General features: G+C 70.1%; 114 protein-coding genes, 1 tRNA gene and 1 pseudogene (1 of these 116 only partly in view). 54 read left to right on the forward strand and 62 right to left on the reverse strand.

Going from position 1 to position 111,057, the window contains the following annotated elements; translation table 11 throughout:
* Positions 1 to 471 precede the first annotated feature (471 nt).
* From ACIBHX_RS20770 to ACIBHX_RS20780, 3 genes are all read left to right on the forward strand, one after another.
* Complete coding sequence (locus ACIBHX_RS20770; protein ID WP_397068779.1) at positions 472 to 870, forward strand: hypothetical protein; 399 nt, start codon at positions 472 to 474, stop codon at positions 868 to 870.
* A 267-nt stretch (positions 871 to 1,137) separates the two neighbouring features.
* Entirely contained in the window at positions 1,138 to 1,335 is a 198-nt protein-coding gene (locus ACIBHX_RS20775) for a hypothetical protein (protein WP_397068780.1), read from the forward strand.
* Entirely contained in the window at positions 1,332 to 1,562 is a 231-nt protein-coding gene (locus ACIBHX_RS20780; RefSeq protein ID WP_397068781.1) for a hypothetical protein, read from the forward strand. The genes ACIBHX_RS20775 and ACIBHX_RS20780 overlap by 4 nt, the downstream gene beginning before the upstream one ends.
* Here the strand turns inward: ACIBHX_RS20780 and ACIBHX_RS20785 are convergent.
* The 3 genes from ACIBHX_RS20785 to ACIBHX_RS20795 are packed head-to-tail and all read right to left on the reverse strand — an operon-like array spanning position 1,559 to position 5,193.
* Positions 1,559 to 2,224: a response regulator gene (locus ACIBHX_RS20785; RefSeq protein ID WP_397068782.1), complete on the reverse strand. Its 666-nt coding sequence runs from the start codon at positions 2,222 to 2,224 to the stop codon at positions 1,559 to 1,561. The two genes, ACIBHX_RS20780 and ACIBHX_RS20785, sit on opposite strands and share 4 nt — an antisense overlap.
* Complete coding sequence (locus ACIBHX_RS20790) at positions 2,221 to 4,716, reverse strand: DUF4118 domain-containing protein (protein WP_397068783.1); 2,496 nt, start codon at positions 4,714 to 4,716, stop codon at positions 2,221 to 2,223. Before ACIBHX_RS20790 ends, ACIBHX_RS20785 begins: the two co-directional genes overlap by 4 nt.
* 9 nt (positions 4,717 to 4,725) lie before the next feature.
* On the reverse strand, positions 4,726 to 5,193 hold the full coding sequence (locus ACIBHX_RS20795; protein WP_397068784.1) for a group II truncated hemoglobin: 468 nt from the start codon (positions 5,191 to 5,193) through the stop codon (positions 4,726 to 4,728).
* Between the two features lie 38 nt (positions 5,194 to 5,231).
* Between ACIBHX_RS20795 and ACIBHX_RS20800 the strand changes: the two genes are divergently transcribed.
* Genes ACIBHX_RS20800 through ACIBHX_RS20810 form a run of 3 tightly spaced genes read left to right on the forward strand, consistent with a single transcriptional unit; the run spans position 5,232 to position 6,958 of the window.
* Complete coding sequence (locus tag ACIBHX_RS20800; RefSeq protein ID WP_397068785.1) at positions 5,232 to 5,870, forward strand: phosphotransferase; 639 nt, start codon at positions 5,232 to 5,234, stop codon at positions 5,868 to 5,870.
* A 15-nt stretch (positions 5,871 to 5,885) separates the two neighbouring features.
* The gene (locus ACIBHX_RS20805) at positions 5,886 to 6,380 is read left to right on the forward strand and encodes a GNAT family N-acetyltransferase (RefSeq protein WP_397068786.1); all 495 of its coding nucleotides are present in this window, start codon (positions 5,886 to 5,888) and stop codon (positions 6,378 to 6,380) included.
* The gene (locus ACIBHX_RS20810) at positions 6,377 to 6,958 is read left to right on the forward strand and encodes a class I SAM-dependent methyltransferase (RefSeq protein WP_397068787.1); all 582 of its coding nucleotides are present in this window, start codon (positions 6,377 to 6,379) and stop codon (positions 6,956 to 6,958) included. The genes ACIBHX_RS20805 and ACIBHX_RS20810 overlap by 4 nt, the downstream gene beginning before the upstream one ends.
* On the opposite strand, the gene ACIBHX_RS20815 is transcribed toward ACIBHX_RS20810, so the two are convergent.
* The 4 genes from ACIBHX_RS20815 to ACIBHX_RS20830 all read right to left on the reverse strand — a co-directional run bounded on the left by ACIBHX_RS20815 (position 6,931) and on the right by ACIBHX_RS20830 (position 11,330).
* On the reverse strand, positions 6,931 to 8,802 hold the full coding sequence (locus tag ACIBHX_RS20815; protein WP_397068788.1) for a cellulase family glycosylhydrolase: 1,872 nt from the start codon (positions 8,800 to 8,802) through the stop codon (positions 6,931 to 6,933). The two genes, ACIBHX_RS20810 and ACIBHX_RS20815, sit on opposite strands and share 28 nt — an antisense overlap.
* An 11-nt stretch (positions 8,803 to 8,813) precedes the next feature.
* Positions 8,814 to 9,641 carry a carbohydrate ABC transporter permease gene (locus ACIBHX_RS20820; protein ID WP_397068789.1) on the reverse strand — a complete coding sequence of 276 codons (828 nt, stop codon included), beginning with the start codon at positions 9,639 to 9,641 and terminating at the stop codon, positions 8,814 to 8,816.
* A 15-nt stretch (positions 9,642 to 9,656) separates the two neighbouring features.
* Positions 9,657 to 10,268: an ABC transporter substrate-binding protein gene (locus ACIBHX_RS20825; protein ID WP_397068790.1), complete on the reverse strand. Its 612-nt coding sequence runs from the start codon at positions 10,266 to 10,268 to the stop codon at positions 9,657 to 9,659.
* Positions 10,269 to 10,337: 69 nt separating this feature from the next.
* A complete protein-coding gene (locus ACIBHX_RS20830; protein ID WP_397069233.1) occupies positions 10,338 to 11,330 on the reverse strand; it encodes a LacI family DNA-binding transcriptional regulator in 993 nt (330 codons plus the stop codon).
* Between the two features lie 90 nt (positions 11,331 to 11,420).
* Here ACIBHX_RS20830 and ACIBHX_RS20835 point away from each other — a divergent pair, with 90 nt between their 5' ends.
* The gene (locus tag ACIBHX_RS20835; protein WP_397068791.1) at positions 11,421 to 11,648 is read left to right on the forward strand and encodes a hypothetical protein; all 228 of its coding nucleotides are present in this window, start codon (positions 11,421 to 11,423) and stop codon (positions 11,646 to 11,648) included.
* Here ACIBHX_RS20835 and ACIBHX_RS20840 read toward each other — a convergent pair.
* Positions 11,645 to 13,912, reverse strand: a complete 2,268-nt coding sequence (locus ACIBHX_RS20840; RefSeq protein WP_397068792.1) for a phosphatidylserine/phosphatidylglycerophosphate/cardiolipin synthase family protein — start codon at positions 13,910 to 13,912, stop codon at positions 11,645 to 11,647. The genes ACIBHX_RS20835 and ACIBHX_RS20840 overlap by 4 nt on opposite strands.
* Positions 13,913 to 13,996: 84 nt before the next feature.
* Between ACIBHX_RS20840 and ACIBHX_RS20845 the strand changes: the two genes are divergently transcribed.
* Positions 13,997 to 14,503 carry a 2'-5' RNA ligase family protein gene (locus ACIBHX_RS20845; protein WP_397068793.1) on the forward strand — a complete coding sequence of 169 codons (507 nt, stop codon included), beginning with the start codon at positions 13,997 to 13,999 and terminating at the stop codon, positions 14,501 to 14,503.
* Here ACIBHX_RS20845 and ACIBHX_RS20850 read toward each other — a convergent pair.
* Entirely contained in the window at positions 14,498 to 15,928 is a 1,431-nt protein-coding gene (locus ACIBHX_RS20850) for a M1 family metallopeptidase (protein WP_397068794.1), read from the reverse strand. The two genes, ACIBHX_RS20845 and ACIBHX_RS20850, sit on opposite strands and share 6 nt — an antisense overlap.
* An 84-nt stretch (positions 15,929 to 16,012) precedes the next feature.
* On the opposite strand from ACIBHX_RS20850, the gene ACIBHX_RS20855 reads away from it, so the two are divergent.
* The gene (locus ACIBHX_RS20855; protein ID WP_397068795.1) at positions 16,013 to 16,747 is read left to right on the forward strand and encodes an aminoglycoside phosphotransferase family protein; all 735 of its coding nucleotides are present in this window, start codon (positions 16,013 to 16,015) and stop codon (positions 16,745 to 16,747) included.
* 12 nt (positions 16,748 to 16,759) lie between these two features.
* Here ACIBHX_RS20855 and ACIBHX_RS20860 read toward each other — a convergent pair whose 3' ends face one another.
* Entirely contained in the window at positions 16,760 to 17,074 is a 315-nt protein-coding gene (locus tag ACIBHX_RS20860) for a trypco2 family protein (RefSeq protein WP_397068796.1), read from the reverse strand.
* Between the two features lie 523 nt (positions 17,075 to 17,597).
* Positions 17,598 to 18,122 carry a flavoprotein gene (locus tag ACIBHX_RS20865; protein ID WP_397068797.1) on the reverse strand — a complete coding sequence of 175 codons (525 nt, stop codon included), beginning with the start codon at positions 18,120 to 18,122 and terminating at the stop codon, positions 17,598 to 17,600.
* Between the two features lie 59 nt (positions 18,123 to 18,181).
* On the opposite strand from ACIBHX_RS20865, the gene pyrH reads away from it, so the two are divergent.
* Positions 18,182 to 18,910, forward strand: a complete 729-nt coding sequence (pyrH, locus tag ACIBHX_RS20870; protein WP_397068798.1) for a UMP kinase — start codon at positions 18,182 to 18,184, stop codon at positions 18,908 to 18,910.
* 32 nt (positions 18,911 to 18,942) lie between these two features.
* On the opposite strand, the gene ACIBHX_RS20875 is transcribed toward pyrH, so the two are convergent.
* Positions 18,943 to 19,338: a hypothetical protein gene (locus ACIBHX_RS20875; RefSeq protein ID WP_397068799.1), complete on the reverse strand. Its 396-nt coding sequence runs from the start codon at positions 19,336 to 19,338 to the stop codon at positions 18,943 to 18,945.
* Positions 19,339 to 19,762: 424 nt separating this feature from the next.
* Entirely contained in the window at positions 19,763 to 20,218 is a 456-nt protein-coding gene (locus ACIBHX_RS20880) for an ArsI/CadI family heavy metal resistance metalloenzyme (protein ID WP_397068800.1), read from the reverse strand.
* Between the two features lie 87 nt (positions 20,219 to 20,305).
* Between ACIBHX_RS20880 and ACIBHX_RS20885 the strand changes: the two genes are divergently transcribed.
* The 5 genes from ACIBHX_RS20885 (at position 20,306) to ACIBHX_RS20905 (ending at position 23,184) form a co-directional block, all read left to right on the forward strand.
* Positions 20,306 to 20,689 (forward strand): ArsR/SmtB family transcription factor, encoded by a 384-nt coding sequence (locus ACIBHX_RS20885; RefSeq protein ID WP_397068801.1) that lies wholly within the window; start codon positions 20,306 to 20,308, stop codon positions 20,687 to 20,689.
* On the forward strand, positions 20,686 to 21,411 hold the full coding sequence (locus ACIBHX_RS20890) for an MIP/aquaporin family protein (protein WP_397068802.1): 726 nt from the start codon (positions 20,686 to 20,688) through the stop codon (positions 21,409 to 21,411). The genes ACIBHX_RS20885 and ACIBHX_RS20890 overlap by 4 nt, the downstream gene beginning before the upstream one ends.
* 11 nt (positions 21,412 to 21,422) lie before the next feature.
* Positions 21,423 to 21,821: an arsenate reductase ArsC gene (locus tag ACIBHX_RS20895; RefSeq protein ID WP_397068803.1), complete on the forward strand. Its 399-nt coding sequence runs from the start codon at positions 21,423 to 21,425 to the stop codon at positions 21,819 to 21,821.
* Between the two features lie 278 nt (positions 21,822 to 22,099).
* Positions 22,100 to 22,456: an ArsR/SmtB family transcription factor gene (locus ACIBHX_RS20900; protein ID WP_397068804.1), complete on the forward strand. Its 357-nt coding sequence runs from the start codon at positions 22,100 to 22,102 to the stop codon at positions 22,454 to 22,456.
* Positions 22,453 to 23,184, forward strand: coding sequence for a methyltransferase domain-containing protein (locus ACIBHX_RS20905; protein ID WP_397068805.1), 732 nt, complete (start codon positions 22,453 to 22,455; stop codon positions 23,182 to 23,184). The genes ACIBHX_RS20900 and ACIBHX_RS20905 overlap by 4 nt, the downstream gene beginning before the upstream one ends.
* A 333-nt stretch (positions 23,185 to 23,517) precedes the next feature.
* Here ACIBHX_RS20905 and ACIBHX_RS20910 read toward each other — a convergent pair.
* From ACIBHX_RS20910 to ACIBHX_RS20930, 5 genes are all read right to left on the reverse strand, one after another.
* A tRNA-Met gene (locus ACIBHX_RS20910) sits at positions 23,518 to 23,591 on the reverse strand.
* Positions 23,592 to 23,645: 54 nt separating this feature from the next.
* Positions 23,646 to 26,564, reverse strand: coding sequence for a UPF0182 family protein (locus tag ACIBHX_RS20915; RefSeq protein WP_397068806.1), 2,919 nt, complete (start codon positions 26,562 to 26,564; stop codon positions 23,646 to 23,648).
* 132 nt (positions 26,565 to 26,696) lie between these two features.
* Positions 26,697 to 27,746: a PDZ domain-containing protein gene (locus tag ACIBHX_RS20920; RefSeq protein ID WP_397068807.1), complete on the reverse strand. Its 1,050-nt coding sequence runs from the start codon at positions 27,744 to 27,746 to the stop codon at positions 26,697 to 26,699.
* Between the two features lie 10 nt (positions 27,747 to 27,756).
* Complete coding sequence (locus ACIBHX_RS20925) at positions 27,757 to 28,182, reverse strand: molybdenum cofactor biosynthesis protein MoaE (protein ID WP_397068808.1); 426 nt, start codon at positions 28,180 to 28,182, stop codon at positions 27,757 to 27,759.
* A 9-nt stretch (positions 28,183 to 28,191) separates the two neighbouring features.
* The gene (locus ACIBHX_RS20930; RefSeq protein ID WP_397069234.1) at positions 28,192 to 29,265 is read right to left on the reverse strand and encodes an NAD-dependent epimerase/dehydratase family protein; all 1,074 of its coding nucleotides are present in this window, start codon (positions 29,263 to 29,265) and stop codon (positions 28,192 to 28,194) included.
* A gap of 130 nt (positions 29,266 to 29,395) precedes the next feature.
* On the opposite strand from ACIBHX_RS20930, the gene ACIBHX_RS20935 reads away from it, so the two are divergent.
* Genes ACIBHX_RS20935 through ACIBHX_RS20945 form a run of 3 tightly spaced genes read left to right on the forward strand, consistent with a single transcriptional unit; the run spans position 29,396 to position 32,177 of the window.
* Positions 29,396 to 30,595: a zinc-dependent metalloprotease gene (locus ACIBHX_RS20935; RefSeq protein WP_397069235.1), complete on the forward strand. Its 1,200-nt coding sequence runs from the start codon at positions 29,396 to 29,398 to the stop codon at positions 30,593 to 30,595.
* A complete protein-coding gene (locus tag ACIBHX_RS20940) occupies positions 30,592 to 31,152 on the forward strand; it encodes an NUDIX hydrolase (protein ID WP_397068809.1) in 561 nt (186 codons plus the stop codon). The genes ACIBHX_RS20935 and ACIBHX_RS20940 overlap by 4 nt, the downstream gene beginning before the upstream one ends.
* A 29-nt stretch (positions 31,153 to 31,181) precedes the next feature.
* The gene (locus ACIBHX_RS20945; protein ID WP_397068810.1) at positions 31,182 to 32,177 is read left to right on the forward strand and encodes an endonuclease/exonuclease/phosphatase family protein; all 996 of its coding nucleotides are present in this window, start codon (positions 31,182 to 31,184) and stop codon (positions 32,175 to 32,177) included.
* Between the two features lie 7 nt (positions 32,178 to 32,184).
* Here the strand turns inward: ACIBHX_RS20945 and ACIBHX_RS20950 are convergent, their stop codons facing one another.
* The 3 genes from ACIBHX_RS20950 to ACIBHX_RS20960 form a co-directional block, all read right to left on the reverse strand.
* The gene (locus tag ACIBHX_RS20950) at positions 32,185 to 32,769 is read right to left on the reverse strand and encodes a DUF2064 domain-containing protein (protein WP_397068811.1); all 585 of its coding nucleotides are present in this window, start codon (positions 32,767 to 32,769) and stop codon (positions 32,185 to 32,187) included.
* Positions 32,766 to 33,197: a M48 family metallopeptidase gene (locus ACIBHX_RS20955; RefSeq protein WP_397068812.1), complete on the reverse strand. Its 432-nt coding sequence runs from the start codon at positions 33,195 to 33,197 to the stop codon at positions 32,766 to 32,768. Before ACIBHX_RS20955 ends, ACIBHX_RS20950 begins: the two co-directional genes overlap by 4 nt.
* Positions 33,198 to 33,348: 151 nt before the next feature.
* The gene (locus tag ACIBHX_RS20960) at positions 33,349 to 34,131 is read right to left on the reverse strand and encodes an enoyl-CoA hydratase/isomerase family protein (protein ID WP_397068813.1); all 783 of its coding nucleotides are present in this window, start codon (positions 34,129 to 34,131) and stop codon (positions 33,349 to 33,351) included.
* A 495-nt stretch (positions 34,132 to 34,626) separates the two neighbouring features.
* On the opposite strand from ACIBHX_RS20960, the pseudogene ACIBHX_RS20965 reads away from it, so the two are divergent.
* The 3 genes and pseudogenes from ACIBHX_RS20965 to ACIBHX_RS20975 all read left to right on the forward strand — a co-directional run.
* Positions 34,627 to 34,761 (forward strand): annotated as a pseudogene (locus tag ACIBHX_RS20965) (ThiF family adenylyltransferase); the annotation flags it as partial.
* 792 nt (positions 34,762 to 35,553) lie between these two features.
* Complete coding sequence (locus tag ACIBHX_RS20970) at positions 35,554 to 35,988, forward strand: hypothetical protein (protein WP_397069249.1); 435 nt, start codon at positions 35,554 to 35,556, stop codon at positions 35,986 to 35,988.
* Positions 35,989 to 36,032: 44 nt separating this feature from the next.
* Positions 36,033 to 37,373: an ABC1 kinase family protein gene (locus ACIBHX_RS20975; RefSeq protein ID WP_397068814.1), complete on the forward strand. Its 1,341-nt coding sequence runs from the start codon at positions 36,033 to 36,035 to the stop codon at positions 37,371 to 37,373.
* 596 nt (positions 37,374 to 37,969) lie between these two features.
* Here the strand turns inward: ACIBHX_RS20975 and ACIBHX_RS20980 are convergent.
* From ACIBHX_RS20980 to ACIBHX_RS21000, 5 genes are all read right to left on the reverse strand, one after another.
* A complete protein-coding gene (locus tag ACIBHX_RS20980; protein ID WP_397068815.1) occupies positions 37,970 to 38,239 on the reverse strand; it encodes a WhiB family transcriptional regulator in 270 nt (89 codons plus the stop codon).
* A 464-nt stretch (positions 38,240 to 38,703) separates the two neighbouring features.
* A complete protein-coding gene (locus ACIBHX_RS20985) occupies positions 38,704 to 39,588 on the reverse strand; it encodes an acyl-CoA thioesterase (protein ID WP_397068816.1) in 885 nt (294 codons plus the stop codon).
* Positions 39,589 to 40,465: 877 nt separating this feature from the next.
* Entirely contained in the window at positions 40,466 to 41,647 is a 1,182-nt protein-coding gene (locus ACIBHX_RS20990) for an MFS transporter (RefSeq protein WP_397068817.1), read from the reverse strand.
* Positions 41,648 to 41,718: 71 nt separating this feature from the next.
* Positions 41,719 to 42,147, reverse strand: a complete 429-nt coding sequence (locus ACIBHX_RS20995; RefSeq protein WP_397068818.1) for an Rrf2 family transcriptional regulator — start codon at positions 42,145 to 42,147, stop codon at positions 41,719 to 41,721.
* A 14-nt stretch (positions 42,148 to 42,161) separates the two neighbouring features.
* The gene (locus tag ACIBHX_RS21000) at positions 42,162 to 44,204 is read right to left on the reverse strand and encodes an ATP-dependent DNA helicase UvrD2 (RefSeq protein WP_397068819.1); all 2,043 of its coding nucleotides are present in this window, start codon (positions 44,202 to 44,204) and stop codon (positions 42,162 to 42,164) included.
* Between the two features lie 138 nt (positions 44,205 to 44,342).
* Here ACIBHX_RS21000 and ACIBHX_RS21005 point away from each other — a divergent pair, with 138 nt between their 5' ends.
* Together ACIBHX_RS21005 and ACIBHX_RS21010 are read left to right on the forward strand one after the other, a co-directional pair.
* On the forward strand, positions 44,343 to 45,203 hold the full coding sequence (locus ACIBHX_RS21005) for an alpha/beta hydrolase (RefSeq protein ID WP_397068820.1): 861 nt from the start codon (positions 44,343 to 44,345) through the stop codon (positions 45,201 to 45,203).
* A gap of 68 nt (positions 45,204 to 45,271) precedes the next feature.
* The gene (locus tag ACIBHX_RS21010; RefSeq protein ID WP_397068821.1) at positions 45,272 to 45,523 is read left to right on the forward strand and encodes a mycoredoxin; all 252 of its coding nucleotides are present in this window, start codon (positions 45,272 to 45,274) and stop codon (positions 45,521 to 45,523) included.
* A 92-nt stretch (positions 45,524 to 45,615) separates the two neighbouring features.
* Here the strand turns inward: ACIBHX_RS21010 and ACIBHX_RS21015 are convergent, their stop codons facing one another.
* Positions 45,616 to 45,921, reverse strand: a complete 306-nt coding sequence (locus ACIBHX_RS21015) for a hypothetical protein (RefSeq protein ID WP_397068822.1) — start codon at positions 45,919 to 45,921, stop codon at positions 45,616 to 45,618.
* Positions 45,922 to 45,977: 56 nt separating this feature from the next.
* Positions 45,978 to 46,952: an NAD(+) diphosphatase gene (nudC, locus tag ACIBHX_RS21020; RefSeq protein WP_397068823.1), complete on the reverse strand. Its 975-nt coding sequence runs from the start codon at positions 46,950 to 46,952 to the stop codon at positions 45,978 to 45,980.
* Positions 46,953 to 47,096: 144 nt separating this feature from the next.
* On the opposite strand from nudC, the gene ACIBHX_RS21025 reads away from it, so the two are divergent.
* From ACIBHX_RS21025 to ACIBHX_RS21040, 4 genes are read left to right on the forward strand one after another with little or no spacing between them, the layout of a single operon-like run.
* The gene (locus ACIBHX_RS21025; RefSeq protein ID WP_397068824.1) at positions 47,097 to 48,233 is read left to right on the forward strand and encodes an acetyl-CoA carboxylase biotin carboxylase subunit family protein; all 1,137 of its coding nucleotides are present in this window, start codon (positions 47,097 to 47,099) and stop codon (positions 48,231 to 48,233) included.
* The gene (locus ACIBHX_RS21030; RefSeq protein ID WP_397068825.1) at positions 48,230 to 49,618 is read left to right on the forward strand and encodes an IucA/IucC family protein; all 1,389 of its coding nucleotides are present in this window, start codon (positions 48,230 to 48,232) and stop codon (positions 49,616 to 49,618) included. The genes ACIBHX_RS21025 and ACIBHX_RS21030 overlap by 4 nt, the downstream gene beginning before the upstream one ends.
* Before the next feature lies 1 nt (position 49,619).
* Positions 49,620 to 51,137: an IucA/IucC family protein gene (locus tag ACIBHX_RS21035; RefSeq protein ID WP_397068826.1), complete on the forward strand. Its 1,518-nt coding sequence runs from the start codon at positions 49,620 to 49,622 to the stop codon at positions 51,135 to 51,137.
* The gene (locus ACIBHX_RS21040) at positions 51,134 to 52,186 is read left to right on the forward strand and encodes a type III PLP-dependent enzyme (protein WP_397068827.1); all 1,053 of its coding nucleotides are present in this window, start codon (positions 51,134 to 51,136) and stop codon (positions 52,184 to 52,186) included. Before ACIBHX_RS21035 ends, ACIBHX_RS21040 begins: the two co-directional genes overlap by 4 nt.
* On the opposite strand, the gene ACIBHX_RS21045 is transcribed toward ACIBHX_RS21040, so the two are convergent.
* A complete protein-coding gene (locus ACIBHX_RS21045) occupies positions 52,146 to 55,433 on the reverse strand; it encodes an ATP-dependent helicase (RefSeq protein ID WP_397068829.1) in 3,288 nt (1,095 codons plus the stop codon). The two genes, ACIBHX_RS21040 and ACIBHX_RS21045, sit on opposite strands and share 41 nt — an antisense overlap.
* On the reverse strand, positions 55,427 to 58,621 hold the full coding sequence (locus tag ACIBHX_RS21050) for an ATP-dependent helicase (RefSeq protein WP_397068831.1): 3,195 nt from the start codon (positions 58,619 to 58,621) through the stop codon (positions 55,427 to 55,429). The genes ACIBHX_RS21045 and ACIBHX_RS21050 overlap by 7 nt, the downstream gene beginning before the upstream one ends.
* 334 nt (positions 58,622 to 58,955) lie before the next feature.
* Here ACIBHX_RS21050 and ACIBHX_RS21055 point away from each other — a divergent pair, with 334 nt between their 5' ends.
* The gene (locus ACIBHX_RS21055) at positions 58,956 to 60,038 is read left to right on the forward strand and encodes a serine hydrolase domain-containing protein (protein WP_397068832.1); all 1,083 of its coding nucleotides are present in this window, start codon (positions 58,956 to 58,958) and stop codon (positions 60,036 to 60,038) included.
* A gap of 15 nt (positions 60,039 to 60,053) precedes the next feature.
* On the forward strand, positions 60,054 to 60,776 hold the full coding sequence (locus ACIBHX_RS21060; RefSeq protein WP_397068833.1) for an SGNH/GDSL hydrolase family protein: 723 nt from the start codon (positions 60,054 to 60,056) through the stop codon (positions 60,774 to 60,776).
* Here ACIBHX_RS21060 and ACIBHX_RS21065 read toward each other — a convergent pair.
* From ACIBHX_RS21065 to ACIBHX_RS21105, 9 genes are all read right to left on the reverse strand, one after another.
* Positions 60,773 to 63,607 carry a CDP-glycerol glycerophosphotransferase family protein gene (locus ACIBHX_RS21065; protein WP_397068834.1) on the reverse strand — a complete coding sequence of 945 codons (2,835 nt, stop codon included), beginning with the start codon at positions 63,605 to 63,607 and terminating at the stop codon, positions 60,773 to 60,775. The two genes, ACIBHX_RS21060 and ACIBHX_RS21065, sit on opposite strands and share 4 nt — an antisense overlap.
* A gap of 103 nt (positions 63,608 to 63,710) precedes the next feature.
* A complete protein-coding gene (locus ACIBHX_RS21070; protein ID WP_397068835.1) occupies positions 63,711 to 64,019 on the reverse strand; it encodes an MGMT family protein in 309 nt (102 codons plus the stop codon).
* Positions 64,013 to 64,354 (reverse strand): hypothetical protein, encoded by a 342-nt coding sequence (locus ACIBHX_RS21075; protein WP_397068836.1) that lies wholly within the window; start codon positions 64,352 to 64,354, stop codon positions 64,013 to 64,015. Before ACIBHX_RS21075 ends, ACIBHX_RS21070 begins: the two co-directional genes overlap by 7 nt.
* Positions 64,355 to 64,376: 22 nt before the next feature.
* Positions 64,377 to 65,552, reverse strand: coding sequence for a S8 family serine peptidase (locus ACIBHX_RS21080; protein ID WP_397068837.1), 1,176 nt, complete (start codon positions 65,550 to 65,552; stop codon positions 64,377 to 64,379).
* Positions 65,546 to 66,448, reverse strand: coding sequence for a hypothetical protein (locus ACIBHX_RS21085; protein ID WP_397068838.1), 903 nt, complete (start codon positions 66,446 to 66,448; stop codon positions 65,546 to 65,548). The genes ACIBHX_RS21080 and ACIBHX_RS21085 overlap by 7 nt, the downstream gene beginning before the upstream one ends.
* 56 nt (positions 66,449 to 66,504) lie before the next feature.
* Positions 66,505 to 67,719, reverse strand: a complete 1,215-nt coding sequence (locus tag ACIBHX_RS21090; protein WP_397068839.1) for a S8 family serine peptidase — start codon at positions 67,717 to 67,719, stop codon at positions 66,505 to 66,507.
* Positions 67,713 to 68,432 (reverse strand): hypothetical protein, encoded by a 720-nt coding sequence (locus tag ACIBHX_RS21095; RefSeq protein WP_397068840.1) that lies wholly within the window; start codon positions 68,430 to 68,432, stop codon positions 67,713 to 67,715. The genes ACIBHX_RS21090 and ACIBHX_RS21095 overlap by 7 nt, the downstream gene beginning before the upstream one ends.
* 19 nt (positions 68,433 to 68,451) lie before the next feature.
* On the reverse strand, positions 68,452 to 69,633 hold the full coding sequence (gene moeZ / locus ACIBHX_RS21100) for an adenylyltransferase/sulfurtransferase MoeZ (RefSeq protein ID WP_397068841.1): 1,182 nt from the start codon (positions 69,631 to 69,633) through the stop codon (positions 68,452 to 68,454).
* A gap of 41 nt (positions 69,634 to 69,674) precedes the next feature.
* Entirely contained in the window at positions 69,675 to 70,526 is an 852-nt protein-coding gene (locus ACIBHX_RS21105) for an alpha/beta fold hydrolase (RefSeq protein WP_397068842.1), read from the reverse strand.
* Positions 70,527 to 70,778: 252 nt separating this feature from the next.
* Here ACIBHX_RS21105 and ACIBHX_RS21110 point away from each other — a divergent pair, with 252 nt between their 5' ends.
* The 4 genes from ACIBHX_RS21110 to ACIBHX_RS21125 all read left to right on the forward strand — a co-directional run bounded on the left by ACIBHX_RS21110 (position 70,779) and on the right by ACIBHX_RS21125 (position 72,987).
* Positions 70,779 to 71,069, forward strand: coding sequence for a hypothetical protein (locus ACIBHX_RS21110; RefSeq protein ID WP_397068843.1), 291 nt, complete (start codon positions 70,779 to 70,781; stop codon positions 71,067 to 71,069).
* Between the two features lie 58 nt (positions 71,070 to 71,127).
* Complete coding sequence (locus ACIBHX_RS21115) at positions 71,128 to 71,403, forward strand: hypothetical protein (RefSeq protein WP_397068844.1); 276 nt, start codon at positions 71,128 to 71,130, stop codon at positions 71,401 to 71,403.
* 308 nt (positions 71,404 to 71,711) lie between these two features.
* The gene (locus tag ACIBHX_RS21120) at positions 71,712 to 72,005 is read left to right on the forward strand and encodes a hypothetical protein (RefSeq protein WP_397068845.1); all 294 of its coding nucleotides are present in this window, start codon (positions 71,712 to 71,714) and stop codon (positions 72,003 to 72,005) included.
* A 199-nt stretch (positions 72,006 to 72,204) separates the two neighbouring features.
* The gene (locus ACIBHX_RS21125) at positions 72,205 to 72,987 is read left to right on the forward strand and encodes an SDR family oxidoreductase (protein ID WP_397068846.1); all 783 of its coding nucleotides are present in this window, start codon (positions 72,205 to 72,207) and stop codon (positions 72,985 to 72,987) included.
* Positions 72,988 to 73,216: 229 nt separating this feature from the next.
* Here ACIBHX_RS21125 and ACIBHX_RS21130 read toward each other — a convergent pair whose 3' ends face one another.
* Positions 73,217 to 74,059, reverse strand: coding sequence for a Ku protein (locus tag ACIBHX_RS21130; protein WP_397068847.1), 843 nt, complete (start codon positions 74,057 to 74,059; stop codon positions 73,217 to 73,219).
* Between the two features lie 81 nt (positions 74,060 to 74,140).
* Between ACIBHX_RS21130 and ligD (ACIBHX_RS21135) the strand changes: the two genes are divergently transcribed.
* The 5 genes from ligD (ACIBHX_RS21135) to ACIBHX_RS21155 all read left to right on the forward strand — a co-directional run bounded on the left by ligD (ACIBHX_RS21135) (position 74,141) and on the right by ACIBHX_RS21155 (position 77,125).
* Positions 74,141 to 75,022, forward strand: coding sequence for a non-homologous end-joining DNA ligase (gene ligD, locus ACIBHX_RS21135; RefSeq protein ID WP_397069236.1), 882 nt, complete (start codon positions 74,141 to 74,143; stop codon positions 75,020 to 75,022).
* Entirely contained in the window at positions 75,019 to 75,891 is an 873-nt protein-coding gene (gene ligD / locus ACIBHX_RS21140) for a non-homologous end-joining DNA ligase (protein ID WP_397068848.1), read from the forward strand. Before ligD (ACIBHX_RS21135) ends, ligD (ACIBHX_RS21140) begins: the two co-directional genes overlap by 4 nt.
* Before the next feature lie 31 nt (positions 75,892 to 75,922).
* Entirely contained in the window at positions 75,923 to 76,135 is a 213-nt protein-coding gene (locus ACIBHX_RS21145) for a hypothetical protein (protein ID WP_397068849.1), read from the forward strand.
* Positions 76,136 to 76,191: 56 nt separating this feature from the next.
* A complete protein-coding gene (locus ACIBHX_RS21150; RefSeq protein WP_397068850.1) occupies positions 76,192 to 76,812 on the forward strand; it encodes a TetR/AcrR family transcriptional regulator in 621 nt (206 codons plus the stop codon).
* A gap of 82 nt (positions 76,813 to 76,894) precedes the next feature.
* The gene (locus ACIBHX_RS21155) at positions 76,895 to 77,125 is read left to right on the forward strand and encodes a DUF3107 domain-containing protein (protein WP_397068851.1); all 231 of its coding nucleotides are present in this window, start codon (positions 76,895 to 76,897) and stop codon (positions 77,123 to 77,125) included.
* Positions 77,126 to 77,266: 141 nt separating this feature from the next.
* On the opposite strand, the gene ACIBHX_RS21160 is transcribed toward ACIBHX_RS21155, so the two are convergent.
* On the reverse strand, positions 77,267 to 77,617 hold the full coding sequence (locus ACIBHX_RS21160) for an ArsR/SmtB family transcription factor (protein WP_397068852.1): 351 nt from the start codon (positions 77,615 to 77,617) through the stop codon (positions 77,267 to 77,269).
* A gap of 53 nt (positions 77,618 to 77,670) precedes the next feature.
* Positions 77,671 to 78,315 carry a ferritin-like fold-containing protein gene (locus tag ACIBHX_RS21165; protein WP_397068853.1) on the reverse strand — a complete coding sequence of 215 codons (645 nt, stop codon included), beginning with the start codon at positions 78,313 to 78,315 and terminating at the stop codon, positions 77,671 to 77,673.
* A 201-nt stretch (positions 78,316 to 78,516) separates the two neighbouring features.
* Here ACIBHX_RS21165 and ACIBHX_RS21170 point away from each other — a divergent pair, with 201 nt between their 5' ends.
* On the forward strand, positions 78,517 to 80,475 hold the full coding sequence (locus tag ACIBHX_RS21170; protein WP_397068854.1) for a DEAD/DEAH box helicase: 1,959 nt from the start codon (positions 78,517 to 78,519) through the stop codon (positions 80,473 to 80,475).
* Positions 80,476 to 80,530: 55 nt separating this feature from the next.
* Here the strand turns inward: ACIBHX_RS21170 and ACIBHX_RS21175 are convergent, their stop codons facing one another.
* Positions 80,531 to 81,100 (reverse strand): GNAT family N-acetyltransferase, encoded by a 570-nt coding sequence (locus ACIBHX_RS21175; RefSeq protein WP_397068855.1) that lies wholly within the window; start codon positions 81,098 to 81,100, stop codon positions 80,531 to 80,533.
* A gap of 83 nt (positions 81,101 to 81,183) precedes the next feature.
* Here ACIBHX_RS21175 and ACIBHX_RS21180 point away from each other — a divergent pair, with 83 nt between their 5' ends.
* Together ACIBHX_RS21180 and ACIBHX_RS21185 are read left to right on the forward strand one after the other, a co-directional pair.
* A complete protein-coding gene (locus ACIBHX_RS21180; RefSeq protein WP_397068857.1) occupies positions 81,184 to 82,074 on the forward strand; it encodes an alpha/beta fold hydrolase in 891 nt (296 codons plus the stop codon).
* 13 nt (positions 82,075 to 82,087) lie between these two features.
* Positions 82,088 to 83,017: an oxygenase MpaB family protein gene (locus ACIBHX_RS21185; RefSeq protein ID WP_397068858.1), complete on the forward strand. Its 930-nt coding sequence runs from the start codon at positions 82,088 to 82,090 to the stop codon at positions 83,015 to 83,017.
* Here the strand turns inward: ACIBHX_RS21185 and pqqE are convergent.
* The 10 genes from pqqE to ACIBHX_RS21235 form a co-directional block, all read right to left on the reverse strand.
* Positions 82,953 to 84,014 (reverse strand): pyrroloquinoline quinone biosynthesis protein PqqE, encoded by a 1,062-nt coding sequence (pqqE, locus tag ACIBHX_RS21190; protein ID WP_397068859.1) that lies wholly within the window; start codon positions 84,012 to 84,014, stop codon positions 82,953 to 82,955. The genes ACIBHX_RS21185 and pqqE overlap by 65 nt on opposite strands.
* Positions 84,011 to 84,250: a pyrroloquinoline quinone biosynthesis peptide chaperone PqqD gene (gene pqqD / locus ACIBHX_RS21195; RefSeq protein WP_397068860.1), complete on the reverse strand. Its 240-nt coding sequence runs from the start codon at positions 84,248 to 84,250 to the stop codon at positions 84,011 to 84,013. Before pqqD ends, pqqE begins: the two co-directional genes overlap by 4 nt.
* Entirely contained in the window at positions 84,247 to 84,918 is a 672-nt protein-coding gene (pqqC, locus tag ACIBHX_RS21200) for a pyrroloquinoline-quinone synthase PqqC (protein WP_397068861.1), read from the reverse strand. Before pqqC ends, pqqD begins: the two co-directional genes overlap by 4 nt.
* Positions 84,915 to 85,715, reverse strand: a complete 801-nt coding sequence (gene pqqB / locus ACIBHX_RS21205) for a pyrroloquinoline quinone biosynthesis protein PqqB (protein ID WP_397068862.1) — start codon at positions 85,713 to 85,715, stop codon at positions 84,915 to 84,917. Before pqqB ends, pqqC begins: the two co-directional genes overlap by 4 nt.
* Before the next feature lie 9 nt (positions 85,716 to 85,724).
* Positions 85,725 to 85,880, reverse strand: a complete 156-nt coding sequence (locus ACIBHX_RS21210; RefSeq protein WP_397068863.1) for a hypothetical protein — start codon at positions 85,878 to 85,880, stop codon at positions 85,725 to 85,727.
* Between the two features lie 117 nt (positions 85,881 to 85,997).
* Positions 85,998 to 87,167, reverse strand: a complete 1,170-nt coding sequence (locus ACIBHX_RS21215; RefSeq protein ID WP_397068864.1) for an MFS transporter — start codon at positions 87,165 to 87,167, stop codon at positions 85,998 to 86,000.
* A gap of 10 nt (positions 87,168 to 87,177) precedes the next feature.
* Positions 87,178 to 88,023, reverse strand: a complete 846-nt coding sequence (locus ACIBHX_RS21220; RefSeq protein ID WP_397068865.1) for a RecB family exonuclease — start codon at positions 88,021 to 88,023, stop codon at positions 87,178 to 87,180.
* The gene (locus ACIBHX_RS21225) at positions 88,024 to 88,731 is read right to left on the reverse strand and encodes an MBL fold metallo-hydrolase (protein WP_397068867.1); all 708 of its coding nucleotides are present in this window, start codon (positions 88,729 to 88,731) and stop codon (positions 88,024 to 88,026) included. It abuts the gene before it with no gap.
* A 10-nt stretch (positions 88,732 to 88,741) separates the two neighbouring features.
* The gene (locus ACIBHX_RS21230) at positions 88,742 to 89,359 is read right to left on the reverse strand and encodes a MarC family protein (RefSeq protein WP_397068869.1); all 618 of its coding nucleotides are present in this window, start codon (positions 89,357 to 89,359) and stop codon (positions 88,742 to 88,744) included.
* Between the two features lie 24 nt (positions 89,360 to 89,383).
* Positions 89,384 to 90,043: a DUF6758 family protein gene (locus tag ACIBHX_RS21235; RefSeq protein ID WP_397068870.1), complete on the reverse strand. Its 660-nt coding sequence runs from the start codon at positions 90,041 to 90,043 to the stop codon at positions 89,384 to 89,386.
* Positions 90,044 to 90,090: 47 nt separating this feature from the next.
* Here ACIBHX_RS21235 and ACIBHX_RS21240 point away from each other — a divergent pair, with 47 nt between their 5' ends.
* The 6 genes from ACIBHX_RS21240 to ACIBHX_RS21265 all read left to right on the forward strand — a co-directional run bounded on the left by ACIBHX_RS21240 (position 90,091) and on the right by ACIBHX_RS21265 (position 94,038).
* Positions 90,091 to 90,477, forward strand: a complete 387-nt coding sequence (locus ACIBHX_RS21240) for an NUDIX hydrolase (protein ID WP_397068871.1) — start codon at positions 90,091 to 90,093, stop codon at positions 90,475 to 90,477.
* Positions 90,478 to 90,558: 81 nt separating this feature from the next.
* On the forward strand, positions 90,559 to 90,981 hold the full coding sequence (locus ACIBHX_RS21245) for a hemerythrin domain-containing protein (protein ID WP_397068872.1): 423 nt from the start codon (positions 90,559 to 90,561) through the stop codon (positions 90,979 to 90,981).
* Between the two features lie 10 nt (positions 90,982 to 90,991).
* Positions 90,992 to 91,948: a helix-turn-helix domain-containing protein gene (locus ACIBHX_RS21250; RefSeq protein WP_397068873.1), complete on the forward strand. Its 957-nt coding sequence runs from the start codon at positions 90,992 to 90,994 to the stop codon at positions 91,946 to 91,948.
* Between the two features lie 91 nt (positions 91,949 to 92,039).
* Positions 92,040 to 92,423: a VOC family protein gene (locus tag ACIBHX_RS21255; RefSeq protein ID WP_397068874.1), complete on the forward strand. Its 384-nt coding sequence runs from the start codon at positions 92,040 to 92,042 to the stop codon at positions 92,421 to 92,423.
* Entirely contained in the window at positions 92,405 to 93,193 is a 789-nt protein-coding gene (locus ACIBHX_RS21260; protein WP_397068875.1) for an alpha/beta fold hydrolase, read from the forward strand. Before ACIBHX_RS21255 ends, ACIBHX_RS21260 begins: the two co-directional genes overlap by 19 nt.
* Before the next feature lie 179 nt (positions 93,194 to 93,372).
* Positions 93,373 to 94,038, forward strand: a complete 666-nt coding sequence (locus tag ACIBHX_RS21265) for a hypothetical protein (protein ID WP_397068876.1) — start codon at positions 93,373 to 93,375, stop codon at positions 94,036 to 94,038.
* Here ACIBHX_RS21265 and ACIBHX_RS21270 read toward each other — a convergent pair.
* The 3 genes from ACIBHX_RS21270 to ACIBHX_RS21280 form a co-directional block, all read right to left on the reverse strand.
* Complete coding sequence (locus tag ACIBHX_RS21270) at positions 94,011 to 94,844, reverse strand: Imm10 family immunity protein (protein ID WP_397068877.1); 834 nt, start codon at positions 94,842 to 94,844, stop codon at positions 94,011 to 94,013. The two genes, ACIBHX_RS21265 and ACIBHX_RS21270, sit on opposite strands and share 28 nt — an antisense overlap.
* 25 nt (positions 94,845 to 94,869) lie before the next feature.
* Entirely contained in the window at positions 94,870 to 97,995 is a 3,126-nt protein-coding gene (locus ACIBHX_RS21275) for a hypothetical protein (protein ID WP_397068878.1), read from the reverse strand.
* Positions 97,996 to 98,222: 227 nt separating this feature from the next.
* Positions 98,223 to 99,179: a lysostaphin resistance A-like protein gene (locus ACIBHX_RS21280; protein WP_397068879.1), complete on the reverse strand. Its 957-nt coding sequence runs from the start codon at positions 99,177 to 99,179 to the stop codon at positions 98,223 to 98,225.
* Between the two features lie 98 nt (positions 99,180 to 99,277).
* Here ACIBHX_RS21280 and ACIBHX_RS21285 point away from each other — a divergent pair, with 98 nt between their 5' ends.
* Positions 99,278 to 99,949 carry a hypothetical protein gene (locus tag ACIBHX_RS21285; RefSeq protein ID WP_397068880.1) on the forward strand — a complete coding sequence of 224 codons (672 nt, stop codon included), beginning with the start codon at positions 99,278 to 99,280 and terminating at the stop codon, positions 99,947 to 99,949.
* Positions 99,946 to 100,488 carry a DUF6529 family protein gene (locus ACIBHX_RS21290; RefSeq protein WP_397068882.1) on the forward strand — a complete coding sequence of 181 codons (543 nt, stop codon included), beginning with the start codon at positions 99,946 to 99,948 and terminating at the stop codon, positions 100,486 to 100,488. The genes ACIBHX_RS21285 and ACIBHX_RS21290 overlap by 4 nt, the downstream gene beginning before the upstream one ends.
* Here ACIBHX_RS21290 and ACIBHX_RS21295 read toward each other — a convergent pair.
* Positions 100,478 to 101,410, reverse strand: coding sequence for an HpcH/HpaI aldolase/citrate lyase family protein (locus ACIBHX_RS21295; protein WP_397068883.1), 933 nt, complete (start codon positions 101,408 to 101,410; stop codon positions 100,478 to 100,480). The genes ACIBHX_RS21290 and ACIBHX_RS21295 overlap by 11 nt on opposite strands.
* Positions 101,411 to 101,521: 111 nt before the next feature.
* Here ACIBHX_RS21295 and ACIBHX_RS21300 point away from each other — a divergent pair, with 111 nt between their 5' ends.
* Positions 101,522 to 101,869, forward strand: a complete 348-nt coding sequence (locus ACIBHX_RS21300) for a hypothetical protein (RefSeq protein ID WP_397068884.1) — start codon at positions 101,522 to 101,524, stop codon at positions 101,867 to 101,869.
* On the opposite strand, the gene ACIBHX_RS21305 is transcribed toward ACIBHX_RS21300, so the two are convergent.
* Positions 101,841 to 102,797, reverse strand: coding sequence for an EamA family transporter (locus ACIBHX_RS21305; protein ID WP_397068885.1), 957 nt, complete (start codon positions 102,795 to 102,797; stop codon positions 101,841 to 101,843). The genes ACIBHX_RS21300 and ACIBHX_RS21305 overlap by 29 nt on opposite strands.
* 95 nt (positions 102,798 to 102,892) lie before the next feature.
* Between ACIBHX_RS21305 and ACIBHX_RS21310 the strand changes: the two genes are divergently transcribed.
* Entirely contained in the window at positions 102,893 to 104,107 is a 1,215-nt protein-coding gene (locus tag ACIBHX_RS21310; protein ID WP_397068886.1) for a magnesium transporter MgtE N-terminal domain-containing protein, read from the forward strand.
* Positions 104,094 to 104,630: a DUF1003 domain-containing protein gene (locus tag ACIBHX_RS21315; protein WP_397068888.1), complete on the forward strand. Its 537-nt coding sequence runs from the start codon at positions 104,094 to 104,096 to the stop codon at positions 104,628 to 104,630. Before ACIBHX_RS21310 ends, ACIBHX_RS21315 begins: the two co-directional genes overlap by 14 nt.
* Here the strand turns inward: ACIBHX_RS21315 and ACIBHX_RS21320 are convergent.
* On the reverse strand, positions 104,548 to 105,000 hold the full coding sequence (locus ACIBHX_RS21320; protein ID WP_397068889.1) for a MarR family winged helix-turn-helix transcriptional regulator: 453 nt from the start codon (positions 104,998 to 105,000) through the stop codon (positions 104,548 to 104,550). The two genes, ACIBHX_RS21315 and ACIBHX_RS21320, sit on opposite strands and share 83 nt — an antisense overlap.
* 84 nt (positions 105,001 to 105,084) lie before the next feature.
* On the opposite strand from ACIBHX_RS21320, the gene ACIBHX_RS21325 reads away from it, so the two are divergent.
* Complete coding sequence (locus ACIBHX_RS21325; RefSeq protein ID WP_397068890.1) at positions 105,085 to 106,227, forward strand: Mrp/NBP35 family ATP-binding protein; 1,143 nt, start codon at positions 105,085 to 105,087, stop codon at positions 106,225 to 106,227.
* 680 nt (positions 106,228 to 106,907) lie between these two features.
* On the opposite strand, the gene ACIBHX_RS21330 is transcribed toward ACIBHX_RS21325, so the two are convergent.
* Both ACIBHX_RS21330 and ACIBHX_RS21335 read right to left on the reverse strand, forming a co-directional pair.
* On the reverse strand, positions 106,908 to 107,267 hold the full coding sequence (locus ACIBHX_RS21330) for a sec-independent translocase (protein WP_397068891.1): 360 nt from the start codon (positions 107,265 to 107,267) through the stop codon (positions 106,908 to 106,910).
* 74 nt (positions 107,268 to 107,341) lie between these two features.
* Positions 107,342 to 108,826, reverse strand: a complete 1,485-nt coding sequence (locus tag ACIBHX_RS21335; protein ID WP_397068892.1) for an MFS transporter — start codon at positions 108,824 to 108,826, stop codon at positions 107,342 to 107,344.
* A 105-nt stretch (positions 108,827 to 108,931) separates the two neighbouring features.
* Here ACIBHX_RS21335 and ACIBHX_RS21340 point away from each other — a divergent pair, with 105 nt between their 5' ends.
* The gene (locus tag ACIBHX_RS21340) at positions 108,932 to 109,660 is read left to right on the forward strand and encodes a TetR/AcrR family transcriptional regulator (RefSeq protein WP_397068893.1); all 729 of its coding nucleotides are present in this window, start codon (positions 108,932 to 108,934) and stop codon (positions 109,658 to 109,660) included.
* 534 nt (positions 109,661 to 110,194) lie between these two features.
* On the opposite strand, the gene ACIBHX_RS21345 is transcribed toward ACIBHX_RS21340, so the two are convergent.
* Positions 110,195 to 111,057, reverse strand: the 3' portion of a protein-coding gene (locus tag ACIBHX_RS21345; RefSeq protein ID WP_397068894.1) for a S1C family serine protease. 610 nt of this gene lie beyond the right edge of the window; 863 of the gene's 1,473 nt are visible here — the last part of the coding sequence; the start codon falls outside the window, past its right edge; its stop codon occupies positions 110,195 to 110,197.

Consider the following 111,057-nt stretch of genomic DNA (forward strand, 5'->3'; position numbering starts at 1 on the left):
AGCAACAAATGTCCGTCTAAAACAGACGAGGTGTTGCATGAAAATTCATGCACTGGCTTTTAACACACTGTTGAGTTCTCAAGAAACGGACGCGTACTCCCCTGAACTTCAGGAGGCGTTCATTTCGTTGTGCCTTTAGTGTTTCAGCCGCCTCAATTTGTGTCAAATTGCTGCGACTCCCACCCACACCCAGCAAACCGGACAGTACGAAACCAACCGGATAAACCAGAGGAGGTGGGATGCGGGCTCCCAAGGACACCAGGGGCGTTCCCGCGAGACCAACTGTATCAGCCCTCAAGGCCCAGTCGGTGCCACACAGGTAATCCCCTTGTCCTTCCCTCCCCACCGAATCCTCAAACCTCGCCGCTCCCACCGTCCACCCGAGCCCACGCAAGCCGACGTCAAGTCATCCGCAATCGCTCCCCGATACGAAGTACCTACGAGCAGACTGCACCCTTGGAGGTGTCCGCAATGACGCGCTCGGAGTTCGACGACATCCGCGCCTTCCTCAATGACGAGGCAACCAGCGCCGGTGACCTGCTGCGCATCGCCCGGACTCTGATCGACGACCTCGAACACGCGCGCATGCGCGAGGCCGTCCTGCGGACCCACTACCTGCGCCTCCTGACCGCCGCCCGCGCCACGGTCGCCGCCGACACGGTCGGCGCGCCGAATCCGCTCGAGTTCGTCAAGCACGAACTCGCCGAGCGCGGCCAGCTCCCCGAGGACGGCGAGGCGGTCCAGCGCATCCTCTCCGACGCGCGCACCGCCGCGGCTCTGGTCGCCTACCTCGAGCAGAACGCCCCGATCCGTCCCCGCGGCATGCGCCTGCGCCGCTGCGTCGGCACCGGCCGCCGCCTCCCCCGCTGACTCCTCCGGTACGGCAGGCCACCCAACCCCGTCGACGCCCGTACGGTCGGCCGTACCCGAACCGCGACGCCACAAGCCGGCGAACCGCGACCATGGGCCAGCAGGACCGAAGCCCGCGGAACGTGCAAAAAGGGAAGGGCCGAAAGAGGGGACCCGCACCAGGCCAGAGCGCGGGAGAGCCTGTGGGATAGGGGGCTTTGGGGGGAGATGTCGCCGGATGACCGTCGGTATACCCGGGCTTGGGATGATGGCTGTAAGACTGCGCGTATGTGGCAACGGGGGTTGAACTGGGCGGCCATCGGGCTCGTCGGGATCTTCGGCCTGCTATGGATTGGCGTCGTGGTGTTCGCCGACGACACCTCCGTGCTCTGGGCGCGCATCGCGCAGGTGGCCTTCGGGCTCCTGCTGGCTGGCTGGGCTGTGCAGAAGGCCACCATCATGGTCAAAGGCGTGACGTCAAGATGAGTGAGCCGATTTACGAGATAGGCCGGGACATGGGGGATGACCCGCAGACCTCACTGGTCGCCATGTACAGGGACATGCTCCCCCAGCGCCACCGCATCGACGAGATAGACGACGAGGCCCCGCGCGACATCTTCCACTGGATGCACGAGGAAGACTGGCGCGAGACCGACGCGCACAAGGATCCCCTGGTCGAGGAGTCGTACTTCGAAGAGGAGGAGGAAGACTAGGGCTGGAAGCGGTAGCCCATGCCGGGCTCCGTCAGCAGGTGCTCGGGGTGGGCGGGATCGCGTTCGAGCTTGCGCCGCAGCTGGGCCATGTACTGGCGCAGATAGTGCGTCTCCTTGAGGTAGGAGTCTCCCCACACCTCGGTGAGCACCTGGCGCTGGCTGATGAGCTTGCCGGGGTTGCGCACGAGCAGCTCGAGGAAGTGCCATTCCGTGGGCGTCAGGTGGACGCCGCTGGAGACCGTCTTGTTGGCCAGGTCGACCGTGTGGTCGCCGATCCGCGCCACGGCGGGCTCGTCGGGGGTGGCGACGCGGCGGGTGACCGCGCGGATGCGGGCGAGCAGCTCGTCGATGCCGAAGGGCTTGGTGACGTAGTCGTCGGCGCCGGCGTCGAGCGCGCCCACCTTGTCGTCGCTACCCGCCCGCCCTGACAGCACGATGATCGGGACAGTGGTCCAGCCGCGCAGCCCGTGGATGACCTCGACGCCGTCCAGGTCGGGCAGGCCGAGGTCGAGCACGATCAGATCCGGGTGCCAGTCGGCGGCCTGGCGCAGCGCCGAGTTGCCGTCGGGCGCCACGGCCACCTCGTAGTGCCGGGCGGCCAGGTTGATGCGCAGCGCGCGCAGGATCTGCGGCTCGTCGTCGACGACGAGCACTCGCGTCACCGCGCGCTCCGCAGCGAGACGATCATTGTCAGGCCCCCTCCTGGCGTCTCCTCCAGCGTGAGCGTGCCGCCCATGGCCTCGGTGAGCCCGCGCGAGAGCGCGAGTCCGAGCCCCACCCCCGTGTGGTTGTCGCGGTCGCCGAGCCGCTGGAACGGCATGAACACCCTCTCATGCGCCTCCGGAGGGATCCCGGGGCCCCGGTCGATGACGCGGATCTCGATGTGGTCGCCGAGCCGGCTGCCGGTGACCAGCACGGGGAACTCCGGCGGGCTGTAGCGGACGGCGTTGGCCATGAGGTTGACCAGGACCCGCTCGAGCAGCGCCGGATCGGCCTCCACCTCGGGAAGGTCCACCGAGATGTCGCCTTCTATGCGGTCGCGCAGCGTGCCGAGGTCGTCGATCGCCCGGGGGACCACCTCCTCAAGCGCGACCGGCACCAGGGCGACGCCCAGCACCCCAGCCTGCAGGCGGCTCATGTCCAGCAGGTTCGCCACCAGCCGATCCAGCTTGACCAGGGACTCGTCGGCCGTGGCGAGCAGCTCCGACCGGTCGGAGGGACTCCAGTCGATCTCGGTGTTGCGCAGCGACTCGACGGCCGCCTTGGCCGAGGCCAGCGGGGTGCGCAGGTCATGGCTGACGGCGGCCAGCAGCGCGGTGCGCATCTTGTCCGCCTCGGCCAGCGGCTTGGCCCGCTCGGCCTCCTCCCGCAGCCGCTGCTGCCGCAGCGCCACCGCCGCCTCGGCCGCGAACGCCTCGAGCACCTGCCGGTCGGCCGCGTCCAGCAACCTTCCCCGTACGGCGAGCACCAGGTCCTCGTCGACGGCCACATCGGTGTCGGCCACGCCGGGAGACGTGCACGGCGGCCCGCCCGCCGTGGCGACCATCCGCCAGGAGTCGCCGTCGCGCTCGAGCAGTGTGACCGAGGTCAGCCCGTACACCTCGCGCAACCTGGCAAGCAACGAGGTCAGCGCCGCCTCGCCGCGCAGCACGTGGCCGGCCAGCGTGGCGAGCACCTCGGCGTCGGCCCTGGCCCGCGCGGCCTCCCTGCTACGGCTGGCCGCTTTGTCCACGACGGTGCTGACCATTGCCGCGACCAGCACGAAGATGACCAGCGCCAGCAGGTTCTCGGGATCGGCGACGGTCAGTGTGTGCAGCGGCGGCGTGAAGAACCAGTTCAGCAGGCCGAACCCGAGCACGGCGGCGGTCAGCGCCGGCCACATGCCGCCCACCAGCGCCACGGCCACGACCATGAGCAGGAACAGCAGGATCTCGCTCGGCAGGCTGAGGTGGTCGTGGACGGGCAGCAGCGCGCCGGTCAGCAGGGGCACGGCGACCAGCGCGAGCCCCCACCCCCACGCGCGCCGCCTGAAGGTGAGCGCCGCGGGTGAGCCGACCGGGCGGCGCCCCTTGCTGACCTGCTCGTGGGTGACCATGTGCACGTCGATCGGCCCGGACAGCGCGGTGGTGGTCACACCTACGCCGCGCGAGAGCAGCTGGGCGAGGCGGCCGCGCCGGGAGGCACCGAGCACGAGCTGGGTGGCGTTGACGCCCTTGGCGAACTCCAGCAGCGACCGCGGGATGTCGTCGCCCACGACCTGGTGGTAGGTGCCGCCCAGCGACTCGACCAGAGCGCGCTGCCTGGCCAGGCTCGCCGGATCCCCGCCGTTGGCCAGGCCGTCGGATCTGGTGACGTGGACGGCCAGCAGGTCCGCGCCCTTGCTGCGGGCGGCGATGCGGGCGGCGCGCCGTACCAGAGTGTCGCCTTCGGTGCCGCCGGTCAGGGCGACCACGACCCGCTCGCGCGCCTCCCAGGTGCCTTCGATGCCGTGGTCGGCGCGGTAGCGGTCGAGCTGATCGTCGACCTTGCCGGCCAGCCAGAGCAGCGCGAGCTCGCGCAGGGCGATCAGGTTGCCGACGCGGAAGTAGTTCGACAGCGCGGCGTCGACCCGCTCGGGCGGGTAGACGTTGCCGTGGGCCATCCGGCGGCGCAGCGCCTCGGGTGACATGTCGATCAGCTCGATCTGGTCGGCCCGCCGTACGACCTCGTCGGGGACGCGTTCGCGCTGCGGGACGCCGGTGATCTGCTCGACCACGTCGTTGAGCGACTCGAGGTGCTGGATGTTGACGGTGGTGACGACTTCGATGCCGGCCTCGAGGATCTCCTCGATGTCCTGCCAGCGCTTGGGGTTGGCAGAGCCGGGCACGTTGGTGTGGGCGAGCTCGTCGATCAGGACGAGCTTGGGTTTGCGGGCCAGCACCCCGTCCACGTCGAGCTCGGTGAACGTGGCGCCGCGGTGGATCATCGTCCTGCGCGGCAGGACCTCCATGCCGTCGAGCAGTTCGGCGGTGCGGGCGCGGCCGTGGGCCTCGACGAAGCCCACGACCACATCCCTGCCGCGCTCCTGGGCCCTGCGGCCCTCGCCGAGCATGGCGTACGTCTTGCCCACGCCAGGGGCGGCACCGAGGTAGATGCGCAGCGTGCCCCTGGTCATAGGTCCAGGTTACGGCTGGTACGGCGGGGCCTCGCCCCAACCCCAGTGCGGCATGGGCGCCTTGGGCGGCGGCGTGGCGCCGGGCTGGGAGTTGTGCAGGGCCAGCCGGGTGCCCCACTCGATGTAGGCCAGGAACGCCGAGCGGAACTCGGGGTCGTCGGGCAGTTCCGCCTCGTCGGCCGCGTCCATCAACAGGCTCACCCACCTGCGGCGCTGCGGCTCGGTGATGGCCTTGCCCAGGTGCTGGCCGACCATGTGCGAATAGCCGCCGCGCTCGGTGCTGTAACGTTCGGGCCCGCGGAACACCTCGGCCAGCCACATCGCCACATACTTGGGATGATGGGGGTCCATTCCCGCGAACAGCGGGCCGATCAGATCGTCCTTGAGAACCTGCCGGTAGAAGACCTCGGTCAACCGCTCCAACGCCTCGGTGCCCCCGGCCCATTCGGCAAGGGTCGGCACTTCATTATCAGTCATGTAATCAGGTAATCAGGTGCCGGATGGGAGTTCAAGCGATGGAGCTGATCGGCCGGGGCCGCACCGCCGAGGTGTTCGCGCTGTCCAGGACCCGGGTGCTGCGGCGCTACCACGAGAACACCTCGGCCGCGGACGAGGCGCGGATCATGGGCTACGTCAGGGAACGCGGCTATCCGACGCCGGAAGTCTACGACGCCACCGAACGGGACCTGGTGATGGAGCGCCTGCACGGGCCGACCATGGTCGACGTGCTGACCAGGACGCCGTGGCGGGTGGGGACGCTGGGGCGGCTGCTCGGCTCGCTGCACGACCGGCTCGGCGCGATCCCGGCGCCTGACTGGCTGCGGCCGTCCCTGGTTCCGGGTGATCGGGTGCTCCACCTGGACCTGCATCCGCTCAACGTGGTGATGACGCCCGACGGGCCGAGCGTGATCGACTGGTGCAACGCGGCGGCCGGGGAGCCCGCCTTCGACCTGGCGACCACGGTCGCGCTGCTGCGCACGGTCGAGGCGCCCAATCTGGTGACCAGGATCGGGCGGCGGCTGCTGATCGGGGCCATCGTGCGCGGCAGCCGTACCGACCATCGGCCGCGGCTGACCGAGGCGGTCGAGCAGCGGCTGAGCGACCCGAACATCACCGCCGAGGAGAAGGAACGACTGCGGCGGCTGGCCGGGTGAACGATACTGGCGATCATGCTGGAGACCGAACGGCTGATCCTGCGCCCGCTGACCGGTGACGACTTCGACGACTACGCGGCCATGCTGTCGGATCCCGAGGTGGCCGGCGGGCTGGCGGAGACGGTGGGGACCTCGTCGGCCGACGCGTGGCGGAGCCTGGCCACGTTCATCGGCCACAGGGAGATCCGCGGCTACTCGCACTGGGCGCTGGTGGAGAGGGCCACCGGCGCGTTCGTCGGCCGGGCGGGACCCTGGCAGCCGTACGGCTTTCCCGGGCTGGGGGTCGGATGGTGCCTGGCCAGGGCGCACTGGGGCAAGGGGTACGCGACCGAGGCGGGCAGGGCGGCGGTGCGGTACTGCTTCGAGGAGCTGGCGGCGCGGGAGGTGATCTCGCTGATCAAGCCGGGCAACGCGCGCTCGGTCTCGGTGGCGGAGCGCATCGGGCACCGGCACCTGCGGGACCTGGACTACCGGGGGCAGCAGGTGCATCTGTACGGTCAGAGCGCATGAGTTTCGACCACAACGACCACTACCACGGGCTTGTGCTGCGGCACGTGCCCGCGGGGGCGGCGACGGCGCTGGACGTGGGGTGCGGCACCGGGCGCTTCGCGCGGGCGCTGGCCGCCAGGGGGCTGGCAGTGGACGCGGTGGATCCCGATCCCGCGGTCATCCGGGCGGCGCGCGGGGACGGCGTGCGGTTCATCCACGGCGATGCCACGTCGGTCGAGCTGGGACGCTACGACTTCATCTCGTGCCTGGCGAGCCTGCACCACATGCCCTTCGACACGGTCTCGCGGCTGCGGGAGGCGCTCAACCCCGGCGGGGTGCTGGCCGTGCTCGGGTGCTATCCGGAGAGCACCCGAGCCGACTACGCGGTCAGCGTCGCGGCCATCCCGGTCAACGCCGCCTTCCGGCTGGCGCTGAGCCGTCGGCGGGGTCCGGAGGTGAACGCGCCGGTGAAGCAGGCGACGCTGCCGCTGCCGGAGATCCGGCGGGAGGCGGCCCGGCTGCTGCCCGGTTCGCGGATCAGGCGGCTGCTGTTCTGGCGTTACCTGCTGACCTACACCGAGATCACCCGCACGCCGTAGGGCGGCAGGGTGATCGCCTCGTCGAGGCCGGCGGGCTTGACCGTGAGCCGCTCCTCGGACTGGCTGACCAGGAAGGCGTACCGCGTGCCGTTGTCGTGCTCGAGCAGGTCGACCGAGACGCGCGGATCGTCGACCGTCACCGGCCTGGACACCCCGGCCAGCCCGGCCAGCGCGTCGTAGAGGCGGTAGGTCGGCTCGGGGTTGACCCGCGGGGTGAGCGCGGCCATGTGCTCGATCGGAAACGTTCCCAGGATCAGCCATCCGGCGCCCGCGCGGCGGCGCAGCAGGGCGGGCGTGCCGTGCTGGTCGACGGCGACCACCTCGGCCTCGACGGGACGGACCGGCAGGTAGGCGCGGCTGTGCTCGTTGCCCGCGGCGTTGAAGGCAAGGGTGGTTCCTTCGTCGATGGAGCCGAGCCCCGACAGGAAGGTGAGCTCGACCACGTCGTCCTCGACGGGGTCGATGAGCCCGTAACGCAGGCGGTGCTCGACGCCGAACATGGCGTTCATGTGGGAGTACCACGGTCCGCGCTGGATGCCCGGCGTGCCAGGCGAGTAGGAGACGTACACGACGGCGCCCTGCTCGGCGAGGGCCTCGAGCCGGTGCCAGCCCGGCGCGGTGAGCTGCTTGGTGGACGGGACCAGGTAGAGCCGGGCTCCCCCCGCGATGCCGTCGCGCTCCCTGGTGAGGCCGATCGGCAGGTCCGCGGCGCGGGCGGCGACGTAGGCCTGGCGCAGCGTGGTGAAGATGTGCGTGCGCTCCTCCGGGTAGGTGAAGGGCACGTCGCCCTCCATCACCTCGGGCACGACCAGCACGGCGTCGCCGTTGACCCGCTCGCAGCGCTCGACGTCGATCTCCCGCAGCGTGCGCGCGAAGTCCGCCATCTCCGCGAGCTGCGGCTTCGGCGTCCCCTCCACCGTGGTGAGCCCGAAGTGCAGCTCGAACGGGTGATGCCGGTAGGGGTCCTGATCTGTCAGGTCGAAGTCGGTGTTGTTCCAGGCCAGCCACCCGGTCGCGCCGGCCAGCAGCGAGTTGTACAGCACCTGCCGGTAGTAGTGCGCGGCGTGGTCGCCGGCCACGTACTCCGAGGTGACCCCGAACTCCTCCAGCACGACCGGCCTGTCGAAACCGCCGGTCAGCTCGCAGACGAACGCCGCCGCGTAGTGCTGGCGGACGACGTCGTCCTCCATCCGGTAGACGTGCGGCCCGACGAAGTCGGTGAAGACCGCCAGATCCCGCGTCGAGAACCCGTTGTGCTCGCCCGTCACCTCGGCGCCCCAGGCCCCGTCGCCGATCGAGACCGGCTGGGTCCCGCCTCCCGCGCGGACCGCCTGGACCATGAGCTGTGCCCACGCCGAGATCACGCGACGCTCCGCCGTACCGCCGTAGATCGGCATCTCGTTGGTGATCAGCCAGCCGGCGACGGCGGGGTGGGCGTGGAACCTGCGCGTGAGCTGCTCGGCGAACCAGGCCTGGCGGCCGACCAGCCACACGTCGCCGTACAGGTCGCGGCCCTCGCGCCAGATCGGGTCCCAGTTCTCCCCCGACATGTGGCCCACGATGAACGTCGGGATCGTCCCCATGCCCAGCTCCTGGTGCGCGTCCAGGAAGTCCTGATATCTCGCGACACAGTCCTCGTCGATCCGGTCCGGCTCGGGCATGAAGTCCGGCCAGTAGAAGAACGACCGGGTGGTGTTCAGTCCGTGCTCGCGCAGCGTGCGCAGCTCCGCGCGCAGGATCGCGGGGTCGTACGGCTCGCGCCACATGAGCGGGCCGCCGTTGCGCGACCAGAAGTTGGCGCCCAGCCAGCAGGCACCCGGCAGTTTCCGGAAATTTCGCTTCAAAGTAGTGATCCTTATGATTTGACCGCGCCGGCGGTGAGCCCAGCGACGAGATAGCGCTGCAGGACCAGGAAGCCGAGCACGACGGGCACGCTCACGACCAGGGACGCCGCCATGACCTGGTTCCAGAACACGTTGCTCTGGTTGGCGTAGGCCTGCAGCCCGACGGCCAGCGTCCGGGTGTTCTTGTCGGTCAGCACCGAGGCGAACAGCACCTCGCCCCAGGCGGTCATGAACGCGTAGATCCCGACCGCCACGATCCCCGGCCGGGCCGCCGGCACGACCACCCGGAGCAGCGCCCCGAGCGGCCCGGCCCCGTCGACCTCGGCCGCCTCGTCGAGCTCCCTGGGGATGGAGTCGAAGTACCCGGCGAGCAGCCAGATGGCGAACGGCAGCGAGAAGGTCAGATAGGTGAGCGTCAGCCCCTCGCGCGAGTTGATCAGCTGGAGCCCGGTGACCCTGTCGACGTTGGCGAAGATCAGGAACAGCGGCAGCAGGAACAGGATCCCCGGGAACATCTGCGTCGACAGCACGGTCGTCAGGAACGGCTGCCGCCCGGCGAACCGGAACCGGCTGACGGTGTACCCGGCGAACACCGCGATCAGCGTCGAGCACCCGGTGGCCGCCAGCGCCACGATCACGCTGTTGACGAAGTAGGTGGCCAGCGGCACGGTCCGCCACATCTCGACGTACGGCGAGAGCGTGACCTGCGACGGCCACCAGGTGAACGGCCCCTGCACGTCCTTGAGCGGCTTGATCGACGAGATCACCATCACGTACAGCGGGACCAGCGTGAACAGCGCCAGCCCGGCCAGCACGACGACCCTAAGCACCCTGTACATCGCGCCCCCTGTTGGTCAGCCACAGGTAGACCAGCGACACCAGCCCTCGGTGTAGCTGGCGCCGAGCACGGTCAGGCCGTAGTTGCCGTCCCTGGTGAGCTTCTTGGCGGTGGCCACGAGCTCGGCCCAGGTCCTGGGCGGCTGCTTGACCAGCTTCTTGTTGTAGTAGACCCCGTAGGCCATGCCGTAGAGCGGGAGCGAGCCCGGCGGCTGGCCGGGCGCGCCGGTGGAGGACATGCTGCTGGCCAGGAACCTGTCGTTGCCGCCGACCTTGGCCAGCGTGCCCTCGTCGAAGCCGACGAACGCGCCGGTGGCCTGCAGCGAGGCCGACCAGGTGTTGCCGATGTCGACCACGTCGGGGCCCTGGCCGCTGGTTGCCGCGTTGAGTATCCGGTTCTGCAGGTCGGACCAGGGGATGACCTCGAGGTTGACCTTGATGCCCGTCTTCTGCTCGAACTTGTCCAGCTCCGGCTGGAGCACCTTCCTGTCCAGCTCGATGCTGGCCGCCTGGTTGCTGGCCCAATACGTCAGAGTCTTCGCCGTCCTGGTTGTGGAGCCGTCTCCTGAACCGCAGGCGGCGGCCGCGACGGCGAGCAGTGCGATCGACGCGATGGCAGATGACTTCACCGGGCACACTCCTCAACTGTGCGGGTGTGCCGAAACTAGTCGGTAAACCGGTAAAGGGTCAATGGCTGACTAAACCGGTTCAGTGCTTCCCCGTGGAATCAGTTCAGGGACCGGGACGTCCCCGGTGTCCGGTTTCCTGCCGGCGACGACGTCGAGGAGGCAGCGGGCCGCGCGCACGCCGCGGTCGAAGGTGTCGACGCTGACGGCCGTGAGCGCCGGGCGCGCCAGTCGGGTGAACGGCGAGTCGTCCCAGGCCACCAGCGACAGCTCACCCGGCACGTCGACGCCCAGCTCGCCGGCCACCGCCAGGCCCGCGACCGCCATGATGTCGTTGTCGTAGACGATGGCCGTCGGCCTTTCCTCGCCGGTGAGCAGCTTCCTGGTGGCCCTGGCGCCCTCCTCACCGGTGTAGTCGGTGTGCAGAACGATTTGCCCACCCTTTTCCCGAAATATCCGGCTTCTGATGTCGGTGTGCTGCAGGTACGGCGGGCCGGCCACCCTGGCCACGCGCCGATGCCCGAGCGCGTGCAGGTAGTCCATCACCTCGCGCATCGCCGCGGCCTCGTCGTGCCACACCCCCGGCAGCCCGCCCAGCCAGTCGGGCCCGCCGGAGACCACGGCCGGCATGCCCATCTCGGCGATCCTGGCCGGGCGCGGGTCGTCCACCCGCAGGTCCACCAGGATCACGCCGTCCACCCGGCGCTCCGCCCACCAGCGCCGGTGCGCCTCCATCTGGTCGTCCAGGTCGGCGGTCATGTGCAGCAGCAGCGGCACCCCCGCGGCCGACAGCTCGCTCTCCAGGCCGGAGATGAACTGCATGAAGTACGGCTCGGCGCCCAGCGTCTGGGCGGGACGGTCGAGCACCAGGCCCACCGCCCCGGCGCGCCCGTGGCTGAGCGCGCTCGCGGCGCTGCTGCGCTGCCAGCCGAGCTCGTCGGCGATCTCCAGGATGCGCCGCCTGGTCTGCTCGGACACGCCGTGCCTGCCGTTCAGCGCGAAGGACACAGCGCTCTTGGTGACCCCCGCCCGCCGCGCGATGTCGGCGATCGTCGGCCGCTTCAACGTCATCCCGCCCCTTGTAGCTAAACCGGTTTTTCGCCAAGGGTACTATCAGGTGCCCTGCCGACCTCGGAGCACCTCCGGTCGGCCGACTTGTGGCTGAGCGACACGGACGGGATCTCCCATGTCGAGATCCTCGGGGTAGGCAAGGACACCACGCTCGTGTCCGGACATTACGTGAACGCCGTCGCCGTGTTCACCAAGTTCGCCCAAGAGGGCGGCGATGGCAGCTTCGGCGACGGCGTCCAGCCGTGGGACTACAAGATGATCCGCGATCCGGCGAGCGGCCGGTGGCTGATCAACGACGAAGGGCTCGGCTAGTAGGTGGTGTTGGTGAAGCCAGAACGGGCCACGATGTCGCGGTAGCCGTTGGCGTCGAAGTCGTCGGCGTAGAAGAGAGTGAAGGATCCGTCCGGCGCGACGGCGACGGGTGCGGTGGCCTGGTCGCCGACCGTCATCGGGTTCATCCGCTCCACCGGGAAGCGGCCGGTGGTGCTCCCGTCGGCGTTGAGCCCCCTGGCGTACACCTCGTAGCCGCGGTCGGCGGCCCACCAGTCGGACTCGGTCCAGCTCACGACGGCCCTGCCGCTGCCGTCCAGGCCGACGAACGGCGTGCCCTGTACGGCGCAGCCGCTCGTGCGGGTGTCGCACATCGGCGGGTACTCCTTGGACTCGTCGGGCGTCTGGCCCGGCGCGTAGAGGCCCTGGGCGGCGGCGCGCTCGCTCCAGCGGGCGGCCATCGACGGGGCCAGGCCGCGCAGCCGTACCCGCCAGATGCCGTTGAGGTTGTCGCTCCAGGCGACGACCGAGTCGCCGGTGGACGTGACCGCGACGGCGGGGGCCAGGTGCTGGGCGGCGGTGTTGGTGTTGACGGGGACGCGCGGGTCGATGGAGCTGTCGCGCAGGGTGACCGTGCCGGTGGCGGAGATCTTGCCCATGTAGATGTCGGTGTACTGCTCCCAGACCAGCGTGGTGGCGCCGGTGCCGTCGATGGCGGCGTCGGGGCGGGTGGCGCTGACCGCGCCGGTCACGGCGACGGGGCCGAAGGAGCGGGTGCCGAAGGAGGAGTAGCCGGCGGCGCGGATGCTCCCGCTGGGGGTGTCCTCCCAGGCGACGGTGAACGCGCCGGTGCCACGGACCGCGATCGTGGGCCTGTTCTGGTCTCCCGCCCACTGCGGATCGTTGGCCCAGATCGTCGAGCTGAGCGCGCCTGCCGGGGTGAGGCGACGGACCGCGATGTTGTGCTCGCCGCGGCAGTCGCCGTCCTCGGCCCATGCCACGTAGGCGTTGCCGGCGTCGTCGAGGCCCACGTCAGGGCGGATGTGGTTCCATCCGGTGGCGCAGCCGACGCCGCCCATCGAGACCTTGACCGGGCCGGTGACGGGCTGGTCGTTGTGGTAGATCCGGGCGTAGACCTCGGCGGTGCTGGCGTCCTCCCAGGTGACGGCCGTGTAGCCGGTGGCGCTCGCGGCTGCCCTGGGTTCGCGCTGGTCGTCGGGGCCGTCGGCGGCCATGGTCAGGGCGGCGTTGGGGTACGTAGCCGGGTGCAGCTTGACCGTCTCGTCCTTCAGCTGCTTGTAGTCGGCGTCGAAGGCCTGGTAGACGGCGGGGTCGTCGACCTTGACGAAGGCGTCGTCGGCGTAGAGGAGCGAGCCCGCGACGAGGTTCTGCGAGCCGGTGTAGACGATGTTGCCGGCCAGGATGTACTTGGAGTGGATGGAGTCCACCGCACAGGTGCCGCGCACCGGGTAGTGGCAGCCACCGGGGCGGAAGGTGAACACGCCGATCCCCGCCTGGGCCAGCTGCTTGCCGACCGCGGCGGGCCCCGCGCCCTCCGCGGTGATCACCTCGACCTGGCAGCCCTGCTGCTTCTTGGTCTTCAGCACGCTGATGACGTTGGGCCGGTCAGTGGCGAACTGCGACTGGACGATCCTGATCGACGCCGGACATGTCACATTCGATAGCTGCGCGGCCACGAGGTCGCTGTTGCCGTAGGTGTTCTGGTCATAGGTGGCATCCCGGGGCGACATCCAGACCGTGATCTTGCCGCTGTCGGAGGTGAAGGGGGCCTGCCATGTGCCCTGGACCTGGCTCGCCAGCCGGTCGAAGACGTTGCGGTAGCCGTTGGCCAGCCCTACGTCGCCATCAGTGATGATCATGTTCTGGTGCAGGCCGTACTCCGTGGAGACGTTCTGCGAGGTCTGCACCACCACGTCCGTGCGGCCGTCGGTCAGGCGGCTGAAGACGAAGAACTTCTCATGCATGATGTCCTTGTCCGGCCCGAGGCACCCCAGCTGGCAGAGGGTGACCCGTCCTGGGCCGAGCGCGGTGGCGAGGGTGTCAAGCAGCGGGTCGTGGTCGGAGCCCTCGGCGACGACCTTGACGTCGACGCCCCTGCGGTAGGCGGCCTCCAGCTTCTGCTCGAACTCGGGCACCTCCAGCACGTAGGTCGCCACGCGCAGCGTCGATCCGGGCGCGGCCTGGTCCACGAGCTGCATGAGGGAGTCCTGGAGGGACCCGTCCGTCGTGCCGTCGATGCTTGGATGGTTGAAGAGTGTCGTGACCAGGGTGAGCGCGGCTAACAAGCGGGCAACCATGGCACCCTCGCTTTACTTTTGATGGGATCCATAATTAGTACGGCCACGTGATCGACGCGTCAAGAGGTGAATGTGTCTCTCCATGCCCTGGTGGTTCTGGTCCCCGAGGCCGACCCGATCGTGGGCTCCTGGCGCCTGCGCTACGACAGGCCCGGCATCCCCGCCCACGTCACGGTCATGTATCCGTTCCTCCCCGGCATCCCCGCCGCGGAGCTCGCCGACCTGTTCGCCGCCCATGAGCCGTTCACCGCAACGTTCTCCCGCTTCGGGCGGCTTCCCGGGCTGCTGTACCTCGACCCTGCCCCGTCGGTGTCCTTCAGCGCGCTGACCTCGGCTGTGACGGCTCGCTGGCCCAAGGCCGAGCCGTACGGCGGGCGTTACGGAGACCCGGTCCCCCACCTCACGGTCGCCCAGGACCAGCCGCCGGAGACGTTCGACGCGATCGAGGCCGACCTGTCGGAGCGGTTGCCCTTCGAGATGTCCGTCAGGGAGGTCACGCGGGTGCGCTTCGCGGACGGAGCGTGGCAGGTGGAGGAGGCCTTCGGGCTCGGGCCTGGCCCGAGCCCGCGGGCGTCATAGGGCGGGCTTGCCCTCGGAGTAGAGCCACGTCGCGAACAGCGCGTCGAGCTGCCCGGCGTTGGCGTGGCCGGCGATCCGCTTCACGAAGGTGGTGAAGTCCTCGGTGGAGGCGTTGCCGTGCCGGTGGACGGTGGGCCACAGCTTGAGCAGGGTGAAGAACCTGTCGTCGCCGATGGTCTTGCGGATCATGTGCAGCGTCATGGCGCCGCGGTCGTAGACCAGGCCGTCGAAGATGTGGTCACGCCCGGGGTCGGCGACCTTGCCCTGCCACAGGTCGTCGCTCGCGTCGGTCGCGTACGTCTCGTCGAAGCTGGCCTGGACGCTCTGGCCGCCCGTGTGCTCGGCGTAGAGCCATTCGGAGTAGGTCGCGAAACCCTCGTTCAGCCAGATGTCGGCCCACCGCTTCGGCGTGACGCTGTCACCGAACCACTGGTGACCCAGCTCGTGGGCGAGCAGGCCGTCGCTCGGGTTCTGGCCCGGCCGGCCGTACCTGTCGTAGACCGGGCGACCCTGCGTCTCGAGCGCGTAGGCGACGTGCGCGTCGTCCACGATGCCGCCGGTGGAGCCGAACGGGTAGCGGCCGTAGATCGAGGACTCCCAGTCGGTCACCGTGGCGGTCCGGTTCTGGAAGTCGGCGTCCTGGCCTGGCGCGGTATCCAGCGTGGTGTCGATCGCCGTGATGTTGCGGACGCCGCCGGGCGTCACGCCGTCCGTCACGGTGAACTTGCCGATCGCGATCACGGTGAGCTCGCTGGCCATGGGCTGGCCCATCACCCAGCGGGCGGTCGTCCAGCCGTCCTTGGTCCAGCTGCCGGCCGGGTCGCCGTTGGCCAGCGAGGTGAGGCCCTCGGGCGCGGTGATGGTGAAGGTGTAGGTGGCCTTGTCCTGCGGGCTGTCGTTGACCGGGTAGACCGTCGCGGCGCCGATCGGCTGGTTCAGCATGAGGCCGCCGTCGCTGGTGTTCACCCAGCCCGAGATCCCCAGCGCCGGGTCGTCGATCGTCTGCGGGGCGCCCGAGTAGGTGACCTGTGTGGTGAACGGCTGGCCGTTGCGGAGCCCCCTGGACGGGGTGATCTCCAGTTCCTGGGCGCCGGTCCGCTGGTAGGTCGCCTGGCGGCCGTTGACGCTCACGTCGGAGATCTGCAGCGGGCCCAGGAAGTCGAGGTTGAACCGCGACAGGTTCTGCGTCGCGGAGGCGAGGATCTTGGTGGTGGCGGTGATGGACTTGGTGGCGGGGTCGTACTTCAGCGCGATGTCGTAGTGCGCCACGTCGTAGCCGCCGTTGCCCATGTCGGGGAAGTACGGGTCACCGGCGCCGGGCGCGCCCGGGGTGAACCCCGTCGCGGCGTCTGCGGGAGCGGCCGCGACCAGCCCAGCCGCCAGAGTCAGCGCGAGTGCGGCCAGAGTGCGAGGTAACTTGCTCATGCGTTCGACCCTGGCTTTGGCGGCTCGTCCAGACAAGTACGGTTTGATATCGGTTTGTCGCATTTTGGCGATTAGGCTCATCGCGTGATCGAACAGGGATGGGACAGCCTGACCCGGCTGGTGGACGGCCGCTGGATCGAACGGCGTCCCCGCCGCCCCTCGGTGGGACCGCTGCTCCTCATGGAGACCCGCCTCATGCCGTGGCTGGCACCCCAGCTGCCGCTCGCGGTGCCCGTCCCCGTCGTGGTCTCGCACTCACCTGTCGTCGTACGGCACGCCGTCGTGCCCGGCCTGCCCATGTCCTCACCCGGCCCCTCACAGGCCCTGCGACTCGGTGAGTTCCTGCGCGCGCTGCACGCGGCTGACGCCTCGGCGGCTCCCGGGCTGCCCGCGGGGCCGGACCTGCCGCTCGACGCCTTCACGTCCCGGGTGCTGCCCTTGCTGCCCTCCTCGCGGCAGGCGGCCGGACGGTCGCTGCTGTCGCTCGTCGCCGGATTCCCCGCGTGCGCCGTCGTGCACGGCGACCTCGGCCCCGAACACATCCTCGCCACTGACGGTCAGGTCTCGGGCGTCATCGACTTCACCGACGCGCACCTCGGGGATCCGGCGCTCGACCTCGCCTGGGTTCTGTACGGCACGCCGTACGCCTTCTCGCAGGCGCTGGCCACCGCCTACGACGTGAGCCCCGAACTTCGCGCCAGGGCCCTGGCGTGGCACCGCCTCGGCCCGTGGCACGAGGTACTCCACGGCCTCACGACCTCCGACCCGTCCATGGTCGAATCGGGCATGGAAGGAGTCCTGGCCCGCCTGGGCCCCTGACGACGCCCTTGCTCAACCGCGAGGCGGCGGCCCGGCGACCTCGTCGCGGACCCGTGGCGCGCCGCCGGTCTTCGTGTCGATCGGCGTCAGCGACACCTTCACCGTGTGAGTCGACTCCTTGGACACCCCTCCCGACGCCCCGGCCTCGACCACCCACACCTTGATCCCCGCCTTACCCTCGGCCTCCCGGCGGACCTGCACGGAGAATTCGAGATCCACGGTCCCCACATCGAACTGCAGCCGCTCACCATCCCCCTCGGTCATCGCCGCGGACAACTCCGCCCGCACCACCTCGATAGCCTGCGCCAACCCAACCCCGCCATTCATCCGCACGTCTCCCTTCCGTTTGGTAGTGCCAGCTTTCGCTGCCCTGCTTGGTCCAGTAGTACAGACGGTCCAGCATCGCGACGGCGAAAAAGCGGTCGGTCTCATCCGAGTCCCCGGCTACGAGTCCGTAGTAGATGGTTCCTGATGACGAGACTCGGGCCGCCTCCGGACGCCCGCTGTCTTGGGCGGCGCTCGCGAGCAGCTCACGCGTCTCCTTGTCGATCACAAGTGACATGGCCGAACCCGCGGGAAGTCTCTTGGCTTCCTTCTCGTCATCGGCGGCAAGGGGCTGGGCCACCGGGGTAGTGCCGCCCGTGTGATTCGTAGGCCCGGTCCCGAGCACCGCCACGCACGCCAGCGCGACAGCACTGATCGCCAGCGCTGCGATCAGTAACGGACCAGCGAGTGATCGTCGCATGAAGCCTTCCAACCGGCCGCCGAGGCAAGGAGAATCCTCGCACGGCTGATCAAGCTGTTCCAGCTTCGGCCACGCTGCGATGCTCGCCCGGAAGGCGGGGCGCCACTAACGCCTTCTGCGGGGGTTGGTGTGGGCGTGCAGGGTGTCGAGAGCGAGGGACCAGGGGTACGGGTCCGTGTCCACGTCGGGGGTGTGGATGTGGATGCCTTCCTGGCGGAGGCGGGTGAGGCTGTCCTTGAAGGGGCGGCGGGAGGCCAGGGCGGTGTTGACGTAGGGCAGCATCACCACCGGGATCCCCAGGCCGGGGGCTTCGGCGAGGAGGCTGAGGGCGTAGGTGTCGGCGATGCCGTACGCGAACTTGTTGATCGTGTTGAAGGTCGCGGGGGCCACGATGATGGCGTCGGCTCGTGGCGGACTCGGTTCGGAGGGGTGGCGGTGCAGGCTGCGGACGGGGCGGCCCGTCTGGCGTTCCAGCGCCGGTGCGTCGATGAAGGCGAGGGCCGACGGGGTGGCGACCACCTGGACGGTCCAGCCGGCGGCCTGGGCCAGGGTGACGAGCCGGCCGACGTCTCGGGCCGGGCCCGCGGCGCACACGATGGTGTAGAGGTCACCGTTCAGAGCTTCTGCCACTCCACATCCGTATCATCCTTGATCGGGTCGCCGGGCGCGCGACCGTGAAGGGAACGGACGTGCGGCGTTACTCACGGGTCGTGGTCAAGCTCAGCGGCGAGGCCCTCGCAGGAGGCAGCGGCTGGGGCACCGACCCCACGAGCCTGGCCCAGCTGGCAGACGAGATCGTCTCGGTGCATGAGCTCGGAATTCAGATCGCCGTGGTGATCGGCGGCGGCAACTACTTTCGCGGGCGCATGGCCGACGGTTGGGGCATCGACCGGGCGGAGGCCGACAACATCGGCATGCTCGGCACAGTGATGAACGCGCTGATGCTGCGCGGGGTGCTGACCGCGCGCACGGAGACCGACGTCCGCGTGATGACCGCGATGCCCATGCACAGTGTGGCGGAACCGTTCATCCGGCTCCGCGCGGACCGGCATCTCCATCGCGGGCTGATCGCACTGCTCGCCGGCGGCATCGGCCAGCCGTACGTCACCACCGACTATCCCGCCGTCCAGCGAGCCCTGGAGCTCGACGCGGACGCCCTCCTCGTGGCCAAGCACGGCGTCGACGGCGTCTACGACAGCGACCCCAAGGTCAACCCGGATGCGGAACGCTTCGACACCCTCACCTACCGGGAGGCGCTGTCGGCGGGAATCCGCGTCATGGACGAAAGCGCCTTCGTCCTGGCCAATGAACAGAAACTGGTGATGCACGTCTTCGACGTGAGGGCCAAGGGCGCGATGCGAGCGATCTGCGAGGGCGCCGACATCGGCACCCTCATCACCAGCGATCCCCCGAACTAACACGCCCTGGTACGCCACCCGTCTATACGGGCTCAAGCGGAGGGCACGATGTGCGTCCATCCCGCATTGACTCGCCCGTCCTTGAGCCCCGCGAAGGACCCCTGACCGTCGATCCTGGCGGTCGCGATCCCACCATCACCAGCGCGATAGAACAGCAGATTCCCGTTCACCGGCACGATGTGCGTCCATCCCGCGTTGACTCGTCCGTCCTTGAGCCCCGTGAAAGACCCCTGACCGTCGATCCTGGCGGTCGCGATCCCACCATCACCAGCGCGATAGAACAGCAGATTCCCGTTCACCGGCACGATGTGAGTCCAGTCCGGATTCACCTGCCCATCCTTGAGCCCCCCGAAGGCCCCTTGGGCATCGATCCTGGCGGTCGTGATCCCGCCGTTGTCGGCACGATAGAACAGCAGCTCACCGGACAAGGCAATCCCCCTCAGTAACCGTGATCGGCTGTGCCCGCGCAGGCCCCAAAGCTCACAGCACTCGGCACGCCCACAGTTCTCCCCGAGAAGAACCCACCGAAGCTGCACGCGAGAAGTCTTTGCCAGCCCCCACCAGGGACATTCCACACCCAGCCCAGCAGTCTCACGATGCCGTGCCCACGTCGCGAACCCCTCGGATGAACGCGTACTTCACCTGATGCACCCATGGGCCGACAGCGAAGCACAGAGGTGATCCGGCAACAACCTGCTCGACACGCGCCACCTCTCCCTGTGACCACCTGGTGCCTGCGGCGTTGCCGTACGCCCTCTGCGACGCGGCGATGCGGTTGAGCGCCCCCGTAGAAACGCCATGGCTCCCGCATCGCCGTGTCCCTCATGCTCGGCCGACCGCGGCTTTGAGTGCTCAGCAGCAGCCCGTGGGTGCTCCGGCCTGCTCGCCAACCTCGGCGGTCGGGCTGCAGCAGATTGGGTCGGTTTGCTTGGTGTGGGTGTCGGCGTCGGCCTTGACCACGTACACCTCCCACGGTTCGGCTCCGGGGCCGTGGACCCAGACCTTGTCCTGGACGGCGTAGCAGCAGGAGGTGTTCTCCTCCACTGCGGTTTCTAGGCCCTGGCCTGCGAGGCGGGTGGTCGCCGCGGTTACCTCCTCGGTGGAGGCGACCTCGACACCGAGGTGATCCAGGCGGGTGTCGATGCCTTCCTCGCCTTCGATGAGGACGAGCTTGAGCGGCGGCTCGGTGATGGCGAAGTTGGCGTACCCGGGGCGGAGCTTGGCCGGCTGGGTGCCGAAGAGCTTGGTGTAGAAGTCGATGGAGGCTTGCAGGTCGGCCACACGCAGGGCGAGTTGGACGCGGGACATGGCGAGTCCTTCCTAGACACTGATTCGATGAACGTCTAAGCAGTGCCGAGTTTGCGCTCTTGCTTAGGATTCTGTCAAATTAGAGGTATGTCGAAACAGGAGCTGCCGGTTCTCGCCTCCGGCTGCTGCACCCCGTTGGTCGCCGAGCCGATCGCCCAGGAGGATGCCGGTGAGCTGGCGCGAGTGTTCAAGGCGCTGGGCGACCCGATCCGGCTGCGGCTGCTGTCGCTGATCGGCGCGCACGAAGGTGGGCGGCGGGTTGGCGACGGGGTGTGCGTCTGCGAGTTGACCGGCGCCTTCGACGTGACCGCGCCCACGATCTCGCATCATCTCAAGGTGCTGCGTGAGGCTGGCCTGGTCGATTCCGAGCGGCGTGGGACGTGGGTCTATTACTGGATCGTCCCGGCCACGCTCAAGCAGCTCACGGATGTGCTCGCGCTGCCCGAGCCGCAGGCCCCGGACGCCCGGTGACTCTCGCACGTCGAGCACTGGCGGAGTTCGTCGGCACCGGGGCGCTGGTGGCGGTCGTGGTCGGCTCCGGCATCATGGCGGCCGATCTGTCCCACGACGTCGGAGTGCAGTTGCTGGCCAACAGCCTGGCGACCGCTGCCGGGCTGGCCGTACTGATCCTGGTGTTGGGGCCCGTGTCCGGTGCCCACTTCAACCCGGTCGTTTCCCTGGCGGCCTGGATACTGGGCCGCGGGAAGGACATCTCCGGCCGAGACCTGCTGGTCTACTTGCCCGCCCAGTTCGCCGGCGGCATCGCAGGAGCGATGGTGGCCAATCTCATGTTCGCCCTGCCTGCCGTACAGACCTCTACGCATGACCGGTCGGGGGTCCATTTGCTGCTGGGTGAGGTGGTGGCCACGGCCGGCCTCATCGTGGTCATCTTCGCCTTGATCCGCCAAGGCCGTACCGCCCTGGCGCCGGTTGCCGTGGGCGGTTACATCGGTGCCGCGTACTGGTTCACCAGCAGCACGAGTTTCGCCAATCCGGCCGTCAGCGTGGCGCGGGCCTTCACCGACACGTTCGCCGGCATCTCGCCTGCCTCGGTGCCCGGCTTCATTGCCGCTCAACTGGCTGGGGCCTTTCTCGGTGCGCTGCTCCTGATCGCCCTCTATGGGCGCGTCCAGCACACGTCCCGCAGATCCAATCCGGTACGGCAGGCAGCAGCCGCCGACCAGCCTCGATAGGGGGACTCCAGGTGTCCGACCTGCCTTCCGTGTTGTTCGTCTGTGTCCACAACGCCGGACGGTCCCAGATGGCCGCCGCGTTCCTGACCCACCTGGCGGGCGGGCGCATCATTGTGCGCTCGGCGGGGTCCGCGCCGGCTGAGGCCGTGAACCCTGCGGTGGTCGAGGCGATGCGTGAGGTCGGCATCGACATCTCCGCCGAGATCCCCAAGGTGCTCACCACGGATGCCGTGCAGGCCAGTGACGTCGTCATCACGATGGGCTGCGGCGACGCCTGCCCGATCTTCCCCGGCAAGCGGTATGAGGATTGGGTACTGCACGACCCTGCGGGACAAGGGGTGGCGGCGGTACGCCCGATCCGGGATTCGATCGAGGCCCGCGTTCGTGCGCTGATCGCTGATCTCGTATGACCAGTGATGGGCCGCTGATCGTCCCCATGAGCCGTGCATGTCGATCAGGTGCTGGCCATCTACCAGCTCGGCATCGACGAGGGCCAAGCCACCTTCGAGGGCACGGCGCCCGCCCAGCCTGGCCCTACATGCTGGCGCCGGATTCCGCGTGGTCGGTGTCCTCGGACGCCACCACGGACTCTGGCGCGACGTGGTGATGATCGAACGTCGCAGTCCCGCCATCACGTGAACCGCGGGGCTTCCCGAACACCCCATTCATCGTCTATCGTCGATTAACGATGAATGGTGAGAAGGGGCCGCTCGACCGGCCCACTGCTGTCGAGTACGCCTCGTGGTTCAAGGCGCTCGCTGACGCGACCCGAGTCCAGATCGTCTCTCTGCTGGCTCGCCGTGGCGCTCCGATGAGCGTGGGCGAGATCGTCGAGGCGGTCGACGTCGGCCAATCGACCGTCTCGGCTCATCTCAAGATCTTGTCCGAGGTGCGGTTCGTGCTGGTCGAACGTCAGGGCACGTCCGCCTTCTACCGGATCAACGATGCGTGCGTGGAGTGCTTCCCCAGCGCTGCCGACCTCGTCATGGGCCGCCCCGCACCCGCCCCGCCCGTCTGTGCGCCGACGCAAGGAGAACGTCGATGACCGAACGCGACACCACGATCCAGCGCTACTCCGGGCTGGCCCGCCTCGCCCTGGCCGGCGGCACGCCGTTGGACTGCGAGGCCGACGCCTTCACAGACGGCTGCTTCGGCGCTGCCGCCTACACCGAACACGACGTCCCCGAGAGCGCATTGCGCGCCAGCCTGGGGTGCGGCAACCCCCTGGCCGTTGCCGACCTGCTCCCGGGCGAAACCGTGCTCGACCTCGGGTCCGGCGGCGGTCTGGACGTCCTGCTCTCGGCGCGCCGTGTGGGGCCAGCGGGCCACGCCTACGGCCTGGACGCCAGCCACGACATGCTCTCCCTGGCCCGAGCCAACGCCGAGCAGGCGGGCGTGACCAACGTGGAGTTCCTGCACGGCCACATCGAGGACATCCCACTCCCCTCGGCCGCCGTGGACGTCGTGATCTCCAACTGCGTGATCAACCTCTCCCTCGACAAGCCCGCTGTCCTGGCCGAGGCGTTCCGCGTGCTGAAGCCCGGCGGCCGGTTCGGCATCAGCGACGTCATCGCCGATGACGAGGTCGAACCTGCCGCTCGCTCTGCGGCCGAACAGCGGGTTGGCTGCGCCAACGGCACCCTCACCGCATGCGAGTACAGGCAGTTGCTGACCGGCATCGGCTTCGTGGACGTCCAGATCACTCCGACCACCGACGCCGGTGGCGGCCTGCACTCCGCCATCGTGGCGGCCACCAAGCCGGAAACCCGCTAAGCCTCCGCACCCTGGCATGATCACCCGGCGATTCAAGCTGACTGCGCACAAGGCCGGACTCCCGGACATCGATCTTCACGACGTACGGCACATCGGCGAGTCGAGACGCGAAGATCGGTTGGAAGGCGCCGAGCAAGCGCATCGGTCACGCTGATGTGACCTTCACGATGAAGCAGTACAACAGACCGCCACCTCGCTACCACCCTGGCCGATCTCATCATCGGCGGGAACCTTGCTTCAGTCGAAATCGACAAGACCGCGTGAACGAGCTCACGTTAGCAAAGGCACGAAAAAGGCCCTCAGAGAAGATCTCTCTGAGGGCCTTTTGCCAAGTAGCGGGGGCAGGATTTGAACCTGCGACCTCTGGGTTATGAGCCCAGCGAGCTACCGAACTGCTCCACCCCGCGTCGGTGTGTGTCTAGAGACTATCCGCATCGCGGGGTCCGTGCAAATCGAATGACCTACGAGCCTCCCGCCGGCGTAGGCGATCCCGACGGAGACGTCGACGGCGAGGTCGACGGGGTCGGGGTCGGGGTGGTTGAGGGCTTGGTCGCGCCGGCGGATTCCAGGGTCTTGAGCGCCGCCTCGAGCCGCTTCTGGGCCTCGCCGTACGCCTGCCAGTTGGGAGGCGAGGACGACAGGGCCTTCTGCGCGTCGTCGTAGGCCTTCTGCGCGTCGTTGATGGCCGTCTGCAGCGCCGTGGTCGGCTGGTTGGGCTGCGTCTGGTTGGGCTGGGTCTGGTTGGGGTTGCTCGGGTTGGTCTGCTGGCCCTCGCCGAAGACCTGACTGAGGGCCTCGCCGAGGTTACGGCCGAGGCCGATCTTGTTCCCGAAGGACACCAGGACCCGCTGCAGGATGGGATAGGGCTCCTGGCCGCTGCCCACCGCGGTCTGGGCGTAGACGGGCTCGATGTAGATCAGGCCGTTGGCGTACGGCAGGGTGAGCAGGTTGCCGTAACGGAGCTGGGAGGCTCCGATGCCCATCGTGTTGAGCTGGCCTGCCAGGGTGCTCTGGAAGGAGTTCTGGACCTGGCCGGGGCCGGGGACGGGCGTGTTCGACGGCATCCGGAGGATGCGTATCTTGCCGTAGTCATCCCCGGCGACCGAGTCGACCGCCATGAACGCCGCCAGGTTGGGACCCTGCTTCGGGACGAACGTGGTCGTCAGCGAGAAGGCGGGGTTGCTGTTCGGCATCGTGGTGGTCAGGTAGTACGGCGGCTGCTTGGTGTCCTTGTCGCCCTGAGAGGGGTCGCTGGGGACGTTCCAGAAGTCCTGTCCGCTGTAGAAGGCCGAGGCGTCGGTGATGTGGTAGCGCGACAGCGTGTAGCGCTGCACCTTGAACAGGTCTTCCGGGTAGCGCACGTGCGCCTTCAGGTCCGGGCTCATCTCCGACGAGGGCCGGATGATGCCGGGGAAGGCGTTGCTCCACGTCTTGAGTACCGGGTCGTCGGGCTTCCAGGCGTACAGCGTGACCGTGCCGTCGTAGGCGTCGACGGTGGCCTTGACCGAGTTGCGGATGTAGTTGATCTTGTCGGTCGGCTGCTGGGCGACGACCCGGCGGTCGGTGTTCCTGTCGCGGGTCATGTCGGCCAGGCTCTCGCTCTGCGCGTACGGGTACTCGTTCGACGTGGTGTAGCCGTCGACGATCCACGTGATGCGCCCGTTGACGATGGCCGGATAGGGGTTGCCGTCGAGGGTGAGGAACGGGGCGACCTTCTCGACCCGGTCGCGCGGGTTACGCACGTACAGGATCTTGGAGTTGTCGTTGATGTCGCCGGAAAGCAGGATGTTCTTCTCGCCGTACTTGGCGGCGAAGACGAGCCGGTTGACGAACGAGCCGACGGGCACGCCGCCCTTGCCGGTGTAGGTGGTGTTCTTCTGGCCGTTGCCGCCGGTCTCCGGGTAGTCGAGCTCCTGCGGGTTCTTCGGGTTGCCGCCGGCGATCACGTACTCGGCCGAAGCCGGGTTCTCGCCGAAATAGACGCGGGACTCCGACAGCTTGGTGGAGCTGGCCAGGGAGCCGGTGACCGGCATGTCCTTGGCGTCGTAGTCGGGCAGCCCGCTGTCGTTGACCTCGTTGCCGGGCGCGGCGACGAATCCGTAGCCGTGGGTGTAGATCAGCGCCCGGTTGATCCAGTTGTCCTGGTCGGTGGGCGGTCCGATGAGCTCACGCACGCCCACCACGTGGTCGACCGGCTTGCCCGTGGCGTCCGGGTAGCGGTCGACGTCCAGTTGGTCCGCGAAGCCGTAGAAGCCGCGGATGCGCTGGGTCTGCTCGTACGTCCCGGCCACCAGGGCGGGGTCCAGCAGGCGGACGCCGGAGACCGAGGCGTCGCCGTCGGTCTTGACCTTGGCCGGGTCGGCCTCGGCCTTGTAGTCGATGACCTGGGTGTCCTTGACGTCGTAGGCGTCGCGGGTGGCCTCGATGTTGCGTGCGATGTACTCCTTCTCCTTGAGCTGCTGGTTCGGCTTGACCTGGAACTGGTCGACGAGCGCCGGGTAGACGCCGCCGATGAGGATGGCCGAGAGCACCAGCAGTCCGAAGGAGACGCCGGGCAGCATGCCGCCCGGCCGTACCACGCCGGCGAAGAAGAGGACGGCGCAGATCAGCGCGATGATCGCGAGGATCGTCTTGGCGGGCAGGACCGCGTTGACGTCGGTATAGGAAGCGCCGTCGACGAAGCCGCGGTCGGAGAAGACCAGCCCGAACCTGTCGATCCAGTACGCGACCGCCTTGAGCAGGACGAACACCCCCAGCAGCACCGACAGGTGCGTCCGGGCGGCGCGCGAGGCGTGCAGGCCGGGCGACTGCAGGCGGAAACCGCCGTACAGGTAGTGGGTGATCGCCGCGAGGATGATCGAGATGATGATCGCGGTGAACAGGAAGTTCAGGATCATCCTGATGAACGGATAGTCGAACATGAAGAACGAGATGTCCATGCCGAACAGCTGGTCCTTCTTGCCGAACTCGACCCCGTTGACGAACTGCAGCCACGTCGTCCACTGACCGGCGAAGGAGGAGCCCGAGAACAGCGCGAGCATGCCCATGCCGACGATGAAGATCAGCTTGCGGTGAGGATCGAGAGCCATCCGGTAGCGGTCGGCGCCGCTCCCCCCGCCGAACATGGCGGGCCCGAACATGGGTCTCATCCGGAAGGCGAGCAGCATGTTGCCGCCCGCGATACCGACCATCAGCAGAGCGCCCACCAAGAACAGCACGAGCTGCGTGAGCAGCACCCCGGAGAACACCGGCGTGTACTTGACGGCGTCGAACCACAGATAGTCGGTGTAAATGCCGGAGAACAGGAAGAACAGCGCCACGATCGCCACGAGTGCGATCGCGACTGGGAGCAGCAGTCGCGGGCGGCGAGGCAACCGCATCGCCCGGCCTGCTCCTGGGGTCCGGAAGCTCAAGGCCAACCCCTCGTCGTGGTAACAAACAAACGGTCCGTAGCTGGAAACCTACACCGCAGGACCAGCCGTACGATTAACGCTCGGCAAGCCCACGAAGTTTCAGCCCGCCGCGCAGGTGGGCAGGTTGCCCCGGCCGGCCCGCAGCGAATCGAGCGCCTGGACGGCTTCGTGCATCGTCTGGATCCTCACCAGGCGCAGCCCGTCGGGCACGGCCTTGGCCGCTTCCGCGCAGTTGTCGGTCGGGGTGAGGAACACCGTGGCGCCGGACTTGCGGGCGCCGACCATCTTCTGCGCGATGCCGCCGATGGGCCCCACCTCGCCCGTGGAGTCGATGGTGCCGGTGCCGGCGATGTCCTTGCCGCCGGTGAGCTGGCCGGGCGTGAGTTTGTCGTAGATGCCGAGCGAGAACATCAGGCCCGCGGACGGACCGCCGACGTCGCCGACGTTGATGTCGACGGTGAACGGGAACTTGTATCTGGCCTGCATGACGACGCCGACGACGGCGTTGCCCTTGGCGCCCTGGACGGTCTGCACGGTGACGTCGGCCTTCTGGCCTGAGCCGCGGCTGACGCTGAAGGTCACGTTGTCGCCGGGCTTGTGCGCCTGGACCACCCCGCTGACGGTGTCGACGCCGGTGACGGGCTTGCCGTCGACCGCCTCGATCTCGTCGCCCTTGCGCAGCTTGCCGTCGGCCGGCTTGCCCTTCTCGGTGGACAGTACGGACACCACGGTGCGGTAGGGGATCTTCAGCTCGTTGAGCGCGGCGGCCGTGGCGGAGTCCTGGGAGTTGGCCATCTCGACCGTGTTCTCCTCCTCGACCTCCTTGGCGGAGGTGGAGGGCGGGAAGATCGTCTCCTCGGGCACGACCGCGACGGTCGGGTCGATCCAGCCGCGCAGCGCGGTGAGCAGATCGATGCGGGCGCTCGGGCCGCCCTGATAGGCGACGGTGACCAGGCTCAGCGCCCCTGACGTGGGGTAGGTCTGGTGCCCGCTGATGGAGATGACGTCCTTCTTGTCGACCTGGCCGATGGTGTTCTCCGTCGGGCCAGGGCTCAGCACGACGTACGGCACGGGCAGGAAGGCGCCGACGACTCCCAGAGTGAGCACCAGAAAGCCCGCCACCAGCAGGGTCAAGGCACGTCGTGACATGGGGATGAGCTTATTCGCAGGCACCGACCCATTCGGCCGACCCGTCTACGAAGACTTGATGCTTCCAGATCGGGACATCGGCCTTGAGGTCGTCGATCAGTCGCCTCGAGGCGCGGAAGGCCTCGTCGCGGTGCGGCGCGGCCACGGCGACGATCACCGCGATGTCGCCGAGTTCCAGGTCGCCGGTCCGGTGGACGGCCGCGAGCGCTGTGACGGGGCAGTCGGCGGCCACCTTCTCGGCCACCTTGCGCAGCTCGTCCAGCGCGCTGGGGTGGGCCGAGTACGACAGCCGGGTGACCGGCTTGCCATGGTCCTGCTCCCGCACCGTGCCCACGAAGAGCGTGGTGCCTCCCGCCGCGTGATCACCCACGGCGGCGAGCACCTCGTCCACGGAGAGCGAGGTGTCGCGTATGGCCAACAACCGGATGACGTCCACGTAAGCAGCTTAGCCGCGTCTCTTCTTGCGCACCTGGCGCACGATGGCAGCGGTGCCGATGACGGCGACCGTGGCGCCGGCCGCGGTGAGGGTGGCCTCCTTGACCGGCAGCCGCCTGCCGACCACGGTGGTGCGGTTCTCTCGCAGCTCGAGCAGCTGCTCCAGGGCGGCCTCGTTGGTCCACACCGGCTTCCAGCCCGCCTCGCGCAGCGCCGCGCAGTCGACCACCCACGGATACACCACGTAGTGCAGGTCGGTCGCCGGGGCTGGGGTGATGCCCAGCCGGTGGAGCCGCTGCGCCGTACCGAAGGTCAGGCCCGCGGGCAGCTCGAAACGGCGGATGCCCGACAGCTCCTCGACCTGCTCCTGCTCCAGCCAGCCGTCGGAGCCGACGGCGACGATGCCGCTGATGCCGCCGCGCGCGGCCACTTCCAGGGCGGACACCAGGTCGTCGATGTGGCAGAACTGCCAGCGCGGCGTGCAGCCCTTGACGGTCAGCAGGCGGGGCGACTCGAAGTGACGGGTGATCACGGTGTCGACGCCGGGCCCGACCACGGCCGCGGGGCGCAACACGGTGATCTCGAGGCCGGGATGGCTGCGCAGCGACCTGCGGACCAGCGCCTCGATCTCCAGGTGGTCGCCCACGATGCCGGTGTCGGGCTCGGCCGCCACGGCGGCGTCCTCGGGCAGCGGCACCTCGTTGTCGGGGGCCGCGCCGTACACCATCGCGCTGGTGACGAGCACCACACGCCGGACCCGGGCGGCGGCGCTGGCTGTCAGCACGGTCTGGGCCGCGCGCAGGTTGTAGGCGCGCCGCTCGGCGGGGTCGGAGTCGATCGCGTAGTCACCCGCCAGATGGACGAGGACGTCGATGTCGGAGATCCGGTTCGCCAAGAGCGGATCCCGCACGTCGATGACCCGCCAGGTGGCTTCCTGAACATCGCCGCGCTGCTCGTCGATGGCCACCACCCTGCGGAAATCCGCGGCGGATGCGAGCCTGGAGAGCAGCTCGCGGCCTATGCCGGAGGCCGCCCCCGTAACGGCTACTACGGGTTGGCGCGGGCGTTTCGAGGTAGGCACCAGGTCCTCACTTTGCACTGATCCGCTGTAGGACGACTAACGTGGCGGATGTGGACTCCTCCATCCTGCACGAGGTAGAGCGGTGACTGACCAGCCAGGTCGCGAAAACGACCCAAACGAGAACCCGTTCGCCATGTTCGGCAACCCTGAGCAGATGGCTCAGGCGATGCGCCAGTTCGCCGACATGCTGTCGGCCCCTCAGGGTTCCGGCCCTGTCAACTGGGACATGGCCAAGAACATCGCCCGGCACGCCGTGGTCGCCGACGGCGATCCCAGCGTGATGGAGGGCGAACGCCGGCAGATCGTGGACGCGCTCAACCTGGCGGACCTGTGGCTGAACGAGGCGACGGAGCTGCCGAGCGGCGTGTCGAATCCACAGGCCTGGAGCCGGTCTGAGTGGATCGAGAACACGGTCCCCGTCTGGCAGCAGCTGTGCGAGCCGATCGCCGAGCGCATGGTCGAGACCATGGGCGGCGCGCTAGGCGGTGCCGGCCTGCCGTCCGAGGCCCAGCAGATGGCCGGGCCGCTGATGGGCATGCTGAAGCAGATGGGCGGCATGATGGTCGGCCAGCAGATCGGGCAGGCGCTCGGCTCGCTGGCGCGCGAGGTGATCGGCACGACCGACATCGGCCTCCCCCTGTCGGACAGGACCGCGCTGCTGCCTGGCGGGATCGCCTCCTTCAGCGACGGCCTCGAGCTGCCCGCCGACGAGATCCGGCTGTACCTGGCGCTGCGCGAGGCGGCGCACCACCGGCTCTTCAAGCACGTGCCGTGGCTGCGCTCCAGCCTGCTCGGCGCTGTCGAGGAGTACGCCAAGGGCATAACCGTGGACACCTCCGCGCTCGAGGAGCAGATCCGCGAGCTCGACATCAACGACCCGCAGGCGCTGCAGGAGGCTCTGAGCGGCGGCGGTGCGCTGCTCAAGCCGGAGGAGACGGAGCGGCAGAAGGCCGCGCTGGCCCGCCTGGAGACGCTGCTCGCCCTGGTCGAGGGCTGGGTCGCGACGGTCGTCGACGACGCCGCCGAGGGCAAGCTGCCCTCCGCCAACGCTCTGGCTGAGACGGTACGGCGGCGCCGCGCCACCGGCGGTCCCGCGGAGCTGACCTTCGGGACGCTGGTCGGCCTGGAGCTCCGTCCCCGCCGGTTGCGCGAGGCGGCGGCGCTGTGGGACGCGCTGAAGGAGGGCCGCGGGGTCGACGGGCGCGACGGCGTGTGGGGTCACCCTGACCTGATGCCGACGGCCGAGGACCTCGACGATCCGGAGGCGTTCGTGCGCGGCGAGGCGGCCTGGGACATCTCACAGCTGGACCAGAAGCCCGAGTCCGACGAGTGAGCCTGCATGACGATGCGGTGAGCGTCCTTTCGGAGTGGACCGCGCCAACCCCTGCCGAGGCTGCGCTCCGCCTGGAGTTCTTGGGGTTTCTGGATGCGCACGACGATGCGATGCTGCGCTCCTGCGTGCCCGGGCATCTGACGGCGACCACGGCGGTGTTGTCGCACGATGGGTCGCAGGTGCTGCTCACGCTGCATCCCAAGGCGGGGATGTGGCTGCCGATGGGCGGGCACTGCGAGGAGTCGGATCTTTCGCTCGCCCAAGCGGCTCTTCGCGAAGCTTCCGAGGAATCCGGAATTTCGGGATTGCAGCTGCTTCGTGGGCCCTTGGCGCTCGATCGGCATTCTGTGTGGTGTCATCCCCCTCAGTGCTGGCACTTCGACGTGGAGTACGCGGCCGTCGCCCCTGCTGGCGCTTCGGAGGTGATCAGCTCCGAGTCGCTCGACCTTCGGTGGTTTCCGGTGGACGAGATCCCCGAGCTGTCCGACGAGGCGACGCGGCGACTCACCCGACGCGGCCGGGACGCTCTTATCTCAGGTTCATCATTGCTTGGCTAGAGTCCATTGCGTCGTTCCAAGGGGGGCATGTGGACATCTCGGCCGAGCGGCCCGTCGGCGGCGCCATCGTGACAGCCGCGCGCAAGCGCAGGAAATTCACCGGGACCACGCTGACGTGGCTGGCGGTGACGCCGTTCGCGGCCTGGGCCGTGGCTCGGCTGGCGGGGCTGGAGCGGGGGTCGGTGGCCACGCAGCTGATGACGGCCACGCCGTACGCCGCGGCAGGGTCCCTGCTCCCTCTCCTGATCGCGGCGGCCGGGCGGAAGAAGGCGGCCTCCGTGGTGGCGCTGCTGACCTCGACGGCACTCGGGTTCAGTGTGCTGCCCCGGGCGCTCGGCAGCGCGGACGCCACGACCGGGCGGCCCTTCCGGGTACTGACGATCAACATGCTCTTCGGGCGGGCGGACGCGCAGACGATCGTGGATCTGGTGCGGCGCTACAACCCCGACGTGCTCAGCACGCAGGAACTGACTCCCGGCGCGGTCGACAACCTGGACGCGGCGGGGCTGAAGGATCTGATGCCGCACCGGGTGCTCGAGGCTGAGTGGGATGCCGGGGGCAGCGGGCTGTTCTCCAGGCATCCGGTGGAGGCGCTGCCGGATCTCGTGCCGCCGGTCGGGCACAAGATGCCGTCGGCGATGGTGTCGCTGCCCGGTGGGAAGCCGATCGAGTTCGTCGACGTGCACCCGTATCCGCCGCTCGGGCCCCAGGTGGTGAACTGGACCGAGGCGCTGGAGGCGCTGCCCTCGGCCTCGTCCGACACGATCCGGGTGCTGGCCGGGGACTTCAACGCCACGCTTGATCACGCGTCGATGCGGCAGCTGGTGGGGCGCGGCTACAAGGACGCGGCCGACGAGGTCGGCGCGGGCCTGATCCCCACCTGGCCGGCGAACAAGCGGATCCCGCCGATCATCACGATCGACCACGTGCTGGTGGATCAGCGGATCGGCGTCAAGGAGGTCAACGTCCTCGACGTCCCCCAGACGGACCACCGCGCGGTCTTCGCCGTCCTCACCGTCCCCTGACCCGGGCTCAGTGGGCGGTGATCAGGGCCCGGGTGTTCTCCCAGCCCTCGAGGCCGTGATCGAGGCGGGCGACGTCCTCCTGGGTGCGCAGGCGATGCCAGCCGGGTCCGGTGGCGACCATGCGGCGGCCCGGGGCCTGGGCTCTGAGCGTGGCCACGATGTCGGGATCGTCGAGGTCGGGGTCGGCCCAGGCGGGCATCGGGAGGCCGCACGCCAGCGCGACGGCCCCGCCGTCCTCGCTGGGACAGACCGTGATCTGGGCCCGCCCGAGCTCGCGGAACAGCTTGCCGATCAGCAGCGGCGGCAGATCGGGCGCGTCGGCGTTGATCACGACGGCGTGGTCGCCCTTGAGGCGCCCCATGACGCTCTTCAGCGGCTCGTCCTCCGCGATCGTGATGATCTCCGTACCCGGCCAGACGAGGTCGTCGAGACCTGGGACGCTGGTCACCAGCACCGGAGTGACGAGCTCGAGGTCGGCGACCATCTCGTAGGTGTCCTCCGCGATGGCCTCGAGGAACGCGCGCGGGTCGGTGCCCGCCGGAGCGGCGTGCGCCATGGCCTGCCGTACCAGGACCGCGGCGATTCGGGTCAACACTCCTCCGGGGCCGTGTGCGCGGCGGCGGAGAATCCTTCGAGGAAGCCGCGCGCCCGCTCCGCCTTGGGATACTGTTCTACGAGCGCCCAGAACCTGGGGCCGTGACTGGGCACGAGCAGGTGCACCAGCTCATGGATGATCACGTAGTTGATCACCCACTCCGGCAGGCCCTTGAGGCGGGTCGAGATCCTGATCGTGCCGTTTTCCGGCGTACACGAGCCCCATCGATGTTGCTGGTTGTCCACCCAGCGGACGCTCGCGGGTTCGGGTTTGCCGTCCAGATATTTGGCTGAGAGCTCTCTGGCTCGTTCGAGAAGGCCTTCGTCGGTGGGTCTCCTGCGACGCTCCTTGGCCGCGAGGCGATCGAGCATCCGGCTCACCCATTCATCGGCGTCTTCTCCGCTCAGCCAGGCGGGCAGGAGCACGATCGTCTTGTCGCCGTCGCGGTAAGCGGAGACCGTACGCCGGCGACGAGAACTTCGACGGACCTCGACTGTCTCGGGGGGCACATATGCACGTTAGCCGACGCTGACGGAATTCCACAGGGGGTGGACACCGTTTTCGCTGGTCAGATGATTAAGAGCCGGTGAATTTGGGCAGCCGCCTTTCCCGATGGGCGCGCAGGCCTTCGAGCATGTCCGCCGAGGTCATCGTCACAGGTTGAGCCAGAGATTCCCAGCGCAGCGCGGCTTCCAGGTCATGGTGCTCCTGGTGCAGAGCGACCTTCGTGAGCCTCGTGGCAATCGGTGCATTCTTCGCGATGGAGGCGGCGATGGCGTCAACCTCCCGCAAAAGGTCATTCTTTGGGAAAGATTGGTTTACCAATCCTTTATCTGCCGCTTCGTCACCAAGGATTGTGCGCCCGGTGAGGAGCAGTTCGCGCGCCAGGCCGACGCCCGCCCTGCTGGGGATCAAATAGGTGGCGGCCATCCCAGGATGCAGGCCGAGCGCGGTGAACGGCGCCCGGAGCCTGGCGTCGTCGGCGGCGTAGACGAGGTCGCAGGCCAGCGCGACGCAGAGCCCCGCGCCGATGGCCGGGCCGTTGACGGCGGCGATCGTCGGCACCTCGAGCCTGGTGATCGACAGCCACGTTCTGTAGAAGGCGAGCATCCGGTCGCGAAGTGCTGGTACGTCCTCCAGCCCGCGCTCCTCGATCCACGACAGATCGCCGCCGGAGGAGAACGCGCTGCCCGCTCCGGTGACGATCACGCAGCGCACGCTCCTGTCCTGCGACAGGGCGGCCATCGTGTCGCGCCATTCCGCTGTCATGGCGTCGGTCATGGCATTGCGCAGATCCGGGCGGTTGAGGGTGATGAGGACGGTGCCGTCGGGCCGGGAGGTGACCAGGAGCTCGCTCATGCCGGAGACCTTAACCCTTGTACGGCGGGCCGCCACCTCGGCCGTCCACAGGCTCGGCTTTCGCGCGAAGTTATCCACAGGCCGGGAAAACCCGACTCACGATCTTGAACTCCCGTGGAAATCTTGCCCGCCATGAGGCCACGTGTGAAACCCGCCCTGCGCCGCATCCCTCGTGGCGAGAGGACTCTACAGTTCGGCGTGCACCCGCGCCGGGCGGTCGTGCTCACCGATCTCACGCCCGCCGCGCGGCGCTGGATCGACGGGCTCGACGGCACGCGCGAGCTCCCGCAGGTCCTGCGCGAGGCCGCCGCGGCGGGTCTCGACGAGAGTGCCGCCCGTGGCCTTCTGGAAGAGCTGATGAGGCGGGGCGTGGTGCACGACGCGGCCACTCCTCTCGGTTCGCTCGCCGGCCTGGCGCTGCCCGAGCGCGATCGCTTCCTGCCCGACCTGGCCGCGCTCGACCTGGCCTCTCGCGGGCCGGAGGGCGGGCTCGGGATGCTGGCGCTCAGGAGATGTGCCCGGGTCCGGGTCTACGGGGCGGGACGGGTCGGGGCCCAGGTGGTGACGCTGCTCGCCGCCTCCGGGGTCGGCGACGTGCGGGTGTTCGACCCCGATCCGGTGCGGCCGCGTGATCTCGTGCCCGGCGGGCTGACCTGGGCCGAGCTCGGCCTGAGCCGACAGGAGGGCGCGGTCTCCGCGGCACTTCGCGCCGTCCGCTGCCCCCACGCCACCGCTCCCGGCGCCGAAGGCCCACCTGGCCTGGAGACCTCTACCTGTGCGGGACTCGCGCAGCCGCCAGCAGTCCCCTCCGGGGTCGGACGCCTGGCCGGAAACTCGCTGGGTCGTCTGGGAAGCTCACCACTGACGGCGCCTGTCCGCGAGGCAGGACGGGTCCGCAGCGATGGGCGCGCGACCCAGATCGCACGTCCATCGAGCGACGTCCACACCCCGCAGCCCGCGAGTCTTCCTGGTGACGAGCGCACCCGACAGACCGCAGGTCTTCCTGGCGACGGGCGCACGCCACAGACCGCAGGTCTTCCTGGCGACGGGCGCACGCCACAGACCGCAGGTCTTCCTGATGACGGGCGCACCCCGCAGAGCCCGGGTCTTCCTCGTGACGGGCGCACCCCGCAGAGCGCGGGTCTTCCTCGTGACGGGCGCGCGCCGCAGACAGCAGGTCCTCCTGGCGATGGGGGGACACAGCGTGCGACGTCGGGCTCGCCCAGTGGGGGACGCACACCGCCACCAGTGGCTTCCTCCCGGGATAGACGGGCGGAGGTTGAGCGTGAGCGTGGGTCCGGTGGTAAGCGGAAACGGCGGGGGGAAGCGGCTTCGGAAGGGGCTGAGGGGATTGGGGTGCAGGCGGGTGGGCCGTATCTGGGTGATGGGGCGCAGCGGCCCGATCTGGTGATCCTGGCGCCCGTGGGGCCGCTCGACGGCGTGCTGGTGAACGAGCTGACCACGCTCAGGATCCCGCACCTCCTGGCGTCCGCCTTCGAGGGATACGGTTCGGTCGGCCCGATGGTGCTGCCGGGGCTGACGGCATGCCTGCACTGCCTCGACCTGACCCGGCGCGACCGCGATCCCGACTGGCCGCTGGTGACCGCTCGGCTCGGCGGATACCCGGCGGGCGAGATCGCCTGCGACTCGGCGCTGGCGACCGCCGTCGCGGCGTGCGTGACCGGCCACGCGCTTGCTTACCTCGACGGTAAGGACCCGGTTGTGACCAACGGCACACTGGACGTCTTGCCTGATTGGCAGTGGAAACGCCGGTCATGGGCAATGCACGAGCAATGTCGTTGTATGCGAAACGACTTTGATTCGCTAAGAATGGTCAAGGCAGGCTCATGTGCCTGACAGGTTTTCGAAGGGGGGAAGCGGACGAGGTTCCGCGCTTGGATGTGAGCGATCTTCCACGCCGCGCCGTGACGCGCTCCGCAAAGCTGGCCACCCTCCCGCTCGGATTCGCCGGTCGCGCCGCGCTCGGGCTCGGCAAGCGGATCGGGGGCAAGTCCGCCGAGATCGTCGCCCAGGAGTTCCAGCAGCGGACCGCCGAGCAGATCTTCAAGGTGCTGGGCGAGCTCAAGGGCGGGGCGATGAAGCTCGGCCAGGCGCTGTCCATCTTCGAGGCCGCGCTGCCACCGGAGATCGCCGGACCCTACCGTGCCACGCTCACCAAGTTGCAGGAGTCGGCCCCGCCGCTGCCGGCGGCCACCGTACACAAGGTCCTGACCGAGCAGCTGGGTGACGACTGGCGGGAGAACTTCCGCTCCTTCGATGACAAACCGACCGCGGCGGCCTCGATCGGGCAGGTGCACCGGGCGGTGTGGCACGACGGTCGCGACGTGGCGGTCAAGATCCAGTATCCGGGAGCGGGCAAGGCGCTGCTTGGCGACTTCGCGCAGATGGCCCGCCTGAGCAAGCTCTTCGGCGTGATGCTGCCGGGGCTCGACATCAAGTCGCTGCTGGCGGAGTTGCGCGAGCGGATCGCGGAGGAGCTCGACTACCTGCGCGAAGCCGAGGCGCAGCACGCCTTCGCCCAGGAGTTCCACGGCGATCCCGACTTCCGCGTCCCCGACGTGATCGCCGCCAACGAGATGGTGCTCGTCAGCGAGTGGATGGACGGCACGCCGCTGTCGCGCATCATCTCCGACGGCACCAAGGAGCAGCGCGACCACGCCGGGCTGCTGTTCGTCCGGTTCCTGTTCTGCGCGCCCGCCCGGGTCGGCATGCTCCACGCCGACCCTCACCCGGGCAACTTCCGCGTCCTGGACGACGGTCGGCTCGGCGTGCTCGACTTCGGCGCGGTCAACCGCCTCCCCGGCGGCTACCCGAAGGTGTTCGGGCAGCTCACCAGGATCTTCAACCAGGGCGACATGGAGACCGTTGTGACCGGGCTGCGCCAGGAGGGCTTCATCCTGCCCAACATCGAGGTGGACGTCGACGCGTTGCGCGCCTTCCTGGCTCCCTACGTCGAGCCCACGGCGGTCGAGGAGTTCACCTTCAGCCGCGAATGGCTGCAGGCGCAGGCCGCCAGTGTCGCCGACTTCCGTCCCACGAACGTGGTCCGCCAGCTCAACCTGCCCGTCTCCTACGTCCTCATCCACCGCGTACACGCGGCCGGCGTCGGCGTCCTCTGCCAGCTCGGCACCACGGCCCGCTTCCGCGACGAGGTCATCCGCTGGGTCCCCGGCTTCGCCGACGACTCCGACCCCAACGCCGAACCCATCCCCGTCCCCTAACCCCTTCCCCCTTTCTCCGCCCCCTGTACGTTTCTCCGCTCTCCGCCCCCTGTACGTTTCTCCGCTCTCCGCCCCCTGTACGGCAAGCCCCCACCGCCAACCACCGCACGGGACCAGCGCCCTCCCTGGAGACGCCCGCCACCCGGATGCCAAGCCACTACGACGCCCTCTTAATCGGGCACCTGGCACAGGCCGCACCACGGACCAAGTGACAGGCCGCACCACGGACCGAGCGACAGGCCGCACCACGGACCGAGTGACAGGCCGTGCCTGGGGAATGGGGGTGGGCGTCCGAGGGGAAAGGGAAAGCCGGGCGCTGGTGGCGCCCGGCTTTGGGGTCCCCCTGTTAGGGAGGGGGACGTAGGGTTAGGCCTCCTGGGTTAGGGCCCGGCGGAGTTTGGCGTGGGCTCGCTCTACGCTCCGCCGCGCGCGCTGTACGCGCTTGATGCGGGCGGCGAGCCGGTGCTCCGCGGCCTCCCGATGGAGGGTTTGTATTCGGTCGTTTACCAGATCTTGGTAGATATACGGCATCGTCAGGTTCCCAGTAGGAATGATGCTCATCGGTGTGTCTGCTTTCTGCGAGTAGAACTGGGTTGTCAGGCAGCGACCGGGTGTTTCCGCGGACGGCCGCGGGGCCGCTTGCGAGGAACGATCGTTCCCCGGAGGATCAGCTCGCCACCCCAGACGCCCCACGGCTCCTCGCGCTCGAGCGCGCGGGCCAGGCAGGCCTTCTGGATGGGGCAGCTGGTGCAGAGCGCCTTCGCGAACTCGACGTCCTCGGGCGACTCCGCGAACCAGAGGTCGGGGTCGGTACGACAGGGGATCTTGGCTTCGTCGATCAGGTCCATGATCGAATTCGCCCCCATCAGGGTCTCCTTTTGGTCGGTCTTGGTGGGGCACCTCGAGGTGGTCGGGGAAACACGGACAAACAAAGAGGCCGCGGATCCGATTTGTGGATCCGCGGCCTGGGGGCTGCTCTTCTGCCGGTCAGGTTATGACCGGAGCATCCCTCCAGGGCTGCGGACCACACAGTCCACTCTTGGTGATCTGCTGGGTCGGCACTTCAGCGCCTGCACGAAAGACGGGAACGCCCGCGCGAGCGTGGGCGTAGAACGGCTCCCGGCTCAGGGCAGACTTCTGCTGCCGCAACTTGGCTGGCCCATCGGCGAGCCTCGCGGCGTTACGGCATGCGGACGCGAGCCACTGCATGGCCGACATGTTGATGCTGATCACCAGGACTCACCTCCGCTCACTTGATCGTCGGACAGGACCGTCCGACTCGCTTGACCATGACCCTAAACCGCAAAGCCCGGGACGGGCAACACATTTTCTACCTGCGATTTTGTGACTTCTTCACGCGGATCATGGCCTCCTGGACGACGGAGACGACGAGGTCACCGGACGCGGTGAACATCTGACCGCGTGCCAGGCCGCGCGCTCCTCCCGACCAGGGGGACTCCTGAGCATAGAGCAGCCAGTCGTCGGCCCTGAACGGCCGGTGGAACCACATCGCGTGGTCGAGCGATGCGCCCATGACGTCCGAAGCGCCCCAGGCCATCCCGTGCGCCAGCAGTATCGTGTCCACCAGCGTGAAGTCGGAGGCGTAGGCGGCCAGCACGATGTGCAGCAGCGGATCGTCGGGCAGTTCGGCGTCGTAGCGGAACCAGACGTTCGTCTCCGCGCTGCGCAGCGCCGGGTCGCGATACGCCTCCCAGGTCAGCGGCGAGGCGTAGCGGGCGTCGACCGGACGCGGCTTCGACAGCCAGTCGCGGTACTCGGGCGCGTCACCCACCAGCTCGAACATCTTGTCCTGGAACGCCGGCAGCGTCGCGGGGTCGGGCACCTCCGGCATCCGCGCGGCCTGGTGCTCGACGCCCTCCTCGATCACGTGGAACGAGGCGGACATCGTGAAGATCGCCTTGCCGTGCTGGACCGCCACGACCCGCCGCGTGGTGAACGACCTGCCGTCGCGCACCCGCTCGACGTTGTAGACGATTGGGATGGACGGGTCGCCGGGGCGGATGAAGTAAGCGTGCAGCGAGTGCACGTGCCGATCGGACGGCACGGTCCGCCCGGCCGCGACCAGGGCCTGCGCGGCCACCTGGCCACCGAAGACCCGCTGGATCCGCTCCTCAGGGCTCCGCCCGCGGAAGATGTCGAGCTCGATCTGTTCCAGATCGAGCAGGTCCAGCAGCTCCTTCAACGCCTCATTCACAGACCCAAGTCTGGCGCAGCGCCACCCTCCACATCCAATCGGGTTCTGATCCTTCGTGTACTCCTCGCCCGCCAGGGACCTTTCGCACGGCAGCCCGCCGACACTTGCCCTTCCTGACCCTTCGTACGGCAAGCCCCACAACCGCCACCCGCCGCACGGGGCTGGGCTCTGTCCAGGGAGACGCTACGGATAGCAGGACGTGGCCGGCCGCCGCTACGACCCCTCGGAAGAACCGGAACCCACGTCCCCGGGACCCGAACCCGACACCACGAAGGCAAGAACCGGAACCCGGGATCCCCGGAGCGGCGAAGCGCAGACCGTCCTGGGGCGTTGACGAGGCGCGGCCCCGTCCAGGCGGGCGAGAGGCAATCCGAACCCCCCGGTCCAGGCAGCGACTGTCGAGGAACACGAGCACCCGAGTCGGATGCGAAGTGGCGAGACCAGGTGCCGGAGCGAGGAGGGAGACGAGCGAAGGTCCGGGATGTCGGGAGCGGCCGATTAGCGGTCGCGTAGACCGGAGCCGAACGCGGGAGTCAGGCTCGGCCTCGCCGGTGAGAGGTGAGTGCGGGGCGCGGGACATGCGGGCGTTGGGCCCGGAGCCGGGGTCCCGGCACAGGGCGTGGACATGCGGCGTTGGAGCCAGAGCCGGGGGTCTTGGCGCAACGCGTGGAACATGCGGGCGTCGGGGCCAGAGCGGGCGCCCAGCGCAGGGCGCGAGACATGCGGGCGTTGGAGCCAGAGCCGGGGATCCCGGCGCAACGCGTGGAACATGCGGGTGTCGGTGCCAGAGCGGGCGCCCGGCGCAGGGCGGGGGCATGCGGGCGTGGGGCCCGGAGCCGAGGCCGGGCGCGGGAGGCGGGGGCTCGGAGGGGTGGGGTTAGGTGTGGGCGGGGGTGGGTGGGGAGGTGGGGGTGCGGTGGCGGATCAGGGTGTTGGCGGATTCGGCTGCTGCCAAGGCCAGGGCGATCAGGACGGCGCCGAACGGGCCGAGGAGGTAGGGGCCCACCCACGCGACACCAAGAGCGCCGACCGCGCCCGCCGCTGATACGCCGACGTAGACCGAGGACGATGCGAGGCCGGTGAGCATGGGGGCGGCGGCCGGCCGTACCGAGAGGAGGCGGTGTGTCTGCGGCGCGATGGCGCCCCACCCCGCCAGGCCCCAGATCACCAGGGCGAGGGCGGCCGTGACGACGTTGGCGCTGGTCCAGGGCAGGAGGGCGAAGTCGATCGCGGCCATGGCGATGGCGGTGTTGATGACGCGGCGGCTGCCGAGGCGGTCGATCAGCGGGCCGGAGACGAGCGTTCCCACAGTGGCGGACGTGCCCCAGATGAACAGCAGCAGGGCCAGGGTGGTGCCGCTGCCGTGGGTGGCGCGGGCGAAGCTGAGGCTGATGTAGGAGTAGACGGTGAACAGGCCGGTGTAGAGCAGCAGGCTGGTCAGCAGCGTGACCGCGATGCGAGGATCGGCCACGGGTGCCAGGCGCTGCCGCAGGCCGACGGGCTCGGACCCGGGCACGGCGGGCAGCAGCCAGGCGACTCCGATCATGCCGATCACGCTGAGGACCACGATCAGCAGCAGCGTCGCCCGCCAGCTGCCGGTCAGGCTGGCGACGGCGGTGCCGATGGGCGCGCCGAGGGCGGTGGCCGCGCTGAGGCCGGTCATCACCACGGCGATGGCGCGTCCGCGCTTCTCCGGTGGGGCGAGCACGGCGCCCGTGCCGGTGGCCGTCGGGCTGATCAGAGCGCCGCCGAGTCCGGCCACGACCCGCCCCGCCAGCACGAGGCCGAAGACCGGCAGGAACGCGGTGGCCAGGTTGCCCAGGGTGAAGACGGTCAGGCCGAGCAGCAGCACCCGTTTACGGGGCCAGCTGCCGGTGAGCGCGGCCATGACGGGCGACAGGATCGCGTACGCCAGGGCGTAGGCGGTGATCAGCTGCCCGGCGATCGTCACGCTGACGCCCAGCGAGGTGGCCATCTCGGGCAGGATCCCGGCGATGACGAAACTGTCGGTGCCCACGGCGAACACACCGAGGGCGAGCACGATCAAGGGACGATACACGAAACGCTCCTGTCGTAACTAAAATGGTTACATCAAAGATCGCGGAAAACACAGAGAAGACGCGGGGAAGGTCAGATGAGCGTGTCCTTCAGGACGTCGGCGATCGAGGTGGTGGCCAGTTCCGCGTGCAGGGCCGTGGCGACCCTGCCGTAGGTCTGTTTGAGCACCGGCTGGATGCCGTTGCCGACGGGGCAGGTCGGGTTGGGCGGAGTGGCGTGCAGGTCGAAGAGCGGGGCGTCCTCGACCGCGTCGTACACCGCCGCCAGGTCGATCGCCGCGGGATCACGGGCTAGGAGCCAGCCCGCGCCGTGGCCGCGCTGCGACACGACCAGGCCGGCCTCGCGGAGCCGGCCCAGGATGCGGCGGATGACGACCGGGTTGGTGTTGACGCTGCCCGCGATCTCATCGGAGGTCATCACCCTGCCCTGGCGCCTGGGCTGCACCAGCGCCATCCACGCGAGGGCGTGGATGGCCACGGTAAACCGGCTGTTCGCACTCATTGTAACTAAAGCTATTACGACTGAACGTCGCGACACAAGGCCAGCACGGCCTCGCCGTACTTCTCGAGCTTGACGCGGCCGATGCCGGCGATCGACAGCAGCTGCTGCTCGGTGGTGGGCATGCGCTCGGCGATGGCCTGCAGGGTGACGTCGGTGAAGATCACGTACGGCGGGACCTTGGCCTCCTTGGCCGTGCCCGTCCGCCACGACTTCAGGCTCTCGAGCAGCGCCTCGTCATAGTCGGCGGGGCAGGTGGCGCAGCGGCCCAGCTTCTGCTCGGCGGCGCGCACCAGGGTCTTGGCGCAGATCCGGCAGCTGACCGGGGCGGCGACCTGGTTGCGCTCCGCGACGGGAGTGCTGCGGAGCCGGGCCGCGGGACGGCCGGTGAGCCCGTCGAGGAAGCGGGACGGGCGGCGCGACCTGCGCCCGCCGGGGGCACGCGAGAGCGCCCACGACAGCGTCAGGTGCCGGCGGGCACGGGTGATGCCGACGTAGAGCAGCCGCCGCTCCTCCTCCAACTGCTCCGGCGTCTCGGCGTAGATGATCGGGAGCATGCCGTCGGTGAGGCCGACGAGGAAGACCGCGTCCCACTCCAGGCCCTTGGCGGAGTGCAGGCTGGCCAGCGTGACGCCCTCGACGGGCGGCGCGTGCTGCTCGGCGGCCCGGCGCTCGAGCTCGGCGACGTATCCGGAGATGTCCGCGCCCTCGGCCGCCATGTCCTCGGCCAGGTCGGCCAGGGCCTTCAGCGACTCCCACTTCTCCCTGGCCTTGCCGCCGCCGGGAGGCGACGGGGTGAGGCCGATCCCGGACAGGATGTCGTGGACCTCGTGCGCCATCGGCGCGCCGGACTCGGACCTGGCGGCGCCACGCACGAGGACGACGGCCTGCCGTACCTCGGGGCGCTCGAAGAAGCGCTCGGCGCCGCGCACCACGTACGGGATATCGGCCTTGGTCAGGGCCTCCTCGTAGGCCTCCGACTGGGAGTTGGTGCGGAAGAGGATGGCGATCTCCCGGGAGTCCACCCCGCTGTCGAGCAGTTTCCTGATCTGCCGGGCCGCTCCGGCCGCCTCGGCGGGTTCGTCGTCGTAGTCGCAGAACGCCGGCTTGGGACCGTCGTCGCGCTGGGCGATGAGCTCGAGCCGGTGCGGCGAACGGGACTTGGCGATGACCAGGTTGGCCAGGTCGACCACCTGCGGGGTCGAGCGGTAGTCGCGCACCAGCTTGATCACCGCGGCGTTGGGGTACTCGACCGAGAAGCCCGTCAGGTAGCGCGGCGTGGCGCCGGTGAAGGAGTAGATCGTCTGGTTGGGGTCGCCGACCACGCACAGATCGTCGCGACCGCCGAGCCAGGTGTCGAGCAGCAGCTTCTGCAGCGGGTTGACGTCCTGGTACTCGTCGACGACGAAGTAGCGGTACTGCTGGCGGACCTGCGCGGCGACCTCCTGGTGCTCGGTCATCACCGCGGCGGTGAGCTCCAGGATGGTCTCGAAGTCGATCAGGTGGCGCTCGCGGCGGATCCGCTCGTAGGCCTCGTAGAGCCGGGCGACCTCGTCGGCCGGGATCGGCGGAGTCCTGGACGACTTGGCCGCGGCGGTCACGTAGTCTTCCGGGCCGATCTGGGTGACCTTGGCCCACTCGATCTCGGCGGCCACGTCCCGCATCTCGGACCGGTCCGGATTTTTCCGGACGCTGCGGTAGGCCTCGCCGAGGACCGGCAGCTTCGACTCGATCACCGAGGGCGCCTCGCCGCCGATCACCCGCGGCCAGAAGTAGGTGAGCTGCCGCAGCGCCGCCGCGTGGAACGTGCGGGCCTGCACACCGGGCGCGCCCAGCGCCCGCAGCCGCTGGCGCAGCTCCCCCGCGGCCCGTGTGGTGAACGTCACTGCCAGCACGCTGGAAGGCTCGACGGCGCCCGTGCGCACGGCGTGCGCGATCCGGTGGGTGATCGCCCTGGTCTTGCCCGTGCCGGCGCCCGCGAGCACGCAGACGGGCCCGCGCACCGCCTCGGCCACCTCGCGCTGCTCCGGGTCGAGCCCGGCCAGGACATCGCTGTTCACCCGTTCATCCTCCCAGCCGGTGGCGGTGGAAGGTGCCATTGTTCACCACCATCAAGGTGCAAAGTGACGGTCATGTCCTCCACAATGGGGCCCGACAATGTGCTTGGGGAAAGGGGAGCCGTGCGCACTGCGGTTTCCGTGAGCGCTCTCGTGCTCGCTTGTATCGCGCTCACACCCGCGGCAGCGCAGGCCGCCAAGGAGCCCACGCCCGTCCCTCTCGGGATCGGCGGGCTCGAGGGTGAGACCGTCTCCTACGGTTCGAGCCGCCGACAGGATCTCGACGTCTGGTGGACCGCCGACGGGTCCAAGCACCCGGGCGTCTTCGTCATCCACGGCGGCTGGTGGGCCGGCGGCGACAAGAGGTCCATGACTGACATCGCCCGCAGCTACGCCGACCTCGGCTACACGGTCTTCAACGTCAACTACCGCCTGTCCGGCGATGCGGCCTGGCCCGCGCAGCGCACCGACGCGCTGGCGGCCATCGCGCTGGCCCGCAAGCACGCCGAGCGCTGGTCCTTCGACCCCGACAACTACGTGGTGGTGGGCTTCTCCGCGGGCGGGCACCTGGCGGCCGCCGTGGGCACGTACGGCGACGGCCAGCCCGGGCTCAAGGGCGTCGTGGGGCTCTCGCCTGTCATCTCGCCGCTGCAGGCCTACGCCGACGGGCTGAACGCCGCCGATCCCGAGAAGCGCAAGCTCCGTACCGCAGCGATCAAGCTGGCCGGCGGGTGCGAGCCGAAGGGCAAGTGCTCGCGGGTGTGGGCCAGCATGGAAGTGGCCTGGCACGCCAGCCGCAAGGACGCGCCGATGCTGTCGGTGCACTCGCAGGACGAGTTCGTGCCGCCCGCCCAGAGCCGCCTGCTCAAGGAGATGCTGGGACAGGTCGGCGTGCCTGTGACGATCGTCACCTCGCCCGGCATCGAGCACAGCACCGCCCTGTACAAGGAGCCCGGCGTGGCTGAGCGAGTGCAAAAGTGGATCGCCGATCGCGTGGGTTAGGAATGACGAAGAGGCCTCACGTGTTGCACGGAGCGCCTGTTCTCCTGACCTTGGAGGGATTCCCTGACATGGCGCTCACGATTTACAGCACGACCTGGTGCGGCCCGTGCAAGCGACTGAAGTCGCAGCTGGCCCGGGAAGGCATCAGCTTCGACGTGATCGACATCGAGCGTGACCCCGACGCGGCCGCGTTCGTGATGAGCGTCAACAACGGCAACCAGACCGTGCCGACGGTGGTCATCGACACCCCCAACGGGCGGGTCGTGCGGACCAACCCGTCGGTGATGGAGGTCAAGACCCTCCTGGAAAGCGCCGCCTGAGACGCCATCGAGCCCCCCGCCTGATAGGCCGAGGACTCGATGGCTACCATCTCAACGAGGACCTGGGTGGTATCAGCACTCAGGTCCTCCCGTCAGTGGACGTGATTGTCGATCTTCTGCTCCAGCCGGGCGATGTCGCCCTTGAGGCTGCTCTCGACAGCGGCCAGTTCCGTGCGTACGCCGGCGAGTTCCGTGCGGAGCCCGGTTTCGACCGACATGATGTCACCCTTGAGCTCGACCACCGCATTGGTGATCGCACCCGTGACGGCATCGATGATGCGCCTCTCAGAGGCCCTGATCTTGTCGTCCATCCGCACCTCGGTTGCGGCGAACTGGATGGCCAGCTTCTGGCGCTCAAGGTCCAGGACTTCCTGGATGTGTTCCTCATTCATGGCCATGATTCTAGCCTCTCGTTACCGAAGGTGTCTTCGAATATACGCTGAGCTACCGTGGCCTACCAGTCGCCCGCCAAGGGGCCCCCGTACCAGGTCTCGATGAGGCGGCGGGCGATGGAGACCGGCGGCGGGAGCCGTACCTCTCCCGACTGGATGGCCTGCAGGAGCTCGTCGCGGGTGAACCACCTGGCCTCGGCGATCTCCTCGGCGTCCGGCGTCAGCGTGGTCGTCACGGCGTCGGCGAAGAAGCCGAGCATGAGGCTGCGCGGGAACGGCCAGGGCTGGCTGCCCAGGTAGCGCGGGTGGACGACGGTGACGCCGACCTCCTCGGCTACCTCGCGCACGACCGCGTGCTCCAGCGACTCCCCCGGCTCGACGAACCCGGCCAGCACCGACAGCCGGCCCTCCGGCCACTGCGGGCCACGGGCCAGCAGGCAGCGGTCGTCGGCGTCGCGCACCATCATGATCACCGCGGGGTCGACGCGCGGGAAGTGCTGGCTCTCGTCGCGCGGGCAGACCCTGATGTGGCCGCCCGCCTCGACCCTGGTGCGCGTGCCGCAGCGCGGGCAGTACTCGTGTGAGGAGTGCCAGGCCTCCAGCGCCACCGCGTAGACCAGCAGCCCGGCGTCGCGGTCGCCGAGCAGGCCGCCCACCTGGCGCAGCCCGGCCGCGACGACTTCGCCCTCCGGCGTGTCGCGCAGGCTGAGCGGGATCGTGACTCGGCCGTTGGCCTCCGGGCCCGGCACGCCCGGCAGCGGCGCGGCGACCGCGAAGTAGGCCACCCCGCCCTCGACACCCAGCAGGTAGCGCTCGCCCTCGGGCGCCTCGGCAGTGGCGAACAGCACGGCGTGAACCTCGTCGCCGTCGCGCCGCACGAGCGTGCGCCCATCGTCGATCACCAGCACCTGGCTGGCTGGATCGTGCCAGGCGCGCTCCAGCCATGCGCCGTCTCCACGCAACGCCGAGGACCTGTCTATGGTGCCTCGTGCGAGAAGCAGCGGTCCGATCAGTTGCTCTTCCGCGCTCGTCTCCACAGGCCCCATCCTTCCCAGTCCCATGTCATCCTATGACCCCGCCGTTAGCGACCGGTTACGCAGTACCGGCAGCGAGGTGATCGTCCAAGGGCTAGGATCTGGCGAGTTAGGTAAGCCTTACCTAGTCTCGGAGGTGTCACGCCGTTGCGGCTCTACCTGACCGCGCTCAAGCCGACCGACTCGGTGACCCACGGGTTCCTGCCCGCCGCCCGGGCGCTGGGCTGCCAGGTGACGTTCCTCACCGACCGGCCGGAGCAGCACCCGGACGCGGTGGCCTGCGACGTGCGCGACCCGCGCGCGGTGATCGACGCGATCGCCCACCTGGGCAGGCCCGACGCGATCTTCTCCAACTCCGACCACATCCAGGCCGAGACCGCACTGGCCGCCGCCTACTTCGGCCTGCCGGGTAAGGACTGGCGCGCCTGCGTCGCGGCCAAGAACAAGGCGCTCATGCGCCGCGAGCTGGCCCTGGCCGGCGTCGAACAGGTCCGCTCGGTACGACTGGCCCCGGACGACCCGGTGCCGGAACGCGTGCCGTACCCGGTGGTGGTCAAGCCGCGCGAGGGGGTGGCCAGCGAGGACGTGATGCTGGTCGAGCGGGATCTGGCGCGGGCGGTCGAGCTGATCAGGAGGCGGCGGCCCGGCGAGGCGCTGGTCGTGGAGGAGTACCTGGAGGGGCCGCTGCGGACGCTGGAGACGCTGGGGGACGCGGACGGGGTCCGGGTGCTCGGCGGGTTCCGCACGACGCTGGGGGCGCCGCCGTACTTCGTGGAGGAGCGGCTGGACTGGGCGCCCGACGGGCCCTTCGAGCACGTGCTGCGGGCGCTGGGCGCGCTCGGGGTCGGGTTCGGGGCGTGTCACACCGAGTTCGTGGAGACCGCCGACGGGCCGCGGATCATCGAGGTGAACTACCGCGTGATCGGGGACCACTGCGACTTCCTGCTGGCCGAGCTGCTCGGGGTGCCGCTGTTCGAGTGGATCCTGCGGGTGCATCTCGGGGAGCCGGTGCCCGGCCTTCCCCAGACGTCGGGATACGGGAGTGCGGTGAGCCTGGTCGCCGATCGGGCGGGCACGATCCTGGCGGCGCCGGAGAGCGTGGAGCTGGACGTCGAGGGCGTCCGGCTCTGGCACAGGCCCCTGCGGTCCGTGGGCGAGGTGGTCGAGCTGACCCACACCAACCGTGACTATCTGGGCGTGGTGCGGGCCGTCGGGCCGGACAGGGCGCGGGTGGACGGCGCCGTGGAGTCCTTCCTGGCCGCGCGGCCATGGGTCGTCGGGTGAGCGGGCGGGAGGGGTATCTGGCCGCTCGGGTGCTGAACGCGCTGCTGCGCGAGGACTACGGGCGGCTGTCGTCGCGGGTCAGGCGCGACCGCGAGGGCGTGTCGGTGACGCTGGCCGGCGGGCGGTTGGTCAGGCTCGTGCCAGGGGTGCTGTTCCAGGACTTCGTGGTGGCCTCCTTCGAGCGGCTGCGCCTGGGCGAGGTGCTCGACACCCTGCGCGCGGTGGCCGATCCGGGTGACGAGGTGGAGGCGTTCACCCTGGAGTGCGCCGCGGCGCTGGCCGGGCTGGAGCTGCACGACCGCCACCGGGATGAGGTGCTGGCCAGGAATCCGTCGCCCGAGGCGCTGGCCGCCTTCCATGACCACCCGATCTATCCGACATCTCGGGCACGGGTGGGGATGTCGATACAGGATCTTCCGGCCTACGCGCCGGAGTTCTATCCGTCCTTCCAGCTGCGATGGGCGAAAGTGCCCGGGTTCGCCGAGGAGTTCCCCGTCCACCCGCTGACCGTCGCCGAGGTGCGGAAGATCGACGGTGTCGTCCTGTCGGACGAGCCGCGCGTGAGCGTGCGGCCCACGCTGTCGATGCGGACCGTGGAGCTCGACCCGCGCACGCATCTCAAGCTGCCCCTGCCGATCAGCACGCTCGGCGTCCGCAACAGGCGCTCCATCAAGCCGGGCACGCTGGAGGACGGCGCCAGGGCCGAGCTGCTGCTGCGCGACCTGGCCGATCCCGACGTGCTGATAGCCGACGAGCAGACCTACGCGCACTCCGGCCACGAGTACCTGGCCTGGATGACGCGCCGGCTGCCCGAGGGCGAGATCGTGCCGGTGGCCGGGCTGTCCGATCGGCGGCTCCTGCCCGCCTACCTGCGCATCCTGTTCGTGTGGAACGTCCGGCTCTTCGTCCGCTACGGCGTCGCGCTGGAGGCGCACCAGCAGAACCTGTCGCTGGTCCTGGCCGACGGCCTGAAGCTGCTGGTCAAGGACAACGACGGCCTGCTGGCCTCGCCCACCAGGCTGCGCGCGGCCGGGATCGAGGTGCCGACCTTCTCCGACGAGCGGATGCTGACCGACGACCCGCACGCGCTGGCCGACGTGTTCGTGACGATCACACTGCACCTGGCCGCGGCCGCGGTGGCCTTCCGGCTGCTGCCGCACGAGCGGGCGGCCGCCCTGCTGCGTGACACGCTCGCCGCCGCGCTCGACGAGTACGGCGACGACCCCATGGCCAGGCTGCTGCGCGCCAGGACGCTGGAGGCGGCCCGGCTCACCGGCAAATCCATGATCACCGCGGGGACCCTGGTTCCCAAGGAGCGCACCGGCGCCCGCGACGTCAACAAGTACTACGGCACCAGCGGCCCCAACTACCTGAGGAGAGCTTGACGTGAACAGCCTGGTCCTCGACTCTCCTGCCGCGCTGGCGGAGGAGGCGACGCTGGCCGCTCTGCTGCGCTGCTGCATCCGCGAGGTGGCCGGGCCGCGCGGCCACGTCTGGCCCGCCCCGCCGTACCTGCTGCTGCGGGTGGGCGGCGAGCTGCTGCGGGTCCGCGCGCGCGGCGGCGCGGCGCTGCGCTTCGACGCGCCGCCCGAGCGGCTCGTGCGCGGCGCCTGGGCGCCGCTGTCGGTGGCTGATCTGGTACGGCTGGCCGCCACGGACCTGGGGGACGGCAACGCCGAGTTCGCCGGGCAGGTGGCCGCCAGCAGGGCCGCCCTGGCGGCGATCCTGGAGGCGCGCCCCGCGGCCACCCCGCCGCAGGACCCGTGGCTGGCCTCGGAGCAGGCGCTGGTCTACGGTCACCCGTTCCACCCGAGCCCGAAGGCACGCGGCGGCGACGGGGCCTGGCTGCGCTACGCGCCCGAGACGCACGCCGAGTTCCCGCTGCGGCTGCTCGGCGTGCGGGCGGACGCGGTGGCCCAGGAGGGCGACGCCTCGGTCCTCGACCTGCTCGGCCAGGCGCCGCCCGGATACCGGCTGCTGCCCGCGCATCCGTGGCAACTGGACCTGCTGGCGCCCGGGTTCGGCGGCGAGCTGATCGACCTGGGGCCCGGGCCGACGGTCGTGCCCACCTCGTCGGTCAGGACCGTCTACTCCCCTGACGCCGGGGCCTGCCTGAAGTTCAGCCTCGACGTGCGCATCACCAACTGCGTGCGCAAGAACGCCTGGTACGAGCTGACCGGCGCCGTCGAGCTCACCCGGCGCCTGGCCCCCGCGTTCGCCGAGGTGACGGCGCGCTTCCCCGGCACCCGCTGGCTCCCCGAGCCCGGCTACCGGTCCGCGGCCGGGCACCTGGAGGGCCTGGGCGTGATCGTGCGGGCCAGCCCGTGGTCGGTCTGCTCGCCGGGCGTGACCCCCGTCCTGGCCGGGGCCGTCGACAGGCCCGCCGTGGACCCGGCCCGCTGGTGGGCCGCCTATGTCGAGGCCGTCGCTCTGCCGGTGCTCGAGCTGTACTTCACCCACGGCGTCGTGCTCGAGCCGCACCTGCAGAACGTGCTGGTCGGCCTGGACTACGAGGGCATGCCGGTCGAGGCGGTCTTCCGCGACCTGGAGGGCACCAAGCTCGTCGCGGGCCGCCACGACCTGTCCGGGCTGCCACCCCGGGTAGCCGAGGCGCTGACCTACGACGCCGAGCGCGGCTGGGCCAGGGTGGTGTACTGCCTGCTGGTCAACAATCTGACCGAGATCGCCGCCACGCTGGCGCCCGACGACGGGACGCTGCGCGAGCTGTGGCTGATCGCACGCGGCGTCCTGGACCGGCACGCCGAGTCGCTCGGCCGCCCGCTGCCGCTGTCGGACCTGCTGGCCGGCGCGCCGCTGCCCGCCAAGGCGAACCTGTCGGTGCGCTGGGCCCGCGCCGCCGACCGCGCCGCCGGGTACGTGCCGATCGCCAACCCGCTGGCATGATCGTCCCCGAGAACCTGCCGTGCCCGGCCTACGTCTACGACCTGCCCGCCCTGGACGCCCACGTCAGGCGCGTACGGCAGGCCGTACGGGACCTGGAGCTGTACTACGCCGTCAAGGCCAACCCCGACCCCGAGCTGCTGCGCGTCATCGAGCCCCACGTGGACGGCTTCGAGGTCTCCTCCGGCGGAGAGCACGCCCACGTCCGTGCCCTCTTCCCCGGCAAACCCCTCGCACTCGGCGGCCCAGGCAAGACCGACGACGAGCTGCGACTGCCGGCCCACCGGATCCACGTCGAGTCGCCGCACGAGCTGCGCCGGCTGGTCGCCACCGGCCGTGAGGCCGACGTGCTGCTCCGGGTGAACCCCGACCTGCCGGTCGAGGGCGCGGCGCTGACGATGAGCGGCCCGTTCGGCATGGACGAGGCGGGCGTGCAGGAGTGCCGGCCGCTGTTCACCGACCGGGTACGGCTGCGCGGCCTGCACGCCCACCTGGCCAGCGGGCTGGACGCCGCCGCGCTGATCCGCCTGGCGGGGATCCTGCTGGACACCGCGCACGACGAGGTCAACCTGGGCGGCGGCATGGCGGTCTCCTACGCCGACCCGGACACCACCTTCGACTGGGAGGAGTACGGCAGGCGGGTCCCCCTGCTGCGCCGTACCGGGCAGACCGTGCGGATCGAGCCCGGCAGGGCGCTGACCGCCTACTGCGGGTACTACGTGACCCGGGTCGTGGACGTGAAGCGGGTCCGCGGCCAGGCGTACGCGATCGTGCTCGGCGGCACCCACCACCTGCGGACCCCGGTGACCAAGGGCCATGACCAGCCCTTCACCGTCCTGCCGACCGGCGACGGGCCCGGTGTGCGGGAGGAGCCGGTCACGCTCGTGGGCCAGCTCTGCACCCCCAAGGACGTCTTCGCGCGGGACATCGTGACCTCAGTGCGGGTGGGTGACACGGTGGTGTTCGGGATGGCAGGCGCCTACGCGTGGAACATCTCCCACCACGACTTCCTCATGCACCCGAAGCCCGCCTTCCGCTACCTGAGCGGGTAGGCACCGACTCGATGAGCTCGACCAGGCCCGCCTCGTCGAGCAGGTCCACCGGCCGGACGGTCTCGTTCGAGCGCACATAGTGGAAGGCGGCGCCGACCTGCTCGACCGGGACCCCGGCCAAGTGCGACCAGGCCAGCCGGTAGGCGGCCAGCTGGACCGAGGCGCCCCGCGCGCGCTTGCCGGTGGGCTGCGCACCGGTCTTCCAGTCGACTACCTCGTAGGAGCCGTCGGGCAGCTGGAAGACGGCGTCCATGCGGCCGCGCACCAGCCGGTCAGCGATCATCGTCTCGAACGGGACCTCCAGGTCCAGCGGCTTGCGCCCGGCCCACTCGCTCTCCTCGAAGCGGCCCTGCAGCTCCGCCAGCCGTACGTCGGCCTCCTCCGGCTCCTCGAACAGCGGGTCCAGCTCGAAGTCGTCGATCAGGCGCTGCTGCTGCCAGCGCGACTCCAGCCACTTGTGGAACGACGTCCCGCGCCTGGCCAGCGGCGCCGGCTTGATCGGGACCGGGCGGCGGATCCTGCGGGCCAGCTCGCGGGCGTCGGTCGCCAGCGTGACCAGCGACGACACCGTCAGCTTCGACGGCAGCTCGACCGTGGTCTGTCCCTCGCGGCGATGCTGCTCGCGCTCGCGCAGCAGCAGGTCGGTGTCGCGCTCCCAGGCGCGGATGCGCTCCTCGTCGTAGCCGCGCAGCGGCTCGTCCTCGGCGGGTTCGAGCATGCCTGCCAGGGCGCTTTCCACCAGGTGGGCGCCGTCCAGCACCGCCTCGTAGCGCAGGCCCTCGGGGGTGACGGGCCAGGCCGCCTCGGCGGGCTCGGCCAGCAGCGGGTTGGCGGCGCCCTCCGCCAGCTCCGGCGCCCACGCGGCGACCTTGTCGGCGGTGTCGCGGATCTCCAGCAGGAAGTCCGACGGCTCCAGCGGCTTGGTGGCGCTGCCCCAGCGGTAGCCGGAGGCGATCAGGTGGTAGTGGGCGCGGGTGACGGCCACGTAGGCCAGGCGCCGCTCCTCCATCAGGTCGCGCTCGCGGCACTGCTCGTCGAAGGCGGCCAGGTCCTGCTTGGTCAGCCCGCTCAGCCGGGGCAGGTCGGCGGCGTCGCCGCGCAGCGGGTAGGGCAGCTTGCGCGGGTTCTCCGTCCACCGGCTGTTGGTGACCGGCGTGGCGGGGAACATGCTGCCCGTCGTGATCGTGCCCTTCGAGCTGACCAGCTGCGACAGCCCCGGCACGACCACCACCGGCCACTCCAGGCCCTTGGAGGCGTGCACGGTCATCAGCTTGACGCTGTTGCTCTCGCCGACGCGGCCCGCCTCCAGGCCGAACTCCTCGCTCTCGGCCGCCTCCAGGTAGGCCAGGAACGCCCCCAGCGTCGGATCCTCGGAGTCACCGGCGAAGCGGGAGGCGGCGTCCAGGAAGGCGTCCAGGTCGGCCCGGGCGGCGAAGGCGCTGGCCGTACCGCCGCGCGCGGCCACCTCGATGTCCAGGCCCAGCTTGCGCTCCACCTCGGTGATCAGGTCCGGCAGCGGCTGCGCGGTGTGCGCGCGCAGCTGGCGCAGCTCCAGCGCCAGCGCGACCAGCCGGGTCCTGGCCAGCGGCGAGAAGGCCGTCAGCCACTCCTCCCTGTCGGGCAGCTCGTCCAGCGCGTCGACCAGGCTGCCGCGCTCCTCCGCCAGGTCGGCCACCACCTGGTCGAGCGGGTCGCTCTCCCTGCGGCTGTCGCGCGACTCGCGGTTCAGCTCGCGCGCGAACTCCCCCAGCACCCGCAGGTCGGCGGGCCCGATCCGCCAGCGCGGCCCGGCCAGCAGCCGCGCCAGCGCGTCGCCCGCGGTCGCGTCGTAGAGGGCCCTGAGCGTGGCCACGATGTCGTTGACCTCGGGCACGGTCAGCAGGCCGCCCAGGCCGACCACCTCGACGGGGATGTCGCGCTCCTCCAGCGCCCTGCGCAGCGCCGGGAACTGCGACCGCTTGCGGGCCAGGATCGCGACGTCCTGCGGCTGTACGGCGAGCGTCTTCTTGCGCTCCTTGTCCCCCCACGGCAGGCCGTCGGGCGCCACCTCCTGGCCGATGATCCTGGCGATGCCGTCGGCGATCCAGGCGGCCTCGTCCTCGGCGGTCTCGTGGAAGGCGCAGGTGACGCGGCCCCTGTCCTTCCTGTTGTCGCCGGGGACCAGGACGGGGACCTCTCGGGCCTCCATCCGCAGCGGCAGCTGCACCCTGGCGGCCACGTCGAGAACCCGGTCACCGTTGCGGAAGCTGACCGACAGCTGCCGCACGGGCGCGAGATCCCCGGCGTTGGTGCGGAAGTCCTGGGAGAAGCGGCGGAGGTTGCCTGCCGAGGCGCCGCGCCAGCCGTAGATGGACTGGCAGGGGTCGCCCACGGCGGTCACCGGATGGCCCGTGCCGTACAGGCTCCTGAGCAGGACGAGCTGGGCGTGGCTGGTGTCCTGGTACTCGTCGAGCAACACCACGCTGAAGCAGGAGCGCTCGATCTCGCCGACTTCCTTGTGGTTGGCGGCGATCCTGGCGGCCAGGGACATCTGGTCGCCGTAGTCGATGACCTCGCGGGATCGCTTGTGCCGCTCGTAGGCCTCGACCAGCGGGAGGAGCTGTTGCCTTGCGTCCTGGACGGTGAGGGGTTTGCGCTGGGCTGCGATGGTTTTCCCAGGTATTTCCTGAAATTTCTGGGCAAGCCACTCGCCCACTCTTCGCACGTCGCCCGCTGTGCGCAGATGTTCGGACAGCTCGCCCGCCAGTTCGAGCACGGCCGCCGTGACGGACGGCGGGCCGAGCTCGATCTTGTCCATCGGCCCGTCGTACATGGCCACCACCCGGGAGGCCAGCTGCCAGGAGACGGCCGGGGTGACCAGGCGCATCGTGGGCTCGAGCGCCTCGCGCAGCGCGTGGTCGGTGACCAGGCGGGCGGCGTAGGCGTGGTAGGTGGAGACGGTCGGCTCGTTGTCGAGCACCTCGGGCTCGACCAGGCCCGCCTCGGCCAGGCCGTTGAGCCGCTCGCGGACGCGGTTGGCCAGCTCGGCGGCGGCCTTGCGGGTGAACGTCAGCCCGAGCACGTTCTCCGGCCTGACCAGGCCGTTGGCCACCAGCCAGACCACCCGGCCCGCCATTGTCTCGCTCTTGCCCGACCCGGCGCCCGCCATGACGACCATGGGTTCGAGCGGGGCCTCGATGACGGCGGCCTGCTCCCTGGTGGGTGGCAGGATGCCGAGCTTGTCGGCGAGTTCGATCGGGTTCAGCACACCTGGCCCCCGTTGTCGTTGACGGGGCAGGAGGCCTTGGCGGCGCAGGTGCGGCAGCCGTCGTTCACCTTGGCCTGGAAGAACGGGCCCGACATGCCTGTCGCCACGGTGTCGACCAGGCTCTCGGCCCACTTCGGGTCGGCGTCGTCGGCGAGCGCGCCCTGCTTCTGCTCGAGCGCGTCGTTCTTGCCGCCCGCCTTGCCGAGCTGGACCAGGGCGGCGCCGCCCGGCTCGGTCATGCCGTGCCTGGCGAAGGCGCCCAGCAGCGCGGCCAGCTGGTAGACGCCCAGCTGGGGGTGGTGGTCGAGGTCGCCGCTCTTGGGCTTGCTCGAGCCGGTCTTGAGGTCGATGATCACGGCTCTGTTCTGGGAGTCTCGCTCGACGCGGTCTACGCGGCCCCTGATCTCCACGTTGTCCCGAAATTTCGCGACAAAGGCCTCTTCGAGGGCGACCAGCTCGCGGGGATTCTCCTTGTGCCAGCGCAGGAACTTGGCGATCATCTGCTCGGCCACCTGGCGCTGCTTGCGGTTGAACCAGACGCCGCCGAAGTCGAGCTCGTTCCAGATCTCGTCCAGGCGCCTGCCGAGCAGGTCCTCGCTGGGCAGGTCGGTGGCGGCCAGCACGGCCAGCGCGTGGATCACGTTGCCCAGGCCCTGCGCGGTGCTCGTGCCCGCGGCGCCCACGGCCGTCTCGAGCAGCCAGCGCAGGCCGCACTTGGTGAAGCTCTCCACGGCGCTCGGGGAGATCCTGACCGTGTCGTCGGGCCAGCTCAGCGGGCGGTCGTCGGAGATCGGGGTCAGGGCGTACCAGTCGTTGGGGTGCGCGCCCTGGACGCCGGCGGCGGCCAGCTTCGCCAGCTGCTGCGCCGCCTTCTGCCGGACTTTTGCCGATTTAGTGGGATCGGTGACTGCGCTGCGGAGGTCGGCCACCAGGGCGGACATGTTCAGCCACCTCGCTCTGTCGTCCACGGTGGCGTTCTCCACCGCGCCCGGCATCAGCTCGGACAGGAACCTGGACGGCCGCTCGTCGGTGTCCTCGCCGCCCACGGCGGTCACCACCAGGCGCTTCCTGGCCCGGGTGGCGGCCACGTAGAACAGCCTGCGCTCCTCGGCCAGCAGCTTGGAGGCCAGCGACGCGGAGTTCGGCTTGGCGCCCTCGGCCAGCTCGACCAGGTCGTCGGCGCCCAGCATCGAGCCACGCAGCCGCAGGTCCGGCCAGCTGCCCTCCTGCACGCCCGCCACCACCACGACGTCCCACTCCAGTCCCTTGGACCGGTGGGCGGTCAGCACCCGTACGGCGTCGCCGTCGGGCGCCCGCTCGGCCAGCGTGTCTCCTGGGATCTCCTGCGAGGCCAGATCGTCCAGGAACACCTCGGGTCCTGCCTTCGGCATCCTGTCCACGAACCGCGCCGCATGGTCGAACAGCGCCACCACGGCGTCCAGATCCCGGTCAGCCTGCGCTCCCCGGGCCCCACCGGACAGGCTCATCTCGGTCCACCGCTCGGCCAGGCCGCTGGCGTGCCAGACGGCCCACAACACGTCCTCGGCGGTCCCCTGCAGCTCCAGCGCCTCCCGCGCCGCCGCCAGCAGCTTGCCCACCCGCTCGGCGGGCAACGCGACGTGCCCCTCGATCCGGGCCAGCCCCCGCGGATCCCGCACGGCCGCCACCAGCAACTCCCCCGACGACCGCACCCCGTCCCGCCCAACCCCGGGCACGGCGTCCTCTGGGACCTCTTCCAGGGACGCCGCCTCGTTCTCGGCGATCTTGAGGGCTCGCCGCAGCCGCCGGACCCCGATCATGTCGGTCCCGCCCAGCGGCCCCGTGAGCAGTTCCTCCGCCACCCCTTCGTCCAGCGCCGCAGGATCGAGCGCCACCCGCAACACCGTCAGCAACGGCCGGACTCCAGGCTCCTGCGCGATCGGCACCTCGTCGCCGGCCACCATCGTCGGCACGCCGGCACTGACCAGCGCCCGCCGCAGCAACGGCACCTGACGCGTGGCCGACCGTACCAGCACCGCCATCCGATGCCAGGGCACCCCGTCGATGAGGTGGGCCCGCCGCAGCGTGTCGGCCACCACGGCCGCCTCCTGGCTCACGCTGTCGGCCAGCAGGACCCGTACCTCTCCGGAGTCCGCCTCGGGCAGCGGCAGCAGATCCCGATGCGCCGCGGCGCCCGGGGCGGCGGGCAGCCGCGAGGCCACCCGCCGCGACGCCTCCAGCAGCCCGGACCCGCTGCGGCGGCACACCCGCAGCGCCAGCACCGGCGCGTCACGCCCGTCGACTGTCCGGAACCTTTCACGAAATTTCTGGATCCCCCGCACGTCCGCCCCGCGGAACCCGTAGATCGACTGATCCGGATCCCCCACCGCGACCAGGTCACGCCCATCGCCGGCCAGCTGCTGCAGCAGCAGTTCCTGGGCGGGGTCCGTGTCCTGGTACTCGTCGACGAACACCACGTCGACCGAGGCCCGCTCCCGCCGCCGCGCCTCGGGATCGGCCAGCAGCCCCGCCGCGGCGCGGATCAGCTCGGCGTAGTCAAGCGACGGCTCCGGGTCGAGGTCGAAGCGATCCTGGTAGCGCGTCGAGAAGCGCCCGGCGGCCACCCAGTCCGGCCTGCCGTACTCCAAGCCCAGCTCGACCAGCCGCCGGCTCTCGATACCCTGCTCGGCCGCGCGGGACAGGAAGTCGCGCAGCTCCTCGGCGAACCCGCGCGTCTTCAGCGGCTCGCGCAGCGACAGCGGCCAGTCGAGCGCGCCGTCCTCCAGCTCGCCGTGCAGCAGCCGCCGGATCTCCAGCAGCTGCTCGGGGCCGGTCAGCAGCCGCGGCGGCGGCTCGGCGGCCAGCACGGCCTCGCGGCGCAGCAGCGCGTAGGCGTAGGAGTGGAACGTCAGCGCCAGCGGCGTCCGCGTCGTGCGCCGCAACCGCCCGGTCACGCGCTCGCGCAGCTCCCCGGCGGCCTTCCTGCTGAAGGTCAGGATCAGGACGCGCTCAGGGTCGACGCCGCGCCGCTCGATGCGGTCGACCACGCTCTCGACGATGGTGGTCGTCTTGCCTGTGCCGGGACCTGCGAGGACGAGCAACGGTCCGCTCTGGTGTTCGACCACGGCACGCTGGTATGCGTCGAGCACAGGGGGCGCAACGGGTCCCCCGTCCCCACGTCGCACCAGCCGCCAGGTCTGACCACTCACAACACTAGATTCCACCAGACCACAGGGGTAGATCGTGCCGACTTGACCGTTCTAGCCAAGCTAGCGGCACAGGTTTCTCGCCGCTGGCCGCCGCGCCGGGCATTTCACGACTCTTGCACGGCGAGCCGACCCACCGGCCGCCCACCGCACTTCGGCTGAGGGCCCGCGCCCGGCGCCTCCGGCGAGTCGGTGACAGTTGCCGGCCGCAACGCCGCATCGTAGGCCGCATCCCGGGGTGCCCGTTCCGGCAGGCAGCCTGGGTAGGGCTGACCCCACCCTCGTGATGCCTGCCGGCGTGACTGATCTTGCCTCGCTTCTTGCCGAGGATTGAGGCATGACAAAGCGACTTCTTGCCGCGGCCGCCGCCGCGATCGCCCTTCTCGGTGCTGCCTCCCCCGCGCTGGCCGCCGTTGACACCGCCAAGCAGGCCGGCAACGCCAAGCCGGCCGTACAGGCGGGGCTGGACCGGTTGACCACGCGGGACGGGATGGCGGGCGCGGTGCTGTCGGTGCGCGAGCCCGACGGCCAGGTGCGGACCTGGACGTCCGGTACCGCCGAGCGCGGCACGGGCAGGCCGATGGTCGGCGCCGACGCCCACTTCCGCATCGCCAGCGTGACCAAGCCGATCATCGCGGCGGAGGTGATGCGCCTGGTCCAGCAGGGCAAGATCGAGCTGGACGCGCCGGTGGAGAAGTACGCGCCAGGCCTGCTCGACGGCCGGCCGATCACGGTGCGGCAGATCCTGGGCCAGACCAGCGGCCTGCCGGAGTACTGGACGCTGATCGACCCGGCCAAGCCCGGCGGCGAGGCCGACTTCCTCCGCCTGGCCCTGGACGCCAAGCCGGTCGGCGAGCCCGGCCAGAAGTGGTTCTACGCCAACACCAACTACCTGGTCGCCGGCATGCTGATCGAGAAGGTCACGGGCAAGGACTTCCGTACGGTGACCCGCGACGACGTGCTGAAGCCCCTGGCCCACAGCTACTGGCCCCGGCAGGGCGAGATGGGCATCCGCGGCGAACACGCCCACACCTACGGCGTGAACCCCTTCGACCCCAAGCACCAGGGCCAGGTCGTGGACACCACGCTGGAGCCCGGCTACCTCTTCGGCGCCTCCGGCGGCCTGGTCTCCACGCCCGACGACCTGAATCGCTTCTGGCAGAAGCTGCCCACCGCCACGATCAAGACGATGATGGCCGGCGCCGTGCCCGCCTACGACCCGCCCGGCTCCCGCTACGGGCTCGGCGTGTACTCCTACCGCCTGGCCTGCGGACCAGTCTGGATGCACGACGGCGGCCTGCCCGGCGTCCGCGTCCTCAGCGGCCGTGACCGTTCCGGCCGTGCGGCAACCCTGTACGTCACGGGAACCCCGAAGTCGGACAAGGACCTGTTCGCCGCTTTCGGGACCGCCTTCTGCTAGATGTAGTCTGGGTGAGTGAACACTTACTCACCTGGACTTCGCATCGTCTGCCTGGGCGACAGCATCACCCGCGCCCAGGTCAGCGCGGACTACCTGGCAGAGCTGCGCCGCCGCAGGCCCAAGGACCTGTTCGTCAACGCGGGGGTCAACGGCGACCTGGCCTACAACGGCCTGCGGCGGCTGGACGCGGTGATCGCCGAGGACCCCGACGCGGTCACGGTGTTGCTCGGCACCAACGACGTCAACGCGAGCATGACCGAGCGGAACGTGCGGATGTTCACCCGGATGAAGAAGCTCCCCGCCCGTCCCACCATCGCCTGGTACCGGGAGAACCTCACCGCCATCGCCCGGCGCCTGCTCGACGAGAGCCACGCCAGGATCGGGCTGCTGTCACCTCCGACGCTGGGCGAGGACCCGGACTCCCCCTCGGTGCGGCGCTCGATCGAGTACGCCGAGGCGGTGCGGGAGGTCGCCAAGCAAGTGGGCATCACCTACCTCCCGCTCAACGAGCGCCAGCTCGCGCACCTGCGGAAAGCCGGGCATACGCCGAAGGTCAGCTACCGCGACGGCCGGAGCATCCAGGGGCGGGCGGCGACGCAGCACTTCCTGCTGGGCCGATCCTTCGACGCCATCGCGCGCAGCCGCCGCCTGGAGCTGACCACGGACCTGGTCCACCAGAACTCCCGCGGCGCGGGCATGATCGCCGACCTGATCGACGACTTCCTGGGGCAGCCCTAGAAGATGTGGTCCACCACGCGGGCGGTGGCCTTGCCGTCGTCGCGGGGGGCGAAGGTGGCGCGGAAGGCGTCGTAGCGGTCGGCGTGGGCGGCCGCGACCGCGTCGATGTCGCGCAGGGCCTCGACCACGTCGGCCGAGGTCGACAGGATCGGGCCGGGCGCCTGCTCGGCCAGGTCCAGGTAGAGCCCGCGCCTGGTCGAGTACTTGGCCAGGTCGTAGGCGTAGAACACGATCGGCCGCCCGGTGACCACGAAGTCGAACATGACGGACGAGTAGTCGGTCACCAGCACATCCGCGATCAACAAAAGATCCGCGATATCGGGATAAGTCGTGACGTCGTGGGCGATGTCGGGAACGGCGGGCATGGCCTGCATGGGGTGCGCCCTGACCAGCAGTTCGTGGTCGGCTCCCAGCACCTGCCTGGCCCTGGCCAGGTCCAGCTTGACCATCGCGTTCTTGCGGTCGTAGTCGCGCCACGTGGGCGCGTACAGCACGACCCGCTTGCCCTCGGCCAGCCCGAGCCGCCGGCGCACCTCGGCGGCGAGCCGGTCGCGGTCGGGTGAGCCGAGCACGTCGTTGCGCGGCAGCCCGCTCTCCAGCACCTCGCCCTTGTATCCGAACGCCTCCCGCAGGATCGGCGTGGCCCACGGCGACTGCGACAGCAGCACGTCCCATCCGCGCACCTCGGCCACCTGCCGGTGCCACACCGGCGGGCGCGGGTCGCGGTTCATGTGCGGCAGGTCGTTGCCCACCTTCTTGGCGGGAGTGCCGTGCCAGGTCTGCACCACGACCTGGTCCTCGCGGGAGCGGAACCAGGCCGGCAGGAAGGAGTTCGTCACGATGTAGCGCGAGCGCGCCAGCGCCTCGTGGTGCTCCCTGCTGCCCGCGCGAACGGCCCTGGCGCCCGGCGGGGGTTCGAAGGCCCCGTCCTTGACGATCCAGAGGTGCTCGCGGTCGTCGCCGCGCCGCACCCGCTCCTCGTAGATGGCGCGCACGCTGTCGGCGTACAGGCGGCCATCGTTGACGGCGTAGACGGTCGCGTGGGTCAGCGGCTCCGAGCGCTGCGCCGGGTAGAAGACGCGCCGCAGCACGTGTGTGCCCGCCACGCCCTTCTCGTCGGCCGGCCGTACCTCCTCGACCATGATGACGGGGACGTCGAAGCGCGTGGACAGCATGCGGATGCTGTGGCCGCCGGCCGTGCGCGGTGCCTCGTCCAGCCCGGCCAGCGCGCCGTGGTCCATCCGGACCGGCACGATCTCGCCCGACGGGTGCCGCACCGACAGGTTCCAGGTGCCGGACGACAGCGGCACGCGCTCGCCGAACCGGTCCATCGCCCCAGGCTCGAGGCGGATCTCCCATGCCGAATCGGAGCGGTCCATGGGCACCGTATAGGACAGGCCGGAACGGTGACGCAGCGTCACCGACCGCGGGCCGGCCGCGTCGGGATAGCGCCCGCGCAGGACCAGCGTCGACTCCTCCCAGACGGCGGAGGTGATCACCGGCCGGATCCGGTGGGCCGAGACGATCACGCGGTCGCGCCGGTCGCCGAGCACGGTGATCTCGCGGTCGCCCACCGGCGTGCGCGTCTCGACCAGGTCGCCCAGCATGACCGAGGCGGCGGGGTCGCCCTTGGGCTCCACCCAGAGCCGCCGCCCGTCCTTCTCCTGCAGCAGTGCGGGCACGGCCAGCCCGACGCTCACGGTCGTGCCCTCGGGTCCGGGCGTGAAGTCGGCCGCGATGCGGTGACCGCCGAGCCTGGCGTGGCCCTTGGTCACGCTCCGCCCCGGCAGGAAGATCTTCAGTTCGAGCCGCTCGCCGTCGACGGAGACGCCGGTCAGCTCGGCCCTGTTCGGCTGCAGCACCACCTGCAGCGCCCGGTCGGAGGTCCACACCGGCCGCACCCACCAGCCCGGCTTGACCCGCAGCCCGGACGGCCGCTCCGTGCGGCCGACGGCGGCGCCGCGCAGCAGGCCGGTCGCCCTGGCGCCGCGGCTCCAGAACACGATCTCGGCCCGCCAGGTCGTGGTGTCGTGTACGGCGGGCCGATGCCGCAGCCGTCGCCGCACCCCCGACACGATCCCGCGCACGGCACCGCGCCAGCGCAGCGCCCACGGGCTCAGCTCGGCGGTGAAGCCCGACCAGTCGTAGTTGCAGCCGGGCTCGCGCGCCCCGTGGGTGGCCTCGGGCGCCAGGACCCGCCGGGTGCGCAGCTGTACCGGCGGCAGCCAGCGCGGACCGCGCAGCATCACGGTCGCCCGGTTGAACCGGCGGCTGCGGACCGACAGCCCGGCCAGGTAGGCGAACCCGGACACGCGCAGCTTGCCGTCTTCCCAGACGATGTCGTCGATGTGGGTGACGGGCACCAGGTCGGCGCGACGCAGCCGGTAGAGGTCGGGCGAAAGCTCGTCACGGAAGGGCAGGTCGGCGTACCAGCGCAGGCCCTTGCGGATGCGCCTGGACGGCTCGGCCGCGGCGGTGACGACGGTGACCAGGGTCTCGCCGTCGACGAGCTCCTCGACCGGCCGGTGCTCGATCAGATGGCACAGCAGCCGGCGGGCGACGGGCAGGTCGCGCTTGACCTTCGGGTCGACCTTTGCGAGAAAGGGGCGCAGCAGCTCGACCAGCTCGCGCCGCCGGGCGGGACCGCGTCTGATCGCCTGGTCCATGCGCCCGCCGAGCGGTCCGCTGAGCACGTCGGACGCGTCTTCCACGGCGACCGCTGCCATGATCGTTTCGAGCGGTTCACCCCGGTCACAGAGGTCCTGGACAGCCTTGATGCGATCGGCGGCCGTGTCGCCGCCCGGGCTCGTGGCTGTGACGCCGGTGGCCATCGGGGAGGCACCGCCTTTCGGACCGCCATCACTGTTGTGCCCATGGTAATGGGAGTCACCGGTGCCGGGTTCCCACTGCGCGTACCGGTGCAGGTCAGGACGATTAATGAAAGTTCGCTGGACGCCCGTCCCAGCGCGCCTCGCGCATGTTCACCCGCTCGCCGCGCAGCGGGGTGCCCTCCTCGCGCCAGCGGGCCAGGCAGCGGACCAGGTGGTCGGGGGCCGCGCAGGTGCCGTCGGAGTGCACCACGCGCCACCACGGGACGCCGCCGCCCCAGGTGGACATGACCTTGCCGACCTGGCGCGGGCCGCCCTCGCCCAGGTATTCGGCGATGTCGCCGTAGGCCATCACCTTGCCGGGCGGGATGCGCTCGACCACGTCGAGGACGCGCTCGGCGAACGCGTCTACCACGACGCCGGTCCCGCCGCGACGATCTGGTCGAACTTGCCGACCTCCATGGCGACACCGTCGGCGATCACTTCGATGACGCCGTCGCGCACGGCGTAGGACTCGCCGTCCTCGCCCATCAGCCTGCCGCCGACCGCCGCCGCCAGCCGCAGCAGCTGGGCCAGGTGCCAGTCGGAGGCGGGCTCGCCCACGATCTGTCCGCGCCACGTGCCGATGCCGTGGTCGCCGACCGCGATCTCGTCAGACCCGCGCAGCTCGAATCCGGCCGGCGCGATCGCCTTCGCGACCTCGGCGAAGGCGAGCGGCGACTCACGAACCACGCGCAGCTCGTATCCCATGACGCGGGACCATAGCGGATCTTTACTCCTTGCGCTGATTCAGCACGATGATCGCACCACAGAACGTGACCAAGGCCAGGAGAACGCCCCCTCCGTACAGCCACAACCGCCACGGATCGGGCCCCGGGCGGGCCGGTCCCGGCGAGTCCTCGCCCGCGCCGAAATGCTTGCCCTGGGGCACGGCGACCTCGCGCTGCTCACCCGTCAACTTCTGGGCGGCGTTGAGCGCGGCGGCCGCGTCCACCACGCCGAAGCCGATCTTGTCGTCGTATCCGGCCGCCGGCCTGCCGCGCGCGCTGGTGGTCAGGGCCTGGGCGACCTGCTCGGGCGGCAGGTTCGGGTACCGCGACTTGATCAGCGCGGCCACGCCCGCGACGAGCGCGGCGGCGGCGCTGGTGCCCTCGGCCTGCTCGTAGCCCTTTCGCGTCACCACGGGCACGCCCACGCCGGGCGCGGACACCAGCACGGAGAGGTTGTCGCTGCTGAAGGCGGCCCTGTTGCCCTGCTTGTCCACCGCGCCCACGCCGATGACGCCCGGGTATCCGGCGGGGAAGCTCCAGAAGGAGGTGCCGTTCTGCTTGGCGTAGTTGGTCTCGCCGTCGTTGCCCACGGCCGCCACCAGCACCACGCCCTTGCCCAGCGCGTAGGAGACGGCCTCGCGCTCGGATTTGAGCACGCCGTAGGTGCCGATCGACATGCTGACGACCTGGGCGCCGTGGTTGGCGGCGTAGCGCAGCGCGCGGCCGAGCGGGCTGTCGAGCGCGGTCTGCGAGTCCTCGTTGGGCGGGGCGAAGTCCGGTCCGGATCCGGGTGGCGGGTCCCCGTCCTCGACGATGGGCAGCGACAGGATTCGCGCCTCGGGGGCGACGCCGACCAGTCCGTTGCCGGCTCCGGTGGCGGCGATCAGGCCGGCCATGGCGGTCCCGTGGGCGCCGGGCGCCATGTTGCGCTCCAGCGTGGCCGTGGTCATGTCGGGTCCTGCGGTGACCCGGCCGTTCAGCTCCTTGACCTTGGGGTCGACGCCGGTGTCGACGACCGCCACGGTGACGCCCTTGCCCTTGGTGAGGGTCCAGGCCTGCTCGACGTTGAGCGCGTCGAGCACCCACTGCTGTTGTTGCCTGACGGGTGGCGGCGCGGCGGCCGGGGCGTACAGCGCGAGAACGGCGGCTGTCAGCGCTCTGACGGCGGCGGTCAGCACACGTTCCCCTGGGTGCAGGGCGGGGCCTTGGGGGGATCCGCCAGGAAGTAGGCGATCTGGTTGCCGATCGACTTGGCCGCCGGCCACAGCTCGCTGTGCAGGATCTCCTCCGGAGGTACGGCGGCGCGGGTGCGGCCGTCGGCGTAACCGGCGGTGGAGAAGACGATGTAGGGACCCGCGCCCACCCAGCCGTTGCGCTGGCGCTGGTCGTTGCCGAAGCGCTCGGTCACGGTGCCGGGGAAGGCGACGGGCAGCACGCCGACGCGGTCGTCCTGGGAGAGCTGGTCGGTCGCGGACAGCCTGGATTCCTCGTCCTTCAGCACGGCGACGCCGACCGTGATGACGAACGTCTCGGTCTGGTCGACGTAGGTGGCGCGCAGCACGGTGACGCAGTCGTGGTCGGCCAGGATTCCGGCGACGGAGGGGTCCATGGCGCCCGTGCACTCGGTCTGCGGTGCGATGCCGACCCGTCTGGCGTACTGCTGCGCCCGGTCCAGGCCCAGGTACTTCAGCTCGTCGGGGAAGAGCTCCTCGGCCGGCCAGGCCTGCCAGCGGCGGGCGATCTCCTCCTGCTGGTAGCGGTTCTGCTCGGCGGCGGTCAGCGGGCGGGATCTGGTCTCGCCCAGCAGCCCGACGGTGCCGAGGAGCACGACGACGGCGGAGAGGGTCACGATCGCGCCGACCAGCGCCAGGAAGATGCTGCGCAGCCGGACACCCTGGCGCAGCGCGGCGAGTTCCGCCCGTTCCCGTGCGGCGGCTCTGGCACGCCCTGGCCCCGCGGCGGGCCAGGCGCGCACGCGCGATCTGCGGCCGGTGGCGGCGCCGAGCGGGTTGCTTCTCGGCGCGGCTCCTTCCCCGGCGCGCGGCAGCCCTGAAGTCGACTTACGTGCCTTCACCACCGCCTCGTTCCCGGGTTCGCATCGTGTCTATTTCGTCCCCGTAAGTGGGGAGATCATGCGTCTTGCCAGCCCTGCCCCCTTCGCGCGCGTCTGACCAGCACGAATATGAGGGTCAGGAAGGCCAGCGATCCCACGGCGGCGGCCGCGGCGATCGTTCCGTAGACCGTCACGCGCTGCCTGTCACGCACGATCACGGCGATCGGGACGGCCGCGCCGCCGCCCATCGGCCTCGCCGGGTCCTGCACCTGCGGGCCCTGCGCGGTCTCGGTGTGCTTGGCCAGCCGACCTGCCTCGGCCAGGGCTTTTGCGGCGTTGACCACGCCGAAGCCGGTGCCGATGTCGTAGCCGCCCGGCGGGCGGTCGTCGGCGCTCGCGGTCAGCGTCTGGGCCACCAGCGCCGGCGACATGCCCGGATATTTCGCCTTAATGAGGGCGGCGACTCCCGACACCAGCGCGGTCGCCTGCGAGGTGCCGCGGCCCACCCAGTAGGCGTCGCCGGGCCCCGCGCCCATGATGTCGACGCCGGGCGCGGCCACCAGCACCGAGGAGTTCCAGTTGGAGAACGAGGCCCGCTTGAGCCGCCGGTCGGTCGCGCCCACCGAGACCACGCCGGGGAAGGCGGCCGGGTAGGAGTAGGGGGCGTAGCCGCCGGCTTCCTGCCTGCGGGCGCCGTCGTTGCCCGCGGCGGCCACCAGCACCACGCCCTTGGAGATCGCGTAGCGGACCGCCGCCCGCTCCTGCTCGGTGGCCAGCTCCTTGGAGATCGACATGTTGATCACGCCGGCGCCGTGGTCGACCGCGTACCTGATCCCCCTGGCCACCACGTTCTCGAAACGCGCGGCCGAGTTGAACTCGCGGAAGCCCGGCTCCTCGTCCTCCAAGATCACCCGCACCGACAGCAGCCTGGCCTCCGGCGCCACCCCGATGATGCCCAGCCGCCCGTCGGGCCCATGGCCGTGCCCGGCGATGAGCGAGGCCATGTACGTCCCGTGCAGGCGGCGCGGCGCCACCCCCGGCGGGTTGGCACCCTCGGTGAAGTCCCTGCCCACGGTCACCGACCCGGCCAGGTCGTGGTGCCGCGGGTCGACGCCGGAGTCGAGCACGGCCACCAGCGCGCCCGCGCCTTTGCTGAGCCGCCACGCCTGGTTGAGCGCCAGCGTCCTGATGACGGGTTGCTGCCCGCCGCGCACGTTGTCGGCGTGCGCGGGCGTGGCCGCGGGAGCGATGATCGCCAGGACCACCGCCAGGGCGGTGACCCGCCTCAGCATCGCCATTCCTTGCCGGTGCAGTCGGGCATCCGCGGCGTGCTCAGGTCCGACAGGACGCGCGCGGAGATCTCCCCGGCGAAGGCGAAGATGGTGGGGCGCTGCTCGCCTACCGCGCGGGCGGGTCTGCCGTCGACCTGGCCTGCGGTGGTCAGCACGAGGTAGGGGCCGGCCTGCCGTACCGATCCGGCCTGCCGTACGGCGTCGGTGAAGCGGTCGGCGACCGTGCCGCTGAAGGGAACCGGGCGCAGGCCCGGCACGGGGCCACCCGACTCGGAGAAAGCACTCTTGGCGCGGACGGCGCCCAGCTCGTCCGGCAGCGCGACGACGCCGACGGTGACGAGCACGCCCTGCAGGGCGTCGATGTAGGTGGCCCGCAGCACCGCCCGGCAGCCGGCCTTGCGCAGGGCCCTGGCGGCCTTGGCGTCGACGGCGGCGGCGCAGTCGGTGCGCGGCGAGATGCCGATACGGCTGGCGTGTTCCGCGCCGCCCTGCTCTGCCGAGTACGGCAGGCTGGCGGGGAAGATGCGGCCGGCCTGCCAGGTGCGCCAGCGCGCGGCGACCTCGCGTTTGGCCGCCGCGTGCAGCTCAGCGGTGCTGGGCCCCCTGGACAGCTCCGAGCCCGCCGCACTGGCCGATACCCCCGCGACCACCGCGCACAGCACGGTCAGCACGGAGGCCGCCGCGAGGGCGGGCCAGGGGCGGGCTTTTTCCACACACCGACACTAATGCGCGTCAGTACGTGGGCAGGCTCGGATCCACGGTCTTGACCCAGCTGAGCACGCCGCCGCCGACGTGGACGGCGTCGGAGAAGCCGGCCGACTTGACGACCGCCAGCGCCTCGGCCGAGCGCGCGCCCGACTTGCAGTGCAACACGATGCGCTTGTCCTGGGGCAGCTTCTCCAGCGCGGAGCCGTTGAGGAACTCACCCTTGGGGATCAGCGTGGCGCCCGGGATCGAGACGATCTCGTACTCGTTGGGCTCGCGGACGTCGACCAGGAAGATGCTCTCGCCGTTGTCCTGCATGTCCTTGAGCTCCTGCGCGGTGATCGTGGAGCCGGTGGCCGCCTGGGCGGCCTCGTCGGAGATCGTGCCGCAGAACGCCTCGTAGTCCTCGAGCAGCTCGGTCACCGTCGGGTTCTTGCCGCACAGCACGCACTCGGGGTCCTTGCGGACCTTGACGTCGCGGTACTTCATCTCCAGGGCGTCGTAGATCATCAGCCGCCCGACCAGCGGGTCGCCGATCCCGGTCAGCAGCTTAATGGCCTCGTTGACCTGGATGGAGCCGATCGAGGCGCACAGCACGCCGAGCACGCCGCCCTCGGCGCAGCTGGGGACCATGCCGGGAGGCGGGGGCTCGGGGTAGAGGCAGCGGTAGCAGGGGCCGTGCTCGGCCCAGAACACGCTGGCCTGCCCGTCGAAGCGGTAGATCGACCCCCACACGTACGGCTTGCCGAGCAGCACGGCCGCGTCGTTGACCATGTAGCGGGTGGCGAAGTTGTCGGTGCCGTCGACGATCAGGTCGTAGCCGGAGAAGATCTCCATCACGTTCTCTGTCGTCAGCGCCGCGTTGTGGATGATCACGTCGACCAGCGGGTTGATCTCGCGGACCGAGGCGGCGGCGCTGTCGGCCTTCAGCCGGCCCACGTCGGACTGGCCGTGGATGATCTGGCGCTGCAGGTTCGACTCGTCGACCACGTCGAAGTCGATGATGCCGAGCGTGCCGATGCCGGCCGCGGCCAGGTACATCAGCGCGGGTGAGCCCAGGCCGCCGGCGCCCACCACGAGCACCTTGGCGTTCTTCAGCCGTTTCTGCCCGGCCATGCCCACGTCGGGGATGATCAGATGGCGCGAGTAACGGCGCACTTCATCGACGGTCAGCTCGTCGGCCGGCTCGACCAGGGGTGGCAAGGACACGGTTCTACGCTCCCATTGCAGGGGTCTTTGCAAGATGAAACCTAGCTGGCCAGTGGGGCATTCCCCAATCGCGTCTCACCGATCAGACGGCGTGCCTCGACGGCCACCACGCGCGGCAGCTCCATCATCGCCACGTGCCCGGCGTTCGGCAGCCACACGAGCCTGACCTGCTTGAACGTACGGCCGGCCTTCGCGGCCATGGCGGGACGGACAAGCCTGTCGTGCCTGCCGTGGATGATCAGGGTGGGCGCCTCGACCTTGGCCGCCAGCCGCCACAGGTTCCGCTCGCCGCGCCGGAAGTACTCGGTGACGATCCCCCTGGCCGAGCCGATCATCGCCGCTCCCGCGTACGCCAGGCCGTCCCTGCGGCGCAGCTCCTCCACCGCCTCACGGAGCCGGTCGGGATGGACGCGGGTGGTGTCGGCGAAGATCATCGAGTACGAGGCGTTGACCCGCTGCTCGGCCGGGATGAGGCGGAGCTTGGCCGACACCCACTCCCCCAGGCGCGGCGCGGCGGCAGCGGCCACCCGGGCCGGACCGTACCTCGGCAGCAGGTCCGGCAGCGCCGGCGAGATGAGTGTGAGCGAGCGGACCAGATCGGGCCGGGTGGCCGCGACCGCCACCGAGACGGCGCCGCCCAGCGAGTTGCCGAACAGGTGCACGGGCCCGGTCTCCTCGAGCAGCCCGATCACGGCCCTGGCATGGGCGGAAATCGAGTAGTCGCCGTCCGGCGGGGCGGGCGAGTGCCCGTTGCCCGGCAGGTCGATGGCGTGGCCGGTGACCTCGTCCTTGAGCTCGTCCATCAGGTCGGTCCAGTTGGTGGCCGCGCCGGCCAGGCCATGCACGAAGACCGCCTGCTCGGCGGGGCCTTCAGGGGTGGACCGGACATGCACGGGACCGACCATCCGCCCGGACCAATGGGGAATCGGCTGCTCCATCCCTCCACGATATCCGCCCCACCCTTTCGGACAAACCCGCACATATCCACAAAGATCAGCATGGAATGGATAAATAGAGACTAAAAGGGGCGAACTGCTGTTTATCGCCACAAACTCCCGGCAATAAGGCCATGCAAGATGACCCGATTGCGTCATCGAGGGCGGCTCGCCCGAAGTGCTGGAGAACCGTTCAAGGGGGAAGCACAAATGTCCAAGCTCAGAACCGCGCTCGCCGCGGGCATTCTCACTGTCGCCATGGCCTCCGGCGGCCTGGCTATCACAGAAGCCGTGGACACGAGCTCAGCCAGCGCCGACGCCGCGAAGCCTCATCCGCCCAGGTGGCCCCACTTCCCCAAGGCGCACCCGGGGAAGATCTGGCCTCACTTCCCTGCCTTCAAGTGGTGCAGGGCCAAGGTGCGTAAGCACGCCAAGGCCGCCAGGACCAAGGTCAAGTCCAGCACCAGCATGGGCACCACCAGCATGGGCAAGAAGAAGTAGGCCCGTTCGCGTCACCAAGGGCGCCGGCTCGCCCCGAACCGTTCAGGGGGAAGCACAGATGTCCAAGCTCAGAACCACGCACGCCGCGGACATTCTCGCTCTCGCCATGACCGGTGGCCTCGCCATCACGCAAGCCACCGGGGCGAGCCCAGCCGGCGCCACCAGGACCCTGCGCGTCAGCATCGCCAAGCAGGTCCACGCCGGACACAACTTCAGGAAGGCCCGCGCCGTCTCCTCCGTGAACACCTGGAATGGCCGGTCGCTCCGCGACTGCCACCGCTTTCACGAAGGGTCGGGTCAAGGGCCGGAAGTGGTAGAGCCCGCCTCGCTTTAGCGACACCCGCGGCGCCGCAGAACCTCATAGGTTCTGCGGCGCTGTCGCGTTTCCAGCCGCTTTCCCCGGCACCGCGCATTAACGGACATTTTCGGATAAATACTGCTAAATGCTCAAATAGCACCCCAATAAATGCAATCAGGGGGTTAGTGAACAGCAAAAGCCTGCTGAATGCCGTTTATGATCATGAATGGTCGGCAATTCTGACAACCAGGAAGGCTCTAGGCGAAAGAGCAATCCCAGGCCCTTCGCCGACAATTCCGGCACAAGCGCCTGAAGTGCAAGAGACCGTCAAGGGGAAGCACATCATGTTCAATCTCAACCGAACGCTCGCGGCCGCGGCTCTCAGCACCGCGCTGGCGAGCGGCATCGTCGGCCTCGGAACCGTCACCGTCACCGCCGCCCACGCCAGCGCCGCCAGCAGCGGCGCGACGATGGATGTCTGGAACGGGCGCGGAGGGCGCTGCGTCTTCCTCGGCCCTGCGGGCGCCGTTCGTAGGGGCCACTACGAGAACGAAGTCCACGGACGCTTCCGCGTCTTCAGCGGCTGGCACATCCACCGTGAGCGCGGCTGTGTCCGTACCAGGAACTTCTTCTGGTAAATAGCAGCACAGCCGAATAGTGGCAGGGGGCTTCACCCACGGAGCCCCCTGCCACTCCCTTTTCTTATGAGCGGCTTGGCGGTCGGGAAAGCGGCCATACCCGACCGGGTATGGCCGCTCACCGGCACGCTGTCACAAACCCAGCTCGGGAGGCGTCAGGGCAGTAGAAGCACGCAACGAGCTGGAACTGGAGCAAGTCATGACCGCGACGATCCTGGTCACCGGTGGCACGGGCACTCTCGGACGCCTCGTCGTCCCCCTGCTGCGCGAGGCCGGCAACGAGGTGCGGGTGCTGAGCCGCTCCGCCCGTGAGCCGCGCGACGGCGTCCGCTACTTCGCCGTCGACCTGCTGAAGGGCGAGGGCATCGAGCCCGCGGTCGCCGGCGTCGACATCGTGCTGCACCTGGCGGGCGGTGCCAAGGGCGACGATGTGGCGACCGCCAACCTGGTGCGCGCCGCCTCGGCCGCCGGGGTGCGGCACCTGGTCTACATCTCGGTCATCGGCGCGGACCGGATGCCGATCGGGTACTTCCGCGCCAAGCGCGGCGCGGAGCTGGCCATCGCCGATTCCGGGATCCCCTGGACCACCCTGCGAGCCGCGCAGTTCCACGACTTCGCCCTCAACGCGGTCCGCGCGATGGCCAAAATGCCGTTCATCCCGTCGCCGGGCGGCCTGCGCTTCCAGCCGGTCGACGCCCGCGACGTCGCCGAGCGCCTCGTCACGCTCGCCCTCGCCGCGCCCGCCGGCCTCGTCCCCGACATCACGGGCCCCAAGGTGTACGGCATGGCGGACCTGGCCCGTAGCTACCTCCGCGCCATCGGCAAGCGCCGCCCCACCCTCCCCATCCGGGTCCCCGGCAAGATCGGCAAGGCCTACCGCGCGGGCGACAACCTCTCACTCGACGCCACCACCGGCACCCGAACCTGGGAAGCCTTCCTCACCGACCACCTCACCACCCCCCACCCCGCCCCCACCCACTGACCCCACCCACTGACCCCACCCACGAGAGCACACCTTCCGGGTGCCCCCGCAGGGAGCAACCGCGCGGCGCGGAAAGAGCGCACCACCGCGCGGCAACGCCACCCCTCGCCCCCGCGGGAGCGCGTCGACTCACGCGAAGGCGCGCCACCCGTGTGAGAGTGCGGGCGCGCGTCGCGCGGAGGAGTGCCTGCCACGCCGCGGGGGCGCGCCGTTCCGTGGGAGTGGGGGGTTAGGCGGTTTTGCGGGGTTTGCGTTTGGGTTCTTTGGTGGGCTTTTTTTCGGGCTTGGACGGCTCGCGTTCGCGCTTGGCGGCCTCGACGCTGGCGCGCAGGGCTGCCATGAGGTCGACGGCGGGACCCGCCTCCTCCTCGCCCCCGGGAGGCGCGATGACCTCCTTGCCCTCCACCTTGGCCTCGATCACCTGCTGCAGCGCCTCGCGGTAGGCGTCGTGGTACTCGGTGGGGTCGAACTCCGCCTCCATCGTCTGGATGAGCGACTCGGCCATCTGCAGTTCCTGCGCCCTGACCTCGATGTCCTCCTCCAGGAAGGGGAAGTCCGGTGCGCGGATCTCGTCGGGCCAGAGCATCGTCTCCAGTACGAACACCCCATCACGCACCCGCAGCGTGGCCAGCGACTCGCGCTGCCGCAGCGCCACCTTGACCACGGCCACCTGCCCCGACGCCTCCAGCGCGTTGCGGAGCAAGACGTACGGCTTGGCTCCCTGCCCGTCGGGCTCCAGGTAGTAGGACTTGGAGAAGTAGATCGGGTCGATCTGCTCGGCGGGGGCGAACTGGAGCACGTCGATCCGGCGGGACGTGCTCAGCGGCAGGTCGTCGAAGTCCTCGTCGGTGAGCACGACAATCTCCCCGGTGGCCAGTTCGTAGCCCTTGGCGATGTCGCTGTAGGGGACCTCTTCGCCGTCCAGGGTGCACACGCGCTTGTAGCGGATCCTGCCGCCGTCCTCGCGGTGGACCTGGTGGAAGGTGACGTCCTTCTGCTCGGTGGCCGAGTACAGCTTGACCGGGATGGTGACCAGTCCAAAGGAGATCGCACCCTTCCAGATGCTGCGCATGGGGACTCCTCTGCTGTCGTTGGCACACCAATTGGGCACATACCCCTCATGGGCCAACCGATGCCATACCCGGTCGAGCCAATGCTGGCCGTACCTGGGGGGCTACCCATAGATCGTGATCGTTACGGGCTAGAGGTCAAGTGGGATGGCATCAGGGCCGTGGTCCACATCGACCACGGTCTCAGGGTGACGGGCCGCCACGGAACCGAGTACACCCGCCGTTATCCCGAAATTTCGGGGTTCGGTGTGAAGAATGCGGTGCTGGATGGCGAGGTCGTCGCCCTCGACCAGCAGGGCAGGCCCAGCTTCGAACGCCTGCAGCGAAGGATGCACCTGACCGATCCTGAGCCCAGGATGCTGGAGCTCTACCCGGTCACCTACTTCCCCTTCGACCTGCTCTACCTCGACGGCACGCCCCTGTTCGACCTGTCCTACCGCGATCGCAGGAGCCTGCTCGACGAGCTCGACATCGGGGCCCCGCCGTACTTCCCCGGAGAGTCCGACCTGCTCAGCGCCACCCATGAGCAGGGCCTGGAGGGGGTTGTCGCCAAGCGGCTCGACTCCCCCTACCGCCCCGGCGTGCGCTCGCCGTGGTGGGTCAAGGTGAAGAACCTGAGCACCAGAGAGGTCGTCATCGGCGGCTGGAAGGCGGGCAAGGGCAGGCGCGCGGGCGGGATCGGCTCGCTGATCATGGGCGTGTTCACCGAGGAGGGCCTGACGTACGTGGGACACGTCGGGACCGGGTTCACCGATGTGACGCTGGACGAGCTGTACGCGCTGCTGCGCCCGATGGAGATCCCGCGCAGCCCCTTCCTCAACGACGTGCCGTGGCGCAACCGTTGGGTTAGACCCGATCTCGTCGGGGAGGTGGCTTACACGATGTGGACCGACGAGCTGCGGCTGCGCCATCCCGTCTGGCGCGGGCTGCGGCCCGACAAGATCCCCGCGGAGGTACGGCTGTGAAGGTCCCGGTGAAGGTGGACGGGCGCGAGCTGACGCTCAGCAACCTGAACAAGGTGCTCTACCCCGAGGTCGGCTTCACCAAGGCCGAGGTCATCGACTACTACTCGCGGATCGCGCCGGTGCTGCTGCCGCATCTGGAGGGCAGGCCGCTGACGGTCAAGCGCTACCCCAACGGGGTGGACGGCGCGTACTTCTTCGAGAAGAACGCCCCCAGCCACACACCTGCCTGGGTCAGGCGGGTGCGGCTGCCGGTGCCCGGCAGCGGCAAGAACCGGGACACCATCGACTTCGCCGTGGTGGAGGATCTGCCCTCGCTGGTCTACTACGCCAACCTGGCCGCGCTGGAACTGCACGTGCCGCAGTGGCGCGTCTCGGACGACGGCCAGGCCGAACCGCCCGACCTGCTCGTGTTCGACCTGGATCCCGGGCCACCCGCCACGATCGTGGAGTGCTGCCAGGTGGCGCAGCTGCTGCGCGGGCTGCTGGAGGACGACGGGCTGACGGCCGTGCCCAAGACCAGCGGCAACAAGGGCATGCAGCTGTACGCGCCGTGGGACGGCAGGCAGGAGCCCTCGGCGTACGCCAAGGAGCTGGCCCAGCGCCTGGCCAAGGCCCACCCGCGGCACGTGGTCAGCGTGATGACGAAGTCGGCCAGGCCGGGGAAGGTGTTCATCGACTGGAGCCAGAACAACCCGGCCAAGACCACCGTGGCTCCCTACTCGCTGCGTGCCAGGCAGCGGCCCACGGTGTCGACGCCGCTGCTGTGGGAAGAGGTGGAATCGTGCGGGTCTCCCGGAGACCTGGTCTTCACCGCGTCCGACGTACTGGCCAGAGTGGAGAAGCACGGCGACCTGTTCAGTCAGGCGTAGGCTGGATCCGTCCACACGTGGAGGGGATGACATGTCGGAGATGGACGTGCGCGGAGACGATCTGCCCTTCGACGAGGCGGAACCACCCACCGAGGCCCCCGAGGCCGACGCCGCCGAGAAGGCCCGCCGGCTGCACGACGCCGAAGCGACACTGCGACACGAGGTCCCGCTGGACGTCAACCCGGCCGACGCGGCCGAGCAGGATCGCGAGGTCGGCCTCGACGATGACGATGACTATCGATGAGGTGGCGTTGACCCGCCCGTAGGATGTCCCAACCGAGCCCGTACGAAGGAGGGGGCATGACCGCCACCCCGGACGCCAAGCCCCGGGGCACCAGGCTGCCCCGTCTAGCCCGCCGCAGGCAGTTGCTGAGCGCGGCGCAGGAAGTCTTCGTGGAGAACGGCTACCACGCCGCTGCCATGGACGAGATCGCCGACCGGGCAGGGGTCAGCAAGCCGGTGCTGTATCAGCACTTCCCCGGCAAGCTGGAGCTCTATCTGGCTCTGCTCGACCTGCACGTCGACGACATGGTCAACCGCTGCCGTGATGCTCTCGCCTCGACCCACGAGAACAAGCTGCGCGTGCAGGCCACCTTCAGCGCGTTCTTCGACTTCGTCTCCAGCCAGGGCGAGGCCTTCCGCCTCGTCTTCGAGTCCGACCTGCGCAATGTGGCGCCGGTCCGCCAGCGGGTGGAGCGCGCGCTGCGCGAGTGCGCCGAGATGGTCAGCGCGGTGATCCAGGAGGACACCGGCTGCACCAGCGACGAGGCCCACCTGCTCGGGGTCGGGCTGGTCGGCATGGCCGAGGTCAGCGCCCGTTACTGGGTCACCCAGCACGACTCGATCCCCAAGGACGCCGCCGAGCAGCTCATGGCCAGACTCGCCTGGCGCGGCATCAGCGGTTTTCCGCGTACGGCGTAACCCCGTTCGCTTGGCGCGATCATCCACTCGTTTGCGCTGTTCAGGGGCGACCATGGGATCGAGCCCGTCGAAAGGGAACAGCATGGAAGTCAAGATCGGCGTACGGTCCGTGCACCGAGAGCTCATCATCGAGACTGATCTGAGCCCTGAGCAGGTCGAAGAGGAAGCCAGGAAGGCGCTCGCACTCGACAACGGCGTCTTCGCCCTTAGCGACACCAAGGGCCGGCGGGTGATCGTCCCTACCGCATCCCTCGGTTTCATCGAGATCGGTGAAGACGAGAACAGGCCGGTCGGCTTCGGCGGCACCCTCTAGGTCGCCGAGGGGTACGGCGAGCCGCGCCGTACCCCTGGCGCGGCACTACGACATGCTCGCGGTCGCTCCTGACCATCACGGAGCGGCGGATCGGATCAGCCACGGATGGTGCAGCCCCGGGGGCGCCGGGGCCGGGCGACGTCATCCCGCTTCTGCTCGGTCGTCGGACAATCCGCGCTCACCCTCCGCAATACGGCGCGCGAAGTCCAGTGATTCGGCCCACATCTCGTCAAGGAACTGCCGTAGCGGCGCCAGGCCCTCATGCCTGGCACGGTACAACCGTTTCGTACCCTCGCGCCGCTCGATGACCAGACCCGCTTCCTTCAACCCCTGAAGGTGCTGGGAGATGGCGGGCCTGGTCACCTCGAAGTGCTCGGCGATCCGTCCCGCGGGCAGCTCTTGATGGGCCACCAGCTTGAGGATGGCCCTGCGCCGCAGCTCCGAAATGGCCTTGATCGCGTGGTCGATCGGATCTGGGGCTATCTCTTCCACAGTCCTATCCGGTTGCCCTGCGGGTCGGTGAACTCAGCCAGCGTGCCAACGCTTCAGATGCCGAGGGCGGCCATGCGCTTGCCGTGCTCCTCCGTCAGCCGGGCGAACAGCCGGGAGATCTCCGCCTGGTCGTTGGCGGCCTTCTCCACCAGCAGCTCGGCCAGCTCGGGCCGCGCCGCCGCCACCCGCTGGGCCTGGCTGAGCCCCTCGCCGACCAGCCGCCGCGCCCACAGCGCGAGCTTCCCGCCCGCCGCGGGATCCGCCTCGATCGCGGCCCTGACCCGCTCGACCACGAACTCCGAGCGATCCTCGTCGGCCAGCACCTCGTCGACCAGATCGGCGATCGACGGGTCGAGGTGCCTGGCCGCCTCGCGGTAGAAGTCGAGCGCGATGCCCACCCCGACGTAGGCCTTGACCAGGGCCTGCAACCAGTCGGCCGGGGAGGTCTGGGTGTGCCAGGCGTCGAACGCCTCGACGAACGGGGACATCGCCGCCTCCGGGTCGGCGCCCAGCGCGGACAGCCTGTCGCGCAGCAGCCGGAAGTGCGCGTACTCGGCCACGGCCAGCTCGCCGAGCGCCGCCCGCTCGCCGACCGTGGGCGCGAACCGGGACGCGTCACCAGCCATCTGGAGGAACGCGCTCAGTTCCGCATAGGCCAGAACACCGAGGAGATCGACGACACCAGGGGACTCATCCATGATTGGCAGCGTACTTCGGGAACAACACGAAACTCGGCTGGCGTTGTGCTATCGAGTACACTGCTCTGTGAAAGTGCGACCGCACTGTGTTATTTCGGGAGATTCCCTCCCGATGTCCCCGCTCCCCGGGCCGCGGTCGCTAATGACTGGAGAGGGCTGACCCCGGTTTCGACCCATTGGTCCCGGCAGGTCCGCCTTCATTTGAGACTGAGGCAGGCCACGCTGACGACTTTCCGAGACCTCGGAGTCACACCTGAGATCGCCGATGCCCTCGAGACCGAGGGCATCATCACACCGTTCCCCATCCAGGAGATGGCGCTCCCGCTCGCGCTGAGCGGCCAGGACCTGATCGGCCAGGCGCGCACCGGCACCGGCAAGACCTACGCCTTCGGCATCGCGATGCTGCAGAGCATCGGCAAGCCGCGCAAGAACCGCAAGAAGCCGCGCGGACTGGTCGTCGTCCCGACCCGTGAGCTCGCCACCCAGGTCTCCGAGGACCTGGTCACCGCCGCGGGCAAGCTCGGCTCCCGCGTGCTCACCGTGTACGGCGGGCGGGCCTACGAGCCGCAGGTCGAGGCGCTCAAGGCCGGCGTCGACGTGATCGTCGGCACCCCGGGACGCCTGCTCGACCTGGTCAAGCAGAAGCACCTCGACCTGTCGCAGATCACCTCGCTGGTGCTCGACGAGGCCGACCGCATGCTCGACCTGGGCTTCCTGCCCGACATCGAGCGCATCTTCAAACTCATTCCCGAAGAGCGGCAGACGATGCTGTTCTCGGCCACGATGCCGGGCGAGATCGTCGCGCTGTCCAGGAAGTACCTCAACCGGCCCACGCACGTGCGCGCAGAGAACAGCGACGTGGACGAGGCCGAGATCACCCCGCAGGTGCGCCAGTTCGTCTGGCGTGTGCACCGGATGGACAAGATCGAGCTCCTGGCCCGCATCCTGCAGGCCGGCGGCCGTGGGCTCACGATGGTCTTCTGCGAGACCAAGCGGGCCTGTGACATGGTCGCCGAGCAGCTCGACACCCGCGGCTTCGCGGTCGCGGCCGTCCACGGCGACCTCGGCCAGGGCCAGCGGGAGCAGGCGCTGCGTGCGTTCCGCAACGGCAAGATCGACGTGCTCGTCGCCACCGACGTCGCGGCCCGCGGCATCGACATCGACGACGTCACCCACGTGGTCAACTACGACGCCCCCACCGAGGACAAGACCTACGTCCATCGCATCGGCCGCACCGGTCGGGCGGGCAAGACGGGCATCTCGGTCACCTTCGTCGAGTGGGAGCAGCTGACCCGCTGGAAGATGATCAACCAGATGCTCGGGCTCGAGTTCGCCGAGCCGGAGGAGACCTACTCCTCCTCTCCGCACGTCTACACCGAGATGGGCATCGCCGAGGGCACCAAGGGCGTGCTGCCGCACGCCAGCCGCTCCAGGGCGGGCCTTTCCGCCGAGGAGATCGAGGACCTGGGCGAGACCGGGCGCTCCCGCAGCCGCAGCCGTGGCCGCGACGAGCGTCCGGCGGCCCGCACGCCTCGCCAGCGCCGCCGCACCCGTGGCGGACTAGCCGCGGATTCCGTCGAGACGCCGGAGGTCGAGCAGATGAGCAGCAGTGAGGAGACACCCGCCATCATCACCGCCGACGAGATAGAGGCCGCCGCCGCGCCCGCGGCGAACGCCCGCTCCCGCCGAACCCGCCGCGGCGCCGCGACGGACGCCATCGAGAGCGCCCTGTCCACGGTCGACGTTCTGGAGCCCGAGGCCGAGGCGCCCAAGGCACGCCGTACCCGCCGCACCGCGGCCCCGGTCGCCGAGCAGCCCAAGCTCGCTCCCGAGCCCCAGGTCGTCGAGCCCCAGGTCGTCGAGGCCCAGCCCGTGGTGAAGACCCGGGTCAGGGCTGCCCGCGCGGCCGAGCCGCGGACCGTGGAGTACTCGAACCCCGAGCCCGAGCAGCCGAGCTTCCTGGCCCCGCCGCCGCCGGCGCGCAGGGAGGCGGAGCGCATCGTCCCGCCGAACCCGTTCACGGTGATCTTCCAGTCACCCGACCTGGCCACGGACGACGACGACATCGCCCCGTCCGCCGCCACCGAGCGCCAGCAGCAGCGCCGCCGCCCCCGTACCGGCGGAAGCAGCGGAAGCGGCGGTAATCGCCGCCGCGCCTAGCTCCCGCTAGCGATCGCGCACAGGGCGCGTGCCGTCATCCGGCACGCGCCCTTCTTCATGCCCGCAGGTCCCGCCGCATGATGGGCCTGGTCGGCGTGCGCCGGGCGACCTCGTGGAAGCCGGCCGCGTCGAAGAGCGCGCGCCAGCCGTAGTAGAGCTCGGCGGCCGGCAGCTTGCGGTCGGTGTCGATCGGATAGCCCTCGACGGCCCGCGCCCCGCACGAGGCCGCGTAGTCCACGGCCCCCGACAGCAGCGCCGCGGGAATGCCCTTCCTCCTGCCTGATCGCACCACGTAGAAGCAGGTGACGGCCCACACGCCGGGTTCGGCGGGGTCGAGCGGCTTCATGGTGGACGATCTGGCCAGCCGTACGTGATCCTCGCGTGGCGCGACCGCGCACCAGCCGACCGGCTCGCCGTCCAGGAAGGCCAGCACGCCGGGGGCGGGGCCGGGCGAGTCGACGAGCGCGCGCAGCCGCTCGCGGGCGCCCTCGCCCTTGAGCTCGCGGAACTGCGCGCCCGTGGCGCGGAACCACAGGCACCAGCAGCCGCCGTGCGCCCCATGCGGCCCGAAGACCGCCTCCACGTCGGGCCACGAAAGGGCGGGACGGATGTCCAGCTCGGTCATAAGCGCGCAACTCCCCAGAACTCGCATCAGCGTACGGTGTTGGCCAGTGTCGAGGCCCTGACCTCTGGGTATTGTTGCCCCACGTGAGTACGCCGCGATTCCTGAACCTGCCTCCTGGCGTCGTACCCCGCAGGCTGGACACGTCCCAGGGCACGTTCGCGGTCCTGGAGGCGCTGCCGGTCAGCGGTGTGGTGGAGCGCCTGCCGGCGATCCTGGTGCCGGGCCTGACCGGCAGCAAGGAAGACTTCATCGCGGTGTTGCAGACCCTGGCGCAGTCCGGCCGCCGGGTGCTGGCGATCGACCTGCGCGGCCAGTACGAGACGCCGGGTCCCGACGATCCCGAGGCCTACACCTGCGCGGCGCTGGGCGCCGACGTGGACCTGCTGGCCCAGGTGGTCGGCGGCGGCGAGGAGGTGCACCTGGTCGGTCACTCCTTCGGCGGGCTGGTGGCGCGCGAGGCGGTCATCGACGGGCGTACCAAGTTCGCCTCGTTCACGCTGATGAGCTCGGGCCCCGCCGCGATCGTGGGCCCGCGCGCCGAGAACGGCATGAAGATCGTGCAGGAGCTCCCACGGCTGGGTCTGGAACACCTGTGGCACACCAGGTTCGAGCCGGAGGCGCTGTCCGGCGACGTGCCCGACGAGATCGTGGCGTTCCTGCACAAGCGGCTGCTGGCCCACTCCCCGACGGGGCTGGCCAGGATGGCCGAGCAGGTGCTGTCGATGTACGACCGCACCGACGAGCTGCGCCAGATCGAGGTGCCCACGCTGGTGCTGTTCGGCGAGCACGACGACGGCTGGCCGCCGGTGGTGCAGAGCGAGATGGCCAACCGGCTGGGCGCGGAGTTCATGGTGGTGCCCGGCGCCGCCCACTCCCCCGCGGTCGAGGCGCCGGAGACCACCGCGCAGACGCTGGTCAGGTTCTGGAACGCGGCGGAGCAGCACTCCTTGGACATCCGGCCCAATAGCGTGTAATCATTTACTTACTATGCCGAGCATGGAAGAGATCGTCGTCCAGCCCCCGCAGAGCGTCACCTGGCAGGTCCACCTCGATCGGGCCATGTGGATCGGCGGCGTTCGGGGCCTGATGCTGCAGGCCCTCCACCCGCTGGCGATGCGCGGCGTCTGGCAGAACTCCAACTTCCAGGAGGACCCGTTCGGGCGGCTGCGCCGTACCGCGGACTTCGTGGGACGCGTCACGTTCGGCAGCCCCGAGGACGCCGACGAGATCGGCCGGCGCGTGCGCGGCATCCACCGGCAGCTGCGCATCCAGAGCGAGGGCCACACCTACCGCGTGGACGACCCCGAGCTGCTGCTGTGGGTGCACTGCGCGGAGGTCTCCTCCTACCTGGAGGTGGCCAGGCGCGGCGGGCTCGGCATCACCGAGCGCCAGGCCGACCGCTACCTGCACGAGCAGCGCAAGAGCGCCACCTACGTCGGCCTGCACCTGGAGGACGTGCCCGGCTCGCTGGCCGAGATGGACGCCTACTTCAAGCAGGTGCGGCCCAGCCTCCAGGTCACGCCGGAGGCCGCCGAGACCGTCAGGTTCCTGCTGTGGCCGCGCCTGCCGCAGGAGCTACGCCTGCTGTCGCCGGGCAAGCCGGCCTACTTCCCGTTCGGCGCGCTGTGCTACTACACGCTGCCCGACTGGGCCAGGCGGATGTACGGCGTGCTGCCCGAGGTGCCGAAGGCCACGGTCACGGCGGCGCTCAAGGCCTTCCGGCTGACCATGAACTCGCTGCCCGAGCCGGTCCACGACCGCGCGTTCATGCCGTCGACCAGGGACATGCTGGCCCGCTCACGGCAGCGCCTGGGCGCGGCGGGCTACGACGTGAGCAAGGGACTCAAGGGACTCACCGACCCGCGCCGCTGGCCTGGTGGCGATAGACGAACTCCCCACCACCGCTCAGCCGCGTGAGCAGGCCGTGGTCCGGCGACAGCCGGCAGGCCGGATCGGTACGGCCGGCGTCCCCGGTCAGCGCGTAGGCCTGGCAACGACACCCGCCGAAGTCCAGCGTCCTGCGCGGGCAGCTGGAACAGGGCTCGGGCATCCAGTCGGTGCCCCGGTAGGCGTTGAAGGCAGGAGACTCCGCCCAGATCCAGGCCAGCGGGTGCTCCCTGACCGCGGGCAGGTCCAGGGGGAGGTCGTAGGCGGCCGGGCAGGGCAGCACGCGGCCGTCGGGCGCCACGGTGAGCGAGATCGCGCCCCAGCCGCCCATGCACGGCTTGGGAGTCCCATCGAAGTAGTCGGGGATGACCCAGATGAGCTCGACGTCCGTCTTTTCGCGAAATTTCGTGACTGATGCCTCGGCGCGGGCCAGCTGCTCGCGCGTCGGCAGCAGCGCGTCCCTGTTGGCCAGCGCCCAGCCGTAGAACTGGGTGTTGGCCAGCTCGATCCGCTCGGCGCCCCAGGCGATCCCCAGCTCGATGATCTCCTCGATGGCGTCCAGGTTGTGCCGGTGGAGCACGACGTTGAGCCCGAACGGCAGCCCGGCCGCGACGATCACGGCCGCCGCCTTCCGCTTGGCGGCGAACGATCTGACCCCGGCGATCCTGTCGGACTCCCGCGGCGCGGCCGCCTGCACGGACAGCTGGACGCTGCGCAGCCCGGCTTCGGCCAGCGTGTCGAGCCGCCTGGCGGTCAAGCCCAGGCCGCTGGTGACGAGCTGGCTGTAGACGCCCGCCGCCGTGGCGGCCTCGACGATCTCCGCCAGGTCCCTGCGCAGCAGCGGCTCGCCGCCGGACAGGTGGGCGTGCACGACGCCCAGCTCGCCCGCCTGACGGAAGACGTCGCGCCACTCGGCGGCATCGAGCTCCCGGGCTCTGGCCACCAGCTCGGTGGGGTTGGAGCAGTAGGGGCAGCGCAGCGGACAGCCGTGGGTGAGCTCGGCGAGCATGGCCCAGGGCGGCTTCACCGCAGCCACCCCTCGCCGCGCACCCGGTCGAGGAACTCCACGACGTCGCCCGCGACCTCGCCGGGGAACTCGGCCACGATCTCCTCGGCGGTCCGCGTGCCGTCGCACAGGGCGACGATGGCCGCCGCCTCCTCGTTGAGCACGACGATCCGCTCCGGCACGATGAGCAGGTCCGCCTGCCGTACCGGGTCGTGGCGCAGCATCGCGGACGGGGCGAGGGCAGGCCGCCAGGTCATCGCCGCGCTCCCGACACGGCGTCGAGCAGTGCCCAGAGCACCTCGCACTTGAAGCGCAGCGCCGCGACGGCCCGCTGCTGGTCGGCGCGGTCGCGGGCCCAGTCCAATACCAGTGCCAGGGCCTCGCCGCTGTCCTGGCGCCCCTGGTCGACGCGGATCTGGAAGTAGCGCAGGCCCTCGGGGTCTATCCACGGGTAGTGCTTTTCGAAGGCGGCGATGCGCGTGCGCATGAGGTCGGGGGCGAACAGCTCGGTCAGCGAGGCGGCGACCGCCTCGAGCACCGAGCCGTTGCGGCACAGGTTGACGTAGCCGTCCACGGCCATCCGCACACCGGGCAGCACCTCCTCGCCCGACAGCAGGCGCTCCCTGCCGATGCCCGCGGCCTCGCCCAGCCGCAGCCAGCGCTCGATGCCGCCCTCGCCGGGTTTCGTGCCGTCGTGGTCCTGGATGCGGCGCAGCCACATCCTGCGCAGTTCGGGCGTCTCCAGCTTGGCGAGGATGTGCGCGTCCTTGACAGGGATGTGCCGCTGGTAGTGGAAACGGTTGAGTATCCAGGTCCGCAGCTCCTGCTTGCCCAGCTCGCCGGCGTGCATGCGCAGGTTGAAGGGATGCAGGTGGTGATAGAGCCGCTGCGGTACGGCGCGCAGCTCGGCCTCGAAGGGGGTCACAGCTCGATCACCATCCCGTCTGTGGCCACCTCGAGACCCAGCTCGGCCAGCACCTCGTGCTGGACGGCGTCCGGGTCGACGAGGGGGTTGGTGTTGTTGAGGTGCGTGTACAGGCACCGGCCCGGCAGCCGCGCCAGGCGCTTCATGGTGGCCTCGATCGGCAGGTGGCCCATCTCGGTGGCCGTCTTCGTGGAGATCCCGGTACGGCGGGGCTCCTCGTCGTCCCAGAAGGTGCCGTCCACGATCACGCAGTCGGCGTCCTCGATCAGAGGGCTCCAGAGGCCCATCGCGGGTGCGTAGACCACGCTCCTGCCGCCTTCGCGCAGGCGCACAGCCGAGACCCAGCCGGGGGCGGGCGGGTCATGGCGGGCGTAGCGGGGGCGCTTGTCCGACAGCGGGATCGCGTCGTCCAGGTCGTGCCAGGCCACCGACGTATAGGGGCGGAGGATCGCGGCGAAGGGGCGCAACGCCTGCCGTACCTCGGGAGTGCAGAAGATCTCCAGCGTGGCGGCCTCGCGCAGGCGCAGCAGCCCGATGGTGTGGTCGAGTTCTGCGTCGGTGAGGACCACGCGCGGCGCGATCCCGCGGTCGGGCGCCAGCCAGGCGCAGTCCGCGATCTGGTCGGCGATGTCGGGCGTGGCGTTGACGACGACACAGCCGTCCTCGCGTAGTACGGCGAGGCTCGCGTGGCGCCGGCGCCGTCCCGGGTCGGCACGCGCCCCGGTGCAGCCGGGGCACGCGCAGTTCCACTGAGGGACGCCGCCACCCGCCGCGGTGCCGAGCACCTGCAGGCGCACGACGCCGGCTTACCGTGTGGCGAGGAAGTACGCGGACATCTCCATCGATGCCTCGACGACCTGGTAGTCGGGCTTGTGCCAGGTCGTCGCCTCACCGCGGGTCCTGACCTTCTTCGCGTGGGTCCTGGGCGGCTGCTTCTTGCCCGGGTCCTTGGGCTGGGCCATGCGCGTGCACCTGCCTTCCGTCAGAACAATGGGTTACTGACGATATGACTGCTAGCGGGCCCGCCCGTCAATCCTTAGATCCGATCTATTTCCGGAAATCTCCGCCCCCAGTGCGCTCTAGTCACTCATGGGGGACTCTTCATCCGATGTCTTTACCGGCAGCACGAGACTGGCAGCCAGGACGACCACGGTGATGGCGGCCATCGCCCAGCCACCATCCGTCACTCCCGCCCCGAACAGCAGCCCCGTCACGGGCGCGGCCAGCCCCGCGCCGACGAACCGAGACGCCTGGAACAGCCCCACGGCCGACCCGGTGTCGCGCCGCTCGGCGTGCACGTAAACCAGCGTGTTCAGCCCGAACTGGTTGAAGGCCGCACCCAGCCCGAGCAGCGCGGTGGCCACCGGCACGATACCCACCGGGCCCACCAGGAACATCGCCGCCGACCCGCCCGCCATCAGCACCGCGGCCGCCACCAGCACCGCCCGGAGCCCGGCCCGAGCGGCCAGCGCGACCGCGGCCGGCATCGCCAGCACGCCCAGCGCCGCCATCGGCAGCACCAGCAGCCCCGCCACACCGGCGGACACGCCCGCCGTGTGCTGCGCCCACAGCGGGACGCCGATGAAGGCCAGGTAGAAGATGACGTTGACGAGCGCGTTCTGGCCGCAGGTGCCGAGCAGCGCCGCGTTCGGCCTGGGCAGGCGCCGCTCGCGCCGCCCGTCTCCGGCCACGCGCGGCAGCCACTTCCAGCCCAGCACGATGGCCAGCAGCGCCAGCGGCACGTTCACCAGGAAGACCGCGCGCCATCCCCAGATGGTGACCAGCAGCCCGCCGAGCACGGGCCCCGCTGCGGCACTCGAGGTCAGCACCATCGAGATGACCGCGATCAGCCGCGGCGGCGGCCTGCCGTCGGGTCCGGGGATGACCGTCCGCACGATCGCCATCCCCGCGGGGAACGTGGCGCACGTCCCGAACGCCTGCAGCAGCCGCATCGCCACCAGCCACCCGAACCCGGGCGCCATGGCCGCCAGCGCGCCGGTCACGCCCACCAGGGCGAGCCCGCCGATGAAGACCGCCTTCGGGCCGATCCGGTCGGCCAGCGTCCCCATGACGGGCGGCGCCAGCACGGCGGTGAGGTAGAACCCGGCCGCCAGCCAGGTCACGGCGACGATCCCGACGTCGAACTCGGTCGCGATCGGCACCAGCGCGACCGCGATCATCGAGGAGTTCAGCGGGTTGAACAGCGCCCCCAGCGCCACCGTGGCCGGGATGCGCTGGAGGATGGGCATGTGCCCGACTCTAGTCGGCCAGGCCGTCCCATGATCGGCGGTCGGGAGCCGCCTGCCGCCCTTCCGGGCAGTGCCGGCGGAAGTCGCACCAGGAGCAGAACGGCCCCGGGTTCGGCGCGAACACCTCGTCGAGCTCAGAAGGGCCGGGCGCCGCCTCGCGGTAGCGTTCGTCGGCCGCGGCCGCCTCGATGGCCACCTCCTCGGCGCGGCCCAGGTGGCGGCCGAGCGACTCATCGGTGTGCTGCCACTCGACGATCTCGCCGGTGGGCAGGTGGTGCAGCTCCACGGTGTGACAGGGCGTACGCATCATCCGGGACGCCGCGATCGCGTAGATGGCCAGCGCGAGCGAGGACCGCGCGTCGTCCTGGGTGAGCGGGCGGCGCCCTGTCTTGTAGTCGACCACGACCAGCTCGTCACCGCGCCGGTCGAGCCGGTCGATGCGCCCGGACACGGCGATGACCTTGGTGCGGGTGGCGACCGTACGCTCCACGCCGACCGGGTCGTCACCGGGATCCAGCGTCGCGACGTAGCCGGAGACGAGCTCGCGGGCGCGCGCCAGCCACTGCCCCGACTGCTCGGCGTCCCTGAACCCCTCGGTGATCCACCCGTTGGTCAGCAGGATGCTCGCCATCGCCGGGGTGCGCTTGTCGTACAGCTCGCGCCACCAGGCCGCCAGCGCGTTGTGCACGCTGGCGCCGACGCTGTTGTGCGCCCACGGCGCGCCCTTGGGCGGCTGCGGCCGGTCGAGGTAGGTGAAGCGATAGCGGCGCCGGCAGTCGAGCCAGCTGTTCAACCGCGACGGCGTGCAGGCATAGAGCCGCCGCGGCATCCCGTCCAGCGGGAGCTGGTCGTACACCTAGTCGTCGCCCGGCTCGATCTTGATCCCCGAGAGGCCCGTGGCGTCGGTCAGCGGGCCCTCCGGCTTGGCCTCGCGGGTCAGCGACCCCGACACCCAGTCGTCGAAGTGCGGCTCCAGGTCGCCGATCGTCACCTCGTCGCCGTGGACGGCCAGCACCCGGGTGGCGCCCGGCAGCGTGAACAGCCGGCCGCCGATCGCGGTCAGCTGGTCGGCCAGGCCCGGATACTCACCGCCGAGCTTGCCGGGGCCGTCGGCCTGCAGCGTCTTGCCGGTGAAGACGGCCTCGAGCGCCTCGCTGTAGAGCGACACGCTGCCTGGGGTGACCCCGGGCGTCTCCATGACGTCGAGCTGGATGTCAGCGACGCCGAAGACGCCGTCGTCCTCCATGTCGATGTCGGGCCAGGTCTCCGACCAGGTCTCCCGCCACAGCGGCTTGTCCTTGGGGTGCAGGGCGACGATCGCCTCGTCGCGGCTGGCCACCTCGATGGCGGCACCCACGTGGTCGGGCAGGCCGGCCGTACAGATGACCGCGAGTATCTCGCGGTCGCCGACCTGCTCCATGATCTTTTCGGCGTCGCGGGCGGGGTCGATGACGATGACCTCGTCGTCGTCGCCCACGATCCAGGTGTTGTTCTCGACCTTGTGCTCGACGCCGTCGATGTCGACGACGCCCTCGGTCACCACTCGCTCGATACGCGCTGTCACGTCCCGAAGCCTAGCCCGTCTGGAACAGAGAGCGAATCGCGTTGATGATGAGTTGCACGGCCAGCGCGGAAAGCAGCAGACCCGCGATCCGGGTGACGAGCTCCACACCGTTCTCCTTGATGACCCTGATGATGCTGACCGAGAAGCGCATGAACAGCCAGAGGATCAGGTGCACCGCGGCGATCGCCAGACCGAGCGCGAGGATGCCGCCGTTGAACCGGCCGACCTGCTGGGCGAAGACGATCGTGGCCACGATCGCGCCGGGACCGGCCAGCAGCGGCGTGCCCAGGGGCACCAGGGCCACGTTGACGCTGGAGGGCACCGAGTCGGAGCGCGGCTCGGTCTGGCCGCGCAGCAGCTCGAGCGCGACGAGCAGGAGCAGCAGGCCGCCCGCGATCTGCATGGCGGCCACCTCGACGTGCAGATAGGCCAGGATCGCCTGGCCGAACACGGCGAAGATCACGATCAGGCAGAAGGCGGTGACGGCGGCCTGCCAGGCGATGCGCTTGCGCTGCTGCTGGGTGCGGCCGCCGGTGTAGGCCAGGAACAGCGGGATGACGCCGGGCGGGTCCATGATGACGAACATCGTCACGAACGCCTCGACGAAGAATCGGACGTCGAACACCATTCCCCCTGCGTGGGGGGAGGTGTCTCAGTCCTCCAGTCTAGGGGAGAAGGCCCCGAAGGGCAGGTCGAAGTCCCGCTCCAGGTCGCGCAGATCGCGCAGGTTGAGCTGGAGCAGCGCGATCACGCAGCCCGCGTCGGCGGGCCAGGCGATCGTCCACAGCCAGTTGCCCAGCGCCTCGCCCGCGTAGACCGCGCGATCCGCTGCGCCGCCCACGCACCACAGCGCGGTCGGGTGGCCGAGCACGTCGATCTTCGCGTTCGGCGGCCCCGCGTCGAACCCCTGCCCGGGGTCGGGGCCGTCCAGCCCGGCGAACGCGGCCCCCAGCCCCACGCCGGGTTCCTCCGCGATGATCAGCAGGTCGGCGGGCCCCTCCGTCAGTGCGGGGCCCGACAGCGCCACCACGCTGGCCCGCGCGCCGCTGCGCCCGTCACCCACCTCGGCGAACCCCGTCACCAGCCAGCCCGAGGGCAGCGGCCACGGCAGCCAGACGGGCACGACGGAGGTCCTGCGCAGGTTGTCGAGCGTCGAGGATGACGGCGGCCAGGGCGGCTGGTAGGGCAGTACGTCACCGTGCGCGTCGCATCGCCATGCGCTGGACCACACACTGGGCCCGTGAAGCGGGCCAAAGCACCGGGGACAGGTTGGATCCGCTCTCACAGCTACCCACGGTGCTTCCTGCACCACAGGTCCGTCAAGAGCGCGTCTCGTTATCGCGTCGTAATCTTGGTCATGTGCTCGTAAATTGTGTCGGCGCGATCATCCTGCTGGATCACCGGCTCCTCCTGGTACGGCGGGGCCATCCACCCGGCGAGGGCCTGTGGTCGATCCCCGGCGGCCGGGTCGAACCCGGCGAGTCGGATGTTTCAGCAGTTGAGCGTGAGGTGCTGGAGGAGACCGGCCTCCGGGTCGAGGTGGGCGCCCTGGCAGGGACCGTCGTCCGCGGCGACTACCTGATCCGCGACTACCTGGCTACCGTCACCGGCGGGACCCTGACCCCGGGCGACGACGCCGCCGACGCCCGCTGGTGCACCAGGTCTGACATGCGCGGAATGCCGCTGACGGAGGGCCTCCTGGCATCGCTGACCTCGTGGGGCGCGCTTGACGCTTTGCCCGATTGATGGTGAAATCCCGCCTCAGCGTCGCGTGTACCCGGTAAGCAGACCACCGCGGGCATGGAGGCGCCGGACCATGGGAAATCCTTGGAACCCTCACATGAGCGCCTGAAGGCGTTCGGCACCCAACTCATCGAAATGCACGACTGGCTCCGCAAGGAGCTCGCCCGGCTCCGCTCCGGCTCCGCGGGGCTGAAGGATCTGCGATCGCACTGCCTGGCCTTCTGCTCGGCGCTGACCCGCCACCACACGGGCGAGGACGAGAACGTCTTCCCCGCCCTGGCCGAGCGGCATCCGGAGCTCCGCCCGGTGCTCGAGGAGCTCAGCCGCGACCACGGATTCGTCACCGACATCCTGCTCAGGATCGCGGCCGTGATCGACGACCCGCAGGCCAGGGACAGCGAGCTGGACGGCCTGGCGGCCATCCTCGAATCCCACTTCTCCTACGAGGAGCGGAAGATCGTCGAGGCGCTCAACGGCCTGGATGAACTGGAAGGCCTGACCGTATGATGCGCCTGACATGGCCATCCTCATCCGGGCCTCCGACGTTCAGGAAAACCGCCGCCACGACGCCTGGCGCGAGATCGTCTGCGACACCCTCGGCCCACTCGACCTGCGGATCGACCCCGACGCGCCGCTGAGGGGCCAGATCGAGGCCGGGCGGCTCGACACGGTGACCGTGGCGCACGCCAGCACCTCCACCCCGCACAGCATGCACCGCACCCCCGGGCTGATCCGCCGCGACAACCCGGAGCTGTACCGGGTGGTGCTGGTCATGTCGGGCAGCCTGGTGCTCTCGCAACGCGAACGCTCGTCCCGGCTGCGGGCCGGCGAGTTCGCCGTCTACGACTTCACCCAGCCCTACGTCGTGGCCTACGACTCGGCGGTGGAGCTGGCGGTCTTCAGCCTGCCGCACGAGTCGCTGGCGCTGCTGCGCGATCCCGTCCGCGCGCTCACCGCGGTGCCGTTCGCCCCTGACGAGGGCGCCGCGGCGCTGGCCGGGCCGCTGCTGCGCCGGGTGGCGCTGGACCTGGAGACCTACCAGCCGGCCAGCGCGGCCAGGCTGTCGTCGGTGGTGCTGAACCTGATCACCACCGCCATCGCCGAACGCGCCGACCAGACCGCCGTGCTCTCGCCCGAGACGCAGCAGCGCGCGCTGCTCATGCGCGTCCATGACTTCATCGAGCAGCGCCTGGGCGACTTCGACCTCAGCCCAGGCGTCATCGCCGCCGCCCACCACGTCTCGCTGCGCTACCTGCACCGGCTGTTCGAGTCGCAGAACACCACTGTCGCCGCCTGGATCAGGCACCGCCGCCTGGAACGCTGCCGGGCCGACCTGGCGGACGCCCTCCTGCACACGCTGCCGGTGAGCGCGGTCGCTGCCCGCTGGGGGCTGCTCGACGCGGCCCACTTCAGCAGGCTCTTCAAGCAGGCGTACGGCATGCCGCCCGCCGAATACCGCCGCATGCGCGCATAGTCAATCGGCCTGGCACGCGGATACAAGACCGGGCACCCTCTCCGATCGCAGACTGATGGCACATCAGCACGGATGAGAGAGGAACCCGGACATGCCCACCATGTTTGTGAACATCCCGGTCAAGGACGTGAACCGCTCGAAGCAGTTCTTCACCGAGCTCGGCTTCGACCACTTCGGCGCGACCGAGGACATGGCCTCGGTGATCATCAGCGAGGCCACCCAGGTCATGCTGATCGCCGAGCCCACCTTCGCCATGTTCGCCGAGAAGCAGGTCGGCGATCCGCGTGAGAACACCCAGGCCATCCTGGTCCTCGGGCTGGACGACCAGCAGGCGGTGGACGGCCTGCTCGACAAGGCCCTGGCCGCCGGCGCCACCCCGGTCGGCGAGCCCACCGACGCCGGCGGCCGCTACCAGCGCGGCTTCCGCGACCTCGACGGCCACCACTGGGTCGCGCTGTGCCTGATCCAGCCGTGACGATCTCGGCCGACGGCACCCCCATCGCCGGCGACACGACCGGCTCCGGCCCTGCGGTCGTCCTGGTGCACGGCGCTTTCACCGACCGCCGCCACGCCACGCTCCGCGGCGTGGCGGCGGCCCTGGCGCCCTGGTTCACCGTCGTCAACTACGACCGCCGCGGCCGGGGCGACAGCGGCGACACCCCGCCCTACGCCGTCGAGCGCGAGATCGAGGACCTGGCCGCGCTCATCCCCGGCACCGCGATGGTCTTCGGCGGCTCCTCGGGCGGGGCGCTGGTCCTTGAGGCCGCCGCGCGCCTGCCCGCCATCACGAAGGTGGCCGTCTGGGAGCCGCCCTACCACGTCGATCCCTCCGCCCCGCAGATCGGCCACGACTTGGCCGACCGTCTCGCCTCCCTGGTACGGCAGGGCCGCCGCGGCGACGCGGTCGAGCTGTTCATGACGGAGGCGGCCGAGGTACCGGCCGAGGTGGTCGCCGGGATGCGGGGCCGGCCGTACTGGAAGGAATCGGAGGCGGTGGCGCACACACTCGCCTACGAGGCGGCCGTCCTCGGCCCCGGCAACGCGCTGCCCGCGGAGCGGCTGGCGACCGTCCAGCAGCCCACGCTGGTGCTGTCGGGCGGCGCCAGCCCCACCTGGATGACCAACGCGGCGCTGGCCGTCACCGACGCCATCCCTCAGGCGATCCACCGGGTCCTCGACGACCAGACCCACAACGTGGACGCGCAGGCCCTCGCGCCGGAGCTGCTGGAGTTCTTCACCGCATGACGCGCTCGTGCCACCGCTCGGCGTGGGCCTTGCCGTTGGCGGCCTTGTAGGAGGGCTTGCCGAAGACCTTGGCGAGCACCACGCCCAGATTCGCTGGGTGCGGTTTCACGCGCCGATTCTGTGTGATGGGTTGACCGCACCGCGTTACATAGGGGATCTTGGTGGCGGTGGTGAGACGGATGAGCGGGGTGCGGCGGGTGGCCTGGGGGCCGCTCGTGGCGATCGGCTACCCGATTCTGCCGGTCGCGGTCGGCGTGGGCGCCGACGCGCTGTCGGCCTCTCCCCCGCCCTTCCTCGACAACTGGGTCGGCAGCGTGCTCAGCGTCCTGATCGTGCTGGGCGCCTTCCTGCTGATCTTCGGCAACGTGTTGGCCCACGACGGCTGCCTGGTCAACATCGTGGTCTTCCTGGCCCTCAGCACGGCGGTCCTCCAGGGCCGCGCGGCCTACGAGGCCTGGGTCCTCCAGGATCGCGGCGCCACCACGGCCTGCACCGTCCTCGAGGTCCACACGCGCACGGAGACCTCCACGAGCACCAACGCCGACGGCACCACCAGCACCCACAGCACGACCTACTTCGACCACACCCTGCGCTGCGACGCCCCGTCGATCACCACGATGACCACCACCCACGCGACCGGCGGCAAGGGCGCCCACCTCCAGGTCACCTACGACCCCACCGGCCGCATCTCCCCCCGCCCCACGTCCGACGCCGACCTCGGTTCGTCGTTGAGGTGGTCGATCGCGGGGCTGGCGCTGACGATCCTCCTCAACCTCGCCACCGCCCTCGGCCTCACGGACCGCGTGCGATCCTCCGTTCACAGCTTCAGGAGACGCGGCCGCTGATCCGCCGGCCCGGACTGCAGGATCTCCCGCAGACTCCGCCGCACCAGCTCGACCCCGTCGTCATCGACGCACAGGTCGATCGCGACAACGGGCGCGACGTCCAACTCCTCGGCGGCCTGCTGGGTGAAGCACAGCCTCAGACGCCCGGAGGAGAGCCCGCACTCGATCACGCCGCCGTAGGTGGTGCCCGCCTGGTCCTCGCGCACGATGCAGTAATCGTCGTCCGGCTCGTCCACGGACATCATGAAGATCAGCGCCCGCCCGGTCCCGTCCTCCTCTTCGGCCAGCCCGAACGCGACCACGTCCGCCCCATCATCCCGCCCGACCATGCGGGCTGCCATGAAGGAGAGGCTCGGCTCGGCCACGAAGGGCACCGCGAGGTCGTCGGGCCAGCGCGCGAGCATCCACGGCGACACGAATTCCCTCCTGCGCGGAAACCTGGACAGCTCCTCCACATACGCAGCGGAAGGCAGGTCACGCCCCTCGCCGAAAGGCGAATCGCGGGTGAAGGTGGGCGACATGGCATTGTACGAGCTGCCATGGAGGCTGTACTCCAGCACGTGGCGGAACCAGGTCCCCTCGCTTGGAACGTACTCGGCGACCTTGAGCCCCAGGTAGAGATCGTCGAGGCCGTCGATATGCCCCGTCTGCCGGGTGCCGTCCGCCATCAGGAACGTGATCGTGGTGATGTGCGAGGTGCCGAGCTGGAGGCGGTCGAGCTCGACCTCCCGCCACCCTTCCGGGGCCTGGGACATCACCCTCCTGCCGATCTCGACACAGAGTTCGTGCCCGCGTTCGCGATTCATCGGGACATGATCCCGCCAAAGGTGATCAAGGGGTAAGGGTGGAGGTCCAGAGGGTGAGGTGGTCGGCGTTGTAGGTGGTGGAGCGGCCGAGGGCGACGACGTCGCGGCCGGCGATCGTAACGGCCGCCAGCCACTGCATGCCCTGGCCCGCGAGGCGGTCCGTGGTGAGGTCGTGGCGGGTCCAGGTCTGGCCGTCCGTCGACGTCCAGGCGGCGCTGTCCGCCTCGCCGGGGCGGCCGTGCCAGCCGACCGCGACGAGGCCGTCCGAGGTCGCCGCCAGGTCCGTGACCGCCGACGACTCGTCCATCCAGGCCGTGGTCCAGGTCTGGCCGTCGTCCTCCGAGACCGCCGAGAAGGGCCGGTCGGTGTTCCCGACGCCGACGGCGACCAGCCGGTCCCCGTAGGCCGTGACCTGGCGCAGTCCGGCCGAGGTGGCGTCCGGCGGGGAGACGCGCTTGCGCGGGGTCCAGTTGACGCCGTCTTCCGAGGTCCATACGACGCTGCTCTCCTGCTCGCCCGTCCCCGAGCCGCCCACGGCGAGGTAGCCGGTGGAGGTGGCGACCACCGCGTGGACGCGCACCCCCGAGCCGCCCTGCGGCAGCTTCTTGGACCGGGTGTACTTCCGCAGATCGGGCGTGAACCACAGGGCGGCGGCGGCCGTGCCCGAGGTGTCCCTGGACTCGCCCGCGAGCACGTACCCCTTCTGGCCGGCGGCCACCGCGTGCAGGTCGAGATAGGGGTGGCCCTGGTCGCGGGCGAGGTCGCCGGTGGCCGCCAGCTGCTTCCAGGTGTGCCCGTCGGAGGAGCCCACCAGGAGCGGCTCGGTGACCGACACGTCCGTCTGGGTGCTGCCGACCGCGAGCCAGCCGCGCCTGCCGTACGCGACGTCCGAGAGCGACTGCTGGCGCGGGCCGCCGAGGCTCATCGAGGTCCAGCCCTTCCAGTTGAGGCTGGTCCAGATCGCGGCGTCGCCGGAGGCCGAGCCGACCGCGACGTAGCGGCCCGCGTGGTTGGCCAGGCGCGCCGTCTCGCGGGCGATCCTGGTCAGGCCCTCGACGCGGTTGAGCGGCACGCGCGCGGCGGCGCCGCGCGGCGGGGCGGTCATGAGCACGATCTGGTTGTCGACGTCGGCCGCCGCCTGGTCGCCGCCGGCGAACAGCGTGCCCGAGTCGGCGATGGCGAAGCCGCGCAGCGTGGCGCCCGACAGGTTGCCCAGCTCGGCGCGCCTGGTCCAGCCGCGTCCGTCGCCGCTGGTCAGCACCGCGTACTTGCCGAGGTTTGCCTGGGCGACGGCGGCGATCCCGCCGCGGTAGGAGATCATCTCGTCGACGCCGGGGCTCTCGCCGCCCAGCCCGCGGATGGAGCCGCACTGCGCCCACTGCGCGCCGTTCTGCGAGCAGTAGACCCGCACGTCCCCCGCGCTGGTGCGCGCACGGATCGGCACGAGGACGAACTGTTTGGGCAGTACAGCCAGCGTCCCCGGCCGCGGTTCCGCCTCGGGAAGCAGGAACGGCGTGGCCTGCCACCCCCGGCCCCCGTCGATCGAGCGCACGACGCGGGATCCGGAGCCCTGCGCGGGCTGGGCCAGCGCGACCACGGTGTCGCCCCTGGCCACCACGGACTTGAACTCCCGTACGTCCAGGCCGCGCGTGTCGACCCGCTGCCAGGCCCGCCCGTCGGCCGACTGCCAGGCCGCGGGCCCCGAGCTGCCGTCCTCCAGTGTCGTACGGCCGACCGCGACGAACCCCGAGCCGGTCCTGGCGATGTCGTAGACCAGGTCGCCGCCGCGGAACGCGGTCAGGCCGCTCTGCTCGACAGCGGTCCAGCTGAAGCCGTCGGTGCTGGTCCACAGCCCGCGCGCGCCGCCGACCTCGTCGCCGCCGCTGGCCAGCCAGAGGCCGTTGCCGCCGACCACGCGCTGCACGGTGGAGGTGCCGGACTCGCCGGTGACCTGGCCGAGCTGCCAGGCGCGACCGCCGTCGGGCGAGAACAGGAAGAGCGGGCGCGGCGTCGGGCTGGTGGTGTCACTGCCCACGGCGACCACGGCCTTGCCGACCGAGGCCAGGTCCATCAGCTTCTGGTTGGAGCCGTCGCCCGCCGAGGGGACGGTGAACAGGTCGTCGGCCGCGCGGCCGACGCCGGCGGCCAGGCGCAGGCCGGTCTCCTGCGTGGTCTGGTCGCGCCACACGAGCACCCCGGCCGTGATGATCAGGGCGAGGGCCGCCAGGAGGGCGATCGGCATCACCACGCGGCGCCGCCTCATCGGCAGCGACCGGCGCAGGGCCGCAGGTAACGGGCCGCGGTGGTGACGGCCGCTGGAACCGGTGGGGCGCGGCGGTCCCGACGCCACGAGCAGGTCGGGCCGGGTGGGACGGCCACCGGGTGGACGGCCGACCCGCCGTACGGCTGCCTCGTCCTCGCCGCTCGCCCCGGCCTCGTCGTGGACGGGAGCGGTGTCCTCGTAGGAGGGCCACTCGTCGTGGCCGGGTGCGGTGTCCTCGTGGGAGGGCCACTCGTCGTGGACGGGTGTGGGGTCGTGGGAGGGCCGCTCGTCGTGATCGTGGGCGGTGCCCTCGCGGACGTCCCACTCGTCGTGATCGGGCGCGGTGTCCTCGTCGTAGGAACGCTCGGGTGCTGTGTGGTGGTCCTCGGTGGCGCGCCCCGCGGCCTCGCCTTCGCGGGGAGCGTCCTCGCCGGGGAGGCGCTCCGGCTCCACCGGGACAGGCTCCGGCAGGTGGTACGGCGGCTCGCGGTAGGGCGGACGACGCCGCTCCTCCACCGCCGGCTCGGACTCGCGGGACGGCTCGGACTCGTGGGGTGACGCGGGGTCGCGGGACGGCTCGGGGTCGCGGGGTGGGCCGGTGGCGACGAGCTTGTCGGGCCGGTTCACGACCCGGCGGCGGCGCGGCGGCGACTCGGGCTCGGCCGTGGGAGAGCTGTACGGCCGGCGTCCCCTGGGCGGGTCGGGTGGCTCCTCGTCCTCGGGCGTGGGCGCCGCGAACGGCGGCATCCCCCACGGTGAGGCCAGGGGCATGCCCCGCCGGCTGTCGTCACTGGGGCCCGGCGGAGAGTGGCTGATCCGCGGCTCCTCGGGCGTCTCCGGGTCGCCGTCCTGCGGTCGCCGTGGCGGGTCGCTGGGGCCGGAGGCCACGCCTCGTACCTCCTAGTCGAACTGGTCGGGGACTAACGGATCGTTCCAGGCTGCCTGTCCTGTTTTAAGCGCATTTTTCAAGACAAATCTGGTGCACGCGGCTATCCCTACCCCGCCAGGCCACGATGATCACCTCCGGAATCCTCGACCCCACAGGATCCACAGCAGCACGACCGAGCCGGAATGGCGAGACCTCTCTAGTGAGATTCACCACACCCCGAGGTGATTTATCCGGAAACGGTGCTGATTGCCCGCTTTTTGGCGAGGTAGAGCACGCCGACCGCGAACACCCCCAGCTGCACCACGGTCCCCGCCAGCGACTGCCAGGGCACCTCCCCCTGCTGCAGCGCCTTGTTCAGGTCGCCCGCCGCCGCGCTCAGCCCGAAGGCGAGCATGTTGTTGGTCACGTGCATCGCGATCGGCGCCTCGAGCCCGCCGGTGCGCACGGCCAGCCACCCCATGAGCACGCCGAAGCTGAACACGTCGAGCAGCCCCGCCCACGTGTAGCCGTGCAGCGAGGCGAACAGCGCCGCCCCCAGCACGATCGACCATGCCGGGTTGCGGACGTAGGTGCCGAACGCCTGGATGAACCAGCCGCGGAACAGGTACTCCTCGGTGGCCGCCTGAAACGGCACCAGCACCACGATCGCGATCAGGGCGGGCAGGAAGGCGCCCCACCCCGACCATCCGAACATGTCCGAGGTCTTCAGCCCGGCGGCGGAAAGCGCCAGATACTGGGCACCCTGCCCGAGCGCGAGCGCCACCACCGCGACGGCCATGCACTGGGCCAGCCACGACCAGCGCAGCCTGCCCGCCACCGACGACAGCGTGCCGGGCCTGCGCCGCTGGATCAGCGCGGCGGCCCCGAACACCAGGGGCAGCACGGCCGCGATCGACAGCAGCAGGATGACCATGGAGTACACCGGATCGCCGGTGAACTGGCCGTTGTCGCCGATCGGGCGCGGCAGGCCGGCGAACGCCGCCACGGTCACGCCGGCCACCAGCACGACCAGCCCGACGACGAAGAACGCGATCCCCAGCGCGATCGTCCCGACGAACGGCTGCCACGGCTGCCTGGCCGCGTTCCTGGCCAGATGGTCGTAACGCAGCCCCGGCGGGGTGGGCATGAACCACGGGGGTCGCGGGGGCGTGTAGGGGTGTGGCGGCTGGCCGTACGGGTGCATCTTTACATTCTGGCTGGCGGGTGAGCATTAGTTCACAGACGGGCCGCCTCGGGAGGTGGATATTCCAGGCGTAGGCCATTCGAACCTGGGAGCAGTCCATGTCAAGGCTGGGACCTGTCATCACCCTGGCGGCGGGGGCTGTGCTCGCCGCGGGGCTCGGTGTCGCCAGCGTCACCGCGACACCCACGAGCACCACCAACGAGTACGCCACGGCGGAGACCACCACGTCTGCGACCCCGCCGGCGCCGACGCCCACGAAGGCGAAGCCGAAGACCATTGAAAAGGCCGACTACGCCGGATACGTCACGGGTAACGGCGGCCTGATCGCCGTCTCCGTGCGCAACGGCAAGGCCATCGGCTACTTCTGCGACGGCAGGACCGAGGCCTGGTTCAAGGGCACCGAGGCCGACGGCAAGGTCGCGCTGGCCGGGTTCGGCGACGCCAGGGCCAAGGCCACGCTGGGCGGCGGCAAGGCCAGGGGCTGGCTGGCGGTCAGCGGCAAGCGGTGGAACTTCACCGCCGCGACCGTGGTCAAGCCGTCCGGCCTGTACCGGGCCACGACGTTCGTCCGCGGCGCCAAGCTGCGCGCCGGATGGATCGTGCTGGCCAAACCGCGCGGCGGCTTCTACCAGGTGGGCGCCGCCTTCGAGGGGAACAGGCAGATCAAGCTCACCAACGTCAACGACGAGCGGCCGACCGATCCGGTCACGCTCGACCAGACCACGGTCTACCCCAAGGACGTCGACGGCTTCATCCAGGAGATGCAATGACCACCGCCACCACGCCGCGGCGTTCCGCCGCCGTGCTGCTGATCCCGCTGCTGGCCGGCGGGCTGGTCATGGTCGTGCTCGGCGTGTACGGCAGGCTGCACACGCCGACCGGGTTCGCGGTCGGCCCGGCCGGGTTCTCCGGCGCGCTGCCGATGAAGGCCTGGCTGACCACCGGGGCCCTGGTCCTGGCCGTGGTACAGGTCGTCTCGGCGCTCAGCATGTGGGGCAAGCTCAGGATCGAGATCCCGGCCTGGGTGCACCGCTGGTCGGGACGGCTGGCGTTCCTGCTGACCGTGCCGGTCGCCTTCCACTGCCTGTACGCGCTCGGCCTGCAGTACGACGTGCCCAGGGTGATGGTCCACTCGCTGCTCGGCTGCTTCTTCTACGGGATCTTCACCGCGAAGATGCTGGCGCTGCCCAAGCGCGGCCTGCCCGGCTGGTCGCTGCCCGTGCTCGGCGGGCTGGCGTTCACCGTGCTGGTCGGGCTCTGGCTGACCTCGGCGTTCTGGTTCTTCACCACGATCGGGATCAAGGTGTGAAGCGCTGCGTCCGCCGCATGCCCGCGGCGCGACCCTTGGCGGCCACGACCAGGGCCATCTTGCGTGAGGCCTCGTCGATCATCTCGTCGCCCAGCATGGCCGCGCCGCGCTTCTCGACGGTCGTGTAGTACTCGTAGGCCTCCAGGATCAGCTCGGCCCTGTCGTAGTCCTCCTGGGACGGCGAGAACACCTCGTTGGCCGCGTCGACCTGCAGCGGATGCAGCACCCACTTCCCGTCGAAGCCGAGCGCCGCCGCCCGCCGGGCCACCCGCGTGTACCCCTCCACGTCCTTGATCTGCAGGTAAGGCCCGTCGATCACCTGCAGGTCATGCATCCTGGCGGCCATCAGCAGCCGCATGAGGATGTAGTGGTAGGCGTCGCCCTCGGTGTAGCCCGGCGGCTGCTCCCCCACCACCAGCGTGCGCATGTTGATGGAGGCCATGAAGTCGGCCGGGCCGAAGACCAGCGCCTCGAGCCGCTTGGACGAGGCGGCGATGGTGTCCACGTTGACCAGGCCGCGGGCGTTCTCGATCTGCGCCTCGATGCCGATCCGGCCGACCTCCATGCCCATCGTCTTCTCGATCTGGGTGAGCAGCGTGTCGAGCCAGACGACCTCGGTCGAGTCCTGCACCTTGGGCAGGATGATCGCGTCGAGGAACTCGCCCGCGCCCTCCACGATCTCGATCACGTCGCGGTAGGTCCACTGCGTCGACAGGTCGTTGACCCGGACCACGCGGGTCTTGCCCGTCCAGTCGCCCTCGCGGAGCGCGCCCACGATGTTCTTGCGCGCCTCTTCCTTGGCCAGCGGCGCGACCGCGTCCTCCAGGTCGAGGAACACCTCGTCCACCGGGAGCGTCTGGGCCTTCTCGAGGAAGCGCGGGCTGCTGCCTGGCACCGCCAGCACGGAACGACGTGAGCGCATGCGCACACGGTAATGGCCGCTCTCCCGCGCCTGCCAGACGCCCCCCGTCTATGACCCCCATCCGGATCTCGTAACCGGGCTACGCATCCCGATCGGAGCTACAGTCGGAGCGTGACCGTCATCGAAGAGGGCGCCAAGAAGTCAAGCATCCTCTGGCTCACCCTGGACCGGCCGCGCCTGGCCTGGCACGCCTGGCACGAGGGCGCGATCTACCTGGTCTCCGGCCCGGGCGAGCAGCAACTGCCGGGCCTGGCGGACCTGGACACCGTCCACGTCACGCTGCGCAGCAAGGACAACGGCGCCCGGCTGGTCGAGTTCGACGCGGGAGTGGAGCAGACCACCGACCCGGAGGCGATCGCCGTCCTGGCCAAGGCGCGGCTCAACGCCCCCGAGGGGCTGATCGAGCGCTGGGCCGGCGAGGCGACCGTTTTCAAGCTGACCGTTCCAGATCCAGAGTGACCGGCTCGAGGATGGCCACCGGCTCCTGCGCCCTTGATGCGGCGGTCTGCGCGACCAGCGCGCCCGTCAGCACGATGAGGCCGCCCACGATCTGGTAGACGCCGAGCGTCTCGCCGACCAGCCCCCAGGCGACCACGGCGCCGGCGATGACCTCGAGCGAGGCGACCGTCGCGCCCACCGCGGCCGACAGGCGGCGCACGGCGTTCACGCCGAGGATGTAGGCCACCAGCGTGGCCACGACCACCATCCACAGGTAGGCGCCCAGCACCGGGAGCGTCTGCCCGCCCGCCGGGGTGGCGAACTCGGTGAACACGCTCCACGGGATGTTCCACGGCTTGGAGAACGGGATCAGCACCACGGCCGCCCCCGTCATCCCCCAGCCGATCAGGCCGAGCGGGTCGATGTCATCGCCGAAGCTGTCGCTCATCAGGAAGTATCCGGCGCAGCACGCCCCGGCCAGCAGCCCCAGCATCAGCCCGAGCCCGTCGATCCGCAGCCCCTGCCAGGCCTCGACCACGATCGCCAGCCCGACGACGGCCACCACGGCGCCCACGAACGCGGCCCGCGCCAGCCGTACCCGCCGCACGAAGCGGACCCAGATGACCACCATCACCGGGGCCATGAACTCCAGCAGCAGCGCGATGCCCACGGGCAGCCTGGTGATGGCCACGAAGTACAGCGACTGGACCGCGGCCACCGCGATGATGGCGTAGGCGGCGAAGAACGGCAGCCGCGACCTGGGGATCCGCAGCGCCCGCGGCTTGAAGACGGCGAGCAGGACCAGCAGCAGGATCCCCGCCCCGGCCATCCGCGTCCAGACCGCCTCGATCGGGGCCAGCCCCGCCGCGATCAGATATTTGGCCATGGGTCCCGAGAACCCAAAACAGCACGCCGACACGAAGGCAAGTGCGAGCCCCCCGAGCCTCATGTCCAACCACCTTGCAGTAATTACCGTTTGCTACTTTCGATACTGACATGCGAGGCATCAAAGGCGCAATCCACCCAGGCTGTTAGCCTTCTGACGTGAAGATCTTCGTGGCCCGCCTCGCCGGGACCCCGGTCTTCGATCCGGCCGGCGACCAGATCGGCCGGATCAGGGACGTCGTGGTGGGCCTGCGCAACGGCCAGCCACCCGCCGTCCACGGCATGGTCGTGGAGGTGCAGCCGCGCCGCAGAGTCTTCCTGCCCATCACCCGGGTACGCGGCATCGAGGCGGGCGCCGTGGTCTTCACCGGCAGGCTGAACATGCGCCGCTTCGAGCAGCGGGCCACCGAGACACTGGTCATCGGGCAGATGTTCGACCTGCAGGTCACCGTGGCCGGCCAGCCGATGACGGTCTACGACGTGGCCATGGAGGAGGTCAGGCAGTCGACCTGGCAGGTCACGCAGGTGGCCGTCTTCAAGGGCAAGCGGCGGCGCGAGCCCAGGATCGTCAACTGGGGCGAGGTCTCCGGGTTCGACATCCTCCAGCGGGACCAGGGCGCCGCCGGGCTCATCGCCGCCTTCGAGACCATGCGCGCCGCCGACCTGGCCAGCGCCCTGCACGAGCTGCCGGGCAAGCGGCGGATCGAGATCGCCGCAGCACTGGACGACGACCGGCTGGCCGACGTGCTCGAGGAGCTGCCGCCGGCCGACCAGATCGGCATCCTCGGCACGCTGCAGCCGGAACGCGCCGCCGACGTGCTGGAGGAGATGGATCCCGACGACGCGGCGGACCTGCTGCAGGACCTGCCCGCCCCCGAGGCGCAGCATCTGCTGTCGCTGATGGACCCGCAGGAGGCGGCGCCCGTGCGCCGGCTGCTGATCTATCCGGAGCTGACCGCGGGCGGCATGATGACCAGCGAGCCGGTGGTGCTGCCGCCGAGCGCCACGGTCGCCGAGGCCCTGGCGCACATCAGGCAGAAGGACATCACTCCGGCCATGGCCGCCCAGGTCTACATCACGCGTATGCCCACCGAGACGCCCACCGGCTCCTACCTGGGCGTCACCCACTTCCAGCGCCTGCTGCGCGAGCCGCCCTCCACGCTGCTCGGCGCCGTGATCGACCCGTCGATCGACCCGATCAGGCCGGACCTGGCGCTGCCCCAGGTGACCTTCTACCTGGCCAACTACAACCTGGTCGCGGCTCCCGTGGTGGACGAGCTCGGCCGCCTGGTCGGCGCCGTGACTGTCGACGACGTGCTCGACCACCTGCTGCCCGAGGACTGGCGCGAGGGGGACGCCCATGACGACGACTGAACGCCTGGACCAGCCCAGGGCGCTGCGCCGCACGATCCGGCCGCACTACGATCCCGAGGCGTTCGGCCGGCTGTCGGAACAGATCGCCAGGTTCCTGGGCACGGGGCGGTTCATCGTCTACATGACGGCCTTCGTGGGGATCTGGGTGGGCTGGAATATCTTCGCCCCCGCGGACCTGAAGTTCGACCCGTATCCGTTCATCTTCCTGACGCTGATGCTGTCACTGCAGGCCTCCTACGCCGCGCCGCTGATCCTGCTCGCGCAGAACCGCCAGGGCGACCGCGACCGCGTCCAGTACGAGCAGGACAGGGACGCAGCCGAGCTCAACCAGGCGGAGATCGAGTATCTGACCAGGGAGATCGCCGGGCTCAGGATCGCGCTGAGCGAGGTGGCCACCCGCGACTTCCTCCGCTCCGAACTCCAGCGCCTGTCCGAGGACCTCAGGGCAGATCCAGCCGGGTCGCCAGATCGTGGACCTGGCGGATCCCCTGCTCGCCGAGGAGGTCGAGAAACTGGGACCTGATGCCTCGCAGGTAGGTGGGGGTCGCATCGGCCAGCCGTACCGCTCCCGCGTCGGTCAGGACCGCGAACAGGCCGCGCGCGTCGCTCTCGCAGGCCTCCCGCTCGACCAGCCCGTCACGCTGCAGCCGGTCGATGAGCCTGGTCAGCCCGCTGCGCGACAGGAGCACCCGGTCGGCCAGGTCGTTCATGCGCAGCCGCCGCCCCGGCGACTCCGCCAGTTGTGTGAGCACGTCGTAGCTGGCCAGGGGAAGGTCGTGGGCCAGCAGGAGCTCCGCCTCCAGGTGACGGGTGATCCGCACCTGGGCGCGCTGCAGCATCCGCCAGACAGTCAGCTCCTCGGTGGTGAGGCCCTCGGCACGCAGAAGAGTCACGCAGTAACCTTAGAACGTTGCACAGACACCTAAACAGCTCGCGAAGCTGCCTCTCATACCCGACTAAGGACTGCCGAGACTTCCATGGCACCAACCCAGGACCAGGTGACGGCCGCCCTCGCGACCGTGATCGACCCCGAGATCCGCCGCCCGATCACCGACCTCGACATGGTCAAGAGCGTCGACATCGCCCCTGACGGGACGGTCCACGTCGGCGTCTTCCTGACGGTCGCCGGATGCCCGATGAAGGACACCATCCGCCGCGACGTCACGAACGCGGTCTCCAAACTGGAGGGCGTGTCGGGCGTCCAGATCGAGCTCGACGTGATGAGCACCGAGCAGCGCAAGACCCTGCAGACCAAACTGCGCGGCGACCGCGGCCCGGAGAAGGAGATCCCCTTCAACCAGCCCGGCTCGCTGACCCGCGTCCTCGCCGTGGCCAGCGGCAAGGGCGGCGTCGGCAAGTCGTCCGTCACGGTCAACCTGGCCGCCGCCATGGCCGCCAACGGCCTCAAGGTCGGCATCGTCGACGCCGACATCTACGGCCACAGCATCCCCCGCATGCTGGCCGCCTCCGAGCGCCCCACCAAGGTCGAGGACATGATCCTGCCTCCGGTGGCGCACGACATCAAGGTCATCTCGGTCGGCATGTTCAAGCCCGAGGGCAACTCGCCGGTGGTCTGGCGCGGCCCGATGCTCGACCGTGCCCTGTACCAGTTCCTGTCCGACGTCTTCTGGGGCGACCTGGACGTCCTGCTGCTCGACCTGCCGCCAGGCACCGGCGACATCGCGATCTCGGTCGCGCAGCGCCTGCCCACGGCCGAACTCCTGGTCGTCACCACGCCGCAGATGGCCGCCGCCGAGGTGGCCGAGCGGGCGGGCTCGATCGCGGCCCAGACGCACCAGCAGATCGCCGGCGTCATCGAGAACATGGCCTGGCTGCCGTGCCCGCACTGCGACGAGCGGATCCCGGTCTTCGGCGAGGGCGGCGGGCAGACGGTCGCCGACGCGCTCACCAGGACTCTCGGGTCCCGGGTTCCGCTGCTCGGTCAGGTCCCGTTCGACCTGCGGCTGCGCGAGGGCGGCGACGAGGGCAAGCCACTGGTCCTCACCGAGCCCGACGCGCCCGCCGCGGCTGAGCTCATCAAGATCGCCGGTGGGCTCGGCAAGCGCTCCTCCAGCCTCAAGGGCCTCCACCTCAACCTCTCCCCCACGAGAGCTTCCTGAGTTCTCCGCTTTTCTGGTCCTGTACGGCGGGCCGCCGCTCACGCCGCCCGCCGTACAGGGCTGGGCGCTGTCCAGGGAGACGCTCCTCCGGTGATGCGGGGCTGAGCGCCGCTACGACGCATCGTCAACCGGGCACCACGGTCTCGGGTCACCCACCGCACAGGGCGCCGCCCTTCGCCGCGCCCCACCCCGCCGACCCGGCGCCTGATGGTGCCGCATGCACGCACAGGAACTCCACGGATCCCGGAGGCGCCCCAGGTCGGTCCCGGAGGGTCCCGAGTGACGCCCGCCCAGGCAGGGGCCCAGGGAGGACCACCCAGACGGGATCCGGGGCGTCTGGGCAAGCGGGTGCTGTGGAGCCTCAGGCGCATCCCGGGGTTTTCAGGCGCCGGGTCGGTGGGGTGTGAAGGCGGCGAAGGGCGGCGCCGTGTGCGGTGGGAGGGCGGGGCCGGGGTGCCACGACTACGAAGCGCCGTGACGGCGGGAAGTGTCACCGACTCGCCAGAAGCGCCGGTCGCGGGCCACCAGCCGGAGTGCGACGGGCGGCCGGTGGCGGTGGCCTGCCGTACAGACAAGAAGAGCCCGCACAGCAAGCAAGAAGACCCGCGCCAGAACAAGAAGAGCCCGCACAGCAAGCAAGAAGGCCCACGTCAGAACAGGAAGAGCCTGTACAAGAAGGGTTACGTGGCCTCGGCGTCGTATGGGGGGATTTCGCCGTAGCCGAGTTCTTCGACCTTGGCGTTCACGTGGGAGACCGAGGCGAGCTCGGGCGTGGCCGACTGGTTGTTCCAGGCGTCCTCGGTCTCGTCGAGCAGGTGCTTGCGGACGAAGTTGCGCGGGTTGAGGTCGGCCGGGTCGAAGTCCTGGAACTCAGGGCCCAGCCCGGCCCGCAGGTCGTCGCGCGCGTTGTTGGCCATGCGCCGCAGGTTGCGCAGCGTCCTACCGGCCTGGGAAGCGACCTGCGGCAGCTTGTCGGGACCGAAGACGAGGAGGCCGATGACGATCAGCGCCCCAATCTCCGCCCACCCGAGTCCGAACACCTGAAGCTCCTACTGCAGTCCGACCGCACCACTCACAGAGTAAGCCTTCCCGGGCACCGGTCGGACTCCAAGGTTCACCCAAATATGTCCACCTTTGGGCGGTCGGCCACCTGGGCTCGGCCGCGCACCACGACCAGGGCGAAGATCGTACCCGCGGCCGACAGCAGCAATCCGGCGATCGACACCACCGACATGGCCGACACGAACGCCTCCCTGGCCGCGTCCGCCAGCTCGACCGAGCCCCTGGTGCCGGCCAGCTCCAGCGTGTGCGCGATCGAGGTCCTGGCCACCTCGGGCACGGTCGCGGGCAGCGCGCCCGAGTAGGCGGCCGACAGCACGCTGCCCAGCGTCGCCACGCCGATGGCCAGACCGGCCTGCTGGATCGTGTCGTTCACCGCCGCGCCCACCCCGGCGTGCTCGCGCGGGATGGCCCCCATCAGCATCGCGTACGCCGCGGGACCGCCGAGCCCGGACCCGATCCCGATGACCACGAGCGCGAGGGCCACCAGCGGGTAGCCATCATCGGGGCCGACCGTGGCCAGGATCCCGAACGCGACTCCGATCACCAGCAATCCCGCCACCAGCAGCGTCTTGTCGCTGAGCCGCTTGCCCAGCGTGGCGCCCACGACGTTGAACCCCGCCGCCGCCACGGCCATCGGCACCAGCGCCAGCCCGGCCTTCATCGGCCCGTAGGACAGCACGAACTGCAGGTACTGCGTCAGCGCCAGCTCCAGCGCCCCGGTGGCGAACATCAGCAGCACCACCGACAGGCTCGCCCCGGTGAAGTCGCGGTTGCGGAACATCGACAGCGGCAGCATCGGGTGCGGCGTCTTCGACTCCCACACGGCGAACAGGGTGAGCGCCACCGCGGCCACGACCAGCCAGACGATCAGACCCGCCGACCAGCCCTCGTGCGGCAGCGAGATGATCACCCACACCAGCGCGGTCATCCCGCCGCTGGACAGCACCACGCCGATCGGGTCCGCGGGCCGCGCCGGCGCGTGCGACTCGGGGATGAGGACGAGCGCGGCCACGATCGCCGCGATCGACAGCGGCACGTTGACCAGGAACGCCGCGCCCCACCAGTAGTGCTGCAGCAGCAGGCCGCCCAGCGTGGGACCGGCCACGACGCCGAGCATGCCCACCGCGCTCCAGGCCGCCATCGCCTTCCTGCGTTCCTCCGCCTCGAAGACCGTGATGAGGATCGACAGCGTGCTCGGCATGGCCAGCGCCGCGCCCAATCCCATCACCGCGCGGCAGGCCACCACCTGCCACGGCAGTGTGGCGAACGCGGCCAGCAACGACGCCCCGCCCAGCACCGCCAGGCCCACCACGAGCAGGCGCCGGCGACCGTACCGGTCGGACAGGCTGCCGGCGGTGATCAGCCCACCGGCGAACACCAGGATGTAGGCGTCCAGCACCCACTGGACGTCGGCTGGATCGGCCTTGAGATCGCGCATCAGCGACGGGATCGCCAGGTTGAGGATCATGCTGTCGACGCTCAGGACGAGCAGCGTCAGGCAGAGGACCCCGAGGATCCACCAACGCCGCGGATTCATCGGCACTCCTTCGGTCGCACGATGTACGTAACTCCGCACACTGTACGGTCACCGCACACTGTGCGGCAAGTCGCACAACGTACGGAACGGCGTTATCCTGATGCCGTGTCAGATCCGATTCCCTCGGTGTGGGCCCGCCCGCCACGCGCGCGGCGCGAGCAGCCGGCCCTGAGCCAGCGGCAGATCGTGGCCGAGGCCATCCAGCTGCTCGATGAGGAGGGCGTCGAGGCGCTGAGCATGCGCAAGCTCGGCACCCGCCTCAACGCCGGGGCCACCTCGCTCTACACGCACGTGGCCAACAAGGACGAGCTGATCGAGCTGGTCGTGGACGAGGTCTTCGGCGAGGTCTCCGTCCCCGCCGCCGCCGACGGCCCCGACGGCTGGCGCGAGGCGGCCGCCGCGTTCGCGGCCAGCCTGCGCGCCACGATCCTGCGCCATCCGTGGGTGGCCTCCGTCATCGGCGCGGTCGGCCTGATCTACTTCGGCCCCAACATGGCCCGCCTGTCCGAGGAGATACTGGCCCTTTTCGAGTCGGCGGGGTTCACGCTCAAGCTCGCGGATCACGCCATGAGCGTCCTGGTCGCCTTCGTCCTCGGCGCCAGCTCAGCGGACGCGGCCTTCCTCACGATGCTGGCCCGCTTCGACCAGGACGGCCGCGGACTCACGGAACGCCTCTGGCCCGCCGCGGAACACGCCGTCCGCGACCACCCACGCCTACGCACCCTCTACGCGGCCAAACGCCGAGACGACCCCATGCGCACCAACGAGGCCGACTTCACCCTGGGCGTAACCTGGATCCTCGACGGCCTATCCGCCCAACTCCCCCACAAGTAGCCCTCTTCTCGTTCTGGGCACCTTCGCGACCGGGAACGTGGCACCTCGAGACCAGGCGCGCGGCCTCCGGGACCGGGCGGGCGGCACCTTCGGGCAGGAACGTGGGAGCGCGGAGCCCGTCAGGGCGATCGCTAGGCGCCGGGTCGGCGAGGAGGGGTACGGGGAAGCCCGGCGCCCTCGTACGGCGCTTGGGGACTGGCCGCGCCGGGGCGGCGAGGAAGGTGTGCGGTGGGGATCGGCGCGTTGTGCGGCGGAGGTGGGGGCCGCGGTGGGCGGGAACGGTGCGTCGTGGCGGCGGGTGAGTGGCATCGACTCGCCGGAAGCGCCGGGCGCGGGTCACCGGCCGGAGTACGGCGGGCGGCCGGTGGCGGCGGCCCGCCGTACCAAAGCATGGAAGGACCGCCGCACCACAGCGCGGAAGGGCCTCCGCACCACAAGCGCGGAAGGGCCTCTGGGCCATAGTGGGTCGCGCTCCGGCGGGCTCCGGCGCCGCGCAGGGGCGAGCATCCGAGGCCGCCGGGCGACGACCGGGGGTCAGGACGGGGTGGGGGCGGGCTCGTCTTCGCCCATGACGGTGAGGGTGGCGGTGTGGTCCTGGCCGCTGCGCTGGTAGCGGATGGTGATCTTGGCGCCGGGAGCCTTGCTGCGGATCAGGGCGATGAGCTCGTTGCCGTCCTGCAGGCGCAGGCCGTCGACCTCGAGGATGACGTCGCCTGGCTTGAGGCCCGCCTTGGCGGCGGGGCCGTTGGCGTCGACCGGCGGGCGGCCGCCCTGGTTGCCGGTGGCGATCTTGACGCCGTCGCCGCGGTAGTCCTTGTCCAGCGTGACGCCGATCTTGGGGCGCTTGGCGTGGCCCGTCGTGACGAGTTCCTGGGCGACGCGGCGGGCCTGGTTGACCGGGATCGCGAAGCCGAGGCCGATGCTGCCGCTCTGGCTGGTCGTCGACCGGCTGAGCGTGGCGATGGCCGAGTTGACGCCGACGACCTCGCCCCTGGCGTTCACCAGCGGGCCGCCGGAGTTGCCGGGGTTGATGGCGGCGTCGGTCTGGATGGCCGAGATGTAGGCGGGCTCCTCGGTGCTGGTGCCGCTCTCGTCGCCGGCGATGACGGGGCGGTTGAGCGAGCTGACGATGCCGGTGGTGACCGTGCCCGACAGGCCGAGCGGGGAGCCGATCGCGATGACCGGGTCGCCGACGACCACCTGGTCGGAGTTGCCGAGCGTGATCTCCGGGGTGCCGAACGTCTCCTCCGGCTTGACCACGGCCAGGTCGGAGCCCGGGTCGCGGCCGACGATGCGGCCCGTGGTGGTCTTACGGTTGTTGAACATGATCTTGATCGCGCCGCCCTTGGCGGCCATGGACACCACGTGGTTGTTGGTGACCACGTAGCCGTCCTTGA

Source organism: Nonomuraea sp. NPDC050536, from assembly GCF_044457685.1.
Classification (GTDB): domain Bacteria; phylum Actinomycetota; class Actinomycetes; order Streptosporangiales; family Streptosporangiaceae; genus Nonomuraea.

Excerpts from the sequence above, each read along its gene's own strand:
- ACIBHX_RS20770 (WP_397068779.1), top strand. The coding sequence starts at position 472 with ATGACGCGCTCGGAGTTCGACGACATCCGCGCCTTCCTCAATGACGAG.
- ACIBHX_RS20775 (WP_397068780.1), top strand. The coding sequence starts at position 1,138 with ATGTGGCAACGGGGGTTGAACTGGGCGGCCATCGGGCTCGTCGGGATC.
- ACIBHX_RS20780 (WP_397068781.1), top strand. The coding sequence starts at position 1,332 with ATGAGTGAGCCGATTTACGAGATAGGCCGGGACATGGGGGATGACCCG.
- ACIBHX_RS20790 (WP_397068783.1), bottom strand. The coding sequence starts at position 4,716 with ATGACCAGGGGCACGCTGCGCATCTACCTCGGTGCCGCCCCTGGCGTG.
- ACIBHX_RS20795 (WP_397068784.1), bottom strand. The coding sequence starts at position 5,193 with ATGACTGATAATGAAGTGCCGACCCTTGCCGAATGGGCCGGGGGCACC.
- ACIBHX_RS20800 (WP_397068785.1), top strand. The coding sequence starts at position 5,232 with ATGGAGCTGATCGGCCGGGGCCGCACCGCCGAGGTGTTCGCGCTGTCC.
- ACIBHX_RS20805 (WP_397068786.1), top strand. The coding sequence starts at position 5,886 with ATGCTGGAGACCGAACGGCTGATCCTGCGCCCGCTGACCGGTGACGAC.
- ACIBHX_RS20810 (WP_397068787.1), top strand. The coding sequence starts at position 6,377 with ATGAGTTTCGACCACAACGACCACTACCACGGGCTTGTGCTGCGGCAC.
- ACIBHX_RS20820 (WP_397068789.1), bottom strand. The coding sequence starts at position 9,641 with ATGTACAGGGTGCTTAGGGTCGTCGTGCTGGCCGGGCTGGCGCTGTTC.
- ACIBHX_RS20850 (WP_397068794.1), bottom strand. The coding sequence starts at position 15,928 with ATGAGCAAGTTACCTCGCACTCTGGCCGCACTCGCGCTGACTCTGGCG.
- ACIBHX_RS20860 (WP_397068796.1), bottom strand. The coding sequence starts at position 17,074 with ATGAATGGCGGGGTTGGGTTGGCGCAGGCTATCGAGGTGGTGCGGGCG.
- ACIBHX_RS20880 (WP_397068800.1), bottom strand. The coding sequence starts at position 20,218 with ATGTCCCGCGTCCAACTCGCCCTGCGTGTGGCCGACCTGCAAGCCTCC.
- ACIBHX_RS20885 (WP_397068801.1), top strand. The coding sequence starts at position 20,306 with ATGTCGAAACAGGAGCTGCCGGTTCTCGCCTCCGGCTGCTGCACCCCG.
- ACIBHX_RS20900 (WP_397068804.1), top strand. The coding sequence starts at position 22,100 with ATGAATGGTGAGAAGGGGCCGCTCGACCGGCCCACTGCTGTCGAGTAC.
- ACIBHX_RS20905 (WP_397068805.1), top strand. The coding sequence starts at position 22,453 with ATGACCGAACGCGACACCACGATCCAGCGCTACTCCGGGCTGGCCCGC.
- ACIBHX_RS20915 (WP_397068806.1), bottom strand. The coding sequence starts at position 26,564 with ATGCGGTTGCCTCGCCGCCCGCGACTGCTGCTCCCAGTCGCGATCGCA.
- ACIBHX_RS20920 (WP_397068807.1), bottom strand. The coding sequence starts at position 27,746 with ATGTCACGACGTGCCTTGACCCTGCTGGTGGCGGGCTTTCTGGTGCTC.
- ACIBHX_RS20935 (WP_397069235.1), top strand. The coding sequence starts at position 29,396 with ATGTTCGGCAACCCTGAGCAGATGGCTCAGGCGATGCGCCAGTTCGCC.
- ACIBHX_RS20960 (WP_397068813.1), bottom strand. The coding sequence starts at position 34,131 with ATGAGCGAGCTCCTGGTCACCTCCCGGCCCGACGGCACCGTCCTCATC.
- ACIBHX_RS20980 (WP_397068815.1), bottom strand. The coding sequence starts at position 38,239 with ATGGGGGCGAATTCGATCATGGACCTGATCGACGAAGCCAAGATCCCC.
- ACIBHX_RS20995 (WP_397068818.1), bottom strand. The coding sequence starts at position 42,147 with ATGAGTGCGAACAGCCGGTTTACCGTGGCCATCCACGCCCTCGCGTGG.
- ACIBHX_RS21010 (WP_397068821.1), top strand. The coding sequence starts at position 45,272 with ATGGCGCTCACGATTTACAGCACGACCTGGTGCGGCCCGTGCAAGCGA.
- ACIBHX_RS21015 (WP_397068822.1), bottom strand. The coding sequence starts at position 45,921 with ATGGCCATGAATGAGGAACACATCCAGGAAGTCCTGGACCTTGAGCGC.
- ACIBHX_RS21040 (WP_397068827.1), top strand. The coding sequence starts at position 51,134 with ATGATCGTCCCCGAGAACCTGCCGTGCCCGGCCTACGTCTACGACCTG.
- ACIBHX_RS21055 (WP_397068832.1), top strand. The coding sequence starts at position 58,956 with ATGACAAAGCGACTTCTTGCCGCGGCCGCCGCCGCGATCGCCCTTCTC.
- ACIBHX_RS21065 (WP_397068834.1), bottom strand. The coding sequence starts at position 63,607 with ATGGCCACCGGCGTCACAGCCACGAGCCCGGGCGGCGACACGGCCGCC.
- ACIBHX_RS21075 (WP_397068836.1), bottom strand. The coding sequence starts at position 64,354 with ATGGGATACGAGCTGCGCGTGGTTCGTGAGTCGCCGCTCGCCTTCGCC.
- ACIBHX_RS21090 (WP_397068839.1), bottom strand. The coding sequence starts at position 67,719 with ATGCTGAGGCGGGTCACCGCCCTGGCGGTGGTCCTGGCGATCATCGCT.
- ACIBHX_RS21110 (WP_397068843.1), top strand. The coding sequence starts at position 70,779 with ATGTCCAAGCTCAGAACCGCGCTCGCCGCGGGCATTCTCACTGTCGCC.
- ACIBHX_RS21115 (WP_397068844.1), top strand. The coding sequence starts at position 71,128 with ATGTCCAAGCTCAGAACCACGCACGCCGCGGACATTCTCGCTCTCGCC.
- ACIBHX_RS21120 (WP_397068845.1), top strand. The coding sequence starts at position 71,712 with ATGTTCAATCTCAACCGAACGCTCGCGGCCGCGGCTCTCAGCACCGCG.
- ACIBHX_RS21125 (WP_397068846.1), top strand. The coding sequence starts at position 72,205 with ATGACCGCGACGATCCTGGTCACCGGTGGCACGGGCACTCTCGGACGC.
- ACIBHX_RS21130 (WP_397068847.1), bottom strand. The coding sequence starts at position 74,059 with ATGCGCAGCATCTGGAAGGGTGCGATCTCCTTTGGACTGGTCACCATC.
- ligD (WP_397069236.1), top strand. The coding sequence starts at position 74,141 with ATGCTGGCCGTACCTGGGGGGCTACCCATAGATCGTGATCGTTACGGG.
- ACIBHX_RS21145 (WP_397068849.1), top strand. The coding sequence starts at position 75,923 with ATGTCGGAGATGGACGTGCGCGGAGACGATCTGCCCTTCGACGAGGCG.
- ACIBHX_RS21150 (WP_397068850.1), top strand. The coding sequence starts at position 76,192 with ATGACCGCCACCCCGGACGCCAAGCCCCGGGGCACCAGGCTGCCCCGT.
- ACIBHX_RS21155 (WP_397068851.1), top strand. The coding sequence starts at position 76,895 with ATGGAAGTCAAGATCGGCGTACGGTCCGTGCACCGAGAGCTCATCATC.
- ACIBHX_RS21165 (WP_397068853.1), bottom strand. The coding sequence starts at position 78,315 with ATGGATGAGTCCCCTGGTGTCGTCGATCTCCTCGGTGTTCTGGCCTAT.
- ACIBHX_RS21175 (WP_397068855.1), bottom strand. The coding sequence starts at position 81,100 with ATGACCGAGCTGGACATCCGTCCCGCCCTTTCGTGGCCCGACGTGGAG.
- ACIBHX_RS21185 (WP_397068858.1), top strand. The coding sequence starts at position 82,088 with ATGCCGAGCATGGAAGAGATCGTCGTCCAGCCCCCGCAGAGCGTCACC.
- pqqD (WP_397068860.1), bottom strand. The coding sequence starts at position 84,250 with ATGACCTGGCGGCCTGCCCTCGCCCCGTCCGCGATGCTGCGCCACGAC.
- ACIBHX_RS21210 (WP_397068863.1), bottom strand. The coding sequence starts at position 85,880 with ATGGCCCAGCCCAAGGACCCGGGCAAGAAGCAGCCGCCCAGGACCCAC.
- ACIBHX_RS21215 (WP_397068864.1), bottom strand. The coding sequence starts at position 87,167 with ATGCCCATCCTCCAGCGCATCCCGGCCACGGTGGCGCTGGGGGCGCTG.
- ACIBHX_RS21230 (WP_397068869.1), bottom strand. The coding sequence starts at position 89,359 with ATGGTGTTCGACGTCCGATTCTTCGTCGAGGCGTTCGTGACGATGTTC.
- ACIBHX_RS21250 (WP_397068873.1), top strand. The coding sequence starts at position 90,992 with ATGGCCATCCTCATCCGGGCCTCCGACGTTCAGGAAAACCGCCGCCAC.
- ACIBHX_RS21255 (WP_397068874.1), top strand. The coding sequence starts at position 92,040 with ATGCCCACCATGTTTGTGAACATCCCGGTCAAGGACGTGAACCGCTCG.
- ACIBHX_RS21265 (WP_397068876.1), top strand. The coding sequence starts at position 93,373 with ATGAGCGGGGTGCGGCGGGTGGCCTGGGGGCCGCTCGTGGCGATCGGC.
- ACIBHX_RS21270 (WP_397068877.1), bottom strand. The coding sequence starts at position 94,844 with ATGAATCGCGAACGCGGGCACGAACTCTGTGTCGAGATCGGCAGGAGG.
- ACIBHX_RS21280 (WP_397068879.1), bottom strand. The coding sequence starts at position 99,179 with ATGCACCCGTACGGCCAGCCGCCACACCCCTACACGCCCCCGCGACCC.
- ACIBHX_RS21285 (WP_397068880.1), top strand. The coding sequence starts at position 99,278 with ATGTCAAGGCTGGGACCTGTCATCACCCTGGCGGCGGGGGCTGTGCTC.
- ACIBHX_RS21290 (WP_397068882.1), top strand. The coding sequence starts at position 99,946 with ATGACCACCGCCACCACGCCGCGGCGTTCCGCCGCCGTGCTGCTGATC.
- ACIBHX_RS21295 (WP_397068883.1), bottom strand. The coding sequence starts at position 101,410 with ATGCGCTCACGTCGTTCCGTGCTGGCGGTGCCAGGCAGCAGCCCGCGC.
- ACIBHX_RS21305 (WP_397068885.1), bottom strand. The coding sequence starts at position 102,797 with ATGAGGCTCGGGGGGCTCGCACTTGCCTTCGTGTCGGCGTGCTGTTTT.
- ACIBHX_RS21315 (WP_397068888.1), top strand. The coding sequence starts at position 104,094 with ATGACGACGACTGAACGCCTGGACCAGCCCAGGGCGCTGCGCCGCACG.
- ACIBHX_RS21325 (WP_397068890.1), top strand. The coding sequence starts at position 105,085 with ATGGCACCAACCCAGGACCAGGTGACGGCCGCCCTCGCGACCGTGATC.
- ACIBHX_RS21335 (WP_397068892.1), bottom strand. The coding sequence starts at position 108,826 with ATGAATCCGCGGCGTTGGTGGATCCTCGGGGTCCTCTGCCTGACGCTG.